This window comes from Cohnella cholangitidis (genome assembly GCF_014107495.1).
GTDB classification, from domain to species: domain Bacteria; phylum Bacillota; class Bacilli; order Paenibacillales; family Paenibacillaceae; genus Cohnella; species Cohnella cholangitidis.
In genome coordinates, this window is record NZ_CP041969.1 from 2,833,361 (window position 1) to 2,948,703 (window position 115,343).

Below are 115,343 nucleotides of genomic sequence, written 5' to 3' on the forward strand. Positions count from 1 at the left end.
GTTCCGATCCATAAGCCTCCGCAACCGCGGCGGCTCGGCCGACTAATGCGCCCAGAGTCGGGTGCATACGAATGAGGCCCTCGTATAACTGAGCAATCGCCTCCCACTCGATACGCCCGGAGCTTGAACGTTGCGCATGCACCGACTGAATGGCAGCCATGAGTTGAAAGCGGCCGATTCTGCCTGCCTGCGAAGCAGCATGCAGATAACGCTCCGCCTCCATGGTCAAACCCAAATCCCATCGCGTGCAATCTTGCTCGGAGAGGGGAATATAGTTCCCCTCGTCGTCATGCCGCGCCTCACGGCGCGCTTCACAGTGCAGCATAAGCGCCAGAAGACCGTAAACCTCCGGTTCCCGGGGGGCAAATTGGAGAAGCAGCTTTCCCAGATAAACGGCTTCCTCCGCCAATCCCCTGCGAGGCGAATTTGCAATAGTTGCCTCATCCCACCCGCTCCCGTAAGCAGCGTAAATGGCCTCCAGAACGGGTTCGAGACGATCCGGGATCTCTTCTGCATCGGGCATTTCAAAAGTGAGGCGTTCGGCACGAATTTTTGCTTTTGCCCGAGTAAGCCGCTGACTCATCGTGGCGGGTTTGGTGATGAATGCAGACGCGATTCGAGCCGCGTCGATTCCAAGCACCGTCTGCAACATAAGAGGCGTTCGCATCACAGCATCAATTGTCGGATGCGTACAAAGAAACATCATCCTTAGTCGTTCGTCCGGAAAGGCGGCACTTGAAGAAGTCAGTCGCTGTGCATCCTCGGACATGGCAAAAAGCGTCGGCAGCGCGCTTTCGGAAATACGGGTGCGTCGTGCTCGGTCGATAAGCCTCCTGCGGGCGGCAGTAACCAGCCATGCTTCGGGCTTGTCCGGAACGCCGACCTTAGGCCAAGTTTCTAGCGCGGCGAGAAAAGCATCTCCCAGCGCATCCTCGACAGCCTGAAGGTCCCGCCAATTTACGGCCAAATAGGAGAGCAATCGGCCATAAGCATCGCGTGCCGTTTTTTCAATGACCTGATTAATTTCCATAGAATACTTACAAAGCGGGAATGTTCTGTCTGACCTCAACCACATCGACGGGCGCTCGGGCAGCCCACTCCAATGCGGCGTCTACGTCCGGAACATCGATCACCATGATCCCGCCGAGCTGCTCTTTCGTTTCGGCAAACGGCCCGTCCTGAACCGCCGTCTCGCCGCCATGCCGCTTGATCGTTGCAGCTGTCTCCGGAGCATAGAGACCCGAACCGAATACCGCGATTCCAGCCTCCTGCAAAGCACGCACATAGTGCGTCCAGCTTGCCAAGTAATCTTGTTGCCGGGCAGGATCCGTTCTAGCCGCAAAGTCCTCCTGACTCTCGTAAAACATTAACGTGTAACTCATACAAAAGCTCCTCCCCATAAATCGTATTGGAATTTGGTTTCACTATAAAGTCGTATCAGCTGTTCCGATTTCTACATCTCGATAAAAATTTTTATTGCTTTTCGTTACTTGTGGTATGGCTCTCCTTAACGTATCTATCGGCAAAAAAGGCACCTTAATAACAGGTACCTGAGCGGATTAGTCCATCATGTCAAGAGCTTGCAAAGTTCGGATAATCCCGCCATGAGCGTTTTTTTGCCTCTTACTTCTCCTGCTCCTTTATCACCTGTTCAATTCCCAACAGAATCAGCCTCAATCCGAACTCGAACGCCCCGTCGGTCCCCATCAGTTCGAACAGCCCGTTCGTGAACATCCTCCGGAACAGTCCCGCTTCCGTCTCGCTCATGGAGTCCAGAAGGCGGATCATCTCCTCGCCCGGAGCGCTCCCTGGTCCTTAAAGATAGCGGAGACATTACGCTCATGCTGATAACCGTCCAGAACGAAGTAGAAGACATAGTTGACAAGCGTAGTAACCACTTGCATTTTCTGATCTTGCTCAAGCGGCGTCGACTCCACGCAGAGCAGCATACGGTTGGTGAAGCGGATGATGTCCGGTTCGTGGGGCAGCGTCATCATCATGAGCTGCGTGGAGCAGGGATACCGGCTGAGCACGCTCCGTACCGTTATCGCAAGCCCCGTCAGTTGCTCCTTCCAGTCCCCCTCGGAGTGGAATTCCTCCAGAATCGTTTTCGATACCTGGTTGGCCAGACGCTGGTAGAGATCTTGCTTGCTCTTGAAATACCAGTACAGAGAGGGAGCCTGAATTCCCAGCCGGTCGGCCAATCGTCTTATGCTGAATTTCTCGATTCCTTCCTCCCCCAGAAGTTCCCACGAGGTTTCCAAAATCTTATCCTCCGAAATCTGAGGCTGCTGCTTTTTCATCGGTATCCGCCCTTTTATCTAACAGTGTAAGTTTGTTCTTTACAAGTGTATAGCATCATGATATCATCTAACACTGTAAGGTTCAATCTAACACTGTTAGATAAACAAAACGTAGAAAGAAGTGACCCGCATGGATGCACTAAACCTTCATTACTTTGAAAAGGCACCGATCGCAAAATCCGTAGCTCATTTCGCTGTACCGATGATGCTAGGCACGTCAATGAGCGTCGTCTATTCCATCTTGAATGCCTATTTTCTCGGCACGCTGGGCAATACGGCCATGTTAACCGCGCTCGCGCTCACCTTGCCGTTATTCGCGGTCATTATGGCGCTAGGCAACTTGATCGGCATGGGTAGCGGTACATTCATCTCCCGTTTGCTGGGAGAGAAAAAATACGATGACGTAAAGCATGTGTCCTCATTCGCCGTTTACGGCAGTTTAGTTCTCGGTCTTATCGTGATGGCCGTCGGCCTCCCGCTGATCGATTCCATCGTCCATGGCCTGGGGGCAACGCCCGACTCCTTCGGATTCACGAAGGACTATGTCACGGTTATGCTGATCGGTTCGCCATTCGTCGTATTATTCTTCACGCTGGAGAATATCGTGCGCTCGGAGGGGGCGGCAATGACGTCGATGATCGGCATGATTCTCAGCGTTGTCGTGAATATTATTCTCGATGCGCTAGTTGTCTTCGTTTTCCATTGGGGCGTGATCGGCGTTGCGTCCGCTACGGTCATTTCCAACTTGGTTGCGAGTGTATTCTACGCTTTCCATATGGGATATAAGAGCAAATTCTTAACCGTCTCCGCAAAATGGTTCAAGGCTGATAAAGACATTTTGAGCAATGTGTTCAAAATCGGAATTCCAGTCTTTGTTATGAGTATCTTCTTAGGTGCTATGTCGCTCGTCTTGAACCATTTTCTTGTCGAATACGGGGATCAGGCTACAGCGGCTTACGGAGTTACATCGCGTTTATTGCAATTTCCCGAGTTTATTCTGATGGGCTTATGCGAGGGAGTCGTGCCGCTCATTGCCTTCTCTTATACAGCGAATAAATTGCGCATGAAGCAAACCATCGGATTCACGATCAAAACGATTCTGGCGTTGGCAGTCGTGTTCGGCGTCATCGTCTATCTCATTGCCGACCATCTAATTGGTTTATTTACGAATGACCCGCAATTAATCGAAATGGGCAGCTACATTCTGCATGTGACGTTCCTATCCTTGTTCATTACGGGAATGACCACGTTGTTCACGGGGATCTTCCAAGCAACGGCGCAAGGAACCGCCGCGTTTATTATGTCGGTTATTCAAGGAATTACTCTGATTCCCGTGCTCTATATCGCCAATCGAATGAACGGCTTCCACGGGGTGGTCTGGTCGCTCGTCATTGCGGATGCCGTCGCGTTCCTTGTAGGAGCAATCATGTTGTATGTTCTACGGAACAAATTGCAGCCGGATTTGGATCATTTAGCCCAATAGAACACGCATAAAACGCGCAAGAAGGCAGGATAAGGGCAATCCCCGATCCTGCCTTCGTTTTAGCCATATCAGACGAATGCAGCAGGATTTTCCCGATTCCTTGCGTCTTCAAATCGTCTATCTCTTCACTAATAAGTTTGGATACTACATTAACTATTAACCTTGAGGGTACTTTTGGCCGGATCGCTTCTTACCTCAAAAAAGACGGCGTATTTATTTTCAGTTGGTCTCACCCTATACACAAATGCGTGGTTGCGGAAAACAATACGCTTGCTTTTAAGAAATGTTATTTCGATGAATCTTGGTATTCGGTCTCTCTTGACGAAGGCACGCTAACCTTATCGGACCGTAAACTATCAACCTATGTGAACGCGTTGGCAAAAGCGGGATTCGTAATTGAGCAAATGATCGAGCAAACCGATGATGAAATTATGCAATCGCGGGACGACAACAGCGATTTTGCTAAAAAAGCGAAGATGCTTCCTGTTACTTTTGTAATCAAAGCAAGAAAACTGTAGTATCCGATAGCTTTACATGCCGAGAGAGAGAACGGTCGCTGGCCGATACGGAAAAATAACTCATCTGAACCGTCGAGACCGACTTGGGTTCGGGTTTTCCCCTCCTATTTTCGGACAGCCGTCCTGAATTTCATCCGAGCTGTCCCGCCGATACCTTCCCTGCTCTAATTTCATGTCGATAAAATCGACGACCTGCTGCAGAGATGCGATTTGGCTGACGATATTTTCCCGGTGGCTCTTTAAGAGTTCTACCAGTTCGGGATATTCCGCGGGATCGGCATCAACGGAGACCGCCAAAAAAGGCCGCATTTCTTCCAGCGGCATCCCCGTTTTTTCAGACAAGTTATCAGCAGGATCGTATCGATGTCCTCCTGCCGGTAGATGCGATGCCCGTTATCCTTCCGTTCGGCCCGGGGGAGTAGCGCGATCTTTTCGTAATAACGAATCGTATCTTCAGAAATCCCGGTCTGCTTGGCGGTTTGCTTTATCGTGAAAGTTTGCTCTTCCTTCATCCTGTTCCCTCCCAGAGAGTATTTTTTGTGCATTATACATCTTGGAGCCGGCTCCAAGTCAAGTTCCTTATCCTTTGGACAAAACTTGGTTTTTCAGTCTTGACTTGGAGTCGACTCCAAGTTATAGAGTGAGCATTATCAAGAGAGATATCTTGGTAATTAGGAGGAGACATGCAATGAATAAGGGACAACGTGAAAATATCGCCGCGATTACGGGCGCAAACGCAGGAATCGGGTTGGCATTAACCCGGAAATTGCTGTCGGAAAACTGGCAAGTGGTTGCTTTGAACCGTTCCGACTTTCCGCCGGACGATAGGAGGATTCAAGAAGCGGTTCAGGGGGGTTGGCTTCGCATTTATAAGACGGATGATCTTGCCGATTATGCCTCCTTGAGACGGGCTTTGGAAGAAATCAAAAGCAAGGAGCAGCGGATCGATATTTTGTTCAACAACGCCGGAGGGTCCTTTTCCGAGCTGAGCTATTCGAAACAAGGACGCGAGTATCATTATGAGCTGTTGACAGTCGTTCCGTATATCATTCTGATGGAATTGAAGGAACTCTTAAAAAGCGGTAGCTTAAAAACGGTGATCAACACCTCATCTTCGGCTCTAAAATTTACGAAAGAGTTTAATATCGAAAGCCTGGAGCGCCCTAAAGTCTTTCGCAAGCTGATCGGTCCTTATGCCGCCTCCAAGTTAGCGCTCTCGCTGTGGACTCGGGCCATCGCGCCGCAGCTTGCCAAGGATGAGATCAAGATCCGCAGCGTTGACCCGGGCGGCAACAACACGCTAAGAAAAGGGAAAAAATCCGGACTGCCCCTATTGGTTACCTTGTTGATGAAACTGTTTTTCTCTCCGCCGACCCACGGCGCCGACAGGCTGTATGAAGGTGCCCTCGGGCAACACCGGAATGAAACCGGCGTGTTTTTGCTGAAAGATCAGGTTGCGGAATTAAAATTTAAAGATCAAGCCCGGAACGTTTTGGAAGGGATTCATGCGATTTACGAGCACGAATTTTGTTTTTTACCTAAAGCTCTTTAACAGCCGTTAAAGAGATGGAGATGATGGAAGCCAAGCATGCGGAAACTTTGCGGGAGGTTCGCAGGCTAGAGCAGATCGCGGCGGCTATCGAATCCCGATCCATTGTTCAAATTGCTTGTCTTCTCTTCTCATCTACAAGTCCCTATACGCAAATCGAATAGTACTCCATTTACAGATACCGTCCGGCGGGCCACGCGCATAAGGAGATAAGACTTTCTACAATATTCGTGGCCTAGAGCCAAGATCGTTAGTTGTAAAATAGAATTCCCCTAGAAATTCCTTCACTTGATAACGATCTGGTGAAAGCTCTTTTTCAATAAAGTTGTTAATATCCGATTTTTCGACGTCATACATCACTTCGATTTCTTTTGAAAACAGAAGTTTTTCTTTTTCAAGTAAGCTAGTAAGGGATGGTTGCTGTTTGGGTTGTAGTTCTTTCCTATTTAGAACTTGTTTTAATCCGTCAACATAGTAATCTAACGAACGGCCGCCAGCGATTTTTACGACTTTATTTTCCTCATTGATCATGACAATGCTAGGAAAACCTCTGACGCCTAAGCTTCTAGCTAGACCAAAATCTTCATTCAATAATTGTTGTCCGGTTGGTTGCTCAGCTTCGTTTACAATAGCTTCTCCATCAAGACCAAGTTCGTTTACGATTTCAATCATAACCGATTTATCCGAAATATTTAGATTAAATACATAAAGCGCTTCTCTTGCACGGCGCAAATATTCATATGCGATTGCATCGTTATGATTTTTTTGAATTACCTTAAATACGCGGGAGGGCGGGTAGGATGATTGAACCGGATTATCAATCATTAAAGTCCCGTCAATCGGCATCCTTGAGAATTCTCCAACTTCTCTCCAGTGACCGGCGACATCCGCCGGTTTATAAATTCCGTTTGCGGGGTCGATGGGTCCGTCATGCCATTTTTCCAGCAAACCTCCCATAACCGTACGAAAGTTAAAATAATGTCCATACTGCTCTACAAAACGTCGTAGAACAGGTTCAATTGCCCAGCAGTGAGAACAAATAGGATCAGTCACATAATAAAGATTAATCATTTTTGGGGATTGATTAAAATCAATAACCTCCATTTCGTCCTCTCCAGCGACTCCGCATACGCCTGTTTCTACATCGCAAATCATATTACTATTGTTCTTCAATTTATTATTAAGCATATTTATTCCTCCTGAAATGGTTTTAACAAAACGTCTTATTTCGCTTTACTTTTCAAAGACGTTATTTGCTTTACAATTGAATTTTAGATCATAATGAAAATCATCAATACCAATAGTTCTGTCGATTTGTCGTTTACACAACACATTTAAGAAATTGTTTAAAAAGTGGGAGTGGGAATACAATGACCTCGAAGACAGACCCCCGAGTTCTACGTACTCGCAAATTAATTATGGATTCTTTCATTGAACTTTCAGGGAAAAAGGAATTTAAGGATATTACCATAAAAGATATAACTACAGAAGCCATGATTAACCGCGCAACTTTTTATTACCATTTTGAAGATATATATGACTTATTAGAGAAGGTCCTATCAGAAGTATTGCTAGTCAATTTGAATTACGATATCTACCAGAATGACGAACTAAATGAAGAAGCTTTCGTTAGTATCTTTAGAGCAATAACAAATTTTCAAAAGTCATTATCCAGTCGTTGTCATAGAGGATACGAAGACACAATTGCCCGCATTATTAGGGAACAGCTCGAAATTATTTTTCACAAAATGTTGTTAAAACAAAATAAGACGGAAGAGAATGAAGCTCTAAAACTTACTGCTGTCCTATTAAGCTGGGGAATTTACGGGGCTTCTGTGGAATGGAGAAGAAATAATAAGAATATACCGCCGGAACAATTTATCAAGTCGACAATTCCTTATATCATTTCTGGGATTGATTTCGGTTCTAAAAACTAACAGGCAAGTGCCACCTTACCGGTAACCAGACCTCCGTTTATTTTCAACTTGAATAAGCTCAAGAATCATCGGCTGCTTTTCAGGTCGTTTGAAGAAGGCGAACGACTGATAATCAAAAGAAAGGCACCCATTTAGGGTGCCTTGATTTGTATGTATAGACGAATATGGGAACGATGTCATGGGGACACGATTAGCGGAGTGACGATTTGAAATCACGCTTACCTGGTGGCTCTTTCCGCATCCGAATCTTGCTCCGTGATCATCCGGCGAATCTTGCTTGCCGTGTCGTAATCAGCCAAAGGCGTACTCACTTTAATTTGCAGATCCGGATTCTCGCTCGCTTGAAATGACACATTCTCAAAGGCCAGATTGCCCGCCGCCGGGTGGTAGATAAGCTTCTTCCCCTCTGGCGAGTAAAGTACGTCCCGATCCGGCCACCACTGCCGAAACTCCGGACTGATCCGGGTCAATTCTTCAATCCGCTCCGTCCACCACGGATCGCCTATGAACCGGCCGTACCCGGCACGGAAACGGGCCAGCTGCCGTTTGGCATGCTCCTCCCAGCCTTCCCTAAGCAACTCGCGCATGTATGGAGACATAAACGTGCGCCATACCGAGTTCCGCTCCAACTCCGACATCGCGGCGTAATTGCCGTAAATGGCGGATGCAGCCTTGTTCCAGGCAATCACCGTAATTGTGGGATCGACGACAAACGCGGGAGCTGCCTCCTGCATGTCGAGAAAACGCTGCAACGCCAGAGACACGGCAGGCCGCGGCAACTGTGACTCAAGCGGCTCTTGCTTAAGTGCCAGATGAAATAAATGTCTACGGTCATTGACGCTCAGCCGCAACGCGCGCGCTATGCTGTCCAGCACCTGTGTTGACACCTGGATATCTCTTCCTTGTTCTAATCTCGTATACCAATCGACACTGACGCCGGCCAAAGAGGCGACCTCTTCACGCCGCAACCCGGGCGTGCGCCGTCGTCCGCCTTCCGGCAAGCCGGCGTGCTCCGGAGTAAGGCGTTCACGGCGACTACGCAAAAACCGGGCTAGCTCCAGATGGCGATCGTACTTCGTTTGTTCCATTTATAGCGCCCCCCCTCCTATCCTATGAGTTTCTGTCCCAGGATAAACTCTCTTCTCGTTAGCTGCTTTTTCCCATTGTACACTATGGAACGTTTAGAATATTCATATTTTGGAAAATGGGGTGCCCTCACATGAATCAATCTTCCCTTTCACAAGCTTATGCGCCGATGCCTACAACGCATTCTCTCCTGTTGTTTGGACTTTCCCTTGGCTATTTTATCGTTCTGCTCGACATGACCGTGTTGAACGTGGCCCTCCCGGCAATTAGACACGATTTGGGCGGTGGATTCGCAGGCATGCAATGGGCTTCCAACGCTTACACAATCGTATACGCCTGCTTGCTGCTGGCGGCGGGTTCGCTGGCCGACCGCTTCGGTGCCAAACGGCTGTTCATCGTGGGTCTTTCCGTCTTTCTCGCCGCTTCCGTTCTATCTGCTGCCGCCTCTTCGCTTGCCGTGCTGATCGCCGCGCGGGCATTGCTCGGAGTGGGCGGTGCAGCGTTACTGCCAGCTTCAATGGCCTTGCTCACTCATGCATACCCGAACCCAGCCGCCCGAGCTCGCGCACTCGGCGTCTGGGCTTCAATATCCGGTATCGCGATGGCGGCCGGACCCGTCATCGGAGGCGTGCTCGTAGATTCGTTTGGCTGGCGCAGTATTTTCCTGCTGAATATACCCATTGCACTCGTAAGCATCGCCGTTACCGCAGCGGGAACGCATGAGACGTCTCACCGCCCTGAAAGGAGCTTCGACGCAGGCGGACAACTAACCTCCACCGTCGCCGTTGGCGCGCTCACTTTCGGCTTGGTACAGGGCGGTGTGGTCGGCTGGTCTGCTCCGCAGGTCACGGTCGCTTTTATCGTTGCGGTGGTCTGTGCGGTGCTGTTCGTGCTGTTCGAAGCACTCGGCAAGTCACCGATGCTGCCGCTCGGCCTGTTCCGCATCTCCAATTTCTCTACGGGGCTAGCAGCGGGGGCAGCCGTTAATTTCGCCTTTTCCGGCCTGCTGTTTCTCCTGTCGCTTTACTTCCAGCAAACACTCGGCTACTCCGCGTTCGCCACTGGTCTTGCGTTCCTGCCGTTCATGCTTCCGCCGACCTTCAACCCGATGCTGACTGGGAGGCTCGTAGGCCGGATTGGCCCCAAAGCGCCGACTGTGATCGGCTTTGCGCTTCTGACCGCAGGCTCGTTGGTCCTGCTTTGGGCGAAAGAGAACAGCTCGTATGCCGTTGCCTTGATCGCGCAGCTTCTGGCCGGCTTCGGCGTTTCCTTCACCATTCCGTCGCTGACCGCAGCTGTCGTCTCTTCCGTACCCAAAGAGCATGCCGGCACCGCTTCAGGCGCGCTTAACTCCAGTCGACAACTCGGAGCCCTGCTCGGCGTTGCTCTACTAGGCACGATTGCCAACTCGAGCGACTCGTTCGTCAACGGCCTTCATACCGCATTGATCGTCGCCTCGACCGCATTGCTCGCCGGCGGCGTGCTAGCGCTGGTGCATCTTGGCCGCCACGATAGCTGAATTACTTACTTGGTTCCATTAACGGTTTCGCTTGTCAGCCAAACCTTCTATTATTTCTGCCCTTTTTTTGCTGCGTACTACTTTAGTAGGACTATTATTTGCTGAAATTCCCTTAAGATGCTCAGATAGAGGCGAAGTTCCGTCCACAGGCGAAATGAACGGATTAGAATTGAAAGGATGACATAAGCACGATGATGAAAAACAGGAGTCGTCACGGGAGAACTTTATTTCATTTCATATTAGTCCTGGCGCTGCTGCTGAACGCAGTCCCGGTTGTCGCCGCAAGCGGAGAGAGCGATTTTATTCCATGGCTTCCTAACAAACACTACACTTTTGATCGTCCGGTCGATTCAACGATAGACAACGAAGGAAATGTATACATTGCAGATTCAATAAACAATCGAATCGTTAAGGTAGATCGTAATGGAATGTACCTTAACGATTGGGGGGGCTACGGCAGTGGAGAAGGCATGTTTAATTTTCCTAGCGGAATTGCAATGGATAGCAATGGCAATGTTTACGTAGCGGATCGCGGTAATAATCGGATTCAAAAATTTGATTCGAATGGAAATTATCTCGCCGAGTGGGGAGCGTATGGCACCGGTAATGGACAGTTCCGCGCTCCGGTTAATTTAGCGATTGACTACAACGGCAATATTTATGTAGCGGATAGGGATAACTACCGAATCCAAATATTGGATTCCAATGGGAACTTTCTCACCCAATGGGGAAGCTTTGGCACCGGAAATGGGCAGTTCAATTTGATTTACGGCATTGCGGTCAACCAGACCGGTAATGTATATACAACAGAGAGCGAAAACCATCGCGTACAAAAATTCGCTTCGGACGGTACCTATATTACGCAATGGGGAAGCTTTGGCACCGGAAACGGGCAGTTTAAATATCCCTTTTCAATCGAAGCGGACAGTAGCGGCCATGTTTTCGTAACGGATGCCCAAAATAATCGGATTCAGAAGTTTGATTCGAATGGCGTCTATGTGGATCAATGGGGGAGCGTTGGCACCGGCAGCGGACAATTCAATTTCCCCAATAGCGTAACAATAGATCCCAATGGCAACATCTATGTAACAGAGGCTGGGAACAACCGCTTGCAAACCTTTGATCCGAATGGAGAGTCCCTCGCCGTCCTGAACGGTGCCAGCGGGATTGTCCGGTTTAACGATCCGAATGGAATTGCGTTCGATAGCAACGGTAGTGTCTATGTAATCGAGAGGGGAAGCCATCGGATCCAAAAATTCGATTCTAGCGGAGCCTTTCTCGGCGGCTGGGGCAGCAGAGGAAATGGGAATGGGCAGTTTGATCACCCAACCCGTGCAGCGATTAACGGCGCGGGCCATGTCTACGTAACGGATATCGGCAACCATCGCATTCAGAAATTTAATGCGGATGGAACCTACACTGGTCAATGGGGAGGACAGGGTTCCGGAGATGGTCTGTTCGTTGCCCCTAAAGGCATTGCGGTTAATACGAATGGAGATGTCTATGTGGTGGATAGCGGCAACCACCGCATTCAAAGATTTGATGCCGACGGAAACTATGTCAGTCAATGGGGAAACCAAGGTGGAGGTAATGGCCAGTTCGAGTCTCCGTCCGGAATAGCGATCGATAGCAACGGTCATATCTATGTCACGGATAGCGGCAATCATCGCATTCAGAAATTTGATCGAGATGGCAGCTTTCTTGGTCAATGGGGAAACCTTGGCCATGATAACGGTCAATTGGATCATCCTCAAGGCATTGCAATCGACAGCCGGGGTCAAGTCTACGTAGCTGATAGCAATAATGACCGAATTCAGAGCTTCACCGTTGATGGAGCTTATGTTGACCAGTGGGGCAGATCAGGTAATGGAGAAGGTCAGTTTAACAATCCGACGGATATAGCCATTGATCCAAGCGGCAAAGTTAGTGCTGTAGATACAGGCAACCAACGAATTCAATGGAAAGTTGCAATAGTGGATACGCCGACTGCTTATCCGGCCAGCGGGACCAGCATTGCGAATAATAGCGTAGTGTCGTTGAGTACGGCTACCGCAGGCGCAACGATTTATTATACGACCGACGGTACCGTGCCAACGCGAAACAGTGCACGCGGAACAGAAGTTACGATCGCCGGGGCGCCAGGCGATTCGGTGCATGTTCGGGCTTTTGCCGTGAGGGCGGATATGGCGGACAGTCCGCTGTCGAGCGCGACTTACACATTAGCAGCGCCAGCGATTACGCCTCCGATTGGATTTTATGATAAAAATGCGGATAGTGCGCAAAATCGAAATATAGAGTTCATGCTGAATTCGAACGGTAATATGTTGTCGGATATTCGGAATGACACAGTGTCCTTAATCAAAGGATTGGATTACGAGCTTACGGGCAGCACGATAATTCTGTATTCGAACTATTTGACGACATTGCCTATCGGGCAGACAGTGCTCACATTGGATTTTGGTTCCTTATCCTCACTGTCGTTAACCATTCACGTTAGCGATTCAACGCCAGTGCCCGGAGCGCCGCAGCTACAACCGGCGGTTCCTGGCGATAGGCAAGCGAGTCTGACATGGAAACCTGTAGCGGGTGCTGCAAACTATCATATCTATCAAAGCTCGACGCCCTCCGTAAGTGGAACCAAGGTTGCGACGGTGGTCGGTTCTGTATATGGCTATACAGCAACAGGGCTGACAAACGGGACAACCTATACTTTCACGGTTCAAGGAGAAAATCATCAAGGTACAAGTCCTTTCTCCAATATCATAAGTGCGACGCCGTTCACGTTGCCGAATGCGCCTGCTAATGTCCTGGCGGTGGCGGGCGATAGCCAAGCGACGATTACCTTCAACGCCCCGGCGTTTGACGGAGGCAGTCCCATTACCGGGTACGAGGTGATTGCCAATCCTGGCGGATTGACCGCTGCCGCAACGACAAGCCCGTTCACATTCCCGGGCTTAACCAACGGGATCGCTTACACATTCACCGTGAAAGCGATCAATGCTGGAGGCAGCGGCACAGATTCGGCACCTTCGAATGCGGTAACGCCAATGTCGACGTCAACGTCAACACCAACACCGACGTCATCGCCGCCATCGCCGCTGACGCCGACGTCGCCAGAACCAACTCCGGAGACCTACAAACCGGATATTTTCAAATCAGATATAATCGATCTGGAGAAGCTGACTCAAGCAATTAAAGAGAAGCTTCAATCGGCGGCCTCTGTTCATTCGTTTACGGATATTACGAACAACTGGGCGATCGCTTCGATTAATAAGCTAGTCAAGCTTGGTGTAATACAAGGGTACTCCGATAGAAGATTTAAACCGAATCAAGCGATTACGAGAGCGGAGTTTGCATCCATGCTGGCCAGATTGCTAGACGTTGACGTTAAGCATGCTGGCGAGGCCAAGTTTCCTGATGTACGGCAGCACTGGGCCAAGAATGCGATAGAAGCGTTAGCGTATTATAGAATTGTGACAGGCGATGGAGACGGCAGCTTCAACCCGGATGAGGCGATTACACGGGAAGACCTTGTTGTCATGATTGTCAGGTTGTTGAACGTAGAAGCTCTTCCACAATCAGGCAGCGTGAATTATATCGATTTGACGAGCGCGGGTAGCTATGCGACGGATTCGATTGAAGCCGCGGCGAAAACGGGAATTGTAACAGGTTATACAGACGGAACCTTTAAGCCTAAAGGGTTGACGACCCGCGCAGAGACGGCGACGATTCTGATCCGTTTACTGGCGCTGGATGCCACTTTGAAGGAAATGTTGGATCATGAATAGGCGGATGCCGCAATGGAAGGGATAGTTGTACGCGCTAGGCGATCGCACTTATCCCGCCCTGACTTATGATACGGTTCTCCGTATCCTCTATAGAGCGAAATCGAAAGGCACCCAACTCGGGTGCCTTTCACTGCCTTATGATAAAAACTGGACTTGCCTGTTTGAACACATTGTTCATACCCATTTTCACGTTCTCTACGTTCCGTTACCGCTCACCTTTCGGCCGGTCCATCAAATAAAATAAATAATCGGTCGGAACCCCGGCATAGCCCTGCTGCCTCAGCATCGCGGTCACATTGCCCCGGTGATACGTCCCGTGGTTGACCACATGCCGCAGAATATCGGAGAAGTACGTATCGAAACGGCCGTAACTCGGATGCTCGATTGTCATCGCCTTATCCGTGTCTGGCGTCCGCCTCAGCAAATCGCGAAACTGTTCGGTACCGCCGGCGAACAGCCCCCGCATTTGGTCAACCGTTAGGCCTAGCGACTCCTCCCTCCAACCCGGGATCTTTGAAAAAATGTCTTCATTAGGAACTTCCGCGAGCACGGACATATAGAGCTGTTCGAACACGTACATATGCCCAAACGTCTGCGATACGGACGGGAACACACTTGTCACTTCCGCATGAAACGCCTCCTTCGGAAGCTGTTCCAGATGGGCGAACAATTGGTCATTCGCCCAAACATGATATTCGTACAATTGATGAGGTTTTTGAAGCATGGATGAATCACCTGTTCCTTTTGTGTTCTATATCTTAATAATAAACAACTTCACTGACAGTTACCGTCAGTGAAGTTTAATCGGTTCAGATCTCATAGTGTTGCGCGATAGCCGATGCCATCTCCTGGACCCGACGCTTCAGCGCCAGCGGCTCGCGAATGCGAATGGATGTGCCAAACGTTATCAGATACTTCGGAAGATGCTTGTTCATCGTCGGGACGTCGAGCAGAAACCGCGCCTCCCGATCGGTTCGTTCCGTCAAATAGTGACGCATATGCCAGTGGTTGCAAACCGCATTCAGCGTATCGGGATCCCCCTCGATGCGGATGACCGTCAGCGGTCCCTCCGCCTCCCGTTCCCGTTCGGACTGGTCTCGGAAATAGACCGACGTGGAGAAGCTTTCCGGCTTTTCGAACCACTCTTCGGTCGGGTCCAGCCGTGCGATGCGATCCACGCGGAACGTCCGCAAAGCCTGCGACCGATGACAGAACGCGACAACGTACCATTCGTTTTGATCGTAAGCGAGTCCGTACGGATCGACTTCACGTTCATCGGCCTGCTCCGCATTCGCTTTGAGATAAACGATACGCACCCTTCGTCCGTCATTAACCGCCTGCTCCAGGTCCCGCAACAACGGAACAACGGTAGGCGAACGCGCAGGAGAAATCACATCCAAACCTCCCGTCTGGCGGGACAGATCATCGCGCTGCTCATTGTGCAGCCCGTTCTCCACCTTCTTCAACGCGCTTTCCAGTTCCTCCGTATACGGATAACCAGCGCCTTGCGCAAACTTATACGCGTCCACAAGCGCCTTCAGCTCTACAGAGTTGAAGAATAATGGTGTCTCCTGGAAGCTTTCTAGAATGCGAATGCCGCCGTCATGGCCCGATTCCGCGACGATCGGCACGCCGCTGGCGCATAATGCGTCGATATACCGGTACACGGTGCGGACGCTAATCTCCAAACTGTCTGCGATCTGCGCAGCAGTGAGCTTCCTTCCGGATCGCAGCATCCAGATCATGGATAGCATGTTATCCCATTTTGCCACCGGGAACACCTTCTTTTACTAATGAAATGAGACTGATTTTAGTGGTTGCACAACGATGTACTGGAGTCAGAACCTAAGTAAACGGTTCCCCGCACTTTCTGTAACGGCAAGTTTTTGAAATAAAACAAGGGTACTCATTAGAGTGCCCCCTGGCTAAAACCCGCTGTTTTCAGCTTGTTGACCGATCGTTTCAAGACCGATATCGATACTTTTCCTTATGCACCTATTTTCATGGCTTAAAAACGTAGGAATTGCGTCGCGTTTTTTTATGATGTAATATCGTCGAAATTCCGTAAAAGGCGCAGCTCCAGCCCTTTTTCGTTGGTTGTTAGTTCTTGCATAATCGGAATAGTCATATCGGTATTTGGGTTGTATTTCAGGCCCCAATGCATAATGGCAAAAACGACCGGAAACAGGTCAAGCGCCTTTTGTGTTGGTCGGTACATGGTTTGTGCGCGATTTGTATCTCCTTCTATCTTAACGAGCAGGCCTGCTTCGACGAGTGATTGGAGCCGTGCGCTCAAAATATTAGTTGAGATGCGCTCGCGTGAAGCAAGAAACTCGCGGTAATACCGCTTGTTATGGATAAGGACGTCACGAAGTATGACTAGGCTCCAGGGATCACCCCATATGTCGAGCGCATATACGATTGGACAAACTGTGGAAGGTCGCTTTTTCATAAGCACGATTATACGCTCTGTGCTTGCATTTTGCAATTAAATGTACTTGCATATTGCAAGTACGTGGTCTATACTCACTAGTGAAGTTAACAAATATTAGGAAGGTGTTTCCTGAATGAATCAGAACTACAATACTTCTTTTACCGTAGACCAAAGTCCAGAAGAAGTCTTCGCCGCCATCAATAACGCCCGCGGATGGTGGTCGGAAGATCTTGAAGGCAGAACCGACGAACTTGGCGAATTTAAGCACCACTACCGAGACATTCACCGCTGCACCATCCAAATCACCGAGCTTATTCCCGGTGAGAAGGTTCGTTGGCACGTTACAGACAACTACTTTAACTTCGTAATGGACAAGAACGAGTGGAAAGATACCGACATTGTCTTTGAAATCGCCAAGAATGGCGACCAAACGGAGGTTCGCTTTACGCACGTTGGTCTAGTCCCCTCGTACGAATGCTACAGCGTCTGCTCGGACTCCTGGGGCACCTATATCAACGGCAGCCTGCGCCGCTTGATTACGGAGGGTAAGGGCCAGCCCAACCAGAGCGAGCGAATTGCAAACAAACACGGCTTAGAAAACTCTTAGAACCCCCTTGCCATAGACCGAAGCTCGGCGCTCAGCAACCGAGGCTTTGCCAAGAAATTGCGCTGCCTCTTCTGAAATCGTCGAGCAAAGTTTTAGCAATAGTCAACGCAGACTCCGCCGGTTTCTCCCCAAAAAACTTGCCGCTATTTGCGGTACGGTTCAGCGTATCACTCAGCATATCCCTGCCATGCAACCATTCCGGTAAACCCCAGTTGAAGCTTCGTATTTAATGTATAATAAAGGAAAACCGTTAGTAGGCTTGAGTAAGGAAGGAAACCTATGAAAAAAGTTTTTCATATCATGGACTGGGGGATATTTGGGCTCCGGTCCTATAATTATGTTTTGCTGTTATTACATATTTTAATGGAAAATGAATATTCGCCTCGATTGCTCGCGAACATCGTTTGGCTCTTAGCGGCCTTCTTTATTCCTATTTTATTCTGGCTTCCGCAGCTAAGGATGAGGAAGGAATGGTTCATCCTATTTGAACTATTGCTAGGAGGATCCTATTATCTTAAATCGTTCATGCAGGCGGATCAGTTGGGCAGTGTCGATTATCTTATTCCGAGTCTTACAATCGGTTACTTATTAACCAGAAAGACGGCCTGGACGATGCCGGTTCTATTATTACTCCCCTTTACCAGCATGTTATTCGGAAAAGTGACCTGGGATCTGGCGCTCGGTTCAAGCTCAGATAACATTCTTTTCACTTTTATCGGGATTTGGGTCAACTTCATTGCCAAAGCCTATCATGAGAAAAATAAATTAGCTAAAGAAATCGATGAACAAAATAAATTGTTAACCCAATATGCTGCCGAGATCGAAAGGATGACACTACTGGAGGAACGAAGTCGTATGTCCAAGGAGATGCACGACACGTTAGGACACTCTTTTATTTCCCTTATTATGAGTCTCGATGCCGCTATTGCGCTTCTAGACAAAAAACCAAATCTAGCCAAAGAGAAATTGATTAGTATAAGAGGACTGACGGAACAAAACTTGGATGAAATGAGAGACATTGTGCACAAGATGGGGGAGGAAGAGAATATAAGTTTAGTGAACCACGCCGAGAGACTCGTCAGCAACTTTCGAGAATATACCGGAACGGTCATTCGTCTCACGCTGAAGGGAACAGAACGGATCCTTCCTTTCGATATGCGGCAATCGATAATTCGGGTGATACAAGAGTCTTTTACGAATGCGCTAAAGCATGGAAAGGCAACGGAAATGGAGTTGGATATCCGCTTTTCCCCATCGACTTTGCGAGTTTCCATTCGAAATGATGGAAAACCCTTGGGTAAGATAGAGTATGGGTTCGGCCTGACAACAATGAAGAATCGGATTGAGATGCTGGGAGGTACCTTTTCAATCTCCGCCTTGGCGGTCACTGGCGTTGAAGTCAGATGCGAAATTCCACTGAAAGGAGATAAGTTGGATGCCGAAAATTAAAGTACTCATCGTTGATGATCAGGAATTGATCCTTGAAAGTCTAAATATAGTACTAGAGATGGAAGACGATATCGAGGTTGTGGGATTGGCTAAGAATGGTGAAGAGGCTATCAGCTATTGTGAAAAATCCCGACCGGATATCATCCTTATGGATATAAATATGCCTATTATGAATGGCGTTGTTGCTACAGAGAAGATCAAACCTCGATTCCCATTAACGAAAATTATTATTCTAACTTCGTACAAAGAAGTTGAATATGTTCTGGCAGCGTTAAGCCATGGGGCAGAAGGCTTCCTGCTCAAAGCCATCCATCCCAAAAACCTTATAGCCGGCATACGGGTGGTTCACACGGGAGGCACGCTCATTTCGCCGGAAATGGCAGACAAAATGATTAAAAGCATGCTGAACAGCGGTATGTCATCAACTATCGATACAAGGGCCTTTGAACCCGAATTGCTTGAGAAAAATAACGAATTCGGACTTAGCGCCCGCGAAGTCGAAGTTCTTCACAAGCTGGCGTTAGGCCTGCGCAATCAGGATATCGCTAAGGCATTATATCTTAGTGAAGGTACGGTTAAAAACTACATCTCGAATATTTATTCGAAATTGAATGTAAAAGGAAGAAGAGAAGCTGCCTATAAGGCTAGGGAAACAGGGATTTTAGATCCTTAAAATAGATCTGCTCGAAGCCGACATCGTAACGGATGTCGGCTTTTATTTTACTAAAGTCATATGACCCTGATATGACTAAACGGCACTACTTACGTATGACTTTTCTAAAGTATAGTACGGTTTGTAACCTGCAATATCGGAACATAAATAGATATCCCGCCAGGGAAGAGGAGCGATTAATACTAATGAGAAAGACGAATGCGCCCGACAATGAGACGCTTAGCGGTAAGAGAATGTCTAAGTTTGTTACGTTCTTTCAATCCCCCCTCATCTGGATGCTAGTAGGAATACTTGGGATCATCCTCGCCAATGTGACATTCAACTTGTTATCCAAAGATTTAAAAGCACCAGGGTCCATCCTACTGACACTTGTCGGAAGCGCCGTTGCCATCGTTATCTACCTGCTTGTGATGAAATTCCTGGCGCGGCGTCCGGTTCCTGAACTTCCGTTCCAACGGCGTGCGGTATCGGAAGCTATTTTGGGCGCTGTCGTCGGCCTTCTCTTTATCATCGTTTCAACAGCTCTCATCGTCTTATTTGACGGGTATTCATTCAAGTGGTCAACCGAAAACGCCAGCTCTGTCGTTTGGCCTATCATCACCACATCCCTCGGCGCTGCCTTCGTAGAAGAATTGATCTTTCGGGGGCTTGCCTTTCAAGCCATTGAAAAAATGGGGGGAAGCTTCCTTGCGCTGATCCTAACATCCCTCTTCTTTGGGATCGCTCATCTAGGCAACCCCGGAGCTACGATTTGGGGAGCCCTCTCTATTGCCATTGAAGCTGGTATATTGCTAGGTGCAGCCTTCCTTTGGCGGCGCAATGTTTGGTTTATTATTGGCCTCCATTTCTCTTGGAATACAATAGAGGGACTCTTAGGTATTCCCGTCTCGGGTCATCCCTCCCCAGGTCTTTTCACGGTCGAGGTTACGGGCCCAACCCTTCTCACTGGAGGCAATTTCGGCCTTGAAGCTTCGATAATTCCCGTAATAATCAGTCTGTTAATCGCCATCCCTATGCTGATTGTTGCTCGCCGCAAAGGGCATCTCGTTTCTCTCCGTAAAGATCCAAAATAACATTCCGTTGAGGATATGACGGGCCTGAATACTAGTCCATTTCTGTCTGTTCACTTTTCGCCTCTTTGAGCCGCTTTCGCTCGACATGGGCCACTCCCCACTGATGTAAGGCTTCCAAAACCGGAGACAAGCTCATGCCGTATTCCGTGATGGAGTATTCCACCTTCGGCGGAATTTGCGGGTAAACGACTCGCTTAACGATCTCTTCCTCCTCCAATTCACGCAGATAAAGTGTAAGCATCCTTTGAGTAATATCGGGTAGCAATCTTCGCAGCTCATTAAACCGCAAAGGTTTACCTTGAAGCAAATGATAAAGGATCGTCGGCTTCCATTTGCCGACGATCGAATCCATCGCCACAACGAACTGACATTGGCCAGGGTTCTTCTGCATATCGCAATCTCCCTTAAAGTACCTTTTTCAATACTATAGCACATTATTGTGCCTACTTAACAAAAGTAAGTGTCTATCTTATGATCTCCCTAGGAAGTGTAATTAATCCGATTACAGAAGGGAAGATTGATTAATGGCAACTGTATTGTACATCACCGCGCATCCCCTTGATCATCAGGCATCTTATAGCCTCGCGGTAGGCAAAGCATTTATTGAAGCGTACCGCGAAGCAAATCCGACAGACGAAGTTGTTCATTTGGATCTTTACAAAGAGAATGTTCCGCCATTCGATGCTGATGTTTTACGCGGTTGGGAAAAGCTTCGGTCTGGTTCGTCGTTCGATCAATTATCCGATGCTGAGAAATCGAAAGTAGATCGTCTTGGGGTAATTGTTGATCAATTCGTAACCGCCGATAAGTATGTATATGTATCTCCGATGTGGAATTTCTCGATCCCGCCGGTGTTGAAAGCATACACGGATGCTACATCCATTCCGGGAAAGACGTTCAAATATACCAAAGAAGGCCCTGTGGGCCTATTACCTGGCAAGAAAGCCTTGCACATTCAAGCTAGCGGTTCCGTTTATTCGGAGGGTCCTCTTGCCCGGCTTGAGATGGGTTACAGCTATTTGAATAAGGTTTTACGGTTCTATGGGGTTGAATCGATAGAAGCGATTCTCGTGGAAGGAACAGCATTGTCGGATCAGGCTCTATCCGTAAAAGAAAAAGCGATTGCACAAGCTAAAGAAGTTGCCAACCGCTTCTAATAGGGGCCATCCCACTTAAGGGATGACCCTTCTAACTTGGCTTTACGGAATGCCGCAATAAACTTGCCGTTACTTATGATACGGTTCAGCTTAACGGGTCTATCGGCGAAAACAAATGGCGGCCCTGTGGCCGCCAAGCGTTATTATTAAATTTGCTTGCTGCAAGGTAATTCTTTGTCTCGATGGCTTGATTGCTTCAATATTCTCCTTTAATAACGAAGAACGAACCTCGAATGGTCCCTGCCAGTTTGGACTTCTGTCTTGCAAATTTGAATTTTTTCTCTTCCAGCTCCTTAGGTACTTCCATCCCTTCGGATAGCTTAAACCCTACGGCCCGCTTCTTAGGATCATCCACCGTATACAGGACGTTAACCGCTAGACCGTCCTCATAAAAGACGAAGGCCCATTTGATATTTTCTACTTGAAAACGAGACGTTTCCAGCGGTTGGGCTGCAAACTCAATACCGCGTTCTTCTTTCAAAACCCGGTTCACATAATCAAGCGTCTCCTGGCTTTCGCCGGCTGGTACGGTCGTAAATTCGTGCTTGTATTTGTTCATGAAGTAACGGGCTTCATTCGCACGCAGACCCGCTAGCGCTTCTGCTACCGGCGAAGACTCAAGACCAACCGTAGACACGTTTTTAAAATCAACGATAGTCGACATTCCTTATTCCTCCTACTGAGCTCGTTTACTTATTCACGACCGGAATCCACATTTCGCCATACACGAAGCCGTCCCGCTGTCCCATCTCGACCGTTGCATTGGGCCCGCCGACATAGGCGTAATTATCGGCTGACGGCAAGACTTGACCAAAGGCAATGCCAGTAAGCATACTGCTCAACTCATCTGCCGACTTCCCTTCGCCTTTAACGACGAGGTATTGTCCCTTAGGGAATTGGATCACTCTGTGTTCTTCCGGTACCGACGAATCCGTCATCACGCCAGCATAATACATCATCTTGTGATTTACCGCTTCGTTTACGGCAAAAATATAGTCGTTCGCGGCAATCGCCTTTAACGTGTCAAGCCTTCCATCCTGCTCCACTGACCGCCAAAAGTTTTCCTTCTCCTTGTTCATGCCGGCATAATCCGTGTAATCGCTCTTCAGCTCCGTTCCAATACCAAGCACGATAAAGCTGTCTTTTTCCTCAAAGGTATACGTTGCCATGAACCCAGCTCCTTTTTTTGAATGGATCGATTGATCTGTTTATTCACTTGATAGGTTTATCATAACCATAAATCATGTCAAAACATGATACTGTTTAGAGGATAACCGATTGTTCTCCCCCACAGCGCCTCTACTTAATATTAGTGCCTTAAGTAGTAGAAGTCTATCGGAGTCGCGTAAGGGCTGCGTTAATGCCACGACCCGTTAGAGTCTGCGGCTTTTCGGACGCAGCGCCCAGGAGGCGATGCCCAGCGCGGCATAGAAAAGCGGAAGAATAACATGGAATCCGCCATCGCCGTAATCATGAGCGAACGCATGGGATAAGGCCGCACCCGTCATTAGAAAAAAGATACCGCTATAAGCCCATTCCTTAAGCCGAGGGAAACCCGGTATTACGATCGCAATGATTCCAAGCAATTTCCAAGTCCCGAGAATGTTCGTGATATATAACGGGAAACCAATATCGGTCACTAAATCGACATTGCCGCCATATCGCATCAATTGCCCAATCCCGCTTAATGCAATAGAGAATGCGAGAATGATGGTGACGGTCCAATAAGCGGCCGTTCTTGCGATAGGACGGGATTCAACCTTTGCGATCTTTTCATTACCGGTAATCGTACTCATTCCAATTCCTCCTTTGAGTGATCAAGTCATTTCTTTTTTTCACTTGATGGGTTTATAATAGCGATAAATCATGTCAAAATATGATACTGTTTAGAGGGCCCGATGAAAAAAGTAGAACGGATTAATATCATCATGCGGTACATCAACAACCGTGCCCATTTTACCATTTCGGAAATCATGCATGAGTTTAACATCTCCCGTTCGACGGCGATTCGAGATATCAGGGAAATCGAAGCAATGGGAATGCCTCTAGTCGCCGAAGTCGGGAGGGACGGGGGTTATTTTGTGATGAACAACTCCGTCCTGCCCACTGTCCGTTTTACCGATAATGAGATTAAAGCTCTTTTTATCGCCTTCATGGCCACACGAAATCTACAACTCCCTTATCTGAAGAGTCGCCACTCTTTAGCGGAGAAGCTGCTCGGCCTCATCTCTCAAAACCAGCAAGATGATCTTGTTCTGTTAAATCAAATCTTGCTCTTCGAAGGTACCAACCCCCACAATCCTGACCTGCTTGATCTATCGGATCTGCCCCATCCTATGTTAGAACAACTCATCCAAATCCTTCTTAAAGACTGCTACTTAGTGGTTTCCGTCGAAGAAGGAAGGGAAATAAAGTCTTATCCCATCTATCTCATGCGCCTATATCGTGAAAAAAGCTCTTGGCAAATTGAAGGCTTCGACCTAGAGGAAGAGAAGAGAAGGATTATTCCTGTCGACAATCTCACCGATGTCAAACCATACCCCGAGAAAAAAAGAATAAGCAAGAAGAAAATTGCGGAACAACTAAGAAAGCAGGAAGAAGCCATGAACCTAGTCCTCGAACTTGGTCCCAAGGCGATTGCCCAGTTCAAAAAGTACCATCCCTTAAAAATTACAATTTCATATACGAATCCTTATCAAACTACGGCTATTTTAAAAACGTTCATCAATGTTCATCATCCGGATGAATTGACCGAAATAACAAATTGGCTGCTTTTCTTAGGCGGAGATATCAAGGTCAGGGAAATACCGAAGGAAGTTGTAGAAGGATTGCAAGTGAGAGTGGATGTGCTGGGGAACAAGTAATTGATCATAATTGCCGCCTGTAAAGGCATTATTCGAGCCTAAAGTTTTGAATCTCCTTCCACTTCTCCTCCAAGGCTTTCAAATCTTCAACGAAGGACCTTAGTAAATTGGGTCGCCTTCTTACTGCAAGCGGGTGATAGTGAAGCCGATGGGCGTACCTTGAAACTCATACCAGCTGCCTCGTAATTCCTTGACACCGGCACTCTCCTTATCTGGGAATAAGGCTTCCACTACGACATTACCAAATCCAAATAACACAAGCGGCCGTTTCTGAAAGAGCTGCAACTGTAGATGAGGAAGACATGCCGCTCTAGCTTCAGGCTTATTGTAAGCACGAACCGGTCGGCATTTAAGCAAATAGCTGACATAAACATCGTTTGCTTCTATACCCGCCTCCCTCATGCCGAGTTGGAGCGTTTCTCGGGTACCGCACAGAAACGAATTTCCATGCCGGTCCTCCCGGGCTCCGGGATTATCCAAAATCATCATCAACGAGGCTCCTAGATTTCCTTCACCCCAGATGACACGAGTCCGCTGCTTGGATAATTCGCAAAGCTCACAATGCTCCGCACCTTCGGGCGCTTGTTCTTCAGGCAAGATTACAAAGGGATGATTCATTTCCATATTACGAAGCTCCTTATTTTCGCACGTATTATGTTCATTATTCCCATCCAATGCAAAAACTTGCCGTTACGTAATAACGATACTTTAGTAGCTTCGCGTCAAGCGAGGTTGTCGGTACACTATTTTTAAAAGGCGCAAGCGGCCGCGAAACCGTCGCCTGGAACCTCTGAGTCGTCGCGCGTGTTTTCGGAAAGTCCGTCGAAGAGGTCATTCAAAATGAGGATAAACCATAAACCGTGTCCCGTGAACACCCGCCAAGGACAGGTAGGATAGGGAGGTTCATGATGCTGGGGAAAAGTATAAATTCAAGCAGAAGGTCTGCAGTCATTATCGGGGTGTTACTATTAGCCGGGTTGGTTACGGGCCTATTTAGCGTTGTTCCTGCGATTGACGGAGCGGACTACCTTGTCAAGGCTTCTACCAATGAAAACCAGGTACTTATAGGAGCGTTTTTCCAGTTGTTGATGGTTGTTGCCTATGTTGGTATTCCTATTTGTTTGTATCCGATATTAAGTAAGGATAATAAAGGTTTAGCTATTGGATCTGTTGCTTTCGGCATCATTGCCGGCGTGTTCATTATTATGGGTGTAATCATTCTTCTGTTGCTATTGACATTAAGTCACGAATTTGAAAAAGTCGGGGCTCTGAATGGTTCTTATTTTCAGACCCTGGGCGGATTGTTACGGGAAGGACGTGATTTGGTAAACCATGTGGCAACGACACTGGCATTTGTTTTGGCTATGTTTTTGTTTAACTGCATATTTTTCCAAACGAAAATCGTTCCGCGTTGGTTGTCCGTTTCGGGTCTTCTTGGGTCTATATTGTCCATATTGGCAAGCCTGTTATTTATGATTCGATTCATTGGTCTGGATGCAACCTACATGATGTTGAACGTTCCAATCGCCGTTCAACAATTGGTTTTGGCTATATGGCTAATCATTAAAGGATTCAACCGGGTGGGACAGGATAATGAATAAATCAGAACGTTTTTGGGACAAAACCGCAAGTCAATGGTCTAGTGCCGAATATAAGATCAACGGCAAGTTTTATCTATCTGGCCTGAGGCCTAGCGTGTATTTTGTTAAAGTGTCAGCACTTCCCCTTAACCGCTCTTCCAAGATCAAGCGCAGCTCATCGGGAATCCGTTCAAACTCGACCCCTTTCCCCAAAAACAAAAGCCAATCCGCGTAATACTCTAACGCCTCAACATCGGTCACATCCAGCTGAACATTGAAAATCCCACTCGACTGGAACATCCCTGTAAAGGACAAAATAATCCCCGGCGGGTGCAAGCGCTTAAAGCGCTGAATCCCAGTCGAATCAAGCTTTACAACCAGATTGGACTCACGTGCACCAAGTCGTTTTTTGCTTAAAATCTCTTGCTCGGACCGCCTCATCTTCTGTTCAGAAATGGCCGAATCCCGTAGCATCACAACAGGCAAATAACGAAACTCATCGGTATCAAGATCATAAACCTCGACCAACCAACGAGCGTTCGAGTTTAAAATATGAATTAAAAAAACGTCCATCAACTGCGGCCAGCCGGGACTCGGCTCATACGTCAAGCGCAAGTGCTTATCCCGCGCGGCTAGCGAGATCAACTGGTTCAATTCCGCAGGCGCCGCATCATCGAGTTCCAATAGATTCGGATTCGCAGGATTCGTATTTTCAAAAAGCAAGATATTATTCAGCTCGATCAGCTCGTCGTGCTGGGTTTGCGACGCGATGCCGATGAGTTTTTCAGTGATGGAGCGGCGATTCTGCAAATAAGGCAGTTGCGAATTTTTCGAGGCGATAAAGCTGATAAATATCGCTTTCAGCTCTTCCGGCGTGAAACGGACGGCGGACAGATACTGATTTTGCAGGACATTGTAGCCGCCCCCGCGCCCAAGCTCGGTCGTCAACGGAAAACCCATCGCCTGAATCTCGTTTATGTCGCGGATCGCCGTCGCGCGGGAAATCTTGAACTCCCGCTGAATCTCTGCAATCGTAAAATGCGCGCGGTTATTGATGAAGCGCATGATCAGGTTCACTCGTTCTGTCTTTTTCATGATTTTATTGTATCAGAAATGTAGCATCAGTACTTTTTGATATTCGATAAAAGGTATCGTTTTTTGATACATTTAGCGAATAGTATCAACCTTGTAAAAATAAATCCACTAAGGAGAGATCAGAATGTCTAACTACTCGATCCAAGCAATCTCAGAAAACTACAAAATGACTGCTTTCGGTGTTACACTTGAAGACTATAACGACTGGGCAGGCAATGCAGCAAAAACCGCAGCGAAAAAAACCGAAATCACTGAAAACGGCAAGCTTGCCGAACTTCTCGCGCTCGCTGACGGGCAAGAATATCAAATCAACTACGTTCTCGACGGCAAGGCATGGCGCGGCTTCGGCGTGATGGGTGCATACGACGTGGAAGGCGCGGTCGTCCTCGACTTCCTCGCTGGGGACTACCTCGTGGTGCCTGGCACGGGCGTTGACAAAGACCGCCTTGCCGACGAAATAACAGGCAAAGTTTTCAGTGGCCTGCTACAAGAAATCACAGACTACAAATACGTTGGGCCTGGTAACGCAACATTCGTCAAAGCAGCTGAAGACGGTACATTCTACGGCGAAATGCGGCTTCGTGCAAAAAAAGTAGCAGGCTAATCTCGGTCGAAGGAGCACTCCCATGGCAAATTACACAGTTGAACATAAGAAGTCATTTACATTGACCGCTTATGGTTTTTCAATTCAATCCAATTTCCAAGACGCGCCAGCTTTGCAAAAGGAAAAAGCAGAGTTTTGGGGAGGACTCAAGGCTGACGGGCGTTTCGATAAGCTCAAAGCGGCGGCAAAAGATGACCGCGAATGGTCAGTCAACGAGGTTTATCAAGGCAGACCGTGGAATTATTTCGCGGTAGAAGCCAGCAAATCGGTGGCTGACGCAACACGCATCATCGAGTTTCCAGAGAGCGAGTACATAGTGCTCGCAGGAACCGGCGACAAGGAAACTTTGTTTGATCTGTTGACTTACCGTGCCTTTGGCGAAGTTTTGGCGCAAGTCACCGACTATGCTTATATCGGCGGTCCGAATGCGACTTATCGCAAAGATAACGGCGACGGCACTTTCTACGGCGAATTTTGGGTTCCTGTGGTTAAAAAATAGTAGGGTAAGTAGTGAACTCCCCCAAATCCATGGGCTATCCTTAGCGGGATGGCTCTTTTAAGCCTACTATAAGTGCCTTTTTGGTTTTGACATGCGTTCCATGATCAAAGCCACCCTGCGCCTGCTAAAAAATCGGATCATTTGAGCCATAAGGAAATTGTTGCGGCCATCGATGATATAGCTGCGTCCCTGGTCGATTCCGCGAAATCCAGCCAATACAACCTTCTCCGGGGTCGAGAGCTTTTGACCTGCTCCCATCTCCTCGCTGCCGACCGCTTCGAAAAACCCCGTCTCTGTTGCACCCGGGCACAGTGCGAGAACGCGAACGCCTCGCCCACGCGTTTCCGCCCATAGCGCCTCAGAGAAGGACAATACAAATGCTTTGGTAGCCCCGTAAACTGTAGAATAAGCACAAGGCATGAACGCGGCCATCGAAGCCACGTTAACGATGACTCCATCCTCTCGCCTCAGCATATCGGGTAGCAACCGATGCGTAAGATCGACTAACGCAGCCGTGTTCAGCATAATCTCTTCCTGCTCGCGCTCCGGGTCTATTTCCTCGAAACGGCCATACGTGCCAACGCCTGCATTGTTGATGAGAATATCGACCGATAAGCCCAGTTGGGATATTTGTTCGGCCAGTTGACGCGGAGCATTCGCTTTGGACAAGTCGCAAGCCAACGCATATGCCTCCACGCCGTACTGGCGGTTGATTTCCTTAGCCATTGCATCCAGTTTGTCCTTGGAGCGCGCTGCCAGAACGACATGACAGCCTCGTGCCGCCAGTTCTTTGGCATACGCTTTCCCGATCCCGGATGAAGCACCGGTGACTACTGCTAGCTTGTTTCGATATGTATACTTGTTCAAGAAGCAAACCTCCTATTTAGCACATCTCCAGCCGTTGCCCGGACGAAGACGCACTCCGGGACTTCGAAGAGAGGAAGTCTCTTTTCTTGCCCATATAAGCGTGACTTACTATACCTGGCTGGAACAAGGCAAGGAGGTTAATCCTTCGCCGGAAGTGCTGTTAAGTATCAGCAACGCGCTTCAGCTTGACGAAGATGAGCAGAAGCATCTGTTCGATCTGGCCAATATAGATGCGGCGAGCGTTGTCGCAGTGCCGAATAACGGAGGACCGGATACGGGAGTTTTGCAGAAAATCGTAGAGCAACTGCATTATCCTTCTTTTATCACGGACGAAGGTACGGATGTTATCGCCTGGAATCGGGCGGCAGAGCTGATCATAGCCGATTTCGGCAGTCTGCCGGCCAACGAACGGAATATGATGAACATTATGTTTTTAAGACCGGATTACCGCAACAGACTGGTGAATTGGGAAGGCTTTGCCCGTTACTCTGTAGCCGTTCTGCGGGCAAGCTTCGACCTGTACAAGGACAACCCGCTTTATATGGAACGGTTCGAACGTTTGAGACGGGAAAGCGAAGAATTCGTGCATTTCTGGGGGCTATATGAAATTAAACAAAAACGCGTAGCCACCGCTTTATTTCGTTTTCCTGACGCGCAGGAGATGGAGTTCGTGCTCCATTCCTCGGCTGTAATCGATAATGACCCGGGACTGCACTGGTGTTTCTTTGTTCCGGTTCCAGGTTCAGGCACGGAGGAGAACCTATTGCGTTTACTTGAACAGGACAGGCAACTCCCATAGACGGTTACTCCCGTTAATAGAATAGACGTGCTGTGGCTAGATCCCTCCAGTTGTTTGTATGGTTCAGTGGAAGACAACGATTGGAGGGCGTTTTGCATGCAAACATGGTTTATTACAGGAGCGTCAGGAGGCTTGGCATCACGTATAACCCGCCGGTTGCTTGATAGCAGGCGGCGGCCACATTGTACAGATATCGAGTATGGCGGGTCATTATTCTATTCCGGGTATGGGGCTGTATTGTTCTTCGAAATGGGCGGTCGAAGGAGCCTTTGAAGCGCTGGCTAAGGAAGTGGCTCCGTTCAATATTAAGACCATTATGGTGGAGCCCGGCGGCATCCGAACGAATTTCATTACAAGCAACGCCGTATTCGGTGAGCGGATGGACGAATACCGGGATACGGAGGCGGGCCAATTCGTTAGCCTGATGATGGGAGAACTGCCTGTAGATATGAGCATGTTTAATCAAATGGTTGTCGGCGATCCGGATAAAATGGCGCAGCAGATTATCCGCCGCGTCGATCAGGGAGAGGGCCCGCTGCGTATAGCGTTGGGCAGTGACGCCTATGAGCAAATCCGGGCAGCCCTGCTGGACCGACTGGCCGCTCTGGAAGCACAGAAAGAACTGGCTTACTCCACTGATTCAGATGATGTAGTAAAGCCATTTTAAAGGACACCAAAGGAATTCGACATCCACGGCAACTGATATGCTCCTCTACCTGTTTACTTAAAGGGAGTATATATAAAAACTTGCCGTTATTTATGATACGGTTCACCTTAACAATTATTGAGCGAAAATAAGCGCAAAGCGTGAAGCGATTGTGGCAACTATTCTTAATGCTTAGAGCTACATCGGGTCTGAAAATTCGCCTGGCCCTCTAACACATCCTTTAAGAATGTTTTGGATGCTTCCATTTTTGCTTCTAGCTCTTGAATATAGATAATTTTGTCCATTACCAATGCCTTTTTCTCTATATGGGAACTATCATTTATAAGTAAAAGTAATTCCTCAATTGTAAAACCTAACGTGAGCAGCATTCTTAGATCCTGCAAATACCCAACCACTTCTTCATCATAAACGCGATAATTATTTTCATCCCTTGAAATAAACTGCTCCGGAATCAACTTTTTGCGTTCATAGAATCGCAAGGTGGAAATGGGTAGCTTTGTCCGCTTAGAAACCTCATTCGCTTTCATATTCTATTCCCTTCTGAACTTACCAACATTAATGCTTGCTATAAACCAAGGTTCATAGTTCATACTAACCATGATAGCCAGAGACATCACTATTGTCAAAATAACTGGTCAAATCAAGGAGAGATTACATGCTGGAACATATCAAAAATAACGATTTTACCAACATTATTACCGGGCGGCGTTCCGTAAAACTTTACGATGAGAACGTCAAAATTGCAAAGGAAGAATTGCAAGCTATCATACAAGAAGCAAGCTTAGCGCCTTCTTCTGCGAATATGCAGCCATGGCGTGTGATCGTCGTTCATTCTCCTGAAGGGAAGAATAAGCTTCGGCCTCTCGTGCAGTTTAACACGCGACAAAATGATACTTCTGCGGCGATGCTCATTATTTTGGGCGATACTCAAAGTGAATTATATCTAGAAAAAATTTATAATACTGCTGTGGAATTAGGGAAAATGCCTAAAGATGTACGCGACAAGCAGGTCACACAAATTATGAGCATGTTTCCTCAAATACCGAGGGAATTAAAGATCGAAATTGCCAAAATTGATGCCAGTTTATTCGCCATGCAGCTAATGCTGGTAGCCCGTGCGCATGGATATGACACCAATCCTATGGGTGGCTTTGAACGTGATAAGGTTGTTAGCACATTTGATCTGGACGACGAACGGTATGTACCGGTCATGATCCTCTCCATTGGGAAAGCAAAAGAGGCTGGCCATGAATCCGTGCGCTTGCCTAGTGAGGAAATTACCTTTTGGCGCTAATTTAAATACACATTCCCCATTACAGGAACAGTCGGGCCGATAACCGGTCCGACTGTTTCTTCTTTGCCTTAATCTAATCAATATACTCAGGCAATAGATATACATATTTATGCCCCGCAAAGGAAATCGGCAAAAAGTTTGCGTTTTGTGATACGGTTCTACCGAGTTGTCTGTAACGGCAAGTTTGAAGGCCATCCTTTACTGCCCGTCAATGTCTACCTCTAAATCGTTTAATCGCATCCTCGGTCACCGGCTCGAAGAAGTTAAGAAGGTTGCCATCGGGATCGCGGAACAGCATAGAACGGTTCCCCCACGGCATCGTGGTCGGTTCCTTTACCCAATTATCGACAAATGGCTTCAAGCGCACATATTCGGCTTCGACATCGTCGACGCGGAACTCAATAATGACAGTGCGATTATTGGCCCCCACTACGGAATCGGCGCCGAATAGCTGCGTCGTCTGGGAGTGCCCGATGGCAAGCGTGCATGATGGCACAACGAGTTCGGCAAATACGGGCGCGGGTCGCTCCGCCGAAACCCCCAAGACTTTCTCATAGAACTCGACGAGACGATCCACGTCGTCAGTAATGATGCGTACAGAAGCGAAATTCATAAGGTATCATCTCCTTTACATTTACATGCCCAATTATAAAGAAGCGCTACTGACAGCGTTATGTCAGTAGCGCTTTAGAATTTTTTGGGCTTCCTCACGAATTCGATTTCGGAAAGATTCGGGCTCCAACACTACTACGCCCGCTCCCCAGCCAAGCACCCACTGCAACAATTCATCCAGCTGGCGAACGCGTAAGACCACATCCAATCCATCTTGATGCTCTTTCATATCCTCTATGTAATGATAGTTCGATTCCTTCACCTTATCTGCGATGTCGTGGTTAAATCGAAGGCAGACTCGCAAGCGGCGATCATCTAAAGGGGTATATTCCCTTAAGTCAAAATGCTCCGGGAGTTCGAATCGTTCGTCCAGTTCGATAAGTTCAGCCATTCGGGACAACCGGAAATGGCGGATGTCTTGGCGAAGATCACACCGGGCCACAAGCATCCAAGCCCCTTCAACGAGTACAAGACCATAGGGAGCGGCGGTACGTTCGCTATGGCGGCTCCCCGTGGAATCCGTAAATCTTTTCGAATAATGAAAACTGATCTTTCGCCCATCTAATAGAGCTCGGCGGATCTTATCGAGATTTTCCCTTTCGTTTGACGGAGCTGCCTGTTTGCCAGGATCGAGCAATCGCAGCGACTTGCGTATACGGGAGGTCTCGCTATGGACACTGTCTGATAGAGTGACCTCGATTTTCCTCCTAGCCACATTAGCTCTATCACGATAATCATCATCAAATCGTTGCTCGATAAATTCTGTTCCTATAAGCAAGGTCACGGCTTCCTCTATTGTAAAACTGATCGGAGGTAGAAAATAACCCTCCATTAAGGAATACCCTGCGCCTGTAGTGCCTGTAATCGGAACGCCTGCTTCGCTGAGCGCCTGAATGTCGCGATAGATGGTCCTCACACTGGTTTCAAATCGTGCCGCCAAATCTTCGGCACGTACCACTTGCCTGCCTTGCAGCTCCAGCACGATGGCCAACAAACGATCTGTTTTGTTCATTTTCTGCTCCCTTGAAACGTAATACTGTACAACAGAAACTTGCAGTTACTTTTGATACGGTTCAGCTTAACGTTAACTTATACTTCGTAGTGTACTCCAGTTAACTTTTCGGATAATAGCCAAAGCTTCTCCGCAAGCTGCGTGTCCAATGCCTTCTTGGGGAAATTTATAAACTTCGGTTTCTTAGCCTTTAGTGGATTCATTCCTAGCCCTACGTAATGATCTCCGATGACTGTCGAATCTGTCGCCGCAATAAGTGATGGCCAAGCTGATTGATCAGGAGAAGTTCCGAATATTTTCATTAATAGCAGGCCGAATGCCTTGGTTCCCTTTGGTGAGTGTCTCCCGATCCCTGTAGGACTTGTACCGGGATGTACTGCTATAGAAGTGATACCTTTCTTCTTTACACGTCGATTTAGTTCTCGAGCAAACAGTATGTTTGAAAGTTTCGAGCGATTGTATCCTGCCATTGGTCCGTAATTCTTGTCCATTTTCAAATCAGAAAAATCTATATCACCCATTTGAGCTGACTGCGCGCTTACTGTAACGATTCGACCGTGGTTCATTTCAATTAACGGCAATAACAGACCTGTCAACGCGAAGTGTCCAAGATGATTGGTTCCGAAGTGCATTTCAAAACCATCTGCCGTCAGTTCACGAGTGGGAACTGCCATTACCCCAGCATTGTTGATGAGAATATCTATCCCTTTCACTTTTGCGAGGATCGTATCGGCAAAGCTTCGAACTGACTTCAAATCGGCCAAGTTTAATGGCACAACCGATACTTGAACGTCTGATGCCGTTTGTTTCATCTTTATGATTGCTTCTTCCCCGCGCCTATGATCACGGCTTCCAATGATTACTTTAGCACCGTGCTTCGCCAGTTCTAATGCCGTGTAATAACCTACCCCGCCATTACCTCCCGTCACGATAGCAGTTTTTCCCTTTAAGCTTGGAAGATCGTTCGGAGTCCAGTTCGATACCATGATTTATTCCTCCAATAGGTTATTTTTTATATGTAAGGGGCCATTATTTCATGCAAGGCTGTTTCAGTCAGTCGTGAATAAACGAGGATTGCTTAATATAACGTGCATGTTCGACCGAATCGATCATGAAATTAGCCACGTCGGCACGAGAGATTTTGGCTAGCATGGAAGGAGAAAAAACACCGTGCTTATATCGCCCTTTGCCCGGCTCATTGGTGAGCCTCGGTGGCTGAACGATGGTCCAATCCAATTCGCTTTGCCGCACTATACCATCCTGTCTTTCTTTGTCGCGAAACTCTCGGAACGTTATTAACGAAGCCAGTTTTACAATCATCCTCATCCCAATTCCGAGTTGCTTCCTGCTTTCTCTGCTGGTGCCAAACCCCGTAAGAACGACCAGCCTCTTTACTTGATGCCTTCTCATCGCGTTCACAATTGAACGAGTCCCACGTAAGCAAATATCCGAAGGACTTCCTGCTGTAGCTCCTAAAGCTACAAACACCGCATCTTGACCCTCAACAGCCGAATCTACATCCTCTTCATTAAGCACATCGCCTTCTACGACTGTTAGTCCCTCCCTGGTAAACGGGACTCGATCTGCGGCACGTACAAAAGCTTTAACGGAATGTCCTTTGTTGATTGTTTGGTCGATTAGCTGTAAGCCAGTACCCCCGCTAGCTCCAAAGACGGTAAATTTCATAGTTATTTGCCTCTCTTTTATCTATATTTCACCTATAATAAGTGAACGATCATTTATTATTGGTGGAAAGAACAGCGATGCTACAGCATCGCTTAAAATACTTTGTTATGCTCGGAATTATGGATTTATGCCTTAATTGCGTCCCAGCTCATCTTGATGGCAGAATCTAATTGATTATTATCCAGTATGGTTCCGTTCTTTAAATGTGATTTCAACAATTCGGCTATTGGCAAGATGGAGTAAACTACGAGCATGTTAATCTCCTCCTTCTTCAAAAGCCCATGTCGAATGCCGTCATCAAACATCGCGAAGATCGGTTGAAACTGACTTGCCGTATCCTCTAAGCACCATTTCTGGGGTAAAGGTGAATTCATTATTTGCTCCAGAAACAAAAAATATGGTTTGAAGGATTGAATAAAATCAACATAGTTGCGGATGATAGCTTCGAATCGTTCGTGTAATGTTCGAGTATGATCCACTCCCTGAAACATTCTCTCGCTCATCATATCTTTAATCTTCAAGTAGGTCTTGTAGAGCAGATCCTCTTTGTTCTCATGGTAAATATAAATCGTCGCTGCCGATACACTCGCTCTTTTGGCAATTTTGGATATCGACGTTTCTGAGAAACCAACCTCGTTAATTAGCTGTACTGTCGCGTCGAATATGGCTTCGACTTTGTTATCATCTCTGTATCGCATGAAACAATAATAAATGTTCATTTATTTATTGTCAACGATAAGAAATTGCTTGATTGGTTTGGGCTTTTCCTTTTTCCGAAAAAGCCCCAAAACTCATGTAACAATTGTATGTCTTCCTCCAGCAACACCCGCCCCCGGATACGTTAGGTAAGATAACGTTGTATATTTTGCTTCGTGTCGGCATGAATCGGAACCAACTCCTATTATTAATTTACTTGCCTGTGCTCGGTTCGTTCAATTGCCCTGAATACCGGAGCCGCACACTCATCAATACCAATACCAATGCGATTACCGTGAGGAAAACCCCAAGCAGTCGAAATCCTGCGAAGTTGAACGCATCTCCCATAATGATGCCTGTCAATAACGAAGATAAAATCGTACCGAAGTACCTCGATGTATTAAATAGTCCGGATGCCACACCGGCCATCTCTTTTGAAGAGCTCTTAAATAAAGCTGCCTGCATACCAACGGCGTTCAGCCCGTTGCTAAAACCGAATACAGCTAACGCCAGGCTCACAACGATAACTGGAGAAGTTTCCGTCCATGTCACGATCCATACCGAACCCAATGCCATCAGTAATGCCGATACGATCAATGACGGTCTAGGTCCCGATTTATCGACCCATTTTCCCGCTATGGGAGATGCCGCGATCGAGCTCAAGCCCAAGGTGAGCATCAGAATCCCTGTCTGGAATTCACTGACATGGCGTACCATTTGCAAGTAAGATGGAATCCCGAAAAAGAGCGCATAATGAAGCAAGTTAACGAGCATGTATTGAATATTGACCCAAGTCATCGCCGGATATTTGGCGAAAGTGCGCAAAGGAATAAAGGGCGCCGTCGTTTTTAACTCATGTCGAACGAATGTCCCCAGCGCCACAAGGCCAATCAATCCGACTATCATATTCCACATGGAGGCATGTCCGGATGATTTAACCGACAGCAAGCTGACAAGCAAGGCAACCAAACCAACTGCGAAGAGCAAAATACCTGACACATCAATCACATCCAGCCATTTGCGAAATGACATATCGCGTGAGACCGACGCTGTCAGTCCGTCCTTGGGAATCATCTTCCAGGCCAGCAGATAGCTTGCCACCACGAACGGAATATTGACGATGAAGATCGCAGGCCAGTCCCACCATTGAATCAATACCCCTCCGGCAAAGGGGCCTATTGCCGCCGCACCGGATAGGAAAATCGACAAGCCGGCCAGCGCAGCCGCTTGCTTTTCTGTAATATGGACGCGTACAATCGCCATTCCAACCGCAATCAGCATACTCGTTCCGATCGATTGCACAATTCGGGACACGATAATCCATCCAAAATTCGGCGAAAATGGGGACATTATGGAAGAGATCAAAGAAACAACTAGACCAGCAAGAAATATCTTCCTTCGGCCGAATAAATCACTAACCTTGCCCATGACAGGCTGGGCAATCGCACTGGCAATGTAAAAAGAAAAAACAATCCAGGAAACAGCCGTAAAATCAATGCTATACACATGTTGCAGTCTGGTGATAGCAACAGAAATCATTGAGGAATTTAACGGGTTTAGTAATATTCCCAATCCAACAGATATCATTAGCCACCTGCTGCGAGTGTTCATTTTTTGTCCCCCCTTATGTTTGTTACATGAATATCATACTTGAAATCAATCATTTACTCTAACGCATTATATGTTATATAATCATTGATCAGAAGGAATGATAGGAGGTTGGAAAGTGGAGCTGCTACAATTGCAATATTTTCTGGCGGTAGCTCGATTGGAACATGTGACCGAAGCTGCGCGAAGTCTACACGTAACCCAATCGTCGCTAAGCAAAACGATTCAACGCCTCGAAGAAGATTTGGGAGTCCCTCTATTTGATCGATCAGGAAGGAAACTGCGATTGAATGAGTTTGGAAACAGATTCCTTCGCCGAGCGGAAAGAGCTTTGTTTGAATTGAAACAGGGGAAACAGGAGATTAACGATTTGTCCAATGCAGAATTTGGCACGCTTGAGCTGGCGGTAACTGCTGCAAGCAAATTGCCCCAGATTCTACGAGAATTTCTAAATAACCGGCCTAATATTCAATTTCATGTGCAAATGCTGACCACGCAGGAAATGATCACACTCTTACATCGAGGTGAAGTCGATTTTTGTTTGTCCTCCCCTCCGATCCAAGGAGAGGACATCGAATGTCAAGTTGTCTTCATAGATCCTATCCTTGTAGCTGTCCCTCTTGGGCATCGTTTGGCGGACCGAAGCAGCGTAGCCTTGACAGAACTTAAGGACGAATGCTTTGTCGGTGTAAAAAGAGGCTACGGCACACGCGATTTAGTGGACTCTATATGCAAATCGGCTGGATTTTATCTTAAATATGTGTATGAGGGGGATGAACCTACAAGGTTAGTCAGTCTTGTAGAAGCCGAAATCGGCCTTGCCTTCATACCAAGCACAGCCAAGATGTCATGGGAAAAGATCAAATATATACCGGTTGAAAATCACGAACTGGTACGCGAAATCGCTTTGCTATGGCATAAGAGTCGGTACATGTCACAAGCTGCTCTGGATTTTCGCAAGGTCGTTCTGGATTATTTCGAGGTGCTATCCAAGCAGTCCATTTAATCTTACAGCAAAGATGCATACTTATTAGATTGGCCAGTAAGAGGGTTGAATAGCCTTAATCAAATAGAAACAAAAACTCCATGCGCTGAGGGATTGGAACTGCTACGCCCGGTAAATCAGAGCGTTCAACACGTCGTCAATTTTACGCTCATGGGCGATCATGCCGAAGATCATCCATATGTCAATACTCACTTCATGGATAATTAGAATATTTAAGACATTTAGAACAAAATAAACGCCCGAAGGTATGATCTACTCAACAGCTGAAGTCACGAAAATTTCGCCCTACTTGTGATAAGGTTCACCGTATCATCTATAGAACGAAATCGAAAGGCACCCTATAGTGGGGTGCCCTTCGTAGATCTTATTTTTATCGTGGAAGCTTGGCGGCTTAGAAATCATCTATAATATTCTGCCGAACGCTCAAAACCACGTTGCCTTTTTTATGACCCTGCTCCACGTAGCGGTGAGCTTCCGCCGCTTGCTCCAGCGAATAACGGCGGTCAACGACCGAACGCAACGTGCCGGCCTCGATCAGTTCCTTCAAGTAAATCAAGTCTTTGGCGCTTTCCTTCATTGTTTCGCCAATCACCTTCTTGCCGCTCGTCAAGTTGATCCATAAACCTCGAACGATTAGCAATGGGCTTACTTGGACCGCTTGCAAGTAGTACCCTCCAGGTGTCAGAAGCTTGATGCAAACCTTGAATGGACTCTTCCCAACCGTATCGAAAATAATATCGTAAGCCGGACCGCCATCCGAGAACCGTTCTTTCGTATAATCGATAATACGGTCGGCACCGAGCGATCTTACTAACTCCACATTCGATGTGCTGCATACTCCGGTCACTTCCGCGCCGAAATGCTTGGCCAACTGCACCGCATATGTCCCGACGCTGCCTGAAGCGCCATAGACGAGCACTCTGCTGCCACGCCGGATGTTGCCCTTCCGGAGAAAATGCAAGGCCGTACAGGCGCCGACCGGAACCGCGGCCGCCTCCTCGAACGTCATGTTCACCGGCATCGGCGCGACACTTCCCGTCTCCGGCAGGCATTTGTATTCGGCATACGCACCGAAACTGGCACCACAGGCGGCATACACGGCATCTCCTGGCTTGAATCGAGTAACGCTTTGGCCCGTCGATTCGACTACGCCGGCTAATTCGAATCCAAGAATCTTGATTCGTTTCGGTCTCCATAAACCGTTGAATAGCCGTGCCAGGAAAGGATCTGCCTTACGTAATCGCCAATCCCCCGCTGCGGCAGTTGCCGCATAAACCTTAATCAGGATCTCGTCGTCTTGCGTTACCGGCTTGGCGACCTCCCGCAGCTGCAAGACATCCGGTGGCCCATACCGCTCGTATACGATTGCTTTCATTTCTCCCCCTCCATTTCTGTGGTCCCAGTTCCGCGCGGGTGTAATGCATTTTCCTTTTTTCTTGTTGTTTCTTCGAGTTGTTACGGGGGCGACCTCTTTTATTCTCATATCAGGCTTTCTCACGCCGTTTGGACCAGACCGAGTACCCCAACCAAGCCAGACCCAACCCTACCGGCACCGCCAGTATCCGATCGTACGGGTGATGGATCAGCGAAGACAGCGGGAGGGGCAGAAGGGTCCCGATGGTAAGCAGACCGGCAGCCCAGCGCGACAGAATGCCTGCGCGGAGCGTAGCGATACCGAACAGCAGCCCGCCGAGCAAATACAAGCCCCCTGTTACCGAATAGATCGTTTCGAGGTATCCGACATTGTTATCGCCAACATTGCCGCTTGGAATTCCCAACATGCCCTCGACAAAGGTTGGCGATTCGGCAGCGAGCGGTGGCGAGACAAAGGCTTCGATGAATTGAAAAGCCATTGTGAGCGCATAGAAGTTGCTCAACAGGAGATAACCGGCCAAACCGAGCCAACCGGCCTTCTCCACTTGCCTTGCGTAGATCCCCGTTACGCCGAATATGCCCAGAAAGCACATGGCGACGCCCAAGTAGTGAACAATGGCCCATCGACCGGTGTTGACTGACGAAAGAATATCGGCAGGATGGATCGTCTGAACGACAATAAACAGGATCCCTGCCAGCATAGCGGCTATACCTGCGAAACGGATAAGATTCGGGGTTGTAATAGCGGCTCGCCGATTGGTTTGCATATGCTCGCTCCCCTTTAGAACTGCGGAAGGTTGATTCGTTGTCATATGTTTGTCTCCTTTTTTTCGAATGATTAGGATCTTTGTTCTCGTTGCTATTCGGACCATTCGCCTGATTGGGATCAAGCTGGAGGACCGAGACCAAAGGCAAGCCGAGATCGCGAACTTTCCTGAGCACGCCGTGCAATGCGGGCTGATCGACCACCTGAACAGTGAGGATGGTTGTTCCGTCGCTTTCGTGGGTGAGGCTTAGCCCCTCGAACCTATAAATCCACCGGTCATCAAGGTGACCCTTGAGTCGAATTTCATACAGATCGGAGTTGTAATGTTCCTCTCTGGAACCGTGTGTTTCACTCATCTTTTACCTCCTTCATGTTCCTCCCGCGGAAGCATCTCCAAGTCATTTCTTAACTACCGTCACCGACTTCCTTGCTTCTTCACGTAGTTGCAACCACATAACGCAAAGGAATAATGAAAGAAAAATAAAGACCAATAAGGTGGATGTATTCCTTGCATAATCAAAAATACACGTACATAGGGTGAGACTGCATCACCACATGTGGTGAGTGACGTGGTGATTTTTTCAACAAGGGACTTGCTGAAAATAAAAAAACGCCCGGCAATTGTGCCAGAGCGTGGGGGGATGAACTATTCAAGCTCACTTTAATAGATCGAGTTCCTCAGCGCGGCGGACGGCTGCCCGACGGTTATTTACCTCAAGCTTCTCGTAAATGTTCTTGGTATGGGTCCGTAAGGTGTTCAGGGACACCCTGAGTTCGCGGGCCATATCCGGGCCGCTCAAGTCGGTTCCGAGCAGTCGAAGCACGTCGCGCTCACGTTCGCTTAGCGGTTCGCTCAGAGGTTCGCGAATACCCGGTTTGGCAAGTATTCTGCCCTCTTCTTTCCCAAATGCCGTCAGGAGGCGTCGGACATAGTTCGGGGCTATCCCCTCTTTCTCAGCCGCTTCCAGCAGGACCTTCATTGGCCGGCCTTCGTCTGCAAAGATTCGGACGTAGTCTTCCCGCTCGGCAAGCGTTAAGGCTCGTTCCAGAAACAAAAGCGCTGCAGGAATGTCGCCTTGCATATGGCGAGCAATTGCCTGCAACACCAGGATTTCGATCGCGCTTCCCGGCCTTCCTCCTTCTTCGGCTGCTTGAAGGAGACGCTCCAGGAGACCGTTCGCCTCAAGTACGGTTCGATCCGCACGGTCACTTCTATATTGGGCCAGAATCACCCTAGCCAAGATGATGTGCTCGAATTCGCGCTGGTAGCTAAGATCGTCCTTGGCGGACAAGCCCTGCTCCCGTGCCCAATCGAGGGCTTCATCTAACCTCCCCTGCTTAACCCGCACCCGCGCCTTCAACGCCGCTATAGGACGTACATTTAGGAAGAAGTCGTCCACATACAGGGACTCCGCCTCGCAGAGAAGATCGTGCGCGTCGTTCAAATCCCCTTCGGCCTCCCGTATTCGAGCCATTGCGACTCGCCAGCGATACCGGTATTGCGGGAACCCAGTGTGCTCACCCTGCTCCTTGCTTCTTAACAGGTTCCGTGTGGCGGCTTCCAGATCGTCATGCTCTCGGCAGAGTTCGCTCATACCTACGTAAATGTCTGCCGTCCCCCGCAGAGCAGGCTCGCCATGTTCCGCCGCAAGCTGCAATCCCCGCTCATAGATGTGCATCGCCTCGCGGAGTCGGCCTTGTGCGATCCGTATTTCGGCCAAAGCGATGGAGCCATTGATCGCGTCGGAGATAGCCCCAGCCTGCTGCACGCTGGCTATGCCACCGGCAAATATCCGGCGCGCCTCCTCGAGATCCCCGTTCCTCCATAATGCGAGTCCCAGGAGCGAAGTCGCCGCTCCGCGCGGAAGATGGTCATCCTCGGGCACGAGATCGAGCGTTCGCCGCGCGTAGTTCATGGCGGTGGGCACATCACCGAGAACCAAGGCTAGTCCGGCCCGATACACGGTGATCAAACCCGGGAGACGGCGAAATTCCTCTTCGTCCACAACGACCATCTTGACCGGGCGGCCTTGCTGTCGTTTACCCGGATCTGCCACTGTCTCAAGCCATTGCTCGGCGTCTCGCAGTCGGACCTCAACGGCATCTAATTTGCCTCCGGCCAGCAACGCCCCGGCATACCAGACGCTGAGCACAGGTCTGCAACAGATCAGTTCGTCGGGGAGCTCCTTCAGCCATTTCAACATCACATCCTCTTGTCTGCTCCTGCGCAAGGCTGGTATCGCCAGCTCGATCAAGTCTGCCGCCCGCCCGAAATCATTGCCGGCCAGCGCGTGTCGGATCGCATCGTCCGGCAAGCCATTCCGCTCAAACCATATGCTTGCGCGCTGATGTAATGCAGCCACCTGATCGGGCTGATCCGACCTCAAATGGACAGAAAGAACCTCGGCGAAGAGGTGATGATAACGATACCATTGGCGCCTGTCATCCAGCGCAACGACAAAGAAGTTGCCTCGCTCCAAGGATTGGAGCCGCGCTATGCCATCCACCTGGCCGGTGATGGCATCACATAACGGTCCATGCAACCGGTCGAGAATGGAGGTCTGAAGCAAAAAGTTCCGGGTCGGGTCGGACTGGCGCTGAAGGACCTCTTCGACCAAATAGTCCATAATGTACCGATTGTCTCCGGCAAATTCCTGAATGAACGTAGGGATATCCTCGCGCCCCTGCATCGAGAGCGCCGCCAGCTGAAGCCCCGCGATCCAGCCTTCGGTACGGGTTTCTATCGCCATAATTTCGTCGTCCGTAAGACTCAGACCCATGACCTGATCGAGGAAGGCGGCCGCTTCGCCGGGAGTAAAACGAAGGTCGGTGTCGCGCAGCTCAGTCAAGTGGCTCCGGGCGCGTAATCGGCTCAGAGGAAGCTGCGGATTTTCGCGTGTGGCGATGACAAGGTGCATTTGTGGAGGGAGATGCTCGAGTAAGAAGTTGAGAGCATCGTCGATCCATTCGGCATAAATAACATGGTAGTCGTCCAGGACGAGGACGAATTTGAATGGAAGAGCAGAGATTTCATTCAGCAAGATCATTAGAATCGATTCGATTGACAGTGGATTCGGGGATTTGAGCGCAGTAACCGTGCCACCTCCAATATTGTCCTCAATCGTCTGCAGAGCAGCGACAAGGTGAGACAGGAAGCGCGCATAGTCGATATCCCCTTCGTCCAGCGACAACCAAGCGACAGGTCGATCGCAACCAGCGACCCACTCGCTGACCAGCGTAGTTTTGCCAAAGCCGGCAGAGGCAGAGATGAGGGTCAGCTTGCGGTCCAGACCCTCGTTTAGCCGATCGATCAGGCGCGGTCTTTGGACAACGTTTGTCCGTGGCACGGGGATAAACAGTTTTGTGGCTAAAATGGTCATGTTCATCGATTTATACTCACATTCAAATGAGTTCCGCCCGTATTTTTTAAAATAAGGATCACCCGCTCCATCCTACTACTTCATATGATTCATTTTATCGTCAATTTTAGCTTTTCACCACTTCATATTTACTTTGAACGAACTTGGTACCCGTTAGTTTAACGTTCGGGCCACATCTGTTGCCTAGAAACAACATTCAAACTCTCTATTCTATATCCAATATGACAATAGGTGACATATATGAGGTCTATAATGGGTGGTAGATTAACGAAAGGAGTAACAAGTCATGAAACGAAAAATAATTTTGGATTTAGCTGTTACTTTAGATGGGTTTATCGAAGGAAAACAGGGTGAAGTTGATTGGTGCATTATGGACTCTGAGATGGGGTTTAATCATTTTTAGATCAAATTGATACCATTTTATATGGAAGAAAAAGCTACGATTTATGGGGACGATTTACTCCGGAACTTGAACATGCGAATTCTGAAAGAGAATTTTGGGAATTGGTTCATAGCAAAGAGAAGTATGTGTTTTCCAGGAATCAGAAGGGGACGGATAATAAAGCAATATTCATAAATGAAAGTATTCTTGAAAAAGTAAATGAATTAAAGAATAGACCTGGTAAAGACATCTGGCTATATGGCGGAGCAAGTCTTATTACGACTTTTATCAATTTAGGACTTGTTGATGAATTTAGATTATCTGTTCACCCTGTTGTTTTGGGAGAAGGAAAACCGCTGTTTGCGGATATAAAACAGAGATTGAATTTAAAAATCGTTAGTACAAGAACGTTTTCCTCAGGTGTGGTACAACTCATTTATCATTTGGACGAGGACTAATCATTTTGCACTTTCCTATGATAAAATCGTTAGTCTCAGACGAACAGCGGCGGCAAGTCTAAGGCTTTTTTCGGTCTTGGATCGCCGCTCTTTCATTACACCGAAAGCTTACAAAATAGAACTCCGAGGTGGAGAGGCTATGAAAGTCAATGATATCGTAATTGAAGGAGCACGCGAGAATAACCTTAAAAACGTGAATATCCGTATCCCGAAGCACAAAATCACGATCTTTACCGGCGTCTCGGGCTCAGGCAAATCTTCCCTGGTTTTCGACACCATCAGCGCCGAAGCTCAGCGTCAGCTTAACGAGACGTTTTCCGCATTCATCCGCAATCGGCTGCCCCGGTTTAGCCAGCCGGATACCGATCGCATCGAGAACTTGTCTACGGCGGTTGTGATCGATCAGAAAAAGCTCGGCGGCAACTCCCGTTCGACTGTCGGCACGATCACGGATATTTATGCGATGCTCCGGTTGCTCTTCTCCAGAATCGGTAAACCTTTTGCCGGCAATTCGCATGTTTTCTCGTTTAACGACCCGGCCGGCATGTGCCAGGAATGCTCTGGGGTCGGACAAGTGGTGCAGTTCGATGTGAACAAGCTGCTTGACAGGTCCAAGTCGCTGAATGAAGGCGCAATCCTGTTCCCCGTATTTAAGGTAGGAAGCTGGTACTTGAATACGTATACCCATTCCGGCTTGTTCGACAACGACAGGCGGCTCGCCGATTTTGCGCCGGCAGAATGGGATACCCTCCTCCACGGCAAAGAAAGCAAGATCGTCTACCGAACCAAAGGCGGCGATATCGAATCGGATTATGAAGGTCTGCTGCCCAAGCTTACCCGTCTATATTTGAAGAGGGACAGCAGCGAGATGTCAGATGCCAAACGCGAAACCCTTAACCGCTTTCTAACCTATAGCGAGTGTGACCTTTGTGGGGGAAGCCGGCTTAATCAAGCGGCCTTGGGCTGCCGGATTAACGGATACAATATCGCCCAATGCGCGGCGATGGAGATTGGCGAGCTAATACGTATGATTGAAGCCATTCGGGATCCCGTTGCCGGCCCGATGATTGACGGGATTCTGACACGGCTGAATCATCTGGTTTCCATCGGGCTGGAGTATTTGAGTCTGGACCGGCAGACTGCAACCTTGTCGGGCGGTGAGTCGCAGCGCATCAAGATGGTCCGTCATCTGAGCAGCAGTCTTACCGACATGATCTACATTTTCGACGAACCGAGTGTCGGACTGCATCCGCGGGATGTCCATCGTCTGAACGGCATGCTGTACCAGCTCCGGGACAAAGGGAATACCGTGCTCGTCGTCGAACACGACCGCGAAGTCATGGAGATCGCCGATTACATCATCGATGTCGGACCTCATGCGGGAACCCGCGGCGGAGAAATCGTCTACGAAGGCGACTTTGCAGGCTTGCTGCACGCGGATACCTTGACTGGACGATACTTGAAGCAAAGTCTACCTTTGAAAACTTCAACCAGGGTGCCCAAGGGTTGGATGACCGTAGCCGGCGCCAGCCTGCACAATCTGAAGAATGTGACAGTCGATATACCCGTCGGTGTGCTGACCGTGGTAACGGGGGTAGCCGGCTCAGGCAAAAGTACGTTGATTAACGGAGCATTCCTGCCGTCGCATCCGGAAGCAATTGTCATCGACCAGTCGACCGTGGGCACATCCATCCGCTCCAATCCGGCAACTTATACGGGGATGATGGACGAGATCCGGCGGTTGTTCGCAACCGCCAACAAGGTAAGCCCATCGTTGTTCAGCTTTAACTCCAAAGGAGCATGTTCCAACTGTCAGGGTCTCGGTATGATATACACGGATTTGGCCTTTCTCGAGCCAATAAGGACGACTTGTGAAATTTGCGCGGGCAGGCGGTTCAGCGATGAAGTGCTAGAGTATAAGCTGAACGGAAAATCCATCAGCGACGTCCTCGCCATGACGGTACGGGAAGCTTCAGAGTTCTTCAGCGGGAAGGATCTGCTCCATCAATTGCAGACGCTGAGGGATGTGGGACTCGGATACGTGACGCTGGGTCAGCCTCTGAGCACCTTGTCGGGCGGAGAATGCCAACGCATCAAATTGGCCGGGGAGCTTCACAAGGATGGCAGTCTCTATGTAATGGACGAGCCGACAACTGGACTGCATATGTCTGATATCACACGTCTGATGGACATTATGAACCGCTTGGTCGACGGGGGCAACACGGTGGTGGTCATTGAACACAACCTGGATGTGATCAAGAGCGCAGACTGGATCATTGACATGGGTCCCGAAGGCGGCCATCTGGGTGGTCGAATTGTATTCGAAGGCACCCCTGTCCAACTCGCCGCTGCCGAGCATTCGATAACAGGAGTGTATTTACGCAAGGCAGAAATCCGGCCAAGGTAGCGTCTTTCTGACGGGGCACGTTGTAACGGACCCAATCGAGGATCGATTTAGCTTTGAAAGTCATCCACCAGACGAGACGGATCGGTCCATTCCCAAAATTTCTCGACGATCCGTGCCAGTTGCCCGACCGAGGAGTCGGTGAGTGCATTTGGTATAATGGAACCGAAGAAACAATGAGACAGAAAGGACTGAACAGCAATGCCGTTTCAGACCTATACCCCCCAGCCTCCTTTCTCTTCTTTAATCGCATACTTCTGGTACTATACCGGAACGAATCCGCCGCACTCGAGAAGACTCACCCTACCGGACGGCTCGATCGATCTAGTCATTGATCTGTGTGATCGTAAAACCCGTATACATAATCGATATGACAGCGAGACGACACTAGCATCTTCCGTGATTAGCGGGCCTCATACCGGTTATTATATAACGGATTCTTCAAGCGAGCGGTCCATGATTGGCGTACATATCAAGCCCGGCAGCGCTGGTCCGCTTCTAAAGCTTCCTTCTATTGCGTTAAAAGATACGCATGTCTCTTTAGATGATTTATGGGGGATAGCGGCTACGGATCTGCGCGATGAGCTGCTTTATTCCAACACGGTAGAAGATCGATTCCGTATCCTTGAAAAATACTTTCTGTTACGAAGCGATTGGTCAAGGCCATCGCATTCGGCCATTCAGTTTGCGATTGCCTCTTTTCAGCAGCCACAACACCCCGAATCCATTACGAACATCGTTGAACAGGTTAACATGAGCGCCAAACGATTCATTCAAATTTTCAAGGATGAAGTGGGGCTAACACCCAAAAGGTTTAGTCGTTTAATGCGTTTTCAAAAGGCGGTACGTCTAATCAGAAAGAGCAATGATATCGATTGGGTTGATCTTGCCATGTCTTGCGATTATTATGATCAGTCCCATTTCATTAAAGAATTTCAGTCCTTTTCCGGCCTTACTCCGACCGAGTACCGCGCTATAGAAAGCCTGCACCCCAATCACATCCCTCTCACTAGCTAGATCTCCGGAAAAATATACAATACAACGTCTCGTTCGTCCCCTTACAATGCAGAAAGCAACTATTACATTCTGTAGATTGAAAGGGGGAGATCAACTATCATTACTCCATTCAAAATCAAAGTTCCGCAATCGGATCTTGAAGACTTAAGAGCGCGGTTGCATCATACGCGGTGGCCAGACGAAGCGGCTGGCGAAGGCTGGTCAATGGGTGCGGATCTCGATTATATGAGAGAATTGATCGATTATTGGCGAACGCAGTATGACTGGCGTATTCATGAAGCCAGGTTAAATGCCTTACCGCAATACAAGACTGCTATTGAGGGAACGACCCTCCATTTCGTGCATGTTAAAAGCGAAAATCCAAATGCGGTGCCGCTATTGCTCGTTCATGGTTGGCCCGATTGCTTCTACCGATTTCATAAGATGATCCCCCTGCTATCCGACTCCTTCGATCTTGTCATACCTTCAATACCCGGTTTTGGATTTTCGGATCGAAGAACCAAAACACCGAAGCAAGTCGCCCACCTGTTTGCCAAGCTGATGACAGAAACACTCGGATACGAGGGTTTCACGGCTTGCGGCGGGGATATCGGCACTGGAATCGTGACAATGCTATCCACACATCACTCCGACGTTGTGAAAGCAATCTTGTTGACGGATGCTGGTTATCCAACCGGAAGAGAGGATACTACCGAGATGTCCTCTGCCGATCGGCAGTTCATGCTAGACACGCAGGCCTGGATTCAGTCGGAAGGCGCCTATCTGAAGCTGCAAGCTACGAAACCGCAAACGCTTGCCTATTCCCTTAATGATTCGCCGGTTGGCTTGGCGTCTTGGATCGTCAGCATGATCCGTTCAGGGGCGGGGGACGAGACCGTAGATGATGCATTCGGCGGCAGGGACGAACTTCTCACGAATATCATGATCTATTGGCTGACCGAGACGGCCGGATCTGCCGCACGCATGTATCGGCTAATTGTCATGGCCAATCAAGCGGATGAAGATCGCGAACCAACGATCGCAGCGACACGTAAAGTACCGGCAAGTATCGCGCTCTTCCCATACGAAATCCAGTTCCCCGCAAGTTGGGCCGAGCGTTCGGTACATGTGCGAAGCTATAACAAGATGCCCCGTGGCGGTCATTTTGCAGCGTTGGAGGAACCCGAACTTCTGGCCAATGAACTGATACGATTTATCCCTAACTGGTGGAATCATAAATAACCAAGGAGGAACTTATGAAATACGCTTATGTTTATGTACTGGATACGATGGCAGATTGGGAGCTTGGCTTTGTGACTGCGGAGCTCAACTCCGGTCAATATTTCAAAAATCGAGGAAGTCGTATTCCCGTACGAACCGTCGGGGCTTCCAACCTTCCTATCACGACGAAGGGCGGATTGACAATCGTACCCGATCTGACAGTAGATGAGATCACGCATAAAACATCGGCGATTTTGCTTTTGCCGGGTGCCGATAATTGGAAAGATCCCGTGAATGGGCCAATCATCGAAAAAGCAAAACAACTGCTGAACGCCGACGGCAATGTTGCAGCCATATGCGGAGCCACACTTGCGCTTGCGGATGCAGGGTTGCTGGATGATCGTCAGCATACGAGCAATAGTCTAGAGTATTTGAACTTATTTAGTTCCTCGTACAAAGGCGCTGCTCGATATAAAGACGAGAAAATCGTGGCCGATGGCAATCTGATCACAACCGGTTCAGCCGGCGCACTAGAATTAGCGCGCGAGGTTATTGCGCTACTGGACCTGTTTGCGGAAAAGACATTAGAGTCTTGGTATAACTACTTCGCTTCAGGCGACCCTAAATATTTTTATGCGATGATGGAGACGCTGCAAGAAAGCAATTCATAACTTGCGAGGGTGACTAAGACGTTGGTCTTGGGTCACCCTGTTGGGGGACAGCTCGATCGATTTGTGCTTTACGGCGGCCTCTTTCGATAAACGGAGTTGATCATTCTCGATCTTCAGATTTCCTGCGGATCATGATGTACTTTCTCTAATGTTAAAAAGGCAGCCGATCAAAAAAACGGCTGCCTTCAAATCTTTTTATTGAGCTCGTATCCTCGTTTGCTCGTTGACGTTATACAGTCTTCGGTATTCGCCGTCACTTATGATAAGGTTCTCCGTATCACTTATAGAGCGAAATCAAAAGGCACCCGCTTGGGTGCCTTGATTCATGTCTAAAAAAGTTCTGATTGCCTCCATACTAAACTCTTTGAGAAGATTCAAGCGGCTCTGAATGCAGGCTCCGATATTCGATCAACAGCCGCTGCATCTTCTCATCTGTGCCGTCTTGTTGGGGAACATGGATGGAAATGGTCAGATTCGAATCGTTCGAATACTGAAACGACACAAGGTCAAAATTCAATATCCCGAGATTCGGACAATGCAGCGTCTTGGGAGCATCAATGGCATCGAGAACCTCATGGGAGTCCCAAAATTCCCGAAACTTTCCGCTAGCCTGAGACAGCGCCTCGAACTGCTCGGACCACCAAGGGTCGTCGCCCTGACGCGCATACCCGGCATGGAAATGAGCGGCGATCCGTCGCGCATGCAATTCCCATTGATCTCCCTTAACATAGCGGAAACGGGGAGAAGTAAACGTCATCCAGACAAAATTTCGTTCCCTATCCGACATCACCGCGAGGTCCCCATTCAATGCGCAGTAGGCTTCATTCCAGGCAATGATGTTCATACGCGCATCCATGACATTTGAAGGGGACAAATTTTGGCTATCCAAAAAACGTTGAAGTTCCGGAGTTACCTTAGAGGGTTGCTTCGTATCGATCAAGGGAAATTGCTTACGGGCAAGATGGTATAAATGCCTGCGTTCCGATTCATCTAACCGAAGCACTTCTGCTATTCGATCAAGAACCTCGGCGGATACGTTGATATGCCGCCCTTGTTCCAAGTAGGTGTACCAATCCAATCCTACATCTGCCAGCAGAGCCACCTCACTACGACGAAGTCCGGGTGTGCGTCTGCGTCCGGATTCCGGCAATCCTGCTTGGCTTGGGGTTATTCGTTCTCGACGTGAACGCAAAAAACGGGACAATTCCTCATAACGGTCCAATCCCATGATCTCCATGCCTCCTGCCCATTCATGAACGTAGGATTCCCAATCCTACGATAACCAGATCTCTTCCTAGCCTCTTTAGGCCCATATACACTAGTCTATGTCCTCCTTAGGGAGAATAGCAAATACTCATTGAGGTGATGAAAATGAAAGTAGCTGCAATTGTCGGGAGCATTCGTAAAGATTCGTACAACTTGAAGTTAGCCCGTTATATTCAGAACCGTTATCAGCATCTTTTTCAGTTGGATGTGTTGAACATTCGGGATCTTCCTTTTTACGATCAGGATATCGAGGCGACTCCGCCGCAGCCGGTTATCAATTTTAAGGCGAGGGTCGCTGCTGCCGACGCGGTGTTATGGGTCACTCCGGAGTATAATTCAACCATTCCCGGCGTCATGGCGAATGCAATTGACTGGTTATCCCGCGTCGACCGAGTGATGATCGGGAAGCCCTCGTGGATCGTGGGATCTTCCATGGGATTGTTGGGATCTGTCAAAGCGCAGGGTCATCTGCGAGACATTCTGTTCTCTTCCGGTATCTCCTCGCCGCTTTTGCCTGGAAATGAAGCGTACATCGGCCTGGTTCATGAAAAGATCAATGAAAAGGGCGAACTGACGGACGAACCTACGATACAGTACCTTGATCTCGTAGCCGACAATTTTGTGAAATGGATGAAGGAACAATCCCGATTGAAGCAACTGCAGAGCTCACTATAATCAGGAACCTTGGAGGGAAAACAGATGTTCGAGCATATTGTACTGTTGAAGCTCAATTCCAATTTTTCTACTGACCAACAAGAAGATGTAGTGAGGAGTGTGCTTGCCTTTAAAGATGAGATTCCGGGTAGTATCGATATAAGCGCCGGAATTAACATTACGGAAGAAGTAGAGCATAAGCAGGGTTATACGTTGGGCATTCGAGTTACATTTGAGAATCAGCAGGCTTGCCGGGATTATAATCAGCACTCCCTGCATCAAAATTTATTGCAATCCATTGGCCCATTTGTTGAAGGGATCGTCGTTATGGATTACCCGATTGCTTAACGCCTCAGAAAAGGAGATCGCAGCAATGGATAAGAAGATTGCCGGTAAAGTGGCCTTAATCACCGGAGCGTCCAGAGGAATCGGTAAGACGATAGCCGAAAATTTAGCACGTCATGGCGCGAAGGTGGTCATCAATTATGCCAACCGTTCGGAGCAGGCGGTAGAGGTCGTACAAGACATCAAAAGAAACGGCGGAGAAGCGACGGCGATTCAGGCTGATATCAGTCGCTTAAGCGAGCTAGAGAGACTCTATCAAGAAACCCTTAAAACGTTCGGAAAGCTTGATATTGTTGTCAATAACGCAGGAATTGTCATTACCAAACCTATTGGCGATGTTACGGAAGCGGATTACGACCAGCTATTCGCGATAAATGTCAAAGGAACCTACTTTTCATGCCAGCTTGCCGCCAAGCATCTAAATCCCAACGGCCGCATCATCAACTTCTCCACTTCGGTGACGGGTCAGATGTTCCCGGCCTATAGTCTGTACGCTGGCTCTAAGGGAGCCGTCGAACAATTCACGCGTCAATTGGCTAAGGAGCTTGGAAAGAGCAACATCACGATTAATGCCGTAGCACCTGGCCCTATTAATACCGAACTTTTTACGGTAGGCAAAACACCAGAACAAATCCAAGGGCTTGCCAACATGAACGCATTCGGACGACTCGGGGAAACCGAGGACATTGCAGGCGTGATCCTCTTTCTTGCGAGCGAAGAATCGCAGTGGATGACGGGACAAACAATCCGTGTTAATGGCGGTTTTATTTAACTTACAGGAAGAACTTCATCAGCCCCAATCGCGGTTAAACCGCTGTAGGGGCTATTTGTTCTTCTGCCATGTTTTACGTTTAGGTCGATTTCGTCCTGACATGCGCAGGCGACTCACTTATGAGATGGTTTGCAAAATATGAACGATTTTCCCCTCCATATTGGAGTCATCGATCATCTTCAGGTATTCGGGTTTTAGCAATTCATACTGCTTCATGCGGTAGTAATCCATAATGGCTTGTTTCAAGGTGATATCATACTGAATCGAAAATGATGGCTCGATAAAGCGCCGCAGCACAGCGTCATCTTGAACCATAAACAATACGGCATTCAATCTATTGAAAATCCGTTGCTCCATTCCGGATTCAAAAAAGGTTTGTAAGTTTTTATTCCGATTTTGCAGGGCAACTGACAGATTCTCAAAATGGTGCGGATAAAATTCCTTCAGATCCTGCAAGAACAAATCAGAGATATACACGGCACACATCAAAGATTGTAAAAACGTAATTTGAAACCGATCCAAAAAAGAGACGGAATCATCATTGGCCGCGGCATCAGCTTTCTTCGAGTAATCCATGTAATATTCTACAACCTGTTCGATGATGTCATCTTTGGAGGCAAAATACTTATATAGCGTCACTTTGCTGATATCCATATATTTTGCGAGATCGTCGACTTTCAGTTGGCTGAATTTTGTTCTTCTAATAACGGGTTTTATTTTTTCTATATATTTCTCCACACTCACGGCTTTTCTCACGAATAAATGCCCCTCTCAGTGATACGTATCAAATGCATTATAACAAATTTACCGCCTTTTTATTTACACTAATAATTAAATGAATTAGATTAACTAATTTAGTTAATCTAGTTTACTTGGTAAAGTCCATGTTGTATAATCGTTCCTGTACCTAATCATCCGATTGCGGATTATACAAAGGGAGGACGATTCAAATGGAACTATCCAGCAAGGGCAAATTCTCCGGTAAGAAAGTCGTAATCACGGGAGGCAGCAGTGGAATCGGCCTCGCGACAGCGAAGCTGCTAGTGGATGAAGGAGCACACGTGCTGATTACCGGACGTACTCAGGCGACGCTTGACGCGGCTCGTGAACAACTCGGCAGCAACTCAACCTCGTTCCTAAGCGATGCCTCTTCATTGAAGGATATCGCCGCGTTGGCCGATCGAGTGAAGGTTGAATTTGGAACGATAGATGCCCTGTTCGTTAACGCAGGTGTCACCGGCTTTGTCCCTTTCGAGTCAACGACTGAAGAAACGTACGACGAGATTTTTACAATCAACGCCAAAGGGTCGTACTTCACCGTACAAAAACTCGCTCCACTCCTGAGCACAGGAAGCGGGGTAGTCCTTACCACTTCAATCGTGAACGTAGTGGGTCTCCCCATGCTCAGTGCGTATGCAGCTAGTAAAGCGGCGCTACGCTCCATGACTCGAAGTCTGGCACGCGAGTTATTGCCTCGAAATATTCGCGTCAACGCAGTCAGTCCTGGCGTCATTGATACAGGAATCATAGAGAAGGCCATGCCGAAAGAAGCTGCCGAACAGACAAAGGCGCAGATGACACAGCAGATCCCGATGTTGCGTTTGGGCGATCCAGTCGAGGTCGCCAAAGTCGTAGCATTCTTAGCATTCGACGCCACCTATACCACAGGGGCTGAGTTCCCTGTCGACGGAGGCGGCTCCCAGATCTGAACCCCCTTTTTCTTGGAAGTAATATGAGGGAGGACATCCATTGAATACGAATCCACGAGAACATATCGCACTGATTACAGGCGCAAGCCAGGGGATCGGGTTGGCATTAGCCCGGAAGTTGCTATCGCAAAACTGGCAGGTCGTTACTTTGAACCGTTCCGATTTTCCGGCGGACGATATGCTCATTCGCAATGCCCTCAAGAACGGATGGCTTCGAGCCTATAAAGTGTCGGATCTCACCGATTATGGCAGCTTGAAACGCTCTTTGGAAGAAATCAAAGTCAAGGAACAGCAGATCGATATTTTGTTCAACAACGCCGGAGGCGGCTTAAGTGAACTGAGCTATTCGAAACAAGGTCGCGAAAAGCATTATGAATTGTTGACGGTAGTTCCTTATATTATTCTGATGGAATTGAAGGAGCTGTTGACAAACGGCAGCTTAAAAACGGTGATTAACACTTCATCGCAGGTGTTTAGATTTACGAAGGAATTTTCGATCGAAAACTTAGAGCATCCCAAAACCTTCCGCAAAATGTATGGCCCTTATGCGACTTCAAAGCTGGCTCTTTCGTTGTGGACCCAAGCCGTCGCACCACAACTTGCCAAGGAAGGCATCAAGATCCGCAGCGTCGACCCGGGAATTAACAACACGCTAAGAAAAGGAAAAGACTCCGGACTGACCGCATGGTTTGAACTCTTTATGAAGTTGTTTTCCTCTCCGCCTACCCATGGCGCCAACCTATTATTTGAGGGAGCCCTCGGCAAAAACCGCAAGGAGACCGGCGTGTTTTTGTTGAAAGATCGGGTTGCGGACTTGAAATTTACAGAACATGCGCAGCATGTGCTGGACAGAATTTCCGACATCTATAGCCGTGAGTTTCTTGACGGGAGTGTTCTTCACGGCTGAGTTTCAGAAGAACGTGGCTTAGAAGGCGAGCTTCTATTCGAAATGCCGGATGCCGTTGCCGCGAGCATAATCCGTGACATCATTGAGGGGGCTTCTGCCGGGAATATCGCTTTAAGGGACACCTTTATGGGTGCCCCTTTCATCGGTTATGAGTAAGCCGGGGTTATTGAGCGGTCCACCTTCTAGACAACTCCCCCTATTTAAAATTTCGCCCTACTTATGGTACGGTTCCCCCCGATTAATCTTAAAAGCCCGATAAACCTGCTCCAGCAAAAGAACCCGCATCAATTGGTGAGGGTAGGTCATCCGCCCGAAGCTCAGCTTCTTGTCGGCGCGAGACATGACCGCCGGCGACAGCCCGAGCGAGCCGCCGATGACGAAGGACACTGCTCCGCCGCCGTAGACGGCTTGCTTGTCCAAGTGCGAGGCGAGCTGCTCGCTCGTCCAAGTCTCGCCGTCGATGGCGAGCGCGACGATATGAGCGTCCGGCTTCAACGCCGCTAAGATGCGCTCCCCTTCGCGGACGCGCACTTGCTCTTCCTCCGCCGGACTCATTGAGTCCGGCGTTTTCTCGTCCGGTAATTCGCGTATGTCGAGACGCGCATACGCGCCTAACCGTTTGGCGTATTCCTCGATAGCGCCCGTCCAATATTTCTCCTTCAGCTTCCCTACGCATACGACCTGAATCTGCACTCTTCTCCATCCCCGCTCTCTTGTTCGTTGACCCTATCGTATCACAAGCGCAAGACTCCCCCAAGCCTCCCAAACGCTTCGCAAAATATGTCTATGCTTTTCCACGCAAAAGTCCATTGAACGCCGAACCCGGGAATAGTAAGATGAATATCGACCTAATTGAGAATCATTATCATATAGAGGAGAGATTTATATGTTTACCCCATTATTGAAAAAATCAGCCTCAGCGTCCCTAACGATTGCGCTGTCCATCTTCCTGCTCTCCGCCTGCGGAGCCAACAACGACGACTCGCAAGCTTCACCTGTCGCGACTCAATCGGCCTCGCCTACGGAATCCGCTTCCGCTTCGGCCGCAACGTCCGAGACGCCTGCCGAGTCCACCTCCGTTCGCTCCTATACGGATGCCTTAGGAAGAACGGTGGACATCCCGTCCCAGCCGCAGCGAATGATCGCTCACTATTACGCCGCCGAAGTAACCGCTCTTGACGTACCTATGGTCGGAACCAATTACTTGAACGCCAAGCTGGCTCTCGCGGAGTCGCAGCTGCAAGGCGTGGAAGATATCGGCGGCGAAGGTCTCGCGCCTAACTTAGAGAAGACGTTGTCTCTTAGCCCGGACTTGATCGTCATTCCCGACTTCATCGAAGAGAAGGATATCGAGGCGTTGTCCAAGATCGCTCCGACCATCGCGGTCAGCTACAGCGCGGACGTCTTTACTCGTCTTCGCGCGCTAGCGGACATTGCGGGCCAACCGGAAAAAGCCGAACAGTGGATCCAAGCCTACGAGACCAAGGCGACCGAGAAACGCGCCCTCGTACAGTCGCGCATAGAGGAAGGCGAGACGGCATCCGCGTTCATCATGTACGCGACGGACAAACAGCTGTACGTCTATAACAAGCAACGCCTTGGACCGACCATGTACGATGCTTTCGGTTTCGCCATACCGCCGAAAGTAGCGGAATTGTTCTCTAGCGAACCGAATTCCTTATGGAAGACGATCTCGATGGAGATGCTTGCCGATTACGCCGGAGATCGCCTCTTCTTAGTCTCATCCGACGACACCGATGAATCCAAGAAAGCCGTTGAAGAGATCATTAACGGACCGGTATGGAAAACCCTCCCTGCCGTTAAGAACGGCAAAGCCTACGTCGTCGACAAGAGATGGGCAATGAACGATCCTCTGACGCTGGATTGGCTGCTCGACGAAATGGCTAATTTGCTTAACGAATAACGTAATATCAAGAAGCCTCAACGACGGATTGCCCGTTGCAGGCTTCTTTTTTCGCCGCCGTTGTCCTATAATGGGAGTATATTGATAATGATTCTCAATGGAGGCCGTTCAAATGCCGCAGCTAGAAAATGAGAATAGCACGCTCTTGCTCTCTCCTCCACTCGTCCGATTGATGGGGATCGAGCAAATCAGCATCGGAGATCCCGCCGGCGGGAACTCTCTCGCTATGGATGCCCATACGCTGCTGATCTTCACGGAAGGCTGCGGAGCTATGGACATGGACGGCAGCCGTTATCTCGCCTCTCGGGGCAAGTGCTTCCTTCTAGAGCCGAACAAGACATTGAATATCCATAAGGATACCCCTGCGCCATTGCGATACTACCGCATTTCCTATTCCGTCATCCAAGACGAAGCCGGAGTATTCAATACGAATAGAGAGCTCGCCTATGAACCGTTCCCCCAACTTGAAGATCGGGTTCACGAGATTTTGCGCGACAGCGGAGAGAACGACCCTCTCGGCTCGTTCCACAACCATATTCGTTTTCAAACGTTGCTATACGAGGTGCTGAGACGGTTGCCCCTCCAGCGGGAAGGACCTGAAGATCCGAGACAAGCCGTCGAGAGAACGATCGCTTACCTTCATCGCTCGTTCCACGAAGACATCGAGGTAGGACGGTTGGCGCAGGAAGCGAACATGAGCCGTTGGCAATACGGGAGCCTGTTCAAAACCTTAACGGGCCAAACCCCGAACCACTACCTGAACTCGCTCCGCATTGAACAAGCCAAAAACCTGCTAACTTCCTCCTCCGCGAAGGTGAACGAAATTGCCGGCAGGGTCGGTTTTCGCGACGAATATTACTTCAGCCGCCGGTTCAAGCAAACGACGGGGATGTCTCCCACGCAGTTCGCCCATGGCCGCGGCCTCTCGCCTCGGATATTCTCGATTCAATATTTAGGCGAGCTGCTTGCTTTGGGCATTCGTCCGGTAGGGACGAACCAAGCCATGCTGCACGCTTTCCCGGAGGCATTGAGCGACATTAGGGGAATCGACGAGCCGTTGGACGTGCAGCAACTGTTCGAGTTGAAGCCGGACCTGATCCTGTATCCTAGCTTCATTCCGTCCCGATTAGTCCAAGAGCTCTCCCGAATTGCTACCGCCGTAGAGGTCGACTGGGATTCGGACGTCTACACCCGGCTTCAAGAGCTGGGGGTCATGCTTGGCAGAACGAAAGAAGCTTCCGAGTGGATTGAGCGATACAAAAATAAAGCGGAGCAAACAAGAAATAAACTTCGGGACAGCATTGGACATGGAGAGACCGCATCCGCATTTATCTACCACGCGGACGGGCTTTACGTATACGGGGGACATCATTTCGGTCACACGTTGTACCAAGGGATCGGCTTCGAGCCGCCGGCAAACATCCAGGCGCTGATCGACGGGAACAAAAACGCCAAATGGAAACCGATTCAGCTGGAAGCCATATCCGAATACGCTGGAGATCGCGTCTTTATCGCGCTGGCCGATTCAGGATCCGATGCTCTGAAAGGACGGCAAGTGCTGGAGCACCCGGCGTGGAAAAGCCTCCCGGCGGTTCGCAAGGGAAGGAGCTACGTCGTTAAAGATCGGTGGGCGAGCTACAACCCGGTGACTCTGGAAAAACACTTGGACGAGATGGTCAGTTGCCTTCTTCCGGGGCGGTAGCCTAACCATTGCCGCCGCCGACGATATTCTGAACGCGCCCGACTTGGCCGTCCTGCAATCTAACCTTGATCCCATGCGGATGCTGAGCGGAATTGGTTAACAAATCTTTCACGATGCCGCGGGTCAATTTACCCGTCCGCTGGTCTTGCTTCAATACGATGTCGACTTCAAGTCCCGGCTTGACGTCGCTGCGTATTTTACCGTTGCCTGCCATACGATCTATCCTCTCTGAGCTATGTATCAGGTTAACCTTATCGTACCATATGCGTCCCGTAATCAAAAACCCGGGCCACCCTCCGAAGAGAATGACCCGGGTACTTATCTAGTTCCTATGCCGCTAGCGCTTGCGCCGTCGGTTTCGCTTTGGCTTTCTTTACGCTTGAAGCGAGCAGAACGACTAGGAAAGCTCCCCCGATAATCCATAATACGGTCGCATTCGTGCTGACCGAGTCAAGCCCGCCGAAATACATGACCTCGCGCAATCCCCCCGCGACGAAACGAAGAGGCGTCCAGGAATAGATCCAGTCCTGCGTCGTCTGCGACAAGAATTCGGGAGCCATATTCAGTACCGGCATCGAGAAGAACATCAACAGCACCAAGATCGCCATGGCCGGAAATCCGATCCAGTTCAGCAACGCCGACTGCAGCAGGAAAAATACCGCTCCCCCTAACCACAGGTACAACCACGTTTCACCAGCCTGCGCAAGCTCCATTCCATACCACGAGGAAGCCATCCACACTAAGAATCCCGATGCAACGCCTACGATCGCCAGCCCGGCTACGGTCTGAGTCGAAATAACCGTCCATCTGCGAGCGCCTGCCGCTAACGTCTTCTGGTTCGTCAAGAACAAGATCATGGCGGTCACTAAGCTTCCTATCCACATGATCTGGGTAAGCAGTCCCGGCGCATTGCCGCTCGCATTGTTCTCGCCTACCGTATGAAGGCTCTCTTCGTGAACCGCGATCGGCGAGAGCAACGCTTCCACCGTAGCCACGGGAATTTGCCCGCCTGTCTGCTGTCCGATCTGCCCCATTAATTGCTTAGACAGCTCCAAGCTGACCCCCTTCATCGCCTGCCCCAGCACTTGCTTCACGACCGTAGCCGCTTGCGCGTTCATCCCGTCGTTCGCGATGATCCGCACGGTGGCCGGCTTCGGCGCCGGCGTCGCAAGCGACAGCAGTCCGCTGCTTAGATCCGCAGGGATAACTAAGGCGCCATAGTATTCATGCTTATCCAGCCCTGCCCGTGCTTCCTCCTCGGATTCGACGATGTCCCAAGCGAACGGAAGCTGCGTGTTCGCCGTCAGCTTCTCCCGAACCATCTCTCCGACCGCCAGAGCTCCGCCCGTCGGCAATTCCGCCGGCTGGTCGAGCACGACAAGCGCCACGGGCAGCTCCTTCGGCTTCGTGCCCAGCACGGACCCCATCATCGCCGCACCGAACACGATTAATACGACCATTACGATGACAATCCCGATCCACAACAATTTTTGTTTAAATATAGCCACTCTCTCCACCTTCTCTTTATCTTTTAATAAACGAAATGTTGATTAATGATCACAGTGTTCATTATAATTAGAGAACAAGCGGGAATTCAATACTCAGATTAGGCCGTTTCTGTTCAGTAATCGTCAGTTTAACCACCTATTGTTTATTATTTACTCATTTGCATCTTAGGAGATGACCCCGTGTCGGACAAAATAGATCGCCGCAAAGCCCGGACGAAACAGCTGCTATACGACGCGCTAATGGAACTCGTTAAGGAAAAAGGCGCGGAAAGCGTTACGGTTACGGATATTACGAACCGGGCAGATATTAACCGTGGAACGTTCTACCTGCATTATCGGGATGTCGCGGATATGCTTGAGCAATTAAAAGAAGAGGCATTTGAAATGATCGGAAGCCGAGTCCGCCAATTGGACATTATGGAATATGCCGAATGTGCCCGCAGAGACGAACCTTATCCGAAAATGATTGAAATATTCGAAGAGTTCACGCGTAACGCCCATTTTTTCCAAGTCATGTTCGGTCCCAAAGGGGACCCTGCCTACATGAACCAGTATAAGGAATTGATGACTAACCACATATTCAGCAGAATGAGTTATCATAGGCCCAACAGCGAAGGGCTTCTTGTGCCAATGGATTATTTGATCGCCTATATCTCTTCCGCCAATCTTGGGATCGTGCTGCATTGGATGCAGACGGGCATGAATCAAACTCCCGCGGAACTCGGAATCATCTTGACGCGAATCTTCAATCACGGCCCGTCTGCTGCCGCGGGGTTCAAGAGCATCCCTCCGCATTCCTAATCCGGTACTCGCATAGAAAAGACTCCCTCGAAGGGGAGTCTTTTTCGTATACTATTCGTTTATCCTTGCGGTGTTGCGGCTTTAATAGCTTGGCTTAACGCAGTCAGCGCATCAATATAATCTTGATTGGTCGCCCCCGGGTTATTAAGTACGGTTCTCGCGGCCTGGATCTGGCCGGATAGAGCCGTACCCGGAACGGGATGGAGATATCCCTCGGCATAATAAACCGCATCTTGAAGAGCTGCTTCTACCGTAGGAACCGTGATCGTAACGATTTTCGTTTGAGGGTTGTGTCCCCCTACCGTAACTTCGATCGTTGCTTCGTACTCCAGGGATGATCCCGACGTATTGTAAGCGACGAGCTTCAGCCATTGGTTATTGGACGCGCCGTCGATTTCCAAATACGTGGCACCCGTCACCGTGACGGATTGCAGGTTAGTGATCCGGAAATCCGTCATCGATCCTAATACTCCGTCATCCGTATTCAGATACACGGAATCGCTAACCGATGTTTCTCCCGGGATCGTGAAGTCAACGAATTTATTTGCTTGGGCGGCCGCATACGCCGCCTCGGACACGATCGGAACGGACAGCCGCGAGCTTAGTGCTTTGCCGACGCTCTTAACCGCTACCTTAATCGTGCTTCCGTTGACGCCGAAATCCTCTTCGGAGATGATGATTCCGTCGCTGCCCGGAGTAACGGGAACCGTGAAATAGGAAGTCCCGTCAGCTTTGTAGTAATACACGACATCGGTTACGGAAAGGTTTGTAACCGTCAATACGTCGTTCGCGCCGTAATTGTTCTCGTACGTTACTTCATCAGCCAATGGCTGTCTGCTGATATTGGTATTCGTAATCGTCGGAGCGGTATTCGTCATGACGTTCCGATCGGTGAACGTAACGTTCGCGCCGTCGATGTTCATTTGGAACACGTCCCAATAGATCTCGGCGCCTTCGCCTGTCGGAATGACGTAGGACTTCGTTGGCGTCGTAGCCGATCCAACGTATACCTCGACTTTGGCGCCTGATTTACGGAGAGTGCTGATTCCCGAAAAATGGTGAACGTAGAACTGATAATCCCCGTTAACGCGTTGGCGGATCGTTGTCGTTTCGGGACCGTAGCTTTCAACGTCGTCAATGTCCAAATCGGCATACTTCACGCCGTCTACGGTGTGCTCTTTATCGCTGTACCACGTGTGGAAAGTGCTTCCGTCCACGCTTGGTCCCAACAAATGCGAATCTTCATCCCGAGGATTCTCTCCCCAGCTCAGCACGATACGAATCTCTTCCGCTTGAGGAATCGTTACGATCGTTGCGTTCTGTCCGGTATTGTAGCCGCCTGCGGATAAGGAAACGCCTACGACGTAAGTTTTCAGATAGCCGGCTTTAACGACTTCGCCATAATAGACTCCAGGGCTGACCGCAACCGAATACTTACCTTGCGCATTCGTTTCTGCCGTTGCCACAACCTCGCCCGTTACGTTTCCAAGTCCTCTGCGGAACTTGATTACCACGCCTGCGACTGGTCTGTCATCCGCATCGATGATCGTACCGGAGAAGCCATATACGGTCGTTCCTGGGTTGGTCGTGCCTGGGTCGGTCGTGCCTGGGGAACCGCTATTGCTTCCGCTGCTTGTGCTTGTGTTCGTCGCCGTCTGGCCGTTAACGGTTGCGTTAACTCCGCTGCCAACGACAACGTTACCCGGTCTTTGAGCGATCGTCGAACCGTTGGCATTAATCGTAGCCGTACCGATCGACCCTTGTCCGGAAACGTTTGTCAGAGCGTTGAGGATCAAAGCGACGATGTTAGCGCCTGAACCGACATTCAAGTTCGTGTTAGCGGCGGATTGACCGACTAACAACTCGGCGATCGCGCCTTCCTCAAGGTTGATTTGCAGCGACGTCGCGATAACGTCAACCGTCTCGAAGCGACCGGACAGACTGACTTCCGCATTTGCGGGAATCGCCTGAGACAACACGAGATCCCCGAAACCGCTGCCGGTCAATTGGGATTCTTCCAAGCGCGCGCCGGATTGCAGAGTGATCTGCTCGACGGTCGTCGAGCCTTCCGCAACGATACGGATGCTGCCGTCTTTCTTATCTACGATTACCGTTAAAAGCACGGAATCCGTAATGTGAATGCTGTTCTTACCGCCGCCGTTAATGATCGTCTTGCCTTTAACGGTTACGTTCTTAAGGAAAACATCGCCTTCGCCGATACCGGCCGCAAGAACCAAATCGCCTTCGATCACGATATTGTTCAAGGTTACGCCGGGAACCGTAATGGTTGCCGAACCTTTGATCGTTTCCGATGCGTCTTTGGAGCCGTATTCGCCGGCTTTGTCGTAAGTCTTGGCGAATTGCGGCTTCGCGACCGCGCGATCGATGACCGTCACCGCTTCCGCCCTCGTCAAGCTGTCTTGCGGACGGAATTTCCCGTTGCCGGCGCTCATGTATCCCGCGTCGATAACCGATCCGATCGCGGATCTGCTCTGAGCCGATAGATCCGCCGTATCCGACAGCTTGTCCGCTTTGTTCGAAGAGCCTAGTTTCTGCAGCTTAGCTATGATGATTGCCGTTTCAAGACGAGTAATCGTCTTCTTGGGCTTGAAAGTTTGGTCTTGATAACCGCTTATGTATCCGGCTGCTTTCGCCTTTGCTACATCTGCGTAAAACCAATCCATCGCAGATACGTCTTTAAAGTTAATTTCCGCTTGTTCGGTGAAAGAGTTCGCCCTGTTAACGAAGCTGGCGAATTCCGCTCTTGTTGTTTTGTTATCCGGTTTAAGAGAACCATCCTTAGAACCTTTAATGTACCCTTTTTCGGCCCACGATTTCAGGACCGTCTCGGCCCAATGGCCTTTAATATCGCTTGCTATGGACTTCTGCGTTGTATCCGTTGCGTTCGTTGCCGCAACAGCGGTTCCGAACGACGACAGCACGATACACAGAGAGAGAAATCCTGCAAAAGCTTTTTTACCGAATACTTGACTGAATTTCAATGTGCAGTCCCTCCGCTAGGAATAGTAACTTTGGTTCGGATGCAGCTCCTCGCTGGTAGGCGCATGGAACTACAAATAGTAACAAAGTTCGACATCGAATAATATACCATGGGAATAGAGGGAATTGTTAGGAGATTTATATCTTTAGATAAATTTAAGCTGGCAAGATAAGAGCTACGTAAAAAAGGCCTCGAGCTTCTATAAAAAGAAGTCGAGACCGCTGATCTTATTCCTATCGTCTTATCTGCCCCGGGACGAGCCCCGACCGCCGCGGCCGCCTCCGCCACCGCCGGAAGGTCCTTTCGGACCTTTGAAACCGCCTTTGGCGCCGCCGCTCTTCGGTCCGGACGACGCCCGCCTCCGAAGCCGCTTCCTCCGCGTACTTCGGTCTTGCGACCGCCTTTGGCTCCGCCGGCATTGAAGCCGCCTGCGCCGGATCGCCCGCCTCGGCTCTCGCCGTTGCGATCGAACCTCGCGTTCTCGGCTGCACGCTCCGCCAATCGCTCCGACGAATTCCGTCTGCTCGATCCGCCTCCAGCGCTCGGGCGACCCGAACCGCGTTCATCCGCGGAACGTCCGAACCCGCTCGAGCGATCCGAACCGCCTGCGCGTCCCGGTCCCGCCGAACGCCCGAACCCCGCGCCTGCCGGCTTCCGTCCCGCTCCGCCGGATCTTCCTCTGCCGGCGGATGAGCCGCCGCTTTCGCCGAACGTAAACCCGATCGCCTCGTCCGATGCCGGAGCTGCCGCGCTCGCCGTAGATCTGCCGCTGCGCCCAGCCTTCACCGCATCGCGGCTCTGTCCGCGGTCAACCCACTCTCCCGTGCTCGAGCGGTTGCCCATGCCCGGCTTCGCGACCGAAGCGCCGCGCCGCTTGTCGCCGCCGCGAGCCTTGCTGCCGCTAATGCTCCGGCCTTTCGCCGCGCCCGCGCTGCTTCCTCCGCGCGGTCGTCCGCCGCCGTCGCGTCCAAGCCCGCCGCTGCTGCGCGGACCTTCGAGACCGCCGCCGCCCAGAGCGGCTCCCTCATCGCTTCTGCGCTCCATCGTCATCTGGATCCCGTTCTCGATATCCGCAAGCTCACGGCGATCTTTCGGCGCGATCAACGTGATCGCCAAACCTTTTTCGCCCGCGCGTCCCGTCCGGCCGATCCGATGAATATAACTCTCCACGTCAAGCGGAACGTCGTAGTTGAACACATGGGTTACGCCTTCTACGTCCAATCCGCGCGCCGCGACGTCCGTCGCGACCAGCAACTGCAATTTCGCGTCGCGGAATCGTTTCATGACCTGCTCCCGTTTCGCTTGGGATAGATCTCCATGCAGCTCGTCCGACGAATATCCCATTTCCTGCAAGGCGACGTTCAGCGTATTCGCTCGTCTTTTGGTCCGGCAGAAAATGATGCTCAAATAAGGCTGGGTCTCCTCCAGCAAGTTCACGAGCGTCGCTTGCTTATTCCGATCGGACGTCTCGACGACCCATTGGCGAATATCCTTCACGGTTATGCGTTCGCTCTTAACCGTAACATGCTGCGGGTTCCGCAGAATTCTGCCCGCCATTTCCCGAATGGACGCAGGCATCGTAGCCGAGAACAACATCGATTGTTTCTTGTAAGGAGTCTGGCGCAGAATTTCCTCGACTTCTTTCAAGAATCCCATGTGCAGCATTTGATCCGCTTCGTCCAGCACGAGCATTTTGACGCCGTCCAGCGCAATCGTCTCCCGACGCAAATGATCGAGCAGCCTTCCCGGCGTCGCCACGATCACATGCATGTCGCCTTTCAGCTTATAGAGCTGAGCCTCGACGTCCTGTCCCCCGTACACGGCCAGAACCTTGATTCCGTCTTCCTTCGTCAGCAGCTTCTTGATCTCCGCCGTTATCTGTATCGCCAGCTCCCGCGTAGGCGTTACGATCAACCCTTGCACTTGCGGTACGTCCGTTCTGATCTTATCGAGCATCGGCAACACGAACGCCAATGTCTTCCCCGTACCCGTCTGCGCTTGGCTGATGACGTCATGTCCGGCCTTCACGATCGGAATCGTCTCCTCCTGCACCGGCGTCGGAGTCACGATTCCATTCGCTCTCAATATCGCAACCCGGCCTTCTGACACGCCCAATTCCGCAAAATCCGTCACTTGATCCACTCCATCCTATAATCCCTAACTCCATTGGCTTCCCAAACCCAAACCTAACGCTGCCGATCCGATTTATTGGCCATTACCCTCTATCCTACCACATCCGGGCATTCGACATGTACTGTTACCCGAATCGGTCAAACACAAAACCCGCAATAGCGTCTATTCTATCGCGCTACGCGGGTTACAAATGTTGCCTTCTTAATCCATGTCCTATGCCGGAATAAACAACACATTGCCGCAGAACTCGCATTCCTTGGACTCGCCTGGGACGACGCCGGAACTTGAACCGCATCCGGTACATATTATCGGTTGCGTTGCAACCGAGCTTGCCGGGCCCGCTGGTCCATTCACGATGATCTGGTTTCTCGTCGCAATGGACGGACTTCCTGATGAGGAATGGCCTGCCCCCGAGCGGCCGCTCAGCTTAACTAGCCTGTTCGCAACATCCAACGTGGCATCGGACATTTTACCGGAAGCGATCATATAGCTGATATCCTGGGTTACGTTGCGAACGCTCTGACCCGTTAACTCGGAGATACGGTCGAGCGATTCGACTCCCTGGGCCGTCGTTATATTATAGTACAGATGATACAAGTTGTTCATGTTCTTCTTCCTGCTTGCTCCCAGCACATAGAATACAATAGCCGGAATCCCGAGAACAACGGCGAAGATAATGATAACCGCCGTCAAATCGGATGAATTCATCGTAGGAGAATCCGCCGTTACAAGAATCATGAGACATGTAAACGCGGTGAAAAGAGTCGAGAAGGAGTGTCCCACCAACATGTAATCCTTCGCCCTCAAATGATTGTACTTAGCGTGTAACGCAAACCGAATAATCAACAACACGATCCCGACTGGGAAAAATATAAACATTGCTGCCAGAACGAAAACGCTATGAATCCTAGGACTGTCTATAGTCAAGGTGCTACCCCTTCCTTATCCTTTCAATTGAATGAGCCGTTGATTCCTTACCGTTACTTGATTCGTAAGCTCATGAATTTGCTTGTTCAGCCTCTCGGCTTCTCCGTCCGTTTCCGAAGCGGCCGCCAGCTCGCTTATCTCGTTCGCCAATAGGCGAATCCGGTTCAGAACGTTCTTCTCCGTGCCGGAGAGCGATGGATGAGACACAGGGTCGCTATATCGGACCTTCTCGTCCAACTCCGCGATTCCTTTTCTCAGTGCTCCGCTTGCCTCGTCGTTCCAGCCATCCAACTCTGCTTTAATTAGCAATAAAGTATCGCGCACTTCAGGTACCCAATCGTGCGAGGAAGCGGAAGGATCGCCGTCCCGTTGTTCCGCATGCCGGACATAAAGAGTGATCAAGCTCGCCATAATCGCCGCCAGTGCTAAAGCGATGAAGTGCAGGAGACCATAGGAGAACGTCGAAATATCCGCTGCGAGCGAGAACACGATGATGAATACGATAACGACGGCCAGGTATAGTCCGGCAATCGCGCTATAAGCCAGATAACCCGGAATCAACGCGCTTGCTCTCTTCCCGCCCGAAATATAGTGAAGCGCCAAACCGTATATCGCGGTCTCCGCCAAGAGCAACGCGCCTAACGAGATCCACGTATGGCTTGTCCGGGAGAACGGCAATCCGATCAGAAACACGACCGCTAGGGTAATCAATATGACGAGTACGTATATCAAGGTCACAATCCGCGAATAATCCCTCTGTTTATCCATGCCAAGCCTCCTACTCGATCAATTTATTCCCGCATTCCAGGCAGAATTTCTGGCCCGGCTTGATTTCATGCTGGCATTGGCCGCACTTCAGGCTCATGCTCGTCCCGCAATTCATGCAGAACTTGCCCGCAGGATCGACCGACTCTCCGCAGTTATGGCAAGGGTTGCCTCCGATCGTATGACCGCACTTCGCGCAGCTTACGGCATCTTGGGCATTGTCCGCTCCGCATTTCGAGCAAGCGTTATTGGGGTCCCCGCAATGCAAGCAGAACTTAGCGCCTTTGGGGAACGTTTGGCCGCACGAATTGCATTGCACTTCCGTTGCTTGCGGCGCCGTCGCCGCTGCTACGTAAGAGTATCCGCAGGAAGCGCAGAATTGCGCGTCTTGGCGATTCGTCGACTGGCATTTCGGACAAGCTTTGTTGTCGGCCGGAGCGACCGGAGCTATATTCATCTGGTTCGTCAGGCCCGACATCTGGTTGCCGACGGCTCCGCCGATTCCGAATCCCATCCCTAGGCCGATTCCCGCTCCCATCACGTTTGCGCTGCCGCTGCCTTCGTTCCTCGCGGCGCCTTCAAGCGTGTCGAAGGTCCGTTCTTGCTGATAGGTATAACCGAGAATGTCCATCTCCGCCTTTTTGGATAGAGCTTCCTTCAGCCTGACGGTTGCCGGATCGTCGTCGGGAATGTTGATGGAATCGATGAAGAAGTTCAGGATGCGGATACCGTATTCTAGGAATACGGGCGCGATCCGTTCTTCGATATGTTTGGAAATTTCCGAAATATAGGCGTTGATCTCCAGAATGCTGATTTTCTTGAATATTAAGTAGGAGGAAATCAGTTCGTGGATGTTCATCATGAGCACGCCGCGGAAATGCCTCGTCATCGCATCCTTATCGAATACCGGGATCGTTCCGATCAGCTTCAGCAGAAACTTCCGCGTATCTTCGATCTGCAGACCGAATTGCCCGAAGGAACGAACGGATGCGATAATTTGATATTTCGGATCCTGCAGCTGCAACGGAGTCGCCGTGCCCCACTTGACGTCGAGCGAGCTGATTTTGTTGACGTACCAGACCTCTGCCGTGAACGGGGACCTTCCTCCGAACGGAAGATTGACGATCGCCTGCAGCCCCGGTATATTTTGCGTGCTTAACGTGTGCCTGCCCGCTCCGAACAGATCCAGCGCTTTGCCGCCTTTGAACAGGATTGCCTCCTGCGTCTCGTTCACGATCAATTGCGTCCAAGTTCCCAATTCCTGATTGGGATATTTCCATGCGAACACGTCCGCAGGTCCATCGAATTTGACGACTTCTACGATTGCCATTGCGCCCTTGCCCCCTATTGAATGTTAAACCGCGATCTAGCGTTGCCGTTGACGAGTTTAGGCACGATTCAACAAATTTCGCTTCTTTTTTCTATTCTACGTATAATAAAATTTTCCTTTGAAACATTTACCATTCCTATAAAAAGAATTCAAATGACGCCAAAAAACCCGCAAACTTCCCTTTTCGAGAAGGTTGCGGGCTACCGCACGTATAAACGAACCGCCTTCGACCATCCTATTGAGAGGTAAAAGTTCAACAAAGCCAAACGCACCCCGGCTTATTGAACTACCTAAAAGTAAGAGTTCAACAAGTCGGTTTCGTGGATCAAAAGATGACTTTTTGAACTTCCGCTCAAAGGAGGTGAGATGAATAATGGCTAAAGACGTGCTGTGCGAAGTGAACTCCTGCAAGTATTGGGCGCCAGGCAATGCCTGCAACGCCTCCTCCATCTACGTTGTGAACAACCGCAACAAGCAAGCTTCCCATTCGGAAGAAACAGACTGCAAGACGTTCGAACCGAAAATCTAGGACGTGCCCTCACACATCCTGCAAGGCAAGGCATCCGTCCGGATGCCTTTTGCTTCGTTCCCTTGTATTGTAACCAACATTGAGAATTATTATCACTCAAAGTTCTCTTTTCCTAAATAAATCGCTTAGATCAAGCAAACAACCGTCAGACGGTCACCTGTTCCTCCACGATTGCCGCTTGCTTCTTCTCGAAGGCCAGCGCCGCCCCGAACGCAACGAACACCAGATGCACGATCGGGAACGTATTCACGTTCTTCGGCGCGAACATCCCCCCGATGAGAATCGCTATAGCCGCGAGCACGAATAAGCCGACCGATTTGTGGAACACTTTCGCCTTGACTGTCGATATTCCGAGCAATAGCATCCCGCCAAGAATGCCCGGGAGCAAAGGGATTAGGACGAGAAGCGTGATCGGATAATCATCGATCATAAGATTGTTCACGTAGTTGTTGACCGTATTCAGCACCTCGTCGGACGACACCAGGTTGTAGATGATCGGATAGGCCAGAATTTGAAACGGACCGTGGAAAATCTCCAGAATCATCCCCACGAACAGCAGCGGAAATCCGATCCATCCCCATAGCTTTAACTTTTCCGCTTGCCGCAAATAGATAGCAGGCATTCCCAGCAGCAACAGGATCGATGCCCAAGCCAGCCACACGTGCGTATTGACGGCCGTTTCTATGAAATCCGGAATGTCTTTCAACGTTTCGGGCGTATCTCCGATATGCAGCAACTGTCCGCTAACCCCCATCAATCCGCCGATCAATAGCGCCCATCCGCTGAATTTCAAATACCCCTTAGGGATTTGCATTTGATTCATTTGCGTTTCTCCTCCTTATTCGCATGCGTCATTCGGTTACATCATAGTGCCCCGCTTTTCCCGCCGGGAAGAGGCCGCGTTTCCCGAAAGCCGGGAAAGTCGTCCGGGAATATTTCGCGACTTTGGGAATTATGGTTTACGCGTGAAAATAGTCCCTGCTATACTCTCCAAGAAGCCAATCCATTGCGATTTGCGCGGAGGAGAGTAGAACGGTTTGAGATTAACCCGAATCCTATCCGGAATCATCTGCCTGATCGGCATTGCTTTATTCGTATACGCGATTCCCGTCTTTTACGTTGAACTGCGCGACCAATGCGTCGATCAAGCTTGCAACGCCTTTTACGACACTCCTCCCAGCTCGGCATGGCTTGAATCCCATGGCTTGAACAACCGTATTTTCGCGGGCGCCTATACCGGTCTATACGCTCTGTTCGGGCTTGCTTATATTGGCGTCGGAATCATCGTCTTTCGCAAAAAATCGAAAGAACTGATCGGCCAAGTGTCTTCCGTCGCGCTTGTTCTTCAGGGCTTCACTTTTAATTCCCTCTCCCACGGCATTCAAGGCGTTCATCCGATACTGGATTATCTCTTGTTCGTTGTCGAAGGCTTTTCTTTTATCGCGCTTATGACTTTGTTTTTCATTTTTCCCAATGGCAAATTCAACCCCGGCTGGACCCGATATTTGCTTCTTGCCATTGTCGTGCCCGGGCTGCTTAAAGCCTATTTCCCAATAGTAATATAGACATCCAGCAGTCTTCCCCAACCCTATTCCTAATATGGGTGCTCTTCTGGATGGGCAGTCTCATCGTCGTTCAAATCTACCGCTACCGCAAAGTTCTTGACCCGCTCGAACGGCAGCAGACCAAGTGGGCCGTGGCCGGCATGTCCGCCGCCATCGCCGGGCTGCTTATCATTACGATCCTCCATATCGTGAGGAACGACTTTCTGCAATCCAACCCGCAATACTTGTTCTTGTCCGAGATCGTCCTTTCCGCGTCGATGATGCTCCTTCCGTTTACTTTGCTCTTCGCTATCCTGCGGAGAAGATTATGGGATATCGACCCCATCGTGAACCGTACGTTAGTGTTCGGGATGCTCAGCTTGTTGGTCGCGACTATCTATATCGGCGTCGTGTGGTACATCGGACAGATCTTCCGATCCGCTTCCCCGTGGCTGAACTCCTTGATCGCCACCGGCCTCGTCGCCATCGTGTTCGCCCCTCTGAAAGAAAAGCTTCAAAAAATCGTCAATCGGTTGATGTACGGGGAAAATGACGACCCGCTCGCGGTATTGGCGCGGCTAGGCAGAAATCTCGAAAATCCGCTCTCTCCTCATGACGCTTTGAACGTCGTAGTTCGCACGGTGCGCGAGGCGCTGCGGCTGCCTTATTCCGGCCTGGAGCTGCATCAGAACGGGGAAACGTTCATCGTAGCCGAGGACGGGGAATCGCAAGTGACCCCGACTCTATTCCCTCTGATTCATCGCGGACAACGGTTAGGAAACTTGCTAGTCTCGCCTCGTTCTCCCGGCGAAGCCTTCTCTCTCTCCGACCAACGCTTCTTGGACATGCTTGTCCGCCAAGCCGGCGCCGTCGTGCAAAGCGCCAAAGCCTCCATCGATCTCCACCTGGCGGCGGAGGATCTCAAGGAATCCCGCGAACGGCTCGTCTTGGCGCGGGAAGAGGAGCGCAGACGGCTTAGACGCAATCTGCACGACGACTTGGCGCCAAGGCTGGCCGCGCTCGCACTCACCGCATCTGCCGCCGAGAGCTTGCTGCAAACCGATCCTGCCACCACCAGAACGATACTCGTCGAGCTGCAGACGGTTATTCGGTCCACTGTCGCGGACATTCGCAGGCTCGTTCACGATCTGCGCCCGCCGGCTCTCGACGAATTGGGTCTGATCGGAGCTATTCAAGAGAGGATTCACGACTTGTCCAGACCGATGAAGCCCGCCGAAGCCGGCCATGATTCGACACCCGTTCCCGCCGCGTCCCGGCTGCAATTCCGTTTGAACGCTCCCGAGCGGTTGCCTGCTCTGCCGGCCGCGGTCGAGGTTGCCGCCTTCCGTATCGTAACCGAAGCAATAGTGAACGTGGTCAGGCATGCCCAAGCCACGTTGTGCGAAGTGAACATCCGCCTAGGAAGAGCGCTGGAAATCGAAATACGGGACAACGGGCGCGGGGTAAAAGATAAGCGCGAGGCCAATCCGAGCGGAGGGATCGGACTGCATTCGATGCGCGAGCGCGCGGAAGAGCTTGGGGGCTATTGCCTGATCGAAGCTTTGCAGCCGAATGGAACGAAGGTACTGGCGTTATTGCCGATTACCGAAGACGATAAGGGGAGCGAGAGCGCATGAAGCCATTACGGATCGTTATCGTAGACGATCATCCTTTGTTCCGACATGGCGTCCGGACGCTATTCTTGACGACGCCCGAGCTTGAAGTCGTAGGCGAAGCCTCCAACGGAGAAGAAGCGATCGAATTGGCGCGGTCGCTGCAGCCCGATGTGATGCTGATGGACATCCGAATGCCGGGAATTAGCGGCATCGAGGTTACGCGTAAAATCACGACCCTATTTCCGTCGATCCGAATCTTGATCCTAACGATGTTCGAGGACGACTCCTCCGTATTCACCGCCATGCGCAACGGAGCCAAAGGTTACGTATTGAAGGATGCGGAGAAAGACGAACTGCTGCGCGCCATCCACGCGGTAGGAAACGGGGAAGCCATCTTCAGTCCCGGAATCGCCTCCCGGATGATCGAATATTTCGCGATTACGCGACCGGCCGCCCGGGAAGAAGTTTTCCCCGAGCTCAGCGCCAGGGAACGCGAGGTCCTGTATCTCATGACCGAGGGCATGCACAATGCGGATATGGCCAGAAAGCTCGATATAAGCGGTAAAACGATTGCGAATTACATCGCGAATATTCTGGGCAAGCTGCAAGTATCCGACCGCCAAGAGGCAATGCGGCTCGCCCGCGAGTCCCGCCGGGAATAGCGGCCTTCTAAGTTAAGTAAACCACCTGCCGACGGTACTGAACACCCATGTATGCATCTGCGGGATCGATCCGATCGGAAAATCGAAGATCTCCGCCAGGCTCATGTAGATGCACCATGCCATCAATACGGAGTACCAGACGAGCTCCGATTTCTTGCCTTTCTTAGTAATCGATCGAATTCCGGTTATGAAGAGGACGGCATAAGCCGCCAAGCAAAGCATCGCGTTCTCCACTTGCCGCCCCCCTAATCCTTCTCCGTCAAATTTTTGAACGATTTATTGGTGAGTCCCGTCCGTTTGATCGTAAAGTTCACATGCGGTTCGATCTCTATTTGCGCGAATGTGGCGGGCCAATCTTTCTTCAGTTGCTTCCACTGCTTCGGATATTGGCGATGGATTTCATCCGCGAAACCGACGATATCGGCCTTCATTTTCCTGGTCGCATTCCACGAGAACCCGATGATCTCCTTCACCTTCGACTCCAATTGCGTCTCCAACTGCTTGATGACCTTCGGATCGTTCAATTCCAACGGACAATTGGTTTCGAGAAGCTCCCCCTCGGCCTTGACCTCGACTTTCATGACGTAACGGCCGCCGATTTTTGTCGGTTTCAGCTTGGTCGTAGAACGCTTAATCCGGAAGGACGTGTTCTCATTGCGTTCGGCCGGGCCGCAAGCAGTGCTCAGAGTCGTTGCTTTGATCTTATTCCGCATAAAAGCGACGCCAAGCGACTCGCTCCTCGACAGCCATCCGATCATCCGGTCGCCAGAAAGCACCGCCAAGCGCCCCAGCCGGAGCTTCGACGTAAGCGAGGTATGATTCAGAGCGTCCGCGGACGTGACTCCCGGCGAGCCGGATACGAGAATTTCGGGGATTACGGCGCTCTTCGCGGAGCTGACGATGTCCATAGCAAGATCATAGACCCGGACATTCGGCAACGCGGAGTATTCCGCGGCTTCCCGGCGCATCGTCTCCTCGATTCCGTCCCCGGGGATAATCTGGATCTGCATCAGTTGTTCGATGATGTTGCGGGCGTTGCCTTCGGCGAGCAAGACGCTTACCGTTTCCCGCGAATCGGAATTTCGGAAATAGACGTCGATTAACGGTGCCAAGCCGTGACGGGCGGCCGCATCGCTGACCACGAGGACGCGCGTATGGGAGAAAAACAGATGGCGCGGACTTTCCAGCGTGCTGCGCCATACCGCGTCCCTTATCGTTTTGCTCTTGGTGGAATAGACGACGACCGGCAGCTTGGCCGCGCCTCCTCCTACCGCGGTCATGGCTGCCGAGATCGCCGACGGAATAACGACTTGATAGGAGACTACCCATTCTCCGTTCTCCCAATCGATCGCCGTTGCCGAAGTGATTGCCAGCTCGTTCAGCTCCGTGCGGTCCCAGCAGCCCGTCGTTACGAAGGCCAACCCGAGGCACAACGCCGCGATCAACCCTTTCCTCCTCATCATGATCCCTCCGATCCCACTGCCTTCCTTCCCTTCCACATCAAAGCCAGCATCAGAACGACGGGAAAGACGATGTTGAACATCTGCAGGATAGGTCCCGATACGAATTGCTGGTAGTGGTTAAATGCCGAGTTGTTAGGCCATGAGTAAAGCGCCGTTAATAGAATAAGTATGCCTAAGACGATCTGGAACGGCTTCTCGTCGCGAATCCGGAACGCATGGGAGAAGCAATGCACCGTACCATAGAAGAAAACGCAAATCTTAATAAAGGCCGTCGGGATCCAAACGCTGATAAAGATCAAATCGACCCGTTCCACGAATCTGCCGTATTTAATGATCTCCGCCGTCGCGAATGTCGGATAAGCCAGCAATTTGGGCAGTTCGGGGCCGAAAACGAACAAGACCATCAAAACCACGACAAGCATTTGTACCGCTGCGATCGATATGCCCACGATACCGATCTTGCTCGCCAGAGCCGGCTTGCTAATATAGGGGACAAGCAGCAGCAAGAAAGCCGATTCCGAGATCCAACCGATCGCCGGAATCCCGCCTTGAAGAATCTGCGGCAACGTCGCTTCCCCGATCGGAAACAAATACTTCAATTTCATTTGATTGAACTGCATGCCCATGCCCAGGGTAAGGAAAACCAATGTTCCCACGTATACGATGGCGCTGATTCGGGCGATCACTTCGATGCCTTCCGCGACCGCATACCATATGACGAGCAAAATGACCGTCGCGATAACGATAAGCGGCGTTTCGTGCAGCAATTCATCGGAAAGGAAATTCAAACACTCCCTCAGCACGACCGCCGTAGTCGACAAATAATACTGTACGATCACGACGCCGAAGATGACGCTGACCGCCCGCCCGAATCGTTTTTCAATAAGCGCCATAAGGGGGAGGCCCGGATTTCTGCGGCAAACGGATCCATAAATCAGCGCAATTACGATTCCGATAACCCAGGCCGCTATGACCGAGATCCAAGCATCCTGGGAAGCCGCTCCGACGGCGATCGTGGGAATGACGAGCACCGCGGTAGGGGTTATCGCGTTGTTCACTAAGAAAATCGCTTGAACGGTCGATATCTTCTCCTTGTTCGGCTGCATGGCTGTGCTCCTAAGATTTCGAGTTTCGTCCGGGAGGCTTCGGCATTTGATCCTGGCCTTGTCTCACCGGATTGTTCTTACCAACCATTGTCGGCGGGCGTTTCTTCATGGCCCACATGGGGGCGCGAACGAACGTATCCTTCCAATTCGTCCAGACGAAAGGCGACAACGGAGCGAGATACGGGACGCCGAACGAGCGCAGCCCCGCCAGATGAATCAGAATGACCATCATGCCCGACATGATTCCGAACAAGCCGAGCGTCCCCGCCAGAATCATCATTCCGAATCGAATGAGTCTGGCGGCAATCGCCATATTGATCGCGGGAATAACGAAATTCGCGATTGCCGTGAAGGACACGACGATTACCATCGCCGCCGATACGAGTCCGGCTTGAACCGCTGCTTGCCCTAGAACGAGCGCGCCGACGATGGAGATCGCGGGTCCGATGACCCGCGGCATGCGTACCCCCGCTTCCCGGAGTACCTCGAACGTAATTTCCATGAGCAGTCCTTCGACGATTGCCGGAAAGGGAACGCCTTCCCGCTGCGCGGCCAAACTGATAAGAAGCGGCGTCGGGAGCATCTCTTGATGATAGGTCGTGATCGCGATGAATAGCGACGGCAGCAGCGTGGACACGAAGAACGCAACGTAACGGATTAGCCGCAAGAACGTTGCGATATCATAGCGTTGGTAGAAATCTTCGCTCGACTGGAAGAATCGGACGAACGAGACCGGCGCCAGCAGCACGAACGGAGTGCCGTCCACGATAACCGCGATTTGCCCTTCGAGAATTCCCGCTGCGGCGGCGTCCGGCCGCTCGGTGTTCTCGATCGTCGGGAAGGGAGAAACCGCGGCATCTTGGATGAACTCCTCGATATAGCCGCTTTCCAGGATGCTGTCGGTATCGATCCTATCCAGCCGCGCGTGCATCTCTTGCACGATAGAATCTTTCGCGATCCCTTTCAGGTATACGAGCACGATCTGCGTCTTCGTTTGCTTGCCTAGCTGCTTCTTCTCCACCCTTAAGTCGGGCGATTTAATGCGTCGCCGGAGCAAGGATACGTTCGTCTTGATCGTCTCCGTGAAGCTTTCTTTAGGTCCCCGAATAACCGTCTGCGAACTCGGTTCCTCGACGGAGCGCTTGTCTCCGCCCGAGGTGCCGGCCGACATGGCGACCGGGCAACCTTGAAGGAATATGAGCGTGCTGCCCTCAAGCATGCTCGTCAGCGCTTCGTCCAGCGTTTGGATTTCATCGACTTGCCCGACCGCCAGCACCCGGTTTTTCAAGATGCGGAACCATTCATTTGGAGACGTCGGGGAGGATTGCCCTCCCATCTCGGCCATTATCGGATGCAGGAGCATCTGATTGACCGTTAGCTGATCGACCAAGTCATCGATATAGACGAACGCAATGCCTTCCATACCCGGCGCCGCGTCGTCGATTGTGCGAACGACGACATCCCCGCTCTCTCCGAGGGCGGATTGGATCCAGCGAACGTTGCTTGCGATGTCCGCGGAAAGGCGTGCCGAAGCGTTCCGCGAACCGCTATTCCGGTGGGTGTCGCCCTGAGCTCCGGCTCCGCCCCCGCTGTTTTTTCTTCTTTTGCCGAAGAAGGGAAGTTTCCATAGTTTCATGTGGGTTCCTCATCTTTGCTTATTGGTCAGTGCGGCGCGGCGCTACTCCCTTTGAAACGGGATTTGATCAGCATGACCAACAAGACAACCACTGGGATCGCGATTTGAAAAATCGGAAAGTGGTATTTCAAATTTTTCTCGAAACCGAACCAGATATGCTGCATGTAGCTCCTGAACATCAAGGAACCGATGAAGATCAATACTCCCGCGGGAATGACCGCGCTGCTCCGTCTCGTCTTGAACACTTGGGCAATCGTCAACGCCGTTCCGAAGAAGTACGCGGTCATCTTCATGAATACGCCTCCGAACAGCAGCAGCGCGACCGCGGGATCGAGTCTTTCAATGAAATCCGCGACCTGCACCAGATTCACGACTTGGATGAGCGGAACGACGCTGAACGACGACAACGATCCAAGACTGGCGATAATGAAAATGTTGGTTACCGTAATGAACGTCCCGGCGAACAGAAAACTTCTCAAAGTCACTTTCGTCGTTTTATCGCCTGGCGCGGCATATTTCCAGAACATCAGGAACAGCACCATCTCTCCGAACGGAAAGGAGATCAATCCCGGAATCGCCGCGTATAACACCTTCTTGAACCCGTTGTCGAGCATCGGCAGCATGCGATGGAGATCGAATAGCCCCGTAGAATAGATCACGATGAATAATAGGATATAAATGATTATGAGGACGGGCAGGAGAATTTCGGCGATTCGCGCGAACACTTCGACTCCCTGATAGACCGCATAACCGGCCACCGCCAAAAATACGAACATAATGAACCATAGCGGCGTCGCGGGCAGCAAATACATAATCATCAAATCCCCGAATTCTCGAACGTTCCTGACCGCCTTGTAACAGAAGTAGACGATGTACGATGCCCCGAATACGGTTCCCGCCGCCTTACCGAACGTTCGGATGAATATCTCGATCAGATTTTTGTCCGGTTCCATGCGATGGATCGGCAACGTCACCAAGAGCATTAACGTAATGCCGCCCAGCATTCCGATGACGACCGCGAGCCACGCATCCGCTCCCGCATCGCTGGCTAGCAGGAACAACGGCGAACTGCCGATCTGGAACAGAATGATCAGGGCGGCCAACTGGGACTGGCTGATTCTTTCCATTAGCAACCTCTTGGAAGTAAGGATCACAACGCGTAGTTAATATTTCCAATTAGGTGAAAATCATGCGCGCCTTGCAAGACTAATATAACGCGAAGAGGCTGCTCCTCCGTCCGGCGACAGGGAACAGCCTCTCTTATGCGTTCATTACTTTCGATGCATCTTAAACTCCAGGAACAGCTCGTTATAGTGGGATAGCATTTTTTTGCCGAGGTTCTCGTACACTTCCAGCTTCTCCGTCATTTCGGGATTCGGATAGAATCGCTCGTCCTGCGAAATCTCCTCCGGCAGCAACTTAAGCGCCTCGGAATTGGGGGTGGAGTATCCGACGTATTCCGTATTCCTCGCCGCGATCTCGGGGTCCAGCATGAAGTTGATGAACTTGTGCGCCCCTTCGATATTCCGGGCGGTCTTGGGAATGACCATATTGTCGAACCACAGATTCGAGCCTTCGCTCGGAATGACATAGTCCAGTTTCTCGTTCTCTCCCATGATCTCGGATGCATCCCCGGACCAGACGACTCCGACAGCCGCTTCCTCCCCGGCGAGCAGCATCTTGATCTCGTCTCCGACGATCGCCTTGATGTTCGGAGTCAGGGTTCCCAGCTTCCGCTTGGCTTCCTGCAGATGCTCTTCATCGGTATCGTTAAGCGAATAATTCAAGCTATTCAGCCCGAAACCCATCACTTCCCGAGCTCCGTCCACCAATAGAATTTGATTGCGAAGGTCTTCGCTCCACAGATCGTTCCAGCTATTGAACGTTCGTCCTCCCAACAGCTCCGAATTGAAGATGATCCCTACCGTCCCCCAGAAATACGGGATGGAATACTCGTTGTCCGGGTCGAAGCTTAAATTCATGAACCGGGGATCGACGTTGCCGAGGTTCGGGATCTTCGAATGATCGATCGGCAACAGCAAACCTTCCTCTTTCATCTTGCTGATCGCGTATTCGGACGGAATGCTGATGTCGAACGTCGTCCCTCCTTGCTCGATTTTCGTCATCATCGCTTCGTTGGAGTCGAAAGTCTGGTAGATGACTTTTATCCCCGTTTCCTCCTCGAACTCGGCGATCAGATCGGGATCGATATAATCGCCCCAATTGTATATCGTTAGCGTATTTGCCCCCGAGTACCCTTGCGAAGAGTTCAAGTAGGAAGTGAGGTACATAAGCCCGATGGCGATGACGAACACGGCCGCGAACAGGCGAACAAGCTGCTTCATGGCTGCACGACCCCCCAATCCGGTTTGCGGCTGCCGCGTCGATTCAGGAAGTAATAACCGACGACAAGAGTAATCGTGAACAAGAAGATCAGCGTCGACAGAGCATTAATGGACGGCGAAATCCCTTGGCGCGCGCGCGAGTAAATTTCGACCGACAAGGTCGAATAGCCATTCCCCGTCACGAAGAACGTGACCGCGAAGTCATCGAGCGAATAGGTGAGCGCCATGAAGAATCCCGCGAAAATACCCGGGCGAAGGAACGGAAGCACGACTTTGGTGAGCACTCCCCATCCGCTCGCTCCTAGATCCTTGGCCGCGTCGATTAACGTCGGGCTCATCTCCTGCAGCTTAGGCAGCACCATGAGGACCACGATCGGAACGCTGAACGCGATATGCGACAACAAAACCGAAGTGAAGCCGAGCTTAATGCCGAGCATCGTAAAAAAGATCAGGAACGACGCGCCGATAATGACGTCCGGACTGACGATAAGCACGTTGTTCATCGCCAGCAGCGAATTGCGCGGCTTGATCCTGCGCACTCGTTGGATAGCCAGCGCGCCGACTACGCCTAGAATCGTCGAGATAGCCGACGACAATAACGCGATGACGACCGTATTCAGCACGATAATGAGCAGGCGGGTATCCTGAAACACTTCTTTGTACCATTCGAGCGTAAACCCGTCGAAGCCGTGCATCGTGCCCGCGCTATTGAACGAGTAGTACATTAAGTACAGAATCGGCGCGTACAGGATAATAAACACGATAACAAGGTACAATTGGGCGAGCTTGCCGTTTTTTCTCATCGGATCGAATTCCTCGCTCCCCGGTTACCCGTCATCATCATGATGACGGCCATTACGATGATTAGCAGAACAGCGATCGCGGAGCCCATCCCCCAGTCCTGAGTAACCAGAAAATGCTGCTCGATCGCCGTACCTAACGTGACGACGCGATTGCCGGCGATCAACCGCGTTATCATGAACAGGGACAATGCCGGAATGAATACCGCCTGACAGCCCGCCTTCACGCCGCCTAGCGTAAGAGGAAACACGACGCGCCTGAACGTTTTCCACGGAGACGCTCCCAGATCCCTCGCCGCATAGATAAGCGAAGGGTTCAGTTCCTCTAACGCGTTGTAGATCGGCAAGATCATAAACGGAATGAAGATGTAGACGGAGACGAACACGAAGCTGAAATCGGTGAACAGGATTTGCCGCGTGCCGATTCCTACCCATTCGAATACCGCGTTCACGAAACCGTACGTGCCGAATAAGCCAATGAAGGCGTATGTTTTGAGCAGCAGGTTAATCCAGCTTGGCACGATAATGAGCAGTAGCCAGAGCTGCTTGTGCTTCGTGCGGGTCAGCCAGTAAGCCGTCGGATAGGCGACCAGCAGCGAGAACGCCGTAATGAGCAGCGCGTACCAGAACGAATTGAACGTCATTCGCAGATACACGGGCGTCAAGAACTTCTGAAAGTTGTCTAACGTAAAATTTCCTTCCACGTCGAAGAAGGAGTTGTAAACGATCAGTACGATCGGAGTCGCCACGAAGAGCAGCATCCAAGCCGCGTAAGGGATCAAATACAGGTTGCGGGATTTGGTCATCGCGCGTTCCCACCGCCCTTGCCGCCGCCGTCGGATTCATGATCATGATCGCTATAGGCTTCCAAGCGCCGGTCGAATTCCTCTTCCGTCTCGCCGAAGCGCATGACGTGAATCGCTTCGGGATCGAACCTCAAACCTACGCTGTCGCCGACTACCGCTTTCTTCGTCGAATGAACCAACCATTCGTTGCCCGCTTCGTCATACCCGCTAATCTCGTAATGAACGCCGCGGAAGAGCTGGCTATCGACCTTGATCAGCAGATTGCCTTGCTCGGGCGTCGTAATCTCCAAGTCTTCCGGTCGAATCATGATTTCTACAGGCTCGTTGGAAGAGAAGCCCTGATCGACGCACTCGAACGTCCGGTCGGCGAATTCGGCGAGGAAGTCGCGAATCATCCGTCCCGGGACGATATTGGATTCTCCGATAAAATCGGCGACGAACCGGTTGATCGGCTCGTCGTAGATATCCGTCGGAGTTCCGCTTTGCTGGATTTCCCCTTTGTTCAGTACGAAGATCTCGTCCGACATGGCAAGAGCTTCTTCCTGATCGTGCGTGACGAAAATAAACGTAATCCCCAGCCTGCGTTGAAGCTCCCGCAGCTCGTATTGCATCTCGGTACGAAGCTTCAAGTCGAGCGCCGACAACGGCTCGTCGAGCAGCAAAATTTCCGGCTCGTTCACGATCGCCCGGGCAATCGCCACGCGCTGCCGCTGGCCCCCGGACATCTCGGAAATTTCCCGGTCCTCGTACCCGTTAAGATTGACGAATCGGAGAGCTTCTTTGACCTTCTCGGTAATGACGGCATTTTTCAGCTTCTTGATCCGCAGGCCGAACGCCACGTTCTCGAACACGTTCAGATGCGGGAACAACGCGTAATCTTGGAACACCGTGTTCACTTGCCGCTTATCCGCCGGAACGTCGTTGATAACCTTGCCTTGGAAGTAAATGTTGCCCTCCGTCGGTTCGATGAATCCCGCGATCAGCCGCAAAATCGTCGTCTTGCCGCAACCGGACGGACCGAGCAACGTGTAGAATTTCCCCCGTTCGATCTCAAAGCTCACCTTGTCCAGCACCGTGTCCCGGTCATACTTCTGCGTTACGTTATCGAACCGAATAATCGTCTTATCAGTCATCGGCGTGGCATCCTTTTCCGCGGGGCCATCCCCGCCTAGTCTACTTTGTCTCCATTATACAAAATGTTCCGAGGTCAACCAATGCACAATAAACAAGGGGGAGTCTCGCGACATCGACGCGAGATTCCCCCCTCCTTAACAAGTTAAGCTACGCCCTCGGCAGCGCCGAGCTGCAACTGATACATCGCGTAGTATTTGCCGCCTTGCTGCATCAACTCTTCGTGATTGCCCCGCTCCGTGATCTGTCCCCGATCGAGCACGAGGATCTGGTCGGCCGCCCGAATCGTCGACAGCCTGTGGGCGATGACGAACGTCGTCCGCCCGCGCTTCAGAACGTCCAGCGCTCCTTGAATGATCGCTTCCGTCTCCGTATCGATGCTCGCCGTCGCTTCGTCCAGAATGAGAATCGCCGGATCGAACGCAAGCGCCCGCGCGAACGAGATGAGCTGACGCTGTCCGGCGGATAGCGTGCTGCCCTTCTCGATGACCGGTTCGTCCAATCCGCCCGGCAGCTGCATGAACATATCGTACGCTCCGACATCGCGAAGCGCCTGCTCTACCTTTTCCCGGGAAATAGACGGATCGTCCAGACTGACGTTCGAAGCAATCGTCCCCGTGAACAAGAACGGATCCTGCAACACGATGCCCATATGCTGGCGAAGCTGCTGCTTCGACAGCTCTCTGACATCGACGCCGTCTACCGTAATCGCGCCCCGCTCCACGTCGTAGAACCGGAACAGCAAGTTCAGAATCGAGCTTTTGCCTGAGCCCGTATGCCCGACCAGCGCTACCGTTTCCCCTTGCTTCGCTTTGAAAGTAATGTTCTTCAGCACATCCTCGCCGGGCTTGTAACCGAACGAGACGTTCTCGAAGCTCACGTTTCCTTGATAACGCTCCATGCGCTCATGAGATACCTCGACGCCCGGCTCATCCAACAGCGTGAACACCCGTTCAGCCGATACGCGGGCAACCTCCAAGTTGGACAACTGATTGACGATCCCGACGATCGGATTCATCATCCGGTTCATATAGTCGATGAAGGCATACAGAACGCCGACCGTGACGGCTGCGCCAAGCCAATCTCCCGCGAACATCCAGACGACGGCTATGAACAATACGTTACGGAACACGTTGACTAGATTGTGCGTCGTAATGGAGTTCAAGGTGAGCAGCTTATTCTGGTATTTGTAATATTCGTCGTTCATCTCGTTGAACTCGGCCATCGTTTCCTTCTCTTTGCGGAACACTTGGATGATCGGCATCCCTTGGATGGACTCGTTGATCATCCCGTTAATATCGCTAAGACGCGAACGGATGACGTGGTTATATTTCGCGGCGAACTTGCGGTATACAACGATCCATACGTACAGGATCGGAACGAACGGAAGCGCGATAAGCGCCAGCCTCGTATCCAGCAGGAACACCGCACCTAGGATAGCGGCAATATAGATAATTCCGGAGAAAAAGTTCGCCAGTACCGATACGTACAATTCGCGAATCGCTTCCGTATCGTTAGTAACCCTAGCCACGACCTTACCCGCCGGCAAATTATCGAAGTACTGCACCGGTAGACGCTGAATATGCCGGAACACGTCGTTGCGCATTTTGCGAACGATCCTGTTCGCGGATACCTGCAACAACAATCTCTGCCAATAGGCCAGCACCGCTCCGATCAATAGCAATCCTACGTAGCTGATCGCGAGCAGGAAAATGCTGCGGAATTCCGGTTTGTAAAACTCATAAGTTTCGCCTGCGGTGAGTTTGAGCGCAGGAAACCGTTGTTTGCTCCCATCCTCCCGCGCGATCGTAAGCAGGCCGTCTCCGAACGTCCGCTTACCGGTATTCGGTACCCCTGCCGCATCAACGAAATAATAGCTGCGTCCCGATTGCAGAACGCGCACCTCGCGGCCTTTCGTCTCATCCTCCGCGAAGTGGTCCTCCCTCTTGTACCAGCCTCCGTCGTAGGATACCGCGTACTTCTCATCTTGCTTCGTTTCATACCAAGGTTTCTCGATCCCCATTATATTCGTGTCGATCATCCTCTTCGCGAGAAAAGGACCGATGAGCTCAACGCCTACCGCGAGCAACAATAACGCTAGCGCCAATAATATCGGTTTCTTGTAATTCAAAGCATATTGAAACAATCGTTTGCCGTTGTTCCCCATGGTTAATGTCACCTACATTCTTCTTAACTGTATACCCGTATATCTCTATCTATGAGTTCCTCAAAGCGATGTTATTCTTCCACGACGGAAGCTAGCTGCTGCCGGTCGTATTGCTCCTTATACCAGCCGCCCAGCTGAAGAAGCTGCTCGTGCGTGCCCTCTTCCGATATTCGGCCTTCGTCCAGCACGAGAATCCAATCGGCATGCTGCACGGCCGATAATCTGTGAGTCGTAATAATCGTTGTTTTGCCCGCCCGCTCATTGCGGATGCCTTCCAGAATCTCGGTTTCCGTCTTCGCGTCTACCGCGGACAAGGCATCGTCGAGCATCAGAATCTGAGGATCGGCGATCACCGCCCTCGCGATGCTGACCCGCTGCTTCTGTCCGCCGGACAAGGCGACGCCCTTCTCGCCGACAAGCGTCTCTAAGCCGTCGGGCAGGAACGCGACGTCCTTGCGGAACGAGGCCAGCTCAAGCGCGCGATTCAACCGCTCTTCGTCGCCCGCTTCCTCCTCCGTTCCGAACCAGATATTCTCGCGGATCGTCTTGCTGAACAGAATCGGTTGCTGAGGCACATAACCGATCCAGCTCCGAAGACGATTCAGTTCAAGCTCGGCCAGGGAAACTCCCCCGACCGTCAGATCGCCTGCTCCCATCGGGTACTCGCGAAGCAATTGCTTAAGTAAAGTGGTCTTACCGCTTCCCGTTCTTCCCACGATGCCCAAGGTCTGGCCTCTGCGAAGCGAGAACGAGATATCGACGAGGTTGTCTATGGACGATGACGGATATCGGAACGTTAGGCCGTCGAACGCGATCGTTTCCGGTACTTCCAGCGCAATCGGAGCTTCGGCTTCTACGACGTCCGACTTCACGCCGAGCGTTTCGTTGATGCGGTCGAGCGAAGCATTGCCGCGCTGCATGATATTAATCAATTCGCCGATGGCGAACATCGGCCAAATCAGCATTCCGAGGAACATGTTGAACGACACCATTTCGCCGAGGGTAATTTCCCCCTGGAATACGAGCACCGCGCCGTAACACAATCCGATCAAGTAACTCATGCCTACCAGGATTTTGACCGTCGGTTCGAACAGGGCATCGATCTTGGCGACCCGGATATTGTTATTGAACACGTTATCCGTCGAGTCGCTGAACCGTTTCCGGTCCGCTTCCTCCTGCACGAACGCCCGGATTACCCGGACGCCTGACACCGATTCGAGCACCTGATCGTTTAAGCTCCCGAAGGCATCCTGCGATTTCATGAACCGATCGTGGATTTTCTTGCCGAAATGCTGCATGAGAAGCGCCATGATCGGCAGAGGCAGCATTGCGGCTAGCGTAAGCTTCCAGCTGATTAAGCCCGCCATCACGACGAGAATCGTTAACATGAACAAGGTCGAGTCAATAAGCGTCAGAATCCCGAAACCCGCCGTTACCGACACGGCGCCTAGATCGTTCGTTGCTCGGGCCATGAGGTCGCCCGTACGGTTACGTTCGTAGAAAGTCGGGTTCATTTTCAGCAAATGCCGCATGAGACGGGAACGCAATAGCCGTTCCAGTACGAACGCGCCGCCGAATAATTGGTACAGCCATACATAACTGATCGCGTAGCTGGCAACGGTTAACCCGCCCCAGAACAGCAGCAGTTCGGTTAGCTTTGCCGAAGTTAACGTCTCCTGATGGATCCCGTCGATCGCTACGCCGATGAGCTTCGGAGGAATAACGTCTATTATGCCTACGATAATCAACAGCACGATAGCGATCGTATACCTCTTCCAGTGCATTCGGAAAAACCAGCTTAATTTCTTCAGTACGATAAACATAATCTATGTGTTCACACCCTTCTAAATGAAGAACAAAAAAGGCATACCGCCGTAAGCGATACGCCCCAAAGGATGGCTATCCATCCCTCGCCGCCATCGGAGCAGAAACCGGCCACAAGACCGTTTCAGCCGCCGAAAGCGATAAAAAAGGCGCACGATTACGTCAACGTAACCATGCGCCTCACCCTGTCATCTTGAGAAAATCAACATTCTCCGGATTATCAGTGGTTATTCGCTAGAGGGCTACGTCCATTCCGAACTTCTACTCCGCCAAATAGCAGATTAATCAAGTTATGATCTCCGTTCCTCATCTCGTAACCCTCCTTTCCGTTCATCAAAGTATATGAGTCACTTTACCATCGCCCCCCAAATGCTGTCAACGGGGATTTGGAAAATATTTTTTCCCAAAATGGGTAATAGACCATTAAAACCTATCATGGGTTGAAATGGAACGAGGTGGCTGACCATGATCTTTGACCGGAGCAAGGACGATAGGGTTAACAAAGCGGTATTTCAGCTAGTGTTTCCGTTCGCATTGGAGCAAGACTGCCAGAATCGGCTTCGGAATAGCTTGCTAGACGATCGTTTTATTGCGTTCGAGCTCGGGGATTTGACCCTTGAAAATCAATTTTACGGACCGGACAACCGGGTTTCCCATCGGGACATGGAAAGATACTTTTTGCCGCTCGCTACCCGGATCTTGTTCCCTAACGGCAATGATCCTGAAGCGTTCCGGCGTTTAACCAAAGTATCCGGAACCCAAGCCGATCTGGTGACTCCGCATAGCCGGATCCGGTTCACGGTTCACTCCGTAGACGTCGTTCTATGTCCATTCGATACCGGATTTCTTACGGTGCGCGCGGAAATCGACTCCGCCGATCGGGAAGTCTACTACAGCCGCGCGTTAGAATTCGGAGATCGAATGCGCCATCTTCAAGATTCGAACAAGTTGGACCTCAATACCCGTATCGAACATGACGGCAACCGGTACGATGAAGTGGAGGATTTCGTCTTTCGGATTCTCGCTCCCCATTTGCTGTCGTTCATGGATAACTCTCCGATGAAGGATGCGCATTTCGAGAAGCTCCCCTTCTTCATGGACGAGAGAATGTTCGTCATCGGTTTCTGCGCTTTGCCGGAGGATGCCGATATCTCCCTCCTGCATCGTTACCGCGCCGGACGCCTTGACGGTCTGGACGCTCATGGGCACGTTAGAGTAAGCGCTAGCCATATTCCCTATATGGAGCAATATTGCAAGCAATTCGAGTATGATCGCTGGGCGCCTAACACGTATTATTTAACCGACGAGACCCATTTCATCTGCCTTACCCGCGAGAAGCCCGATATCTTCAACAGGCTAGCCAACCAAATGTACGGGGAATATTACTATGGACTATTGTTAAACTTATTTCATCGGATCGTCCTGCTGAAGTTATCGATCGCTTACTCTCGTGCGCAGCTTGATCGCAAACAGGAGCATACCAAAGACTTAATTCGCGATATTACGTGTTTTTCGGCAAAATATTATTTCGTGGAGCTCGTCGCCCATACCCAGGGCCGGGAAATCTTCCATCGGCTACGCTCCGTCTACGGCAACGACGAACTGTTCGACGACGTCAAGCAGACGCTTAACGATCTGTACAAGTATCAGGAAACCCGTACGTCCAAGCAGTTCAGCTACTTGCTAACGATTCTAACCATCTATACGGTCATTAGCGGAATTTACGGGATGAACCAGGTTATCGACGACTTGGAGGGTAACTTTAACTGGTCTTTTCTATCCGGTTATTCCGCTTTCCAGTGGATCGCTTTTGCCGTCACCTGCACGGGTCTGACCGTCGCTTTCCTGCTCATTCTCAGCGTCTTGTGGAGTTGGGGGCGGGACTTTGTCCGGAGATGGAGGTCATGACGGTAGACCTCGAATGGAATGTTAAATCGTGTAACCAACACAAAAAACCGCAATCCCTTAAAGGATTGCGGTCTCAATTCACTCTTATAACACCAATACTTCCGCCTTATTTCCGCACCATTCGCAATGATCGGGGGCAGTCCAGGCCGAGAACTCCGTCGATGCTAGATTAACCAGATCCGGCGCGTCCTCGTATTCGTCTACGAATTTGTCGATCGCGAGCTCGACATGCTCACGGCATACACAGTACATGGTTCAGATCCCTTCTACCCTCGTTAACAATCGGCTTAGCGTTCATCCGGTTCTTCTATTTTTTCCTCTAATTCGACTTCAACCGTGTGTTTCTTCCCGTCGCGGTAATACGTTACTGTCAACGATTCCCCGATTTTTTTGGAGTTATACAAATATTTGCGAAGATCCATCGTGCTTTCGATAGCCTTGTTGTCCAGCGAGACGATAATATCATTGAACTCTAGTCCCGCATCAAGCGCCGGCCCGACGGATTCGAGCACGATAACGCCTTCCGTGACGCCATCCGGGATGACGGGCGTTGCCACTTCAAGCTCTTCGCCCTCGCCTTGCGCCGGCTCCTCGCCATCTTCTCCGTCGGAATCATCCTGGGCTTGCGGGCTATCCAGGTATAAGCCCAAATCTACAGTGTATACCCCCATATATGGGCGAACAACCTTGCCTTTATCCAAGAGGGAATTCACAATCGGCATCGCATGATCGATCGGAATAGCAAACCCGATACCTTCAACTCCCGTATCGGCCACTTTCATGCTATTAATGCCTACCAGTTTACCGTTTAAGTCGACCAAGGCGCCGCCGCTATTCCCTTGATTGATCGCGGCATCCGTCTGGATGACTTCCTGCTCCCAATCGTAGTTGCCGTCTTGGTTAATCGATACCGGAATGATCCTTTTCGTCGATGAAACGATACCTTGAGTCAGCGAATCGCCGAAACCGAGCGGGTTACCGATGGCAATAACCATTTCGCCTACGCGCAATTTCTCGGAATTGCCGATTTCCACGACGGTATCGATTCCCTCGGCATCCACTTGCAGTACCGCGAGATCGGTGATGATGTCTTTGCCGATGATGGTTGCGTCTTTCTTATCCCCGTTAACCAGAACCGCTTGCACTTCCCCGGCATCCTGGATCACATGCGCATTCGTAATAATGTAAGCTTTACCGTCTTTCTTCTGGAAAATAACGCCCGAGCCCATGCTCGCGTTATAAGGAAGCTCATCCTCGTCCAGGTCCATGTCTCCCTGCATTTCCAAGGCTTGATTCGTCATGTTGATGATGCTGACAACCGCGGGCCGTACTTTCTCCGATGCGGAAATAATCCGTTCCGAAGTTTCCACTAGAGACTGTCCGCCGGCCAGCGCCGGCTTAGCTTCAGGCTTTTCGTCGCCTCCGCTGTTCAAGAGAACGAACAACAATGCAACCAACAGTGAACTGGCAATAGAAGAAATGAAGGCAACTCGGAACATTGACCCTTGGCGGTACCCTCTTACCGGCCGGGAATCCATCCCGTACCCGGCATTGCGGGAGCGCCTCTTTACCCGCGTGGAGTAGAAATCATCATCGAACAAGCTCATGGTCATGCACCATCCTTCTATTAGGGGACTATCCGTTGCCCCATGCCGCTGCTGGAAAACCCGACTTTTTAAACTCCTAATATATCATCATTTCTAATTATCGATCTTCTATACTAATCGTCCAAAAGAATAGGAATGTTTATAAAGGTTTTGACTAGAATAGTAATAGAATAAGAACGGACAAGCAAGTTAATTTCTCTCATATTTCTCATGTAAAGAAAGGAAGGATTTCCAATGAAAACTTCGGAGATTAGCTGGCATTTCCTTGATCTTGCATCCCAGATGTCCGATATGAAGAACGACCATTACAGGCAGCTCCTTGCTATCAGTACCTTAATCGAGCTGCTTGTCGAGAAGGGCCTCCTAACTCCGGACGAAATCAGGGAAAAGGCGGCGCAGATGGAAGCCGATCTCGATCGTCAGCTTCTGTTATAAAATTCTCATCTGCTTTTAACGAAATCCCATTCGGTCGGCCGGTCGTAATAAGTATCGCATAGAGCGAATTCATCCTTATGGTAGAAGTAACCGTTGTCTTCTAATACTGTATTCACGGTTAGTTTGGCTAAATCCATCAGGTTATGCTCTTGGCTTAAGTGCGCCAAATAAACTCTTCTCAAGCTGCCCGTGAGCAACCTGCATAACGCTTCTCCGGCAGCTTCGTTGGAAAGATGGCCGGTATCGCCCAAGATACGCCGCTTAATGTTCCATGGATAACGGCCCATTCTCAACATATCGATATCGTGGTTGGATTCCAGCACCATCACGTCGGAGTTTTGCAGCTGGCGCATGACCTTATCGCTCACGTAGCCAAGATCCGTCGCCAGACTCAGCTTCGCCCCATCCGACTGAAAACAGTAACCGACCGGCTCAACCGCATCATGCGATATCGCATACGATTCGATTCGCAGATCGGCGATCTCCAACACGCTGTCGGTAGGCATGATTTTGCGTTGTTCATCGGGAATTTCGCCGATCGTCCGCACCATCGCGCCCCAAGTTTTCTCGTTCGCATAGATGGGAAGCTGATGTTTGCGAGCGAAAGCGCCCAATCCCTTAATATGATCGGAATGCTCGTGAGTCACGAAGATCGCGTCGAGTTCCTGGCCGGTAATCTCTCTTTCTCTCATTAACTCTTCTATTTTCTTGCCGCTTAGACCGGCATCAATAAGCACGCTGGCCGAATCCGTAGATACGACGGTCGCGTTGCCGGTCGATCCGCTGGACAATACCGTGAATCGAAGTCCCATGATTGCTTCCTATTCCTCTCCCAAGCGTGTTCCCCCTAAGGGTTTGCGAGAACATCGCCTTTCTCTGTCGTCACCTCGGCGCTGATCGCATTCACGTAGTACACTTCTTCGCCATTTTCTAGCAAAACCCTCCACGAGGGCGTCGAAACTTGGGCTTCCGCGTCGTCGAAAATTTCCCCATGGTACCCTAAACGAATTTCCTTGATCACCGAACCGACAGGCAAGTTTCTCTCTATGACCTTAGCTAACGCCTTCGAGGCGGACAGCACTTGCTGTTCCTTCGCTCCGGCGGAAGGTTTGATCTCGATGAGATCTTGGGAATACGCTCTTATTTTCTGCTCGCTATGAAACAAATTCAGATGGATATCGAACATAGGCCACCCGCTCTCCATCCGATTAAAGACGAAGTATACTCCTTCGCGACTGGCCGGCTGGTCCAACGTATAACTGCCCAGCTCCGGGATTTTCCCCCCAAGCGCGCTAACAAGCTCGTCTTCGGAAAAGACGAATCTCGTTTCCGGGGACGGGGTAATCTCGGTACGATCGCTTATTCCTTCCCCCGCTCGTTGCTTAAACGTATACGTCAGTTCCCTCATGGTCGGCGTTTCGGTCGGAATTTTCGCATTGTCATCCACCTGAATATTCTTCTCGCGCATGGCCTGCAATGTTTCCGGAGGGAGGGATGTCCAGTCTACGGCCGTGTTCAACCTCTCCCGCCACTCTGTCCACAGTTGATAACCGAGCACGATGTTCAACATGAGAAAAGAAACGATCAGCACGCTTTTCGCTCGTCTCCAGTCCATCCCGCGCCTCCTTCCTAACTTGTTATGCTGCAGCCTTGACTATTTGGCGATGACCGGGCCTGAATCCGACACGATGATAACCTCGCCGTTGAACAGCCTCGCCGCCCAGACCGGGCTTAGCGACACCGTGTCCTTCTTAAATACAGGTCGGTATGCCGGGAACAGAGCCTCGATATTTCGCCCGTTCGAACCTATATTATTAAGGATCACCCGCAACGAATTGCCTCCGGGAAGCTGCCTGCTGCTCTTATTCGTCACTTCTTTGCCCAGAATGACCATAGACCTGTTATAGGAGGATATCCCCCCCTGCTGCAACGTTAGCTGCATGAACCCGAAGTTAATGGCGTTGCTTGATACGACGGGCACATCCCTGTAATATTGCCGGAACCGGATGACCCCGCTGCCCGCCTCCGAATCCGTTTCCTTAACGAATTGATGTTTCCCGTTCCAGCCGCCGTGCTGGTTCACGAAGCTGATCGCAGCCATGACGTTGTCGACCAGCTCGCTCTCTCCGTCCGTTGGCGCTACGGTATTCGTATAAGAGAGCCACGTCCCGTCTTGCTCTACTTTAAGCCCGATTTTGCCGTCCGTATAGAACTGCGGTCCCGTCTTGCTGTCTTGAATCGTCTTCGTGCTTCCCGGATCGAAGAATAGATTGTCCACCATCTGCTCTGTCGTGTACCGGTCGAACGCGACATCCATCTCGAGCAGCCTTGTAATCGGTTTGTCGGGAAGATAGAGATTACCGTCCTCGGTCGAATAAGGATCCCAATACTGTCCGAAGCCCACATAGCCTTCAACGTCCCCGATCGTCAGATCCGCGCGTTGAGCTTCATAGACGTAACGGCCGTCCGAGCTGAAGAAGAACGTTCGCACTTCTTCGCGGGCTTTGTTCGTATAGATCCAGATCCGATCGATGGAATCGCCGAAGAATAGGAAGTCGCTGTCTATCTTGAAAACCTTCTCCTTCTGCAGCAGCTCGAACGGCATCGGACGACCGAACCGCAGCTCCACCCCTTGGTACTCTTGCCTGATCTGCTCCCAGTCGACGGAAGTCACGGAAGCTCGTTGCATCCCTTTGAATTCGCGGCTTTTCAACTTGGTCAGTATTAATTCGTAATAGGGACGCGTGCTCGGATAGAACACCGTATGTTTATCGTTCCCCAGATGGAGCACCATCATTTCCGGGAAGATCAGGTTCTCCACCTTCTCTTCCTCGCCAAGCGGCTCTGTCTTGACGTAGTCTAGCTCGGTCTTCACTTTCGCTTCCATATACGGCTTGCTATAGGCAAGAAAGTAGCTTTGAAGAAGGCTTAGGGCGACTAGCAAGAACAAGAGCACCGATTTGCCTTTCTCGATCATGCGGGATCACTTCCTTCCGGCATAATCGGCAGCAGTACCGTTACGACGGTACCGACGTTCGATTCCGATTCTATCGTAATCGAACCGCCATGAGCCCTTACGATTTCCCGGGCAATCGATAATCCGAGCCCCGTGCCGCCCATGTTCCGGGAACGCGCCTTATCTACCCTGTAGAACCGTTCGAAAATACGGTTCAAATCCTTCTTCGGAATGCCGATTCCGGTATCTTTAATGGCGATCGCCAATTGCCCCGCTTCGTTGTTCTTCGCGGAAATATCGATCGAGCCTCCATCGAGCGTATACTTGATCGCGTTCGATACGAGGTTATCCAGCACCTGGTCGATTCCGTCCCGATCCAACCAAGCCGTCTTCTGCTTGTTCTCTACTTTAACCGATACGGTAATGGCTTTCTGGCGCAGCTGGAAGGAAAAGCGGTCCACGACCTCCTCGAGCATCTCCGCCAAGTCCGTCTTCTGCCGGCGCAGTTGATTGCGCCTCGAATCGAACCGGGACAGGTGCAGAAGATCGGTAACGAGCCTGATCATCCTTTCCGTCTCGCTGCGAATAACGCCAACGAAACGATCGGCAAGAGGAGGTTCTTCGAGAGCCCCGTCATCCAGAGCTTCCGCGTAACTCTTAATAGTCGTGAGCGGCGTCCTTAATTCGTGGGAGACGTTAGCGACGAACTCCCTCCTCGATTGCTCCAGCTTCTCCATCTCCGTAACGTCTTGGAGAACCGCGATCGCTCCGGCTACTCCTTTGTCTCTCCGGCGGATCGGAGTCAACGTGACCCGGAACACCAGATCTTCATCCTGATCGTCAACCCGGTTAAGCAGCAGAGCGGATTCTTTGCCCTCGAGGGTTTCCGCGATAGGAGCTTTCTCGATGCCTAACGCTTCCGACAGCGTGATTCCGTCCTCCAGCTCCTTGAATCCTAACATCCCTCTGGCTCTCCGGTTCGTTACGATAACCCGCCCCAGCTCGTCGGTTGCCAAGACGCCATCGCTCATGTTGGAGAGAATCGAAGCCAGCTTCTCTTTCTCTTCTTCGTTAATGGACAGCGCATCGCTCAGACGGTCGGTCATATCGTTGAAGGCAACGCTAAGCTGGCCTATCTCATCCTTCCCGAATACGGGAACCCGTTCGTCGAATCTGCCCTCCGCCACGGCGGCGGCCTGGCGGGTTAGCGCCTTGATCGGAGACGTTATCGTGCCCGCAAGCAAGACGCCGAGAACGGCCGTTAACCCCAGAGCGATTAATGTCGCCGATACGAATATTCGGTTAATGCCCTCCATCGTCTGGTACAGTTCTTTCATGGAGGCGACGATATAGATGGCTCCTACGATCTTGCCGTTGCTGAACACCGGTTTGGCAATGACCTTGCTGCGAGAGTTGTCCTCGTCTATGATTTCCTCTTCGTTGTCCCGAACGCCCTGAAGCGCCCGGCTGACGAGCAAGGACGTATTCTTGCGGCCCACATAAGACTGTTGCGAAGTCTTAGAGGTAGCAAGCACCTTGCCTCCAGCATCGAGCACTTGAATCTGAGCGCCGCTGATCGTATCGAAGCTGCGGATAAGAGAGCTTATCGTCGTCTCGGTTCCCGCTTGGGCGTTCGTGTCCTTATTGTCCGAGAACAAGTTCGTCTCGGACAGGAAATTGGTCAAGAGATTCGCTTGCCCGTTCAAGTTGGTCGAGAAGGAGTTGATTAGCGAGTTCTTCATCGTACTGATGAAGTATACTCCGATCAATTGAACCGCGATCAGGATGAGCAACAGCACCATCATAATCAACTTAATCTGAATGCTGCGGAACAAGCGGACGCCTCTCATCCGTAGTGACCGCCAGTCATCTTCGGATTGCGCACCAAATAACCGAGGCCGCGTCTCGTCATGATGATCTCCGGTCGGCTAGGATCATCCTCCAGCTTCTCCCTAAGCCGGCGAATCGTCACGTCGACCGTTCTCACGTCTCCGAAATATTCGAATCCCCATACCGCTTGCAGCAAATGCTCGCGGGTCATGACTTTGCCGCTATTCTTGGCCAAGTAATGGACAAGCTCGAATTCCCGGTGGGTGAGATCGAGCGGTTGGTTGTTCTTATAGACGACATACATGTCGGTATCGATGAAGAGATTGAATAGTTTTAAGCCTTGGCGTTCCGCTTCCGGCTGCGGTTCATCGTCCGCGCGAGCAGGCTCTACTTTGCGTTGACGGCGCAGATGGGCCTTAACCCGGGCCAACAGCTCCCGCGTGCCGAACGGCTTGGTCACGTAATCGTCCGCGCCGAGCTCTAGCCCTAGCACCTTATCGATTTCGTTATCTTTGGCCGTTAACATAATAATAGGCGTGGACAACCGCGTCCGCACTTCGCGGCACACATCCATGCCATCTTTGATTGGGAGCATCAGATCAAGCAGGATCAGATCCGGCTCTTCCTCGAAAGCAAGCCGAACGGCCGCCTCGCCATCGAATGCGCACACGACCTCATAGCCTTCTTTTTCTAAATTAAACTTCAAAATATCCGCTATCGGCCGCTCATCGTCGACGACCAGTATCTTGCCTAACATATGCGTCTCCGCCTCCCTTTTCTCGGAAGCTAATCTATAGCTATCTTACCATAATGCGGACGAGACCCCAATGGCGTTTCATGGGATTTACCCAGCAATATCGCGGCCATCCTTTCAGTTAACGGCACGCCATGCCGCTATTCCTATCCAAACGAGCCTTCCTGCCAAAATGCTTTACTCTTTCGGTACATATAAAAAAGCTTTCCCGGGTCCGTTAGGTCCCGCGGGAAAGCTTGCATATTAGCGCTATAAATAGCTAGTCGGATTCTTAAGCTTGCCGTTCAAATGCACTTCGAAGTGGAGATGGGTGCCGGTCGACCGTCCCGTGCTGCCCATAATGCCGATGACATCGCCCTTCTCGACGATCTGGCCTTTCTTAACTCCAACGCTCTTCATATGACCGTAAATGGTTTTGAATCCATTATTATGGTTAATAATAACTGCGTTCCCTAATCCGCCCGACTTATAGCCGGCAAATTCGATAACGCCTTCGTCCGCGGCTAAAATATTTTTCTTGCCGATGATGTCGATGCCGTTGTGCATCCGGCCCCATCTCGAACCTTGGTAGCTCGTAATGCGAGCCCCTAGAACCGGCCAAGCGAACTTCCCGGAGCCTTCGCCGCGAATGACCTTGGTTCCTTTAAGAATGATGGTAGTGACGGGAGCCACTAACACCTTCTTGGCGATCTGCTCTTCCTCGATCAGCGAACCGTTGCGCTTAATCAAACGGTACGTGACCTGCTGCTTGCCTTCCGAACCCTCGCGCAGCACCTTCTGTTGGCCTAGCTTCATAGAATCGTTCTTCTGGTATTGGATCGGCGGTTCGATGACTTCGATCTCCGTCACTTGCTCCTCGGAGTTCACGTTCAGGATCGGCGGCTCTTCCTCGGACAAGTCCAAGACGTCACCGATGCGTATGCTGTCGTTCTTGATCCACTTGTTATTCTGGTAGATCAATTCTTCGCTAATATCGAGCTTCGAGGCAATGCATCCTATGCAATCGCCTTCCTTCACCGTATACTTCCTCGGGATCGGTTCTCCCTCCGTTAGCGAGGCGAACAGCTCATCCGGATCCGACAGCTTCGCTTCGCCGATATCCGTCGTCTCCATCTCGACTTTCTCCACGAAGCTGACCGATGTAATCGTACGTTGCGGCTTATCTTCGTTAGCGGCGGCAGTCGTCGCGGTCGCAGTCGTCTTAAAGGACAAGGACTGCACTTCGGTCGCGGCTTTGTTGGCGACCAATCTTGCCGGCGCGTACTTATTCTTCACCCGCTGCAGCAGCTTCTTGGCCGTTAATTCATCCCTGACGATGCCCACTTCCTCGCCATCGATAATCAGTTTGACGCCGATCGGGTGAGTTTGGAGCATGCCTTCGAGACGAGTCAGCGTCGCTTCGTCGTCGGTTTTCTTCTTGTAAGCCCTTTCAGCCGTAAAGGTGACCTGACCGTCGTTCAACACCTGGCGTACGGGGGTGTCCGCGTTCTCGAGTTCGGCAGCTTTGGCCGCAAGAAATTGCTCGACTTTCTCCTCGCTGCTGATCTCTCCTACCGGTTGTCCGGCTATCATCACGTTATAGTATTCAACGCTATGGGCTTGCACATATTTATGTCCGCCGATTCCTACTGCGACTACTGCGGCGATTCCGCACGCGGTTATGACGAGAGGCTGGCGATAATTTTGAAATAGATTGCTAAGAATAGGCTGCGTCGGATTATCGGATTGAGTCTTCCCTTTCAATTGCTTGAACCGAACTTGCCGGAAGGTTTGCCGCGTTGCGGTAATCATTTTCCGGATCCGATCCATTCCCCTGAAAACGGCCATGATCTTCTCCTTTTCCCTTGCTCTCGGTATTCTATTTCCCGGTTTTGGCAGAAGCGTGTACCTCACTTTAGCATAGGTCCGTCAAGACTATCAACCTTTTGGGCTCATTAGAATTATGAAAAATGGAAAGAGCCACCGGTTTACTTGCCCGGCGGCTTATGTTAATGTAAACGTTTTATTCGCTTTGGGAAGCTCCTTTTTCCGGGTTTTCGGTCCCTTGAAGCAATTCCATCATTTGAGAATATTCTTGTTCGGATAAGGAGGCTTTAAGCATACCCTCGACTGCCGTCAACTCTTCCGGCGATAGCCCCCCTTGCAAGGAGTCCGATAACTGCTTTAACTGTTCCTGGCTCAGCTTGGACACGACCATCGCATACAATTCCCGTCTTTCCGAGTCGGTCAATTGTCCGATGGCGGCTTCACCGTTAAACGCGGGAACGGTACCTTCCTCTCCCCCGTTGCTGTCCGGCTCCGGTCCCGGGCTTGGGCTCGCATCGACCTCCGGCGCGACGGCTTGGTCGTCGTCCGGGTGAATGTCCTGCCCCCCCTCCTCGGATATCTCGTTAGAGGGCGACTCGCTGTTCTGCACGCCGTTCGATTGAGATTGCGAGGGATCCGGCGTATGCTGCTCTATTGGCGGTTTACTAGCTTCGGCTTGTTCTTCCTTCTTCGGCGTCTTATCCGCTCCCCATAATGTCCCCCACACGCCCGATAACGCTATCGGTTGAATATCTAGCGGCAAATCTAGCTGCTTAATAACCGATTCCATGTAGCTGTTAACGATATAACCCGTCGTCCATATGCACAAGAAGCTGAGCAGCAACGCTGTCGCTCCCATCCGGATGACCCAGCTTACCCACTTAAACATCCCGGTACCTCCTGTTAAAAGGTTTCATAGGTTTAGTATGGGCAAACCTCTCAGTAATCATTCCTGTCTATTAAAAACACCCCTGCGCGCGACCAAAGGAAGCTCCAAATCCGACTGGAACTGCCTATGATCTCGAATAGGGGTGTGTTTTATCTATTACTACGCAGGTCTCCTCGACTTAGTACAACCGTGTCGGTCGGCTTGGTCGACTAACTCGCTTTCGAGAAGGTCCTTCGGGGTGGATTTAGTCGGTTTTATCGACCAACTCGCTCCAAGACGCGCCTTAGAGACCTAAGCAGTAACATTTTTTTCCGTTTAAGCCGCAGCTTCCGCCCGAACTTGAACCTGAGCTTTCCGTTCCTTGCGGGAGCGCCTGAAGTATAGCAATTCATACATGACCGGTACAACGACCAGCGTTAACAGCGTAGAGCTCGTGAGCCCGCCGATGACGACGACAGCCAGCCCGCTCGAGATGATGCTTCCTCCGCCTAAGCCGATAGCAAGCGGAATCAAGGCGCAGATCGTGGCGATCGCGGTCATCAGAATCGGCCGCAGCCTTGTTCCGCCCGCTTCGATGAGCGCATCGCGGATCGTGAGCCCGTGCTCGATCTGCTGCTGTACGCGCTCGATCAATACGATCGCGTTCGTGACGACGATTCCGATCAACATCAGGAACCCGATCATGCTGGAGACGGATATCGGTTCGCCCGCAGCCATAGTACCGGTTAATCCGCCGATCAATGCAAACGGCAAGGAGAACAACACGGCGAGAGGAGCCCTTCCTTCTCGGAATGCGACAACCATGACGATGTACACCACTCCGACGGCGACCAGCATCGCCATCATCATGTCGCTCATCATCTGTTGGATATCTTCGTTGCTTCCTCCGAGCGAGTATTCCACGCCTGTCGGCAAGGTTAAGCCTTCTAATGCCTTTTCCAGTTCCTGATTCACTTTGCCCACGTTCTTATCCGTAATCGTCGCCGATACCGTGGCGAATTCCGATCCGTTCTTGTACTGCAACGTGCTGGGAAGCTGCTTCATTTGGACATCGGCAATGTCCTTCACCTGAACATCCGTGCCTAGCGGCGTATGCAGCTTCAATCGGGCGATATCCTCTACGGAGGCGACGGATACGCCATTCAACGACAGATATAGATCGCTCGCGACAGATCCGTCCCCGATACGTCCCGCATTGGCTTCCGTCAGGAACGGCCGCAGGATCATCCCGGCTTGAGCGGCGGAAAGTCCGTATTTCGAAGCATCGTTCTTGCGGACTTGAATCGCGATTCCTTTCGTGCCGTCCTGCAGATTGTTGTTGACGTTATCGATTCCTTGCAGACCGCTAACCGTCGCGGTGATTTGCTCGGTCGCAGCGCGAATGTCGCTTGCCGTGGAGCCGGTCACCGTAATCGCGACGCTTCCTCCGCCGGTCATGTCGTCTTTCATCAAGCTGAACTTCGTGCCGTCCGGAACTTGAACCTGCGGACTGATCTCATCGACGAACTGATCCAGATCCGCTTCAGAGCGAAGCCCGATAAACCACTGCGCTCCGTTAGACGAGCCTTCGCCGCCGAAACCTCCGCCTACGGTGACATTCGTATTCTCGACGTCCTTGTGCCCGCGAATAATGGCGTCCAGCCGCTCCGATTCTTTTTTCACCACGTCGATGGCAGTTCCCTTAGGCATAGTCAGATCCGCGAACATATACTTGTAATCCGTTTGCGGAAGCAAGACGACCCCGACTTTGCCGGCGAAGATCGGAACAAGGCTTCCGACGAACAACAGCACTGCGACAATAATGACGATCGTCTTATGTCCAAGCGACCAGCCAAGCACGCGTTTGTACCCGCGGCTCATGGCGGATTCCTTGTCTTCTTTCAACTTGGCATTCCTCATCAACACCCAAGCCATCAGAGGAACTACGGTTAGCGCCACTAATAAGGAAGACAACAAGGCGAAGCCGACAGTCAGGGCGAACGGGCGGAAATACCCGCCGATCATTCCCTGCAGCAATCCTAACGGGGCGAACACAGCGACGGTCGTGAGCGTCGAAGACGTAATCGCGCGGGCAACTTCCATCGTTCCCGATAAGATCAAATCTTTATTTATTTTCTCGCCTCTCATGCGCCTTACGATATTCTCGATGACGACGATGCTGTCGTCTACTACACGCCCGGTCGCTACCGCCAACCCGCCGAGCGTCATGATGTTCAGCGTGACGTCAGTAAAAGTCTTCAAGCAGATCATCGCGATGAGCATGGACAAAGGAATGGATACGATCGCGATCAACGTCGCCCTGAAGTTCCGCAGGAAGAACAGAATCAAGATCGAAGCGAACAGCGCGCCAAGCGCCCCTTCGCGAGCGAGCGTATTTACGGATTCTTTAACGTCCGTAGCGCGGTTGTACATAACCAAAGCGTCGATCTTGCCTGCCTTTTCCGCTTCTTCATATACTTCAAGAACTTTATTGGATACTTCCACCGTGTTGGCCGTACCGGACTTCACGATGTTGAGGGTGATGCTCGGCAAGCCGTTCGTCAAGCTGATCACGCTAAGGTCTTTCCCTTGCTCGATTTGCGCGATATCCGTCAGCTTAACGTCGCCGCGGCGTTAGGCTCCATTCCTTCAGCTGTTCGATCGACCTCAGATCGCCTTCCACGAATACGGGAAGCGTGCTGCCGTCCAACGTCGTCTCTCCAAGCGGAACGCTCAGATTATTAGCTTGCAGGGCGCCCATCACTTGATCATAGGAAATTCCCTTTTCGGCCATCATCGAAGCATCGAGCCTAATGTATACCCCGTTGTCTTTCATCCCGATATCCTGCACTTCGTTGACACCCTCGATCGCTTGCAGCTCCGGGATTATCGAGGTTTTGACGATCTCGTTGAACTCATCCGGCGATACTCCCTCTCTGGCGGTCGTAGTCGTATACATGATCGGCTGGTTAGTCGTCGAGAAGTACATAACCTTCGGCTTCTCTACTTCAGCGGGAAGCCGTACGTCGTCGATAGCTTGCTTGACGACCTCTTGTTTCTTCTTCATATCGTCGTTGAAGTTAAACTCCAATTGCATCATCGACACGCTATTCGCGGACTGCGATGTGACGTTCTTCACGCCTTCCACGTTCCTTAGCGCTTTCTCCAGCGGCAACGTCACGTCGTTCATGACTTCGTTCGGCGCCGCGCCCGGATATACCGCCGATACCATGATGCCCGGGAACGCGATTTCCGGCTGCTGCTCTTGCTTGAACTGCATGGTGGAATATACTCCGCCAACCGCGATCAGGATGACCAGCAGAACGATCGCCACCGGATTCCTCAACGAAAAATTCGTAAAAAACTTCATTCGCACTCTCTCCGCTTCTCTATTTTTTCTCCGCTATCCTTGTCAGTTTGAAGGCTACGGGTATGATTGTAATTTGTTCCCATGCCTGAAAAAATGGTCTTGAGAACGTTTTTGATCCTAGACCGGAGACGGAGCGTCATTAAGCCTTGCGGTCGTGTTGCGGCGTTCTGCCGCAAATCGCAAATCGCCCTTCGGCTTAGATGGAAACTCCACCTTAGCCGAAGAGCGATTTCAATTCCTTCGCGGTTCTATTGCAGCAATGACACCTCGGGCAATAAGAGCAAATACATGATCGCGGCCATCTCTTGCTTCGTCAGCTCCCGCTCCGACCCGTAATCCGTACGCCCTATCCGCGACGACTTGTCCGTTCTTTACGACGGTTACGGCCACTGCTCCCGCCTGCTTCTTAACTTCTTCCCTTGCGAAAAACCCATTCAAGAAGCTCACCGTTTCTTGAGAGTCCGTCTGCGTAGCCGCTTCAGCAGGTTTGACCAATGCTACGCTCATCATTGGGGCGCTTAATGCCAGAGTCATCGCCAGCAAATAAGCCGCCGTACGTTTCCTTGCCATCCGGTTCTCTCCTCCGCCTTATTAATCGATTTTCTTTGTTAATGTCGATGATTATATCAATCTCTTATTTTCCATAAAATGGTCTTAGGTCCAGTCTGTAAATATACTTAGGGCTAAATCCACCATAGAAAAGGAAAAAGGCATTACCAGGGGCACGTCCCGCTAAGGAACGCCCGATGATAATGCCCTTTTCGAATTTCCGCAATCAACTGACGATCACTCGTACGCCGAATGGCGAGTAACAGCATGATAAATCATGTAGACGACCATGCAGATCGCCGTCGTCAGAAACCCCCAGCCCAGCGTAATCTGCTCGATTAATAAATAGTTGTTGCACAGTTGCACGGGAGCGATCGTATACAACAACCCCATTCCGATAAAAATCAACGTGAAGCCTGCGAATAAGGCGCATTTGACCGCGTAAGAGACTTTGCCCCAACTATCTCTTAACGGCACTCCCGCGAGCAAGGACAAGCTGATAAACTTGAACAGCTCTACATCGAACGACTCCAAAGAATCGTCCATCGCCCGAGGCAGCATCCAATAGATGCCGATGATCGCGAATAGTAGCATGCCGGGTATTCCGTTGCCGTTCCATTTCTCGAAAAACCGGGGAAAACGGATCTGAAAATAGCGCGCCATCATGAATCCGGAAATCGCCAGCAGAGGCATCTGCATATGCATATGCACGATCATGATCGATTCCATTACGCGGGCAACGGGAGGAAGCGCCATAAAAATAAACAGCACGAGGCCATACGCCGATTGTTTCATCCTAGCTCCCCCCTGCTCCCTGTCCCAGTAATCGCATAACTTTTTCCGAGGCTTCAACCGTCGCCTCATAGTCCATCACATCGATTAATTTTCCGCGCGGATCGACCAAATAAAAGGCGGAATTGTGGGCGAACCCTCCGTTCCCGTCGGGAATGACCGTAACGCCGAATTCGTTCAATAATCGGTCTAGTTCGAGCCGGTTATTGATCCTCGCCATTCGCCAGGTTTCGCCGTCGCTATCGAAGAACGTCCTATACTCTTCCAACCTCGCCGGATCGTCTCTTGCAGGGTCGAAGCTGATGCTTAAAAAAACAATATCCCTGCCCCGACGGGAATCGGGAATTCGATCGTACACTTCGGCCATATTCTGTTCCAATTCGACGCATACCGTAGGGCAGGACGAGTAAAAGAACGTGATAAACGTATATTTGCCCGCGAACTCCGAGATGGAATAGCTGCGCCCCTTGCTGTCTTCGAGCGTCGCCTCTGGAAATGAAGGCTGGCTCTTGACCAATCGATTCACCCTTGCGGATTCAGCCGTATAGGCGGTAAACCCGTCGGTGCCCGTATAGAACAGGACGATGCCGAAAAGAACAACGACGACTGCCGCGAGCGTATGCGGACGTATTGCTCTCATGACGAGCCTTTACCAGGTCACGAAAGGCGGCGACCCGGGCGGCGCGTTCACGATGAACTCGACCAATGGAACTACGTAGGCCATAGCAACCAATAAGAGCATGATCACGATCGTACGGCCCCAGCGCTCGGTCCAATATGGCGTCGCGGAACCGTCCTCTTCAGGCTCTGCCAGAGGAAACTCCGTTTGGCCCTTGGGAGCGCGGAACATCAGATGATAGACGGCATACAGCTGAAGGATACCCCCGATCATCAAGAACGCGCCGCCAACGGCATATAGAATCGTATAGGGATCCCAGCTTAATGCGGTCGCATTGTCTCCATAAGTGGTAAAGGAAGTTCTGCGAGGCGCGCCGAGCAATCCGGAGACATGCATCGAGACCGTCATGATCAGCATGCCGATCGTCCAGAAGATCGTTTGAATAACCCCTAGTTTATTCATTCTCGGCGTCAGCACGCGATGCGAGATATACGGGATTAACCAGTAACTGATTCCGAAGAAAGTAAGAATAACGGATGTTCCGATCGTGAGGTGAAAGTGTCCGACGATCCACATCGTATTATGAACGACTTGATCGAGTTGGTTGACCGTCTGCACGACCCCACCGGCTCCGCCGGGGATGAACGCGACCATCGCGATAAAGGGAGCCAAGAAACGGACGTCTCCCCACGGCATCTTCTTAAACCATCCCAGCAAGCCTTTGCCGCCGAGCTCTCTGCCCCTCCGTTCGAAAACGGAGAACATGGCGAACGCCGTCATCATGGAAGGAACCGCGATAATCAAACTCATGAATACGTGCATGAATTTCAACGCCTGCGACATTCCGGGGTCGATGATCTGGTGATGAAATCCTCCGGGAATATTGGTGACGACCAGAGCGATCACGACGAACCGGGTCAATACGTCGCTGAATCTTCTTCCTCCGATAATCTTCGGCACGATCGTATACCAAGCGGATACGGCCGTCAGGAACCATATATTCACCAACGTATGCCCGAAAGACCAGAACAGCGTGCGGCTAACCATGACGTTGATCGTCTTGGTCCAGCCGAATGCCCAAGGGATAATCGTTAACACTTCTACGGTCACGCCGATGCTGCCGAAGAACAACAGGACGAACACGCCCGTCGCGAAGAACGAAAGAATGGGAACGTGCTTGCCGCGGTTATTTTTTCTCCAGACGGCCACTTGGACGAACGCCCCGAAAGCGCACATCCAAACGCCCAATACTATAAACACTAAACCGATATAAAAATACGGCGATGCCTTCATCGGAGGATAGAAAGTATACAGAACCGTAGCTTTATTCATCAGAATAGGGATAACGACGAACACGAATCCAACGATCTTCAACGCAAAACCGGTCCAAGCCATTTTCCTGACTTTGGGAAGCAACCCGCCCAACGTATGCGACATCCCCGCGTAGAAATATCCGATCGTAAAAAAGGCGGTCAGCACGACAACGAGCAAGATCCCATGAGTCGTCAACACTTGATAATACGTAAACCAGTCAGGGAGCTCGATCAACCCCGAGCGTTCCGATGCTTGCACCAACCCCATGATACCTCCGAGCAGCAGTGCCGCGAAGGCGACGAACAAATAGGTTTTAGATAGGACGGCGTCACGCGGATTGGCTCCCAGCCATTTATTCACTTTTCCTTTTAGACTTTTTGACGTATCCAATTACGCTCACCTCCTCTAGACGACTTTAATCGTTGTGCTCATAACTTGATGTCCCGCTCCGCAGTATTCATTGCACACGACGAGATACTCGCCGGCTTCGCTGAACTTTTGCGTTATTTTCTGGATGTATCCCGGCATGACCATCGCATTGGCATTGGTACCCGCCACTTCGAATCCGTGCGTCACGTCTTTGGAAGTCAAAATAAAATGAACCGTGGACCCCGCGGGAATTTCAATATCCGCAGGCGCGAAAGCGAATACCTCTAACGTCATTACGACTTCGTATTCGTTCTCCCCGATCTTCGTAATTCCAGGTTTGTCGAACGGCGACGTTTGATCGACTTTCTGCGGATCGATCGTCTCCTTATGGCTCGGCGGGCCCATGTCCAAGGCAAAGGTTTGGTAACCGGTAATCAGCATGAAAATAACCAATAAGGAAATCCCGCTTATCAACCATATCTCTTCGTAACGATGCATCTTCAGCTTCATCTTGGCTTTTCCCCTCCTACACTCTTGACATGTACAAGCCAAATACCGCGACAAACAAGAGAGCGATAAAAGCTCCTACCATGAACACGGATAATAAAGTTCCTTTTTGCGAGTGCGCTTCGCTTCGATTCCGATCATCATCACGATTCGGTTTTACGGATTCCATTGTTGAACGCCCCCTTTGATTAGAATCATCCCCTTTCTATCGTAGAGGATTTAAAATCATAGTTCGTGACGGGAATCACAAACAGCGCAAAAAAAACCGCCAAGGAATATTCCCTGACGGTTTGCGCTTTAAATATTCGATTATGGTGTTCCTTATTCTCCGTAAATCTTAGCGACCTGGTTCGTCTGCTCGCGATTGCGTCCAACAGAGAAAATCGCGATCGGAATTCCGGTAAGCTCCGAAATCCGGTTAACGAAGTTGCGAGTCGTCTCCGGCAAGTCGCTAAGCGTCTTGGCACCCGAAATATCCTCGCTCCAGCCTGGCAGTTCCTCGTAGACCGCTTCGCATTCTTCAAGCAGCTTAAGGTTGGCTGGATAGTGCTCCATTAACTCGCCGCGGAATTTGTACGCGGTACAAATCTTGACCGTCTCTAGACCGGTCAACACGTCCAAGGAATTCAGCGACAATCCCGTAATTCCGCTAACGCGGCGGGCATGGCGAACGACAACCGTATCGAACCAGCCTACGCGGCGCGGACGGCCGGTAACCGTACCGTATTCATGTCCTTTGTCGCGAATCCATTGGCCGAGATCATTGTTAAGCTCGGTCGGGAACGGACCGTCCCCTACGCGGGTCGTATACGCTTTGGCAACGCCGATGACTTCTTTGATCTTCGACGGGCCTACGCCGGATCCGATACATACGCCGCCGGCGGAAGGGTTAGAGCTCGTTACGTACGGATACGTTCCTTGGTCGATATCGAGCATGACGCCTTGCGCGCCTTCGAACAGTACTTTCTTGCCCGCATCGATGGCATCGTTCAGAATGACCGACGTATCGGTAACGAACGGACGAAGCTGCTCCGCAAGCGCCAAGTAGTCCTTGATGATGCTGTCCGCATCCAACGGCTCTCCGTTGTACATCTGCGTGATCACTTGGTTCTTATCCGCGATAATGCTGCGGGCTTTCTCTTCGAAAGCATCCGCAACCATCAAATCGGCGATGCGAATCCCGTTCCGCGCGGCTTTGTCCATGTAGCACGGACCGATCCCTTTGCGGGTCGTGCCGATTTTGTTGTCCGCTTTGCGGTCTTCCTCCAAAGCGTCAAGCACCAGGTGATAAGGCATAATAACGTGAGCGCGATCGCTGATTTTCAAATTATCGGTCGAAAATCCGTTGTCGCGAATATATTGAATTTCTTCCACCAATGCTCCGGGATTAATAACCATCCCGTTGCCGATGACGCACAATTTGTTTTGATTGAAAATTCCCGATGGAACCATCGTCAGCTTGTACTTTTTGTTCTCTATAAGGATAGTATGTCCGGCGTTATTTCCACCTTGATAACGAGCGACGACATCGGCTTTCTCGGCGAGAAAATCGGTGATTTTCCCTTTGCCTTCGTCTCCCCATTGCGTACCTACAACAACGACTGTTGACACTGCAATCCCTCCACCCGGAGTGTTCCTCACGCCGGCATGATAATGCCACCCGAAATCGCATAGGTCGCGATCAGGCAGCATGAATAGTTTAGCAACTGTGACTTGGGAAGTCAACGGAAAAACGAACAATACCGCAACCACCTATATAATCGTTCGGAATTCAGCCTAACTTTGTCGGTTTATGCGCTCCCCGCATAGGCTTCTCCATGCGAACGGTCAAGACTGACGAATTTATTGAAGTTCTTCAAGAACACGAGCTCGACCGTGCCGACGGGGCCGTTCCGCTGTTTGGCGATAATGATCTCGATGATGTTTTTCTTCTCCGACTCTTTATCGTAGTAATCGTCCCGGTAGAGGAACGCTACGATATCGGCATCCTGCTCGATCGAACCGGATTCCCGAAGATCCGACATCATCGGGCGTTTGTCTTGCCGTTGTTCGACGCCCCGGGAGAGCTGGGACAACGCGATGACCGGAACTTCGAGCTCGCGGGCGATCTGCTTCAGCGTACGGGAAATTTCCGAAACTTCCTGTTGCCGGTTCTCGCCGGCTTTGCCCGGCCTTGGATAAGCTGAAGGTAATCGATAAGGATCATCCCCAGCCCTTTCTCCTTCTTGAGACGACGGCATTTCGCGCGAATATCGGATACGGTAATGCCCGGCGTATCGTCGATATAAATCTGAGCCTCGGAGAGCGCCCCAATGGCCATCGACAGCTTCTCCCAATCGTCTCCTTCGAGATGTCCCGTCCGCATCCGCGTGGCATCCACGTTGGACTCCGCGCACACGATACGTTGGACGAGCTGGGGAGCCGACATCTCCAGACTGAAGATCGCGACCGTCTCCGAAGCTCGAACGGCCACGTTCTGGGCTACGTTGAGGGCGAACGCCGTCTTCCCTACGGAAGGACGCGCCGCGACGATAATCAGATCGCTTCGTTGAAATCCGTTCGTCATCTTATCCAGATCGATGAAGCCCGAGGGAATTCCCGATACTCCGCCCTTGTGGTTGTAGAGGAATTCGACCTTCTCGAATACCTCCATAAGCACGTCGCGGATGCTGATGAACCCGGTCGCCGATCGTCGGCTGGAAATTTCCATAATCCGCGCTTCGGCATCGTTAAGCAATACGCCGACATCGTCTTCCGTCGCATACCCGTTGGAGACGATCTGCGTCGCGGTACGAATTAATCGCCTGAGAATCGACTTCTCTTCCACGATCTGAGCATAGTATTCCACGTTCGCGGCCGTAGGAACCGCATTCGCGAGCTTGGTCAGATACATGATCCCGCCGACTTCATCCATCTGCCCGAGATCTTGCAGTCGGGCGGTCAACGTGATGAGATCGATCGGTTGATTGTCGTCGTTAAGGGCAACCATCGCGTCGAAGATGCGCTGATGGGAGACGCTATAGAAATCCTCCGCTTTCAGACGCTCCATGGAAGCAATAAGCGCCTCCGATTCAAGCAGGATAGCGCCTAGAACAGCTTGCTCCGCCTCGAGGTTCTGAGGAGGTACGCGATCGTATAAGAGCTGCTGATCTCCGCTACCGTTCATCGGTTCATTCCTCCACGACCTGTACGTTTAGCGTGCCCTTTACGTCCGGATACAATTTCACGGTCACTTTCGTAACGCCAAGAACGCGAATCGGTTCTTCGAGCTCGATCTTCCGTTTGTCGATCGAGATCTTCTGCAATTCCAATGCTTCCGCGATTTGTTTGCTCGTAATCGCGCCGAACAAGCGTCCGCCTTCGCCGGCTTTCGCTTTAATGACCACCGTCATCTCGGACAGGCGCTCAGCCAGCGCCTTGAACTCGTTCTTCTCGTTTTCCTTCTTCTTCTGGGCGGATGCCACCTGTTGCGTCAAAGTTTTCTTTGCGCCTTCCGTAGCGATCTGTACGACGCCTTTAGGCAACAAGAAATTGCGCGCATAGCCTTCCGATACCTCTTTGATTTCTCCCTTTTTACCCTGACCCTTAACATCCTGCAAGAAGATTACTTTCATTCGAATAACCCCTCTTCCTTCTCGAGTTCTTGTAAGACTTGCTTTAACTTGCCGGCCACTTCCGTCACCGTGCCTTGAAGCTGGGCGGCCGCGTTCGTGAAGTGTCCTCCGCCTCCGAGCCGCTCCATGACGATCTGGACATTGATCTGTCCAAGCGATCTAGCGCTGACTCCCACAAGGCCGTCTTGCCTTAAACCGACTACGAACGAAGCTTTGATTCCCGTCATATTCAGCAGCGTATCCGCCGCTTGCGCAATGAGCAGCTGCGGCACTTGCTTGCCTGAATCGGCCACCGCGATCGCTATGCAGTGATGATAAGTTTCCGCGTTGCGAATGATCTCGGCCTTACGAATGTATTCCTCTAAGTCCTCTTTCAGCATCCGTTGGATGAGTACCGAATCGGCGCCGTTGCGGCGCAGGAACGAAGCGGCCTCGAAAGTACGCGATCCCGTGCGGAATGCGAAGCTTTTCGTATCGACGGTAATGCCCGCAAGCAACGCCGTCGCTTCCCTGACATCGAGCACCACGCGTTCATGGATGTATTGCAGCAGCTCCGTCACCAATTCGCAGGTAGAGGACGCGTACGGCTCCATGTAGACGAGCACCGCTTCGTCGATGAACTCCTCGCTTCGGCGATGGTGATCGACGATGACGATCCGTTCCGTCCCTTGCAGCAACCGCGGCTCCGCAACCATCGTGGCGCGGTGCGTATCGACGACGACCGCGAGCGACCGTTTGCCGATCAAGCCAAGCGCTTGCTCCGGGGATACGAACCGTTTGGCCAGCTTCTCGTCTTCCTTCAACATTTCCATCATCCGCTGAATGGCGGGATTAATGCCTTCCAGTACGATATAGGCTTCTTTGCCGTAGAGCTGCGCCGCTTTCAGCACTCCGATAGCCGCCCCGATGGCATCCATGTCCGGCATCTTGTGCCCCATGATAACGATATTGTCGCTTTCCTTCATCAAATCGCGCAAAGCGTGGGCAATGACCCTCGCGCGAACCCGCGTCCTCTTCTCGACGGCGTTGCTCTTGCCTCCGTAGAAGCTTTGACGCTGGCCGAACTTGACGACCGCCTGGTCTCCGCCTCGTCCAAGCGCGATATCCAAGCTTCCCTGCACCAGGTGCCCCAGCTCGATCACGTTGGCTGCGCCCGACGCGAAGCCGATGCTTAACGTCATTGGCAATTTCTGTTCGATCGTGATTTCGCGCACGTCGTCCAGCAGCTCGAACCGGGATTGCTCCAAGCTCTTGAGCGTAATTTGGTTCGTAATGACCATATAGCGGTCGGAGGATAACCGGCGTAGGAACAAGCCGTATTTCAAAGCCCACTCGTTAATCTCGCCGGTCACTTTGGATAGCATCAGAGCCCGCTGCTGTTCATCCATCCCTTGGGCAACCTCTTCCAGATTGTCCATGGTTACGATCCCTAGAGCCAGCTTCTCTTCATCGTACCGCTTCTTAAGCGTCCAGCGATCCGTGATATCCACGACATAGATAATCCGTTCGTTGGCGCGGGTCAGCAATTCGAATACGCGCGAGCCTATCGTTATCTCGAGAACGGCTTCCTTATCCTTATCCTTATCCTTATCCTTGGCAGACAGCTGCTGAAGAACGGGAAAATGCGCCGCCAGCGTCTCCCCGACGATCGATGCCCGGCCGACTACGGTTCCGATGAACGCGTTGTGCCATTGTATTTCTTTGTCCTCGTTATAAATCAGAATACCGAACGGCAGCTGGCCGATCACGTCGTTGCCGACGCTCTTGATCCGATGGGACAACGTTAGCACGTAATCGTTCAGATCGTTGCGGAACGCTTTCTCCGCGAATATGCCGTATACGGCCACTACTCCGCCCAGCGCCAAACCCAACAAACCGAGCAACCATTGGTACCAAGCCAACGCAATGGTTAAAATAAAAATGAGCACTAGTGCCCAGACGATATGCATGCCGTGCCAACGCTGCACGAGAAACTTAGGCATATCCGCTTTCGCTCCCGTCTACCGGTGAATCGTACGACGCGCCGTTCGCGCGCCGTCCAATATCGCACCTTATTTCACGAAGTATTTACGCAACGGTAAAGCTGCGTCGATCAAACCAATGATGTGAAGCGGGGGAAACAGCAGAAGCGGTATGCATAGCAATAAAGGAACCACTTTCGGCCATTTCTTGGCGTCTGCCACGAAGAAGAAAAACCCGATCGCTTGCACCACGAAAACAATCTGCAGAATCGGGAATAAGTTCGAGATGACGATCGACCAATATCCGCTCGACTCTTCCGGCATGACGAGCAACGCGATGAAAGCAATGAGATAATAGAACACTAAGCTTCTAGGCACTTTCCATGTTTTCGCTTGCGGCAAGGCGGGCGCTTGGATGTTCACCGTGCGCAACGCCAATCGGGATAACCCGTGAGTGACGATCGTAATGAAGAGCGCCGATATCAACAGAAGCATGGGCATCATCTGAATAATCGCATCCCCATATGCCCTCGCCGTTTCTACGGCCCAGCCTTGGTTGACTATTTGCGCGGCTTCGAACTGCTTGAAGTTTTCCGTTAGCATGGAAGTCAGTTCGGCTTGCAGATCGATATCGAACATCACGGAGAATAGAACCAGCTCCAGCAGCAGTTGCGCCAGCACGATGACGAATCCGGCCGTGACCGCTAGCCTGGCCGTCTTTCCCTTTCGATAGAGATGCCCCATCGCCACCGACGGAACAAGGAAGAAGAATGCGAGCGTCACTACGATCGGTCCCATTCCTCCGGATAGGAGAAAAGCTGCAAGCGCTATAGGGATCAGATGTAAAATAAACGATTTAGGCTGTAACAAAGTGTACAACACAACGAACGGAGTCATTACCAAAAATAACGTGATAAAATTCAAAGGCGTCGCTAGCGTGAGCAGCAACAGTACAGCCGCCGCACTCCAGGCCAGCGACTTCCAGCTCATGTTCAACCCATTCACCTCTTGCGGATATGTTCGGACATTTCGATTAAATCTGGCCAGCTTGTCCGCAATTGCCTGCTCAGAACCCTAGAAAGCTGCAAACTTCATTATATCACAAAATGCTCGTTCGTCAGCAACATACGAAAACCCGGAAGCGCGCGCGCCCCGGGTTTTCTCGTCTCTGTCATAATCTACTATGCTGCAGACAGCTTATAGTTGCTGCCTTCCTTCGTCAGATTCCAGCCATGTGATTTCAGCGCCGACAACGGCACGTAATTGCGGTTTCCGACGGACAGCAGCTTCGTGCTGCTGCCGTCCTCCCAAGCCAGCTTGTACCCCCGCTCCAGCATTAATTCCCCTTGCTGAGGCTTCGGCACGTCGACCTTGCCGCCGTTCGCTCCGCTCGTCGCCGTCGCTTGGCGGGTAACCTTGTCCCAATTCACCGCGTAACCATGCGCTTTAAGCGCCTCAAGATCTACATAATTCGCGTTGCGGTATTCCAGTAACGGCACTTCGCTATCTTCCCAAGTCAGGGAGGAACCTCCGGCTTTCACGCGAAGGAATTCGCTCTTAATCGGCTGGCCGACTCGGATATCCTTATGGATGCCCTCCTCGTCCAACGCGACTTGCCCGTTCACCAGCACGTACTCGATTCCCGCCGATACGATTTCCGGTTTCTCGACCGTTGACTTGTCGCTGATCTTGTCATAATCGAAGACGACGATATCCGCGTCCATGCCTTTTGCGATTCGCCCCTTCTTCTGCAAAGCGGGGGCTTGCTTCTCCAGCCGCTGAGCGGGCATGAGCGACATCTTCGCGATCGCGTCGGAGAGCGAGATGACCTGCTGCTCGCGGACGTAAAGCCCGACCGTCCGGGCGAAAGTTCCGGAAGCCCTCGGATGGTTGTTGAAGCCCGGTTCCAGAATCGCGTCGCTGCCGATCATGACATAAGGAGCTTTAAGCGAATCGATGACGTCTTGTTTCGGTATCGCGTAAGCGACCGCGAGCTTGCCTTGCTGCTGGTATTTTCTGAACGACTCCGCCGTCAGCCGTTCCGTCGTTCCCGCGATCTGCAAGTCCTTGTATGTAATGCGGAACCGTTCTTGCCAGCCTTCGTCGAACCGCGCCGAGTTCAAATAGGTTCCCCAGTAATCGTATGGATAGATGCAGGACGTAATGTCCAGTCCTTCCGCGATCGCATCCGATACCATCTTAAGCGACTGCGTCATGGAGAACGTACCGCCGGTGCTGTTAATGTGGTCGATATGCACCGCCGCGCCCGAGGCCCTGGCGTATCCGAGCAGCTCGTTAATGGCGTCGATGTTCGTTCCCGGCTCTTCCATGTCGGAATACCTGGCGTGAAAATAAACCGGAACGTTATACTCGTTAGCCAGCTTCATAAGCGGCAAGATTTCCTTGTCGTTAACGCCCGGAACGTATTCCAAGCTGAACGATATGCCGAGCGCGCCGTTATTGAGCGCCTTCTCCGCTTGATCGACCAACGTCTGCGTCTGCGCGGGCTTGGCCGTATCGTATCTGCTCAGCTTGAACTGGTTGCGAGCCTGGGTGTAGAAGAACGATGCCCCGAAGTGTACGGGCGGCATGTT

104 protein-coding genes and 7 pseudogenes (2 of these 111 running past the window's edge) are annotated in these 115,343 nt (G+C 50.8%); 39 read left to right on the plus strand and 72 right to left on the minus strand.

Going from position 1 to position 115,343, the window contains the following annotated elements; genetic code table 11:
* From FPL14_RS13370 to FPL14_RS13380, 3 genes and pseudogenes are all read right to left on the minus strand, one after another.
* Positions 1–1,030 carry the 5' portion of an RNA polymerase sigma factor gene (locus tag FPL14_RS13370; RefSeq protein ID WP_182303469.1) on the minus strand. 209 nt of this gene lie to the left of the window's left edge, so the window shows 1,030 of its 1,239 coding nt (coding positions 1–1,030); its start codon is at positions 1,028–1,030; its stop codon lies off the left edge, out of view.
* 7 nt (positions 1,031–1,037) lie between these two features.
* A complete protein-coding gene (locus FPL14_RS13375) occupies positions 1,038–1,382 on the minus strand; it encodes a YciI family protein (protein WP_182303470.1) in 345 nt (114 codons plus the stop codon).
* Positions 1,383–1,623: 241 nt separating this feature from the next.
* Positions 1,624–2,303, minus strand: a pseudogene (locus FPL14_RS13380) (TetR/AcrR family transcriptional regulator).
* 130 nt (positions 2,304–2,433) lie between these two features.
* Between FPL14_RS13380 and FPL14_RS13385 the strand changes: the two are divergent.
* Positions 2,434–3,786, plus strand: a complete 1,353-nt coding sequence (locus FPL14_RS13385; RefSeq protein ID WP_182303471.1) for an MATE family efflux transporter — start codon at positions 2,434–2,436, stop codon at positions 3,784–3,786.
* Between the two features lie 152 nt (positions 3,787–3,938).
* Positions 3,939–4,304 (plus strand): annotated as a pseudogene (locus FPL14_RS13390) (class I SAM-dependent methyltransferase); the annotation flags it as partial.
* On the opposite strand, the pseudogene FPL14_RS13395 reads toward FPL14_RS13390, so the two are convergent.
* Positions 4,285–4,816, minus strand: a pseudogene (locus tag FPL14_RS13395) (MerR family transcriptional regulator). The pseudogenes FPL14_RS13390 and FPL14_RS13395 overlap by 20 nt on opposite strands.
* A gap of 176 nt (positions 4,817–4,992) precedes the next feature.
* Here FPL14_RS13395 and FPL14_RS13400 point away from each other — a divergent pair.
* Entirely contained in the window at positions 4,993–5,856 is an 864-nt protein-coding gene (locus FPL14_RS13400) for an SDR family NAD(P)-dependent oxidoreductase (protein WP_182303472.1), read from the plus strand.
* A 20-nt stretch (positions 5,857–5,876) separates the two neighbouring features.
* Entirely contained in the window at positions 5,877–6,017 is a 141-nt protein-coding gene (locus FPL14_RS13405) for a hypothetical protein (protein ID WP_182303473.1), read from the plus strand.
* Positions 6,018–6,072: 55 nt separating this feature from the next.
* Here FPL14_RS13405 and FPL14_RS13410 read toward each other — a convergent pair whose 3' ends face one another.
* Positions 6,073–7,041 (minus strand): DsbA family protein, encoded by a 969-nt coding sequence (locus FPL14_RS13410; protein ID WP_182303474.1) that lies wholly within the window; start codon positions 7,039–7,041, stop codon positions 6,073–6,075.
* Positions 7,042–7,223: 182 nt separating this feature from the next.
* On the opposite strand from FPL14_RS13410, the gene FPL14_RS13415 reads away from it, so the two are divergent.
* On the plus strand, positions 7,224–7,790 hold the full coding sequence (locus FPL14_RS13415) for a TetR/AcrR family transcriptional regulator (RefSeq protein WP_182303475.1): 567 nt from the start codon (positions 7,224–7,226) through the stop codon (positions 7,788–7,790).
* 218 nt (positions 7,791–8,008) lie between these two features.
* On the opposite strand, the gene FPL14_RS13420 is transcribed toward FPL14_RS13415, so the two are convergent.
* Positions 8,009–8,878 (minus strand): helix-turn-helix transcriptional regulator, encoded by an 870-nt coding sequence (locus FPL14_RS13420; protein ID WP_182303476.1) that lies wholly within the window; start codon positions 8,876–8,878, stop codon positions 8,009–8,011.
* A 131-nt stretch (positions 8,879–9,009) separates the two neighbouring features.
* Here FPL14_RS13420 and FPL14_RS13425 point away from each other — a divergent pair, with 131 nt between their 5' ends.
* Positions 9,010–10,395 (plus strand): MFS transporter, encoded by a 1,386-nt coding sequence (locus FPL14_RS13425; RefSeq protein WP_229263901.1) that lies wholly within the window; start codon positions 9,010–9,012, stop codon positions 10,393–10,395.
* A 191-nt stretch (positions 10,396–10,586) separates the two neighbouring features.
* Positions 10,587–14,183, plus strand: a complete 3,597-nt coding sequence (locus tag FPL14_RS13430; RefSeq protein ID WP_182303477.1) for an S-layer homology domain-containing protein — start codon at positions 10,587–10,589, stop codon at positions 14,181–14,183.
* Positions 14,184–14,388: 205 nt separating this feature from the next.
* Here the strand turns inward: FPL14_RS13430 and FPL14_RS13435 are convergent, their stop codons facing one another.
* From FPL14_RS13435 to FPL14_RS13445, 3 genes are all read right to left on the minus strand, one after another.
* Positions 14,389–14,907, minus strand: a complete 519-nt coding sequence (locus FPL14_RS13435) for a DinB family protein (protein ID WP_182303478.1) — start codon at positions 14,905–14,907, stop codon at positions 14,389–14,391.
* 85 nt (positions 14,908–14,992) lie between these two features.
* Positions 14,993–15,955, minus strand: coding sequence for a helix-turn-helix transcriptional regulator (locus FPL14_RS13440; protein ID WP_182303479.1), 963 nt, complete (start codon positions 15,953–15,955; stop codon positions 14,993–14,995).
* Between the two features lie 266 nt (positions 15,956–16,221).
* A complete protein-coding gene (locus tag FPL14_RS13445) occupies positions 16,222–16,635 on the minus strand; it encodes a winged helix-turn-helix transcriptional regulator (protein ID WP_229263979.1) in 414 nt (137 codons plus the stop codon).
* 115 nt (positions 16,636–16,750) lie between these two features.
* Here FPL14_RS13445 and FPL14_RS13450 point away from each other — a divergent pair, with 115 nt between their 5' ends.
* The 4 genes from FPL14_RS13450 (at position 16,751) to FPL14_RS13465 (ending at position 20,419) form a co-directional block, all read left to right on the plus strand.
* Entirely contained in the window at positions 16,751–17,224 is a 474-nt protein-coding gene (locus FPL14_RS13450) for an SRPBCC family protein (protein WP_182303481.1), read from the plus strand.
* A gap of 279 nt (positions 17,225–17,503) precedes the next feature.
* Positions 17,504–18,673: a sensor histidine kinase gene (locus FPL14_RS13455; protein WP_182303482.1), complete on the plus strand. Its 1,170-nt coding sequence runs from the start codon at positions 17,504–17,506 to the stop codon at positions 18,671–18,673.
* Positions 18,660–19,346: a response regulator transcription factor gene (locus tag FPL14_RS13460; RefSeq protein WP_182303483.1), complete on the plus strand. Its 687-nt coding sequence runs from the start codon at positions 18,660–18,662 to the stop codon at positions 19,344–19,346. The genes FPL14_RS13455 and FPL14_RS13460 overlap by 14 nt, the downstream gene beginning before the upstream one ends.
* A gap of 185 nt (positions 19,347–19,531) precedes the next feature.
* Positions 19,532–20,419 (plus strand): CPBP family intramembrane glutamic endopeptidase, encoded by an 888-nt coding sequence (locus FPL14_RS13465; protein WP_182303484.1) that lies wholly within the window; start codon positions 19,532–19,534, stop codon positions 20,417–20,419.
* Positions 20,420–20,450: 31 nt separating this feature from the next.
* Here the strand turns inward: FPL14_RS13465 and FPL14_RS13470 are convergent, their stop codons facing one another.
* The gene (locus FPL14_RS13470; RefSeq protein ID WP_182303485.1) at positions 20,451–20,810 is read right to left on the minus strand and encodes a winged helix-turn-helix transcriptional regulator; all 360 of its coding nucleotides are present in this window, start codon (positions 20,808–20,810) and stop codon (positions 20,451–20,453) included.
* A 133-nt stretch (positions 20,811–20,943) separates the two neighbouring features.
* Between FPL14_RS13470 and FPL14_RS13475 the strand changes: the two genes are divergently transcribed.
* Positions 20,944–21,576 carry an FMN-dependent NADH-azoreductase gene (locus tag FPL14_RS13475; protein ID WP_182303486.1) on the plus strand — a complete coding sequence of 211 codons (633 nt, stop codon included), beginning with the start codon at positions 20,944–20,946 and terminating at the stop codon, positions 21,574–21,576.
* Positions 21,577–21,772: 196 nt separating this feature from the next.
* On the opposite strand, the gene FPL14_RS13480 is transcribed toward FPL14_RS13475, so the two are convergent.
* The 3 genes from FPL14_RS13480 to FPL14_RS13490 all read right to left on the minus strand — a co-directional run bounded on the left by FPL14_RS13480 (position 21,773) and on the right by FPL14_RS13490 (position 23,372).
* Entirely contained in the window at positions 21,773–22,240 is a 468-nt protein-coding gene (locus FPL14_RS13480) for a phage tail protein (protein WP_182303487.1), read from the minus strand.
* 25 nt (positions 22,241–22,265) lie between these two features.
* Positions 22,266–22,745, minus strand: a complete 480-nt coding sequence (locus FPL14_RS13485; RefSeq protein WP_182303488.1) for a GyrI-like domain-containing protein — start codon at positions 22,743–22,745, stop codon at positions 22,266–22,268.
* Between the two features lie 204 nt (positions 22,746–22,949).
* Positions 22,950–23,372: a DoxX family protein gene (locus tag FPL14_RS13490; protein WP_182303489.1), complete on the minus strand. Its 423-nt coding sequence runs from the start codon at positions 23,370–23,372 to the stop codon at positions 22,950–22,952.
* Positions 23,373–23,474: 102 nt separating this feature from the next.
* On the opposite strand from FPL14_RS13490, the gene FPL14_RS13495 reads away from it, so the two are divergent.
* Positions 23,475–24,440, plus strand: a complete 966-nt coding sequence (locus FPL14_RS13495) for a helix-turn-helix transcriptional regulator (protein ID WP_182303490.1) — start codon at positions 23,475–23,477, stop codon at positions 24,438–24,440.
* A gap of 28 nt (positions 24,441–24,468) precedes the next feature.
* On the opposite strand, the pseudogene FPL14_RS13500 reads toward FPL14_RS13495, so the two are convergent.
* Positions 24,469–25,058: pseudogene (locus tag FPL14_RS13500) on the minus strand (uracil-DNA glycosylase).
* A 290-nt stretch (positions 25,059–25,348) separates the two neighbouring features.
* Here FPL14_RS13500 and FPL14_RS13505 point away from each other — a divergent pair.
* On the plus strand, positions 25,349–26,041 hold the full coding sequence (locus FPL14_RS13505) for a DUF4386 domain-containing protein (RefSeq protein WP_182303979.1): 693 nt from the start codon (positions 25,349–25,351) through the stop codon (positions 26,039–26,041).
* Positions 26,042–26,110: 69 nt separating this feature from the next.
* On the opposite strand, the gene FPL14_RS13510 is transcribed toward FPL14_RS13505, so the two are convergent.
* Positions 26,111–27,115 carry a helix-turn-helix transcriptional regulator gene (locus FPL14_RS13510; RefSeq protein ID WP_229263903.1) on the minus strand — a complete coding sequence of 335 codons (1,005 nt, stop codon included), beginning with the start codon at positions 27,113–27,115 and terminating at the stop codon, positions 26,111–26,113.
* A 124-nt stretch (positions 27,116–27,239) separates the two neighbouring features.
* Between FPL14_RS13510 and FPL14_RS13515 the strand changes: the two genes are divergently transcribed.
* Both FPL14_RS13515 and FPL14_RS13520 read left to right on the plus strand, forming a co-directional pair.
* Positions 27,240–27,719 carry a hypothetical protein gene (locus FPL14_RS13515; RefSeq protein ID WP_182303491.1) on the plus strand — a complete coding sequence of 160 codons (480 nt, stop codon included), beginning with the start codon at positions 27,240–27,242 and terminating at the stop codon, positions 27,717–27,719.
* 22 nt (positions 27,720–27,741) lie between these two features.
* Positions 27,742–28,218, plus strand: coding sequence for a GyrI-like domain-containing protein (locus FPL14_RS13520; protein WP_182303492.1), 477 nt, complete (start codon positions 27,742–27,744; stop codon positions 28,216–28,218).
* Between the two features lie 66 nt (positions 28,219–28,284).
* On the opposite strand, the gene FPL14_RS13525 is transcribed toward FPL14_RS13520, so the two are convergent.
* Complete coding sequence (locus tag FPL14_RS13525) at positions 28,285–29,085, minus strand: SDR family NAD(P)-dependent oxidoreductase (protein ID WP_182303493.1); 801 nt, start codon at positions 29,083–29,085, stop codon at positions 28,285–28,287.
* Here FPL14_RS13525 and FPL14_RS13530 point away from each other — a divergent pair.
* Together FPL14_RS13530 and FPL14_RS13535 are read left to right on the plus strand one after the other, a co-directional pair.
* Complete coding sequence (locus FPL14_RS13530) at positions 29,045–29,884, plus strand: helix-turn-helix domain-containing protein (protein WP_229263904.1); 840 nt, start codon at positions 29,045–29,047, stop codon at positions 29,882–29,884. The two genes, FPL14_RS13525 and FPL14_RS13530, sit on opposite strands and share 41 nt — an antisense overlap.
* Before the next feature lie 160 nt (positions 29,885–30,044).
* Positions 30,045–30,551, plus strand: a complete 507-nt coding sequence (locus tag FPL14_RS13535; protein WP_267875421.1) for an SDR family NAD(P)-dependent oxidoreductase — start codon at positions 30,045–30,047, stop codon at positions 30,549–30,551.
* 164 nt (positions 30,552–30,715) lie between these two features.
* Here the strand turns inward: FPL14_RS13535 and FPL14_RS13540 are convergent, their stop codons facing one another.
* The gene (locus tag FPL14_RS13540; RefSeq protein WP_182303494.1) at positions 30,716–31,078 is read right to left on the minus strand and encodes a MerR family transcriptional regulator; all 363 of its coding nucleotides are present in this window, start codon (positions 31,076–31,078) and stop codon (positions 30,716–30,718) included.
* Between the two features lie 128 nt (positions 31,079–31,206).
* On the opposite strand from FPL14_RS13540, the gene FPL14_RS13545 reads away from it, so the two are divergent.
* Complete coding sequence (locus FPL14_RS13545) at positions 31,207–31,845, plus strand: nitroreductase family protein (protein ID WP_182303495.1); 639 nt, start codon at positions 31,207–31,209, stop codon at positions 31,843–31,845.
* A 208-nt stretch (positions 31,846–32,053) separates the two neighbouring features.
* Here the strand turns inward: FPL14_RS13545 and FPL14_RS13550 are convergent, their stop codons facing one another.
* From FPL14_RS13550 to FPL14_RS13575, 7 genes and pseudogenes are all read right to left on the minus strand, one after another.
* The gene (locus FPL14_RS13550) at positions 32,054–32,458 is read right to left on the minus strand and encodes a VOC family protein (RefSeq protein WP_182303496.1); all 405 of its coding nucleotides are present in this window, start codon (positions 32,456–32,458) and stop codon (positions 32,054–32,056) included.
* Positions 32,459–32,521: 63 nt separating this feature from the next.
* Positions 32,522–33,469 (minus strand): helix-turn-helix transcriptional regulator, encoded by a 948-nt coding sequence (locus FPL14_RS13555; protein WP_182303497.1) that lies wholly within the window; start codon positions 33,467–33,469, stop codon positions 32,522–32,524.
* Positions 33,470–33,546: 77 nt separating this feature from the next.
* The gene (locus tag FPL14_RS13560) at positions 33,547–34,455 is read right to left on the minus strand and encodes an oxidoreductase (protein ID WP_182303498.1); all 909 of its coding nucleotides are present in this window, start codon (positions 34,453–34,455) and stop codon (positions 33,547–33,549) included.
* A 67-nt stretch (positions 34,456–34,522) separates the two neighbouring features.
* Positions 34,523–35,155, minus strand: a complete 633-nt coding sequence (locus FPL14_RS13565; RefSeq protein WP_182303499.1) for an NAD(P)-dependent oxidoreductase — start codon at positions 35,153–35,155, stop codon at positions 34,523–34,525.
* 125 nt (positions 35,156–35,280) lie between these two features.
* Positions 35,281–35,661: a hypothetical protein gene (locus FPL14_RS13570; RefSeq protein ID WP_229264036.1), complete on the minus strand. Its 381-nt coding sequence runs from the start codon at positions 35,659–35,661 to the stop codon at positions 35,281–35,283.
* 39 nt (positions 35,662–35,700) lie between these two features.
* A pseudogene (locus FPL14_RS29930) lies at positions 35,701–35,874 on the minus strand (TetR/AcrR family transcriptional regulator); the annotation flags it as partial.
* A gap of 190 nt (positions 35,875–36,064) precedes the next feature.
* Positions 36,065–37,462, minus strand: a complete 1,398-nt coding sequence (locus FPL14_RS13575) for an MFS transporter (RefSeq protein WP_182303501.1) — start codon at positions 37,460–37,462, stop codon at positions 36,065–36,067.
* Between the two features lie 115 nt (positions 37,463–37,577).
* Between FPL14_RS13575 and FPL14_RS13580 the strand changes: the two genes are divergently transcribed.
* A complete protein-coding gene (locus FPL14_RS13580) occupies positions 37,578–38,465 on the plus strand; it encodes a LysR family transcriptional regulator (RefSeq protein WP_182303502.1) in 888 nt (295 codons plus the stop codon).
* A gap of 391 nt (positions 38,466–38,856) precedes the next feature.
* Here the strand turns inward: FPL14_RS13580 and FPL14_RS13585 are convergent, their stop codons facing one another.
* The 3 genes from FPL14_RS13585 to FPL14_RS13595 form a co-directional block, all read right to left on the minus strand.
* Complete coding sequence (locus FPL14_RS13585) at positions 38,857–39,840, minus strand: NAD(P)-dependent alcohol dehydrogenase (protein WP_182303503.1); 984 nt, start codon at positions 39,838–39,840, stop codon at positions 38,857–38,859.
* A gap of 109 nt (positions 39,841–39,949) precedes the next feature.
* Positions 39,950–40,651, minus strand: a complete 702-nt coding sequence (locus tag FPL14_RS13590) for a hypothetical protein (RefSeq protein ID WP_229263906.1) — start codon at positions 40,649–40,651, stop codon at positions 39,950–39,952.
* Between the two features lie 610 nt (positions 40,652–41,261).
* Positions 41,262–43,991, minus strand: coding sequence for a winged helix-turn-helix domain-containing protein (locus FPL14_RS13595; RefSeq protein WP_182303504.1), 2,730 nt, complete (start codon positions 43,989–43,991; stop codon positions 41,262–41,264).
* A 280-nt stretch (positions 43,992–44,271) separates the two neighbouring features.
* Between FPL14_RS13595 and FPL14_RS13600 the strand changes: the two are divergent.
* The 5 genes and pseudogenes from FPL14_RS13600 (at position 44,272) to FPL14_RS13620 (ending at position 50,117) form a co-directional block, all read left to right on the plus strand.
* Positions 44,272–44,825 (plus strand): annotated as a pseudogene (locus tag FPL14_RS13600) (dihydrofolate reductase family protein).
* A 139-nt stretch (positions 44,826–44,964) separates the two neighbouring features.
* Complete coding sequence (locus FPL14_RS13605) at positions 44,965–47,232, plus strand: ATP-binding cassette domain-containing protein (protein WP_182303505.1); 2,268 nt, start codon at positions 44,965–44,967, stop codon at positions 47,230–47,232.
* Between the two features lie 198 nt (positions 47,233–47,430).
* Complete coding sequence (locus FPL14_RS13610; protein WP_182303506.1) at positions 47,431–48,246, plus strand: helix-turn-helix domain-containing protein; 816 nt, start codon at positions 47,431–47,433, stop codon at positions 48,244–48,246.
* Positions 48,247–48,345: 99 nt separating this feature from the next.
* Complete coding sequence (locus tag FPL14_RS13615; RefSeq protein WP_182303982.1) at positions 48,346–49,467, plus strand: epoxide hydrolase family protein; 1,122 nt, start codon at positions 48,346–48,348, stop codon at positions 49,465–49,467.
* 14 nt (positions 49,468–49,481) lie between these two features.
* On the plus strand, positions 49,482–50,117 hold the full coding sequence (locus FPL14_RS13620; protein ID WP_182303507.1) for a DJ-1/PfpI family protein: 636 nt from the start codon (positions 49,482–49,484) through the stop codon (positions 50,115–50,117).
* 355 nt (positions 50,118–50,472) lie between these two features.
* Here FPL14_RS13620 and FPL14_RS13625 read toward each other — a convergent pair whose 3' ends face one another.
* Positions 50,473–51,345, minus strand: coding sequence for a helix-turn-helix transcriptional regulator (locus tag FPL14_RS13625; RefSeq protein ID WP_182303508.1), 873 nt, complete (start codon positions 51,343–51,345; stop codon positions 50,473–50,475).
* 143 nt (positions 51,346–51,488) lie between these two features.
* Between FPL14_RS13625 and FPL14_RS13630 the strand changes: the two genes are divergently transcribed.
* From FPL14_RS13630 to FPL14_RS13640, 3 genes are read left to right on the plus strand one after another with little or no spacing between them, the layout of a single operon-like run.
* Positions 51,489–52,058: an NADPH-dependent FMN reductase gene (locus tag FPL14_RS13630; RefSeq protein WP_182303509.1), complete on the plus strand. Its 570-nt coding sequence runs from the start codon at positions 51,489–51,491 to the stop codon at positions 52,056–52,058.
* Between the two features lie 24 nt (positions 52,059–52,082).
* Positions 52,083–52,385 carry a Dabb family protein gene (locus FPL14_RS13635; RefSeq protein WP_182303510.1) on the plus strand — a complete coding sequence of 101 codons (303 nt, stop codon included), beginning with the start codon at positions 52,083–52,085 and terminating at the stop codon, positions 52,383–52,385.
* 25 nt (positions 52,386–52,410) lie between these two features.
* Positions 52,411–53,154 (plus strand): SDR family oxidoreductase, encoded by a 744-nt coding sequence (locus tag FPL14_RS13640; protein ID WP_182303511.1) that lies wholly within the window; start codon positions 52,411–52,413, stop codon positions 53,152–53,154.
* Positions 53,155–53,271: 117 nt separating this feature from the next.
* Here FPL14_RS13640 and FPL14_RS13645 read toward each other — a convergent pair whose 3' ends face one another.
* Positions 53,272–53,910, minus strand: coding sequence for a TetR/AcrR family transcriptional regulator (locus FPL14_RS13645; protein WP_182303512.1), 639 nt, complete (start codon positions 53,908–53,910; stop codon positions 53,272–53,274).
* Between the two features lie 194 nt (positions 53,911–54,104).
* Here FPL14_RS13645 and FPL14_RS13650 point away from each other — a divergent pair, with 194 nt between their 5' ends.
* Together FPL14_RS13650 and FPL14_RS13655 are read left to right on the plus strand one after the other, a co-directional pair.
* Positions 54,105–54,863: an SDR family oxidoreductase gene (locus FPL14_RS13650; protein WP_182303513.1), complete on the plus strand. Its 759-nt coding sequence runs from the start codon at positions 54,105–54,107 to the stop codon at positions 54,861–54,863.
* 40 nt (positions 54,864–54,903) lie between these two features.
* The gene (locus FPL14_RS13655) at positions 54,904–55,770 is read left to right on the plus strand and encodes an SDR family NAD(P)-dependent oxidoreductase (RefSeq protein WP_182303514.1); all 867 of its coding nucleotides are present in this window, start codon (positions 54,904–54,906) and stop codon (positions 55,768–55,770) included.
* A gap of 213 nt (positions 55,771–55,983) precedes the next feature.
* Here the strand turns inward: FPL14_RS13655 and rlmH are convergent, their stop codons facing one another.
* A complete protein-coding gene (gene rlmH, locus FPL14_RS13660) occupies positions 55,984–56,463 on the minus strand; it encodes a 23S rRNA (pseudouridine(1915)-N(3))-methyltransferase RlmH (protein WP_182303515.1) in 480 nt (159 codons plus the stop codon).
* Between the two features lie 193 nt (positions 56,464–56,656).
* Here rlmH and FPL14_RS13665 point away from each other — a divergent pair, with 193 nt between their 5' ends.
* Together FPL14_RS13665 and FPL14_RS13670 are read left to right on the plus strand one after the other, a co-directional pair.
* The gene (locus tag FPL14_RS13665; RefSeq protein ID WP_182303516.1) at positions 56,657–57,694 is read left to right on the plus strand and encodes an ABC transporter substrate-binding protein; all 1,038 of its coding nucleotides are present in this window, start codon (positions 56,657–56,659) and stop codon (positions 57,692–57,694) included.
* Positions 57,695–57,806: 112 nt separating this feature from the next.
* Complete coding sequence (locus tag FPL14_RS13670; RefSeq protein ID WP_182303517.1) at positions 57,807–59,396, plus strand: AraC family transcriptional regulator; 1,590 nt, start codon at positions 57,807–57,809, stop codon at positions 59,394–59,396.
* A gap of 1 nt (position 59,397) precedes the next feature.
* Here FPL14_RS13670 and FPL14_RS13675 read toward each other — a convergent pair whose 3' ends face one another.
* Together FPL14_RS13675 and FPL14_RS13680 are read right to left on the minus strand one after the other, a co-directional pair.
* The gene (locus FPL14_RS13675; protein ID WP_182303518.1) at positions 59,398–59,610 is read right to left on the minus strand and encodes a YwbE family protein; all 213 of its coding nucleotides are present in this window, start codon (positions 59,608–59,610) and stop codon (positions 59,398–59,400) included.
* A 115-nt stretch (positions 59,611–59,725) separates the two neighbouring features.
* Positions 59,726–60,904 carry a YhgE/Pip domain-containing protein gene (locus FPL14_RS13680; protein ID WP_182303519.1) on the minus strand — a complete coding sequence of 393 codons (1,179 nt, stop codon included), beginning with the start codon at positions 60,902–60,904 and terminating at the stop codon, positions 59,726–59,728.
* A 180-nt stretch (positions 60,905–61,084) separates the two neighbouring features.
* On the opposite strand from FPL14_RS13680, the gene FPL14_RS13685 reads away from it, so the two are divergent.
* Complete coding sequence (locus FPL14_RS13685; RefSeq protein ID WP_182303520.1) at positions 61,085–61,705, plus strand: TetR/AcrR family transcriptional regulator; 621 nt, start codon at positions 61,085–61,087, stop codon at positions 61,703–61,705.
* 59 nt (positions 61,706–61,764) lie between these two features.
* On the opposite strand, the gene FPL14_RS13690 is transcribed toward FPL14_RS13685, so the two are convergent.
* From FPL14_RS13690 to FPL14_RS13710, 5 genes are all read right to left on the minus strand, one after another.
* Positions 61,765–64,707 (minus strand): S-layer homology domain-containing protein, encoded by a 2,943-nt coding sequence (locus tag FPL14_RS13690; RefSeq protein WP_182303521.1) that lies wholly within the window; start codon positions 64,705–64,707, stop codon positions 61,765–61,767.
* Positions 64,704–66,839: a DEAD/DEAH box helicase gene (locus FPL14_RS13695; RefSeq protein WP_220471240.1), complete on the minus strand. Its 2,136-nt coding sequence runs from the start codon at positions 66,837–66,839 to the stop codon at positions 64,704–64,706. Before FPL14_RS13695 ends, FPL14_RS13690 begins: the two co-directional genes overlap by 4 nt.
* Before the next feature lie 213 nt (positions 66,840–67,052).
* On the minus strand, positions 67,053–67,547 hold the full coding sequence (locus FPL14_RS13700) for a hypothetical protein (RefSeq protein ID WP_182303522.1): 495 nt from the start codon (positions 67,545–67,547) through the stop codon (positions 67,053–67,055).
* Positions 67,548–67,781: 234 nt separating this feature from the next.
* Positions 67,782–68,534, minus strand: coding sequence for a hypothetical protein (locus FPL14_RS13705; RefSeq protein ID WP_182303523.1), 753 nt, complete (start codon positions 68,532–68,534; stop codon positions 67,782–67,784).
* Between the two features lie 10 nt (positions 68,535–68,544).
* Positions 68,545–69,861: an SPFH domain-containing protein gene (locus tag FPL14_RS13710; protein WP_182303524.1), complete on the minus strand. Its 1,317-nt coding sequence runs from the start codon at positions 69,859–69,861 to the stop codon at positions 68,545–68,547.
* Between the two features lie 373 nt (positions 69,862–70,234).
* Between FPL14_RS13710 and FPL14_RS13715 the strand changes: the two genes are divergently transcribed.
* Entirely contained in the window at positions 70,235–70,390 is a 156-nt protein-coding gene (locus FPL14_RS13715; protein ID WP_135152798.1) for a DUF1540 domain-containing protein, read from the plus strand.
* A 145-nt stretch (positions 70,391–70,535) separates the two neighbouring features.
* Here the strand turns inward: FPL14_RS13715 and FPL14_RS13720 are convergent, their stop codons facing one another.
* Positions 70,536–71,213: a hypothetical protein gene (locus FPL14_RS13720; RefSeq protein ID WP_182303525.1), complete on the minus strand. Its 678-nt coding sequence runs from the start codon at positions 71,211–71,213 to the stop codon at positions 70,536–70,538.
* Between the two features lie 214 nt (positions 71,214–71,427).
* Here FPL14_RS13720 and FPL14_RS29935 point away from each other — a divergent pair, with 214 nt between their 5' ends.
* The 3 genes from FPL14_RS29935 to FPL14_RS13730 are packed head-to-tail and all read left to right on the plus strand — an operon-like array spanning position 71,428 to position 74,212.
* A complete protein-coding gene (locus tag FPL14_RS29935; RefSeq protein WP_229263908.1) occupies positions 71,428–71,955 on the plus strand; it encodes a hypothetical protein in 528 nt (175 codons plus the stop codon).
* Positions 71,956–72,005: 50 nt separating this feature from the next.
* A complete protein-coding gene (locus tag FPL14_RS13725) occupies positions 72,006–73,571 on the plus strand; it encodes a sensor histidine kinase (RefSeq protein WP_229263909.1) in 1,566 nt (521 codons plus the stop codon).
* Positions 73,568–74,212: a response regulator gene (locus FPL14_RS13730; protein WP_182303526.1), complete on the plus strand. Its 645-nt coding sequence runs from the start codon at positions 73,568–73,570 to the stop codon at positions 74,210–74,212. Before FPL14_RS13725 ends, FPL14_RS13730 begins: the two co-directional genes overlap by 4 nt.
* Before the next feature lie 12 nt (positions 74,213–74,224).
* Here the strand turns inward: FPL14_RS13730 and FPL14_RS13735 are convergent, their stop codons facing one another.
* The 11 genes from FPL14_RS13735 to FPL14_RS13785 form a co-directional block, all read right to left on the minus strand.
* On the minus strand, positions 74,225–74,446 hold the full coding sequence (locus tag FPL14_RS13735) for a hypothetical protein (protein WP_182303527.1): 222 nt from the start codon (positions 74,444–74,446) through the stop codon (positions 74,225–74,227).
* An 11-nt stretch (positions 74,447–74,457) separates the two neighbouring features.
* On the minus strand, positions 74,458–75,675 hold the full coding sequence (locus tag FPL14_RS13740; RefSeq protein ID WP_182303528.1) for a Ger(x)C family spore germination protein: 1,218 nt from the start codon (positions 75,673–75,675) through the stop codon (positions 74,458–74,460).
* Positions 75,672–76,781: a GerAB/ArcD/ProY family transporter gene (locus FPL14_RS13745; protein ID WP_182303529.1), complete on the minus strand. Its 1,110-nt coding sequence runs from the start codon at positions 76,779–76,781 to the stop codon at positions 75,672–75,674. Before FPL14_RS13745 ends, FPL14_RS13740 begins: the two co-directional genes overlap by 4 nt.
* Before the next feature lie 10 nt (positions 76,782–76,791).
* The gene (locus FPL14_RS13750; RefSeq protein WP_182303530.1) at positions 76,792–78,417 is read right to left on the minus strand and encodes a spore germination protein; all 1,626 of its coding nucleotides are present in this window, start codon (positions 78,415–78,417) and stop codon (positions 76,792–76,794) included.
* A gap of 26 nt (positions 78,418–78,443) precedes the next feature.
* A complete protein-coding gene (locus FPL14_RS13755; protein ID WP_182303531.1) occupies positions 78,444–79,544 on the minus strand; it encodes a GerAB/ArcD/ProY family transporter in 1,101 nt (366 codons plus the stop codon).
* A gap of 144 nt (positions 79,545–79,688) precedes the next feature.
* Positions 79,689–80,762, minus strand: a complete 1,074-nt coding sequence (locus FPL14_RS13760; RefSeq protein WP_182303532.1) for an ABC transporter substrate-binding protein — start codon at positions 80,760–80,762, stop codon at positions 79,689–79,691.
* Positions 80,759–81,565, minus strand: coding sequence for an ABC transporter permease (locus FPL14_RS13765; protein WP_182303533.1), 807 nt, complete (start codon positions 81,563–81,565; stop codon positions 80,759–80,761). The genes FPL14_RS13760 and FPL14_RS13765 overlap by 4 nt, the downstream gene beginning before the upstream one ends.
* Positions 81,562–82,368 (minus strand): ABC transporter permease, encoded by an 807-nt coding sequence (locus FPL14_RS13770; protein WP_182303534.1) that lies wholly within the window; start codon positions 82,366–82,368, stop codon positions 81,562–81,564. The genes FPL14_RS13765 and FPL14_RS13770 overlap by 4 nt, the downstream gene beginning before the upstream one ends.
* A complete protein-coding gene (locus tag FPL14_RS13775; protein WP_182303535.1) occupies positions 82,365–83,501 on the minus strand; it encodes an ABC transporter ATP-binding protein in 1,137 nt (378 codons plus the stop codon). The genes FPL14_RS13770 and FPL14_RS13775 overlap by 4 nt, the downstream gene beginning before the upstream one ends.
* Positions 83,502–83,644: 143 nt before the next feature.
* Positions 83,645–85,666 carry an ABC transporter ATP-binding protein gene (locus tag FPL14_RS13780; protein WP_182303983.1) on the minus strand — a complete coding sequence of 674 codons (2,022 nt, stop codon included), beginning with the start codon at positions 85,664–85,666 and terminating at the stop codon, positions 83,645–83,647.
* 71 nt (positions 85,667–85,737) lie between these two features.
* Positions 85,738–87,489, minus strand: coding sequence for an ABC transporter ATP-binding protein (locus tag FPL14_RS13785; protein ID WP_182303536.1), 1,752 nt, complete (start codon positions 87,487–87,489; stop codon positions 85,738–85,740).
* Positions 87,490–87,955: 466 nt separating this feature from the next.
* Between FPL14_RS13785 and FPL14_RS13790 the strand changes: the two genes are divergently transcribed.
* Positions 87,956–89,398 carry a magnesium transporter CorA family protein gene (locus tag FPL14_RS13790; RefSeq protein WP_182303537.1) on the plus strand — a complete coding sequence of 481 codons (1,443 nt, stop codon included), beginning with the start codon at positions 87,956–87,958 and terminating at the stop codon, positions 89,396–89,398.
* Positions 89,399–89,482: 84 nt separating this feature from the next.
* Here FPL14_RS13790 and FPL14_RS13795 read toward each other — a convergent pair whose 3' ends face one another.
* Together FPL14_RS13795 and FPL14_RS13800 are read right to left on the minus strand one after the other, a co-directional pair.
* Positions 89,483–89,650 (minus strand): CxxH/CxxC protein, encoded by a 168-nt coding sequence (locus FPL14_RS13795; RefSeq protein ID WP_182303538.1) that lies wholly within the window; start codon positions 89,648–89,650, stop codon positions 89,483–89,485.
* 35 nt (positions 89,651–89,685) lie between these two features.
* Positions 89,686–91,011, minus strand: a complete 1,326-nt coding sequence (locus FPL14_RS13800) for a S1C family serine protease (RefSeq protein WP_324617913.1) — start codon at positions 91,009–91,011, stop codon at positions 89,686–89,688.
* A 228-nt stretch (positions 91,012–91,239) separates the two neighbouring features.
* Between FPL14_RS13800 and FPL14_RS13805 the strand changes: the two genes are divergently transcribed.
* Positions 91,240–91,440 carry a hypothetical protein gene (locus tag FPL14_RS13805; RefSeq protein ID WP_182303539.1) on the plus strand — a complete coding sequence of 67 codons (201 nt, stop codon included), beginning with the start codon at positions 91,240–91,242 and terminating at the stop codon, positions 91,438–91,440.
* Between the two features lie 5 nt (positions 91,441–91,445).
* Here the strand turns inward: FPL14_RS13805 and FPL14_RS13810 are convergent, their stop codons facing one another.
* The 21 genes and pseudogenes from FPL14_RS13810 to FPL14_RS13910 form a co-directional block, all read right to left on the minus strand.
* The gene (locus FPL14_RS13810; RefSeq protein WP_182303540.1) at positions 91,446–92,252 is read right to left on the minus strand and encodes an MBL fold metallo-hydrolase; all 807 of its coding nucleotides are present in this window, start codon (positions 92,250–92,252) and stop codon (positions 91,446–91,448) included.
* A gap of 35 nt (positions 92,253–92,287) precedes the next feature.
* Positions 92,288–93,055: a two-component system regulatory protein YycI gene (gene yycI, locus FPL14_RS13815; protein ID WP_182303541.1), complete on the minus strand. Its 768-nt coding sequence runs from the start codon at positions 93,053–93,055 to the stop codon at positions 92,288–92,290.
* Positions 93,056–93,094: 39 nt separating this feature from the next.
* Positions 93,095–94,417 (minus strand): two-component system activity regulator YycH, encoded by a 1,323-nt coding sequence (gene yycH / locus FPL14_RS13820; RefSeq protein WP_182303542.1) that lies wholly within the window; start codon positions 94,415–94,417, stop codon positions 93,095–93,097.
* The gene (walK, locus tag FPL14_RS13825; RefSeq protein ID WP_182303543.1) at positions 94,414–96,246 is read right to left on the minus strand and encodes a cell wall metabolism sensor histidine kinase WalK; all 1,833 of its coding nucleotides are present in this window, start codon (positions 96,244–96,246) and stop codon (positions 94,414–94,416) included. Before walK ends, yycH begins: the two co-directional genes overlap by 4 nt.
* The gene (gene yycF / locus FPL14_RS13830) at positions 96,243–96,983 is read right to left on the minus strand and encodes a response regulator YycF (RefSeq protein WP_182303544.1); all 741 of its coding nucleotides are present in this window, start codon (positions 96,981–96,983) and stop codon (positions 96,243–96,245) included. Before yycF ends, walK begins: the two co-directional genes overlap by 4 nt.
* A gap of 246 nt (positions 96,984–97,229) precedes the next feature.
* Complete coding sequence (locus FPL14_RS13835) at positions 97,230–98,807, minus strand: M23 family metallopeptidase (protein WP_182303545.1); 1,578 nt, start codon at positions 98,805–98,807, stop codon at positions 97,230–97,232.
* A 175-nt stretch (positions 98,808–98,982) separates the two neighbouring features.
* The gene (locus FPL14_RS13840; RefSeq protein ID WP_182303546.1) at positions 98,983–99,675 is read right to left on the minus strand and encodes a hypothetical protein; all 693 of its coding nucleotides are present in this window, start codon (positions 99,673–99,675) and stop codon (positions 98,983–98,985) included.
* 315 nt (positions 99,676–99,990) lie between these two features.
* Positions 99,991–102,228 (minus strand): efflux RND transporter permease subunit, encoded by a 2,238-nt coding sequence (locus FPL14_RS13845; protein ID WP_267875422.1) that lies wholly within the window; start codon positions 102,226–102,228, stop codon positions 99,991–99,993.
* 43 nt (positions 102,229–102,271) lie between these two features.
* The gene (locus FPL14_RS30335) at positions 102,272–103,024 is read right to left on the minus strand and encodes an efflux RND transporter permease subunit (RefSeq protein WP_182303547.1); all 753 of its coding nucleotides are present in this window, start codon (positions 103,022–103,024) and stop codon (positions 102,272–102,274) included.
* A gap of 231 nt (positions 103,025–103,255) precedes the next feature.
* Positions 103,256–103,594 (minus strand): hypothetical protein, encoded by a 339-nt coding sequence (locus FPL14_RS13855; RefSeq protein WP_182303548.1) that lies wholly within the window; start codon positions 103,592–103,594, stop codon positions 103,256–103,258.
* A 216-nt stretch (positions 103,595–103,810) separates the two neighbouring features.
* Positions 103,811–104,368 (minus strand): hypothetical protein, encoded by a 558-nt coding sequence (locus tag FPL14_RS13860; protein WP_182303549.1) that lies wholly within the window; start codon positions 104,366–104,368, stop codon positions 103,811–103,813.
* Between the two features lies 1 nt (position 104,369).
* Entirely contained in the window at positions 104,370–105,005 is a 636-nt protein-coding gene (locus FPL14_RS13865) for an SCO family protein (protein ID WP_182303550.1), read from the minus strand.
* Positions 105,006–105,014: 9 nt separating this feature from the next.
* A complete protein-coding gene (locus FPL14_RS13870; RefSeq protein WP_182303551.1) occupies positions 105,015–106,688 on the minus strand; it encodes a cbb3-type cytochrome c oxidase subunit I in 1,674 nt (557 codons plus the stop codon).
* A gap of 15 nt (positions 106,689–106,703) precedes the next feature.
* Complete coding sequence (locus tag FPL14_RS13875) at positions 106,704–107,177, minus strand: cytochrome c oxidase subunit II (RefSeq protein WP_229263910.1); 474 nt, start codon at positions 107,175–107,177, stop codon at positions 106,704–106,706.
* A gap of 16 nt (positions 107,178–107,193) precedes the next feature.
* Positions 107,194–107,343 (minus strand): cytochrome c oxidase subunit 2A, encoded by a 150-nt coding sequence (locus FPL14_RS13880; protein ID WP_182303552.1) that lies wholly within the window; start codon positions 107,341–107,343, stop codon positions 107,194–107,196.
* 152 nt (positions 107,344–107,495) lie between these two features.
* Positions 107,496–108,785 carry an adenylosuccinate synthase gene (locus FPL14_RS13885; RefSeq protein WP_182303553.1) on the minus strand — a complete coding sequence of 430 codons (1,290 nt, stop codon included), beginning with the start codon at positions 108,783–108,785 and terminating at the stop codon, positions 107,496–107,498.
* Between the two features lie 179 nt (positions 108,786–108,964).
* Positions 108,965–110,340: pseudogene (dnaB, locus tag FPL14_RS13890) on the minus strand (replicative DNA helicase).
* Positions 110,341–110,344: 4 nt separating this feature from the next.
* The gene (rplI, locus tag FPL14_RS13895) at positions 110,345–110,788 is read right to left on the minus strand and encodes a 50S ribosomal protein L9 (RefSeq protein WP_182303554.1); all 444 of its coding nucleotides are present in this window, start codon (positions 110,786–110,788) and stop codon (positions 110,345–110,347) included.
* On the minus strand, positions 110,785–112,770 hold the full coding sequence (locus FPL14_RS13900; protein WP_182303555.1) for a DHH family phosphoesterase: 1,986 nt from the start codon (positions 112,768–112,770) through the stop codon (positions 110,785–110,787). The genes rplI and FPL14_RS13900 overlap by 4 nt, the downstream gene beginning before the upstream one ends.
* Before the next feature lie 69 nt (positions 112,771–112,839).
* Positions 112,840–113,739, minus strand: a complete 900-nt coding sequence (locus FPL14_RS13905) for a DUF2232 domain-containing protein (RefSeq protein ID WP_229263980.1) — start codon at positions 113,737–113,739, stop codon at positions 112,840–112,842.
* A 191-nt stretch (positions 113,740–113,930) separates the two neighbouring features.
* On the minus strand, positions 113,931–115,343 hold the 3' portion of the coding sequence (locus FPL14_RS13910) for an amidohydrolase family protein (protein ID WP_182303557.1). Its footprint extends 573 nt past the window's final position; the window shows 1,413 of its 1,986 coding nt (coding positions 574–1,986); its start codon lies beyond the right edge, outside the window — the gene reads right to left on this strand; it ends in the stop codon at positions 113,931–113,933.

What these genes read in the sequence shown, in the direction of transcription:
- FPL14_RS13375 (WP_182303470.1), bottom strand. Translation starts at nt 1,382, where the DNA reads ATGAGTTACACGTTAATGTTTTACGAGAGTCAGGAGGACTTTGCGGCT.
- FPL14_RS13385 (WP_182303471.1), top strand. Translation starts at nt 2,434, where the DNA reads ATGGATGCACTAAACCTTCATTACTTTGAAAAGGCACCGATCGCAAAA.
- FPL14_RS13400 (WP_182303472.1), top strand. Translation starts at nt 4,993, where the DNA reads ATGAATAAGGGACAACGTGAAAATATCGCCGCGATTACGGGCGCAAAC.
- FPL14_RS13405 (WP_182303473.1), top strand. Translation starts at nt 5,877, where the DNA reads ATGATGGAAGCCAAGCATGCGGAAACTTTGCGGGAGGTTCGCAGGCTA.
- FPL14_RS13410 (WP_182303474.1), bottom strand. Translation starts at nt 7,041, where the DNA reads ATGCTTAATAATAAATTGAAGAACAATAGTAATATGATTTGCGATGTA.
- FPL14_RS13415 (WP_182303475.1), top strand. Translation starts at nt 7,224, where the DNA reads ATGACCTCGAAGACAGACCCCCGAGTTCTACGTACTCGCAAATTAATT.
- FPL14_RS13420 (WP_182303476.1), bottom strand. Translation starts at nt 8,878, where the DNA reads ATGGAACAAACGAAGTACGATCGCCATCTGGAGCTAGCCCGGTTTTTG.
- FPL14_RS13425 (WP_229263901.1), top strand. Translation starts at nt 9,010, where the DNA reads ATGAATCAATCTTCCCTTTCACAAGCTTATGCGCCGATGCCTACAACG.
- FPL14_RS13430 (WP_182303477.1), top strand. Translation starts at nt 10,587, where the DNA reads ATGATGAAAAACAGGAGTCGTCACGGGAGAACTTTATTTCATTTCATA.
- FPL14_RS13435 (WP_182303478.1), bottom strand. Translation starts at nt 14,907, where the DNA reads ATGCTTCAAAAACCTCATCAATTGTACGAATATCATGTTTGGGCGAAT.
- FPL14_RS13445 (WP_229263979.1), bottom strand. Translation starts at nt 16,635, where the DNA reads ATGAAAAAGCGACCTTCCACAGTTTGTCCAATCGTATATGCGCTCGAC.
- FPL14_RS13450 (WP_182303481.1), top strand. Translation starts at nt 16,751, where the DNA reads ATGAATCAGAACTACAATACTTCTTTTACCGTAGACCAAAGTCCAGAA.
- FPL14_RS13455 (WP_182303482.1), top strand. Translation starts at nt 17,504, where the DNA reads ATGAAAAAAGTTTTTCATATCATGGACTGGGGGATATTTGGGCTCCGG.
- FPL14_RS13460 (WP_182303483.1), top strand. Translation starts at nt 18,660, where the DNA reads ATGCCGAAAATTAAAGTACTCATCGTTGATGATCAGGAATTGATCCTT.
- FPL14_RS13465 (WP_182303484.1), top strand. Translation starts at nt 19,532, where the DNA reads ATGAGAAAGACGAATGCGCCCGACAATGAGACGCTTAGCGGTAAGAGA.
- FPL14_RS13470 (WP_182303485.1), bottom strand. Translation starts at nt 20,810, where the DNA reads ATGCAGAAGAACCCTGGCCAATGTCAGTTCGTTGTGGCGATGGATTCG.
- FPL14_RS13475 (WP_182303486.1), top strand. Translation starts at nt 20,944, where the DNA reads ATGGCAACTGTATTGTACATCACCGCGCATCCCCTTGATCATCAGGCA.
- FPL14_RS13480 (WP_182303487.1), bottom strand. Translation starts at nt 22,240, where the DNA reads ATGTCGACTATCGTTGATTTTAAAAACGTGTCTACGGTTGGTCTTGAG.
- FPL14_RS13485 (WP_182303488.1), bottom strand. Translation starts at nt 22,745, where the DNA reads ATGGCAACGTATACCTTTGAGGAAAAAGACAGCTTTATCGTGCTTGGT.
- FPL14_RS13490 (WP_182303489.1), bottom strand. Translation starts at nt 23,372, where the DNA reads ATGAGTACGATTACCGGTAATGAAAAGATCGCAAAGGTTGAATCCCGT.
- FPL14_RS13495 (WP_182303490.1), top strand. Translation starts at nt 23,475, where the DNA reads ATGAAAAAAGTAGAACGGATTAATATCATCATGCGGTACATCAACAAC.
- FPL14_RS13505 (WP_182303979.1), top strand. Translation starts at nt 25,349, where the DNA reads ATGCTGGGGAAAAGTATAAATTCAAGCAGAAGGTCTGCAGTCATTATC.
- FPL14_RS13510 (WP_229263903.1), bottom strand. Translation starts at nt 27,115, where the DNA reads ATGAAAAAGACAGAACGAGTGAACCTGATCATGCGCTTCATCAATAAC.
- FPL14_RS13515 (WP_182303491.1), top strand. Translation starts at nt 27,240, where the DNA reads ATGTCTAACTACTCGATCCAAGCAATCTCAGAAAACTACAAAATGACT.
- FPL14_RS13520 (WP_182303492.1), top strand. Translation starts at nt 27,742, where the DNA reads ATGGCAAATTACACAGTTGAACATAAGAAGTCATTTACATTGACCGCT.
- FPL14_RS13540 (WP_182303494.1), bottom strand. Translation starts at nt 31,078, where the DNA reads ATGAAAGCGAATGAGGTTTCTAAGCGGACAAAGCTACCCATTTCCACC.
- FPL14_RS13545 (WP_182303495.1), top strand. Translation starts at nt 31,207, where the DNA reads ATGCTGGAACATATCAAAAATAACGATTTTACCAACATTATTACCGGG.
- FPL14_RS13550 (WP_182303496.1), bottom strand. Translation starts at nt 32,458, where the DNA reads ATGAATTTCGCTTCTGTACGCATCATTACTGACGACGTGGATCGTCTC.
- FPL14_RS13555 (WP_182303497.1), bottom strand. Translation starts at nt 33,469, where the DNA reads ATGAACAAAACAGATCGTTTGTTGGCCATCGTGCTGGAGCTGCAAGGC.
- FPL14_RS13560 (WP_182303498.1), bottom strand. Translation starts at nt 34,455, where the DNA reads ATGGTATCGAACTGGACTCCGAACGATCTTCCAAGCTTAAAGGGAAAA.
- FPL14_RS13565 (WP_182303499.1), bottom strand. Translation starts at nt 35,155, where the DNA reads ATGAAATTTACCGTCTTTGGAGCTAGCGGGGGTACTGGCTTACAGCTA.
- FPL14_RS13570 (WP_229264036.1), bottom strand. Translation starts at nt 35,661, where the DNA reads ATGATGAGCGAGAGAATGTTTCAGGGAGTGGATCATACTCGAACATTA.
- FPL14_RS13575 (WP_182303501.1), bottom strand. Translation starts at nt 37,462, where the DNA reads ATGAACACTCGCAGCAGGTGGCTAATGATATCTGTTGGATTGGGAATA.
- FPL14_RS13585 (WP_182303503.1), bottom strand. Translation starts at nt 39,840, where the DNA reads ATGAAAGCAATCGTATACGAGCGGTATGGGCCACCGGATGTCTTGCAG.
- FPL14_RS13590 (WP_229263906.1), bottom strand. Translation starts at nt 40,651, where the DNA reads ATGACAACGAATCAACCTTCCGCAGTTCTAAAGGGGAGCGAGCATATG.
- FPL14_RS13595 (WP_182303504.1), bottom strand. Translation starts at nt 43,991, where the DNA reads ATGAACATGACCATTTTAGCCACAAAACTGTTTATCCCCGTGCCACGG.
- FPL14_RS13605 (WP_182303505.1), top strand. Translation starts at nt 44,965, where the DNA reads ATGAAAGTCAATGATATCGTAATTGAAGGAGCACGCGAGAATAACCTT.
- FPL14_RS13610 (WP_182303506.1), top strand. Translation starts at nt 47,431, where the DNA reads ATGCCGTTTCAGACCTATACCCCCCAGCCTCCTTTCTCTTCTTTAATC.
- FPL14_RS13620 (WP_182303507.1), top strand. Translation starts at nt 49,482, where the DNA reads ATGAAATACGCTTATGTTTATGTACTGGATACGATGGCAGATTGGGAG.
- FPL14_RS13625 (WP_182303508.1), bottom strand. Translation starts at nt 51,345, where the DNA reads ATGGGATTGGACCGTTATGAGGAATTGTCCCGTTTTTTGCGTTCACGT.
- FPL14_RS13630 (WP_182303509.1), top strand. Translation starts at nt 51,489, where the DNA reads ATGAAAGTAGCTGCAATTGTCGGGAGCATTCGTAAAGATTCGTACAAC.
- FPL14_RS13635 (WP_182303510.1), top strand. Translation starts at nt 52,083, where the DNA reads ATGTTCGAGCATATTGTACTGTTGAAGCTCAATTCCAATTTTTCTACT.
- FPL14_RS13640 (WP_182303511.1), top strand. Translation starts at nt 52,411, where the DNA reads ATGGATAAGAAGATTGCCGGTAAAGTGGCCTTAATCACCGGAGCGTCC.
- FPL14_RS13650 (WP_182303513.1), top strand. Translation starts at nt 54,105, where the DNA reads ATGGAACTATCCAGCAAGGGCAAATTCTCCGGTAAGAAAGTCGTAATC.
- FPL14_RS13665 (WP_182303516.1), top strand. Translation starts at nt 56,657, where the DNA reads ATGTTTACCCCATTATTGAAAAAATCAGCCTCAGCGTCCCTAACGATT.
- FPL14_RS13670 (WP_182303517.1), top strand. Translation starts at nt 57,807, where the DNA reads ATGCCGCAGCTAGAAAATGAGAATAGCACGCTCTTGCTCTCTCCTCCA.
- FPL14_RS13675 (WP_182303518.1), bottom strand. Translation starts at nt 59,610, where the DNA reads ATGGCAGGCAACGGTAAAATACGCAGCGACGTCAAGCCGGGACTTGAA.
- FPL14_RS13700 (WP_182303522.1), bottom strand. Translation starts at nt 67,547, where the DNA reads ATGAATTCATCCGATTTGACGGCGGTTATCATTATCTTCGCCGTTGTT.
- FPL14_RS13705 (WP_182303523.1), bottom strand. Translation starts at nt 68,534, where the DNA reads ATGGATAAACAGAGGGATTATTCGCGGATTGTGACCTTGATATACGTA.
- FPL14_RS13710 (WP_182303524.1), bottom strand. Translation starts at nt 69,861, where the DNA reads ATGGCAATCGTAGAAGTCGTCAAATTCGATGGACCTGCGGACGTGTTC.
- FPL14_RS13715 (WP_135152798.1), top strand. Translation starts at nt 70,235, where the DNA reads ATGGCTAAAGACGTGCTGTGCGAAGTGAACTCCTGCAAGTATTGGGCG.
- FPL14_RS13720 (WP_182303525.1), bottom strand. Translation starts at nt 71,213, where the DNA reads ATGAATCAAATGCAAATCCCTAAGGGGTATTTGAAATTCAGCGGATGG.
- FPL14_RS13725 (WP_229263909.1), top strand. Translation starts at nt 72,006, where the DNA reads ATGGGCAGTCTCATCGTCGTTCAAATCTACCGCTACCGCAAAGTTCTT.
- FPL14_RS13730 (WP_182303526.1), top strand. Translation starts at nt 73,568, where the DNA reads ATGAAGCCATTACGGATCGTTATCGTAGACGATCATCCTTTGTTCCGA.
- FPL14_RS13740 (WP_182303528.1), bottom strand. Translation starts at nt 75,675, where the DNA reads ATGATGAGGAGGAAAGGGTTGATCGCGGCGTTGTGCCTCGGGTTGGCC.
- FPL14_RS13745 (WP_182303529.1), bottom strand. Translation starts at nt 76,781, where the DNA reads ATGCAGCCGAACAAGGAGAAGATATCGACCGTTCAAGCGATTTTCTTA.
- FPL14_RS13750 (WP_182303530.1), bottom strand. Translation starts at nt 78,417, where the DNA reads ATGAAACTATGGAAACTTCCCTTCTTCGGCAAAAGAAGAAAAAACAGC.
- FPL14_RS13755 (WP_182303531.1), bottom strand. Translation starts at nt 79,544, where the DNA reads ATGGAAAGAATCAGCCAGTCCCAGTTGGCCGCCCTGATCATTCTGTTC.
- FPL14_RS13760 (WP_182303532.1), bottom strand. Translation starts at nt 80,762, where the DNA reads ATGAAGCAGCTTGTTCGCCTGTTCGCGGCCGTGTTCGTCATCGCCATC.
- FPL14_RS13765 (WP_182303533.1), bottom strand. Translation starts at nt 81,565, where the DNA reads ATGAGAAAAAACGGCAAGCTCGCCCAATTGTACCTTGTTATCGTGTTT.
- FPL14_RS13770 (WP_182303534.1), bottom strand. Translation starts at nt 82,368, where the DNA reads ATGACCAAATCCCGCAACCTGTATTTGATCCCTTACGCGGCTTGGATG.
- FPL14_RS13775 (WP_182303535.1), bottom strand. Translation starts at nt 83,501, where the DNA reads ATGACTGATAAGACGATTATTCGGTTCGATAACGTAACGCAGAAGTAT.
- FPL14_RS13780 (WP_182303983.1), bottom strand. Translation starts at nt 85,666, where the DNA reads ATGGGGAACAACGGCAAACGATTGTTTCAATATGCTTTGAATTACAAG.
- FPL14_RS13785 (WP_182303536.1), bottom strand. Translation starts at nt 87,489, where the DNA reads ATGTTTATCGTACTGAAGAAATTAAGCTGGTTTTTCCGAATGCACTGG.
- FPL14_RS13790 (WP_182303537.1), top strand. Translation starts at nt 87,956, where the DNA reads ATGATCTTTGACCGGAGCAAGGACGATAGGGTTAACAAAGCGGTATTT.
- FPL14_RS13795 (WP_182303538.1), bottom strand. Translation starts at nt 89,650, where the DNA reads ATGTACTGTGTATGCCGTGAGCATGTCGAGCTCGCGATCGACAAATTC.
- FPL14_RS13800 (WP_324617913.1), bottom strand. Translation starts at nt 91,011, where the DNA reads ATGACCATGAGCTTGTTCGATGATGATTTCTACTCCACGCGGGTAAAG.
- FPL14_RS13805 (WP_182303539.1), top strand. Translation starts at nt 91,240, where the DNA reads ATGAAAACTTCGGAGATTAGCTGGCATTTCCTTGATCTTGCATCCCAG.
- FPL14_RS13810 (WP_182303540.1), bottom strand. Translation starts at nt 92,252, where the DNA reads ATGGGACTTCGATTCACGGTATTGTCCAGCGGATCGACCGGCAACGCG.
- yycI (WP_182303541.1), bottom strand. Translation starts at nt 93,055, where the DNA reads ATGGACTGGAGACGAGCGAAAAGCGTGCTGATCGTTTCTTTTCTCATG.
- yycH (WP_182303542.1), bottom strand. Translation starts at nt 94,417, where the DNA reads ATGATCGAGAAAGGCAAATCGGTGCTCTTGTTCTTGCTAGTCGCCCTA.
- walK (WP_182303543.1), bottom strand. Translation starts at nt 96,246, where the DNA reads ATGAGAGGCGTCCGCTTGTTCCGCAGCATTCAGATTAAGTTGATTATG.
- yycF (WP_182303544.1), bottom strand. Translation starts at nt 96,983, where the DNA reads ATGTTAGGCAAGATACTGGTCGTCGACGATGAGCGGCCGATAGCGGAT.
- FPL14_RS13835 (WP_182303545.1), bottom strand. Translation starts at nt 98,807, where the DNA reads ATGGCCGTTTTCAGGGGAATGGATCGGATCCGGAAAATGATTACCGCA.
- FPL14_RS13840 (WP_182303546.1), bottom strand. Translation starts at nt 99,675, where the DNA reads ATGTTTAAGTGGGTAAGCTGGGTCATCCGGATGGGAGCGACAGCGTTG.
- FPL14_RS30335 (WP_182303547.1), bottom strand. Translation starts at nt 103,024, where the DNA reads ATGAAGTTTTTTACGAATTTTTCGTTGAGGAATCCGGTGGCGATCGTT.
- FPL14_RS13855 (WP_182303548.1), bottom strand. Translation starts at nt 103,594, where the DNA reads ATGGCAAGGAAACGTACGGCGGCTTATTTGCTGGCGATGACTCTGGCA.
- FPL14_RS13860 (WP_182303549.1), bottom strand. Translation starts at nt 104,368, where the DNA reads ATGAAACAATCGGCGTATGGCCTCGTGCTGTTTATTTTTATGGCGCTT.
- FPL14_RS13865 (WP_182303550.1), bottom strand. Translation starts at nt 105,005, where the DNA reads ATGAGAGCAATACGTCCGCATACGCTCGCGGCAGTCGTCGTTGTTCTT.
- FPL14_RS13875 (WP_229263910.1), bottom strand. Translation starts at nt 107,177, where the DNA reads ATGAAGCTGAAGATGCATCGTTACGAAGAGATATGGTTGATAAGCGGG.
- FPL14_RS13880 (WP_182303552.1), bottom strand. Translation starts at nt 107,343, where the DNA reads ATGGAATCCGTAAAACCGAATCGTGATGATGATCGGAATCGAAGCGAA.
- rplI (WP_182303554.1), bottom strand. Translation starts at nt 110,788, where the DNA reads ATGAAAGTAATCTTCTTGCAGGATGTTAAGGGTCAGGGTAAAAAGGGA.
- FPL14_RS13900 (WP_182303555.1), bottom strand. Translation starts at nt 112,770, where the DNA reads ATGCCTAAGTTTCTCGTGCAGCGTTGGCACGGCATGCATATCGTCTGG.
- FPL14_RS13905 (WP_229263980.1), bottom strand. Translation starts at nt 113,739, where the DNA reads ATGAGCTGGAAGTCGCTGGCCTGGAGTGCGGCGGCTGTACTGTTGCTG.